94 protein-coding genes, 1 tRNA gene, 1 other RNA gene and 1 pseudogene (1 of these 97 only partly in view) are annotated in these 115343 nt (G+C 38.5%); 61 read left to right on the top strand and 36 right to left on the bottom strand.

From position 1 onward, the window contains the following. Positions 1 to 18: 18 nt before the first annotated feature. Entirely contained in the window at positions 19 to 1089 is a 1071-nt protein-coding gene (lptG, locus tag KO505_RS02020; protein WP_216053772.1) for an LPS export ABC transporter permease LptG, read from the bottom strand. Positions 1090 to 1091: 2 nt separating this feature from the next. After that, positions 1092 to 2195 (bottom strand): LPS export ABC transporter permease LptF, encoded by a 1104-nt coding sequence (lptF, locus tag KO505_RS02025; protein WP_216053773.1) that lies wholly within the window; start codon positions 2193 to 2195, stop codon positions 1092 to 1094. Between the two features lie 234 nt (positions 2196 to 2429). On the opposite strand from lptF, the gene pepA reads away from it, so the two are divergent. The 6 genes from pepA (at position 2430) to KO505_RS02055 (ending at position 9098) form a co-directional block, all read left to right on the top strand. Next, a complete protein-coding gene (gene pepA, locus KO505_RS02030; protein WP_216053774.1) occupies positions 2430 to 3935 on the top strand; it encodes a leucyl aminopeptidase in 1506 nt (501 codons plus the stop codon). A 34-nt stretch (positions 3936 to 3969) separates the two neighbouring features. Next, entirely contained in the window at positions 3970 to 4443 is a 474-nt protein-coding gene (locus tag KO505_RS02035; RefSeq protein ID WP_216053775.1) for a DNA polymerase III subunit chi, read from the top strand. Between the two features lie 53 nt (positions 4444 to 4496). Then, complete coding sequence (locus KO505_RS02040) at positions 4497 to 7358, top strand: valine--tRNA ligase (protein ID WP_216053776.1); 2862 nt, start codon at positions 4497 to 4499, stop codon at positions 7356 to 7358. A 155-nt stretch (positions 7359 to 7513) separates the two neighbouring features. After that, positions 7514 to 8380, top strand: coding sequence for an SPFH domain-containing protein (locus tag KO505_RS02045; protein WP_252731590.1), 867 nt, complete (start codon positions 7514 to 7516; stop codon positions 8378 to 8380). A 63-nt stretch (positions 8381 to 8443) separates the two neighbouring features. Then, a complete protein-coding gene (locus KO505_RS02050; protein ID WP_216053777.1) occupies positions 8444 to 8653 on the top strand; it encodes a hypothetical protein in 210 nt (69 codons plus the stop codon). Next, the gene (locus KO505_RS02055) at positions 8634 to 9098 is read left to right on the top strand and encodes a PH domain-containing protein (RefSeq protein ID WP_216053778.1); all 465 of its coding nucleotides are present in this window, start codon (positions 8634 to 8636) and stop codon (positions 9096 to 9098) included. The genes KO505_RS02050 and KO505_RS02055 overlap by 20 nt, the downstream gene beginning before the upstream one ends. A gap of 68 nt (positions 9099 to 9166) precedes the next feature. Here the strand turns inward: KO505_RS02055 and KO505_RS02060 are convergent, their stop codons facing one another. The 4 genes from KO505_RS02060 to rlmD form a co-directional block, all read right to left on the bottom strand. Further along, on the bottom strand, positions 9167 to 9574 hold the full coding sequence (locus KO505_RS02060) for a phosphate ABC transporter substrate-binding protein (protein WP_216053779.1): 408 nt from the start codon (positions 9572 to 9574) through the stop codon (positions 9167 to 9169). A 233-nt stretch (positions 9575 to 9807) separates the two neighbouring features. Continuing rightward, entirely contained in the window at positions 9808 to 10632 is an 825-nt protein-coding gene (gene mazG, locus KO505_RS02065; RefSeq protein WP_216053780.1) for a nucleoside triphosphate pyrophosphohydrolase, read from the bottom strand. A 24-nt stretch (positions 10633 to 10656) separates the two neighbouring features. After that, positions 10657 to 12882 carry a GTP diphosphokinase gene (gene relA, locus KO505_RS02070; RefSeq protein ID WP_216053781.1) on the bottom strand — a complete coding sequence of 742 codons (2226 nt, stop codon included), beginning with the start codon at positions 12880 to 12882 and terminating at the stop codon, positions 10657 to 10659. Between the two features lie 11 nt (positions 12883 to 12893). Further along, positions 12894 to 14258: a 23S rRNA (uracil(1939)-C(5))-methyltransferase RlmD gene (gene rlmD / locus KO505_RS02075; RefSeq protein WP_216053782.1), complete on the bottom strand. Its 1365-nt coding sequence runs from the start codon at positions 14256 to 14258 to the stop codon at positions 12894 to 12896. Between the two features lie 133 nt (positions 14259 to 14391). Between rlmD and barA the strand changes: the two genes are divergently transcribed. Next, the gene (gene barA, locus KO505_RS02080; protein ID WP_216053783.1) at positions 14392 to 17187 is read left to right on the top strand and encodes a two-component sensor histidine kinase BarA; all 2796 of its coding nucleotides are present in this window, start codon (positions 14392 to 14394) and stop codon (positions 17185 to 17187) included. On the opposite strand, the gene KO505_RS02085 is transcribed toward barA, so the two are convergent. Beyond that, positions 17184 to 17672 carry a DciA family protein gene (locus KO505_RS02085; RefSeq protein ID WP_216053784.1) on the bottom strand — a complete coding sequence of 163 codons (489 nt, stop codon included), beginning with the start codon at positions 17670 to 17672 and terminating at the stop codon, positions 17184 to 17186. The two genes, barA and KO505_RS02085, sit on opposite strands and share 4 nt — an antisense overlap. 75 nt (positions 17673 to 17747) lie before the next feature. Here KO505_RS02085 and KO505_RS02090 point away from each other — a divergent pair, with 75 nt between their 5' ends. Beyond that, positions 17748 to 18626 (top strand): M23 family metallopeptidase, encoded by an 879-nt coding sequence (locus KO505_RS02090; protein WP_252731591.1) that lies wholly within the window; start codon positions 17748 to 17750, stop codon positions 18624 to 18626. 93 nt (positions 18627 to 18719) lie between these two features. Further along, a complete protein-coding gene (gene secA / locus KO505_RS02095) occupies positions 18720 to 21422 on the top strand; it encodes a preprotein translocase subunit SecA (protein ID WP_216053786.1) in 2703 nt (900 codons plus the stop codon). A 115-nt stretch (positions 21423 to 21537) separates the two neighbouring features. On the opposite strand, the gene KO505_RS02100 is transcribed toward secA, so the two are convergent. Next, a complete protein-coding gene (locus KO505_RS02100; RefSeq protein ID WP_216053787.1) occupies positions 21538 to 22350 on the bottom strand; it encodes a putative porin in 813 nt (270 codons plus the stop codon). Between the two features lie 130 nt (positions 22351 to 22480). On the opposite strand from KO505_RS02100, the gene mutT reads away from it, so the two are divergent. The 3 genes from mutT to lysS all read left to right on the top strand — a co-directional run bounded on the left by mutT (position 22481) and on the right by lysS (position 25742). Further along, the gene (mutT, locus tag KO505_RS02105; protein WP_216053788.1) at positions 22481 to 22873 is read left to right on the top strand and encodes an 8-oxo-dGTP diphosphatase MutT; all 393 of its coding nucleotides are present in this window, start codon (positions 22481 to 22483) and stop codon (positions 22871 to 22873) included. Positions 22874 to 22976: 103 nt separating this feature from the next. Beyond that, positions 22977 to 24075, top strand: a protein-coding gene (gene prfB, locus KO505_RS02110) for a peptide chain release factor 2 (protein ID WP_216053789.1) whose coding sequence is annotated in 2 segments (ribosomal slippage) — positions 22977 to 23051 and positions 23053 to 24075 — 1098 coding nt in all. Because the reading frame shifts where the segments join, the coding sequence is not laid out codon by codon here. Positions 24076 to 24167: 92 nt separating this feature from the next. After that, positions 24168 to 25742, top strand: coding sequence for a lysine--tRNA ligase (gene lysS, locus KO505_RS02115; protein WP_216053790.1), 1575 nt, complete (start codon positions 24168 to 24170; stop codon positions 25740 to 25742). An 88-nt stretch (positions 25743 to 25830) separates the two neighbouring features. Here the strand turns inward: lysS and KO505_RS02120 are convergent, their stop codons facing one another. After that, positions 25831 to 26316: a thioredoxin family protein gene (locus tag KO505_RS02120; RefSeq protein WP_216053791.1), complete on the bottom strand. Its 486-nt coding sequence runs from the start codon at positions 26314 to 26316 to the stop codon at positions 25831 to 25833. Between the two features lie 210 nt (positions 26317 to 26526). Here KO505_RS02120 and KO505_RS17535 point away from each other — a divergent pair, with 210 nt between their 5' ends. After that, positions 26527 to 27753 carry a L,D-transpeptidase gene (locus tag KO505_RS17535; protein WP_216053792.1) on the top strand — a complete coding sequence of 409 codons (1227 nt, stop codon included), beginning with the start codon at positions 26527 to 26529 and terminating at the stop codon, positions 27751 to 27753. Here KO505_RS17535 and KO505_RS02130 read toward each other — a convergent pair. Both KO505_RS02130 and KO505_RS02135 read right to left on the bottom strand, forming a co-directional pair. After that, positions 27748 to 28104: an Hpt domain-containing protein gene (locus tag KO505_RS02130; protein ID WP_216053793.1), complete on the bottom strand. Its 357-nt coding sequence runs from the start codon at positions 28102 to 28104 to the stop codon at positions 27748 to 27750. The genes KO505_RS17535 and KO505_RS02130 overlap by 6 nt on opposite strands. A 105-nt stretch (positions 28105 to 28209) precedes the next feature. Continuing rightward, entirely contained in the window at positions 28210 to 29406 is a 1197-nt protein-coding gene (locus KO505_RS02135; RefSeq protein WP_216053794.1) for a flagellar assembly protein T N-terminal domain-containing protein, read from the bottom strand. A gap of 255 nt (positions 29407 to 29661) precedes the next feature. Between KO505_RS02135 and KO505_RS02140 the strand changes: the two genes are divergently transcribed. Next, positions 29662 to 30135, top strand: coding sequence for an LPP20 family lipoprotein (locus KO505_RS02140; RefSeq protein WP_252731592.1), 474 nt, complete (start codon positions 29662 to 29664; stop codon positions 30133 to 30135). 68 nt (positions 30136 to 30203) lie between these two features. Here the strand turns inward: KO505_RS02140 and KO505_RS02145 are convergent, their stop codons facing one another. After that, complete coding sequence (locus tag KO505_RS02145) at positions 30204 to 30557, bottom strand: DUF2750 domain-containing protein (protein ID WP_216053796.1); 354 nt, start codon at positions 30555 to 30557, stop codon at positions 30204 to 30206. Between the two features lie 7 nt (positions 30558 to 30564). Next, entirely contained in the window at positions 30565 to 32916 is a 2352-nt protein-coding gene (locus KO505_RS02150) for a YgiQ family radical SAM protein (RefSeq protein WP_216053797.1), read from the bottom strand. A 201-nt stretch (positions 32917 to 33117) separates the two neighbouring features. Here KO505_RS02150 and KO505_RS02155 point away from each other — a divergent pair, with 201 nt between their 5' ends. The 4 genes from KO505_RS02155 to KO505_RS02170 all read left to right on the top strand — a co-directional run bounded on the left by KO505_RS02155 (position 33118) and on the right by KO505_RS02170 (position 35979). Then, entirely contained in the window at positions 33118 to 33888 is a 771-nt protein-coding gene (locus tag KO505_RS02155) for a phosphatase PAP2 family protein (RefSeq protein WP_216053798.1), read from the top strand. Positions 33889 to 34009: 121 nt separating this feature from the next. After that, the gene (locus KO505_RS02160; RefSeq protein ID WP_216053799.1) at positions 34010 to 34492 is read left to right on the top strand and encodes a MarR family winged helix-turn-helix transcriptional regulator; all 483 of its coding nucleotides are present in this window, start codon (positions 34010 to 34012) and stop codon (positions 34490 to 34492) included. Positions 34493 to 34737: 245 nt separating this feature from the next. Continuing rightward, positions 34738 to 35829, top strand: a complete 1092-nt coding sequence (proB, locus tag KO505_RS02165; RefSeq protein ID WP_216053800.1) for a glutamate 5-kinase — start codon at positions 34738 to 34740, stop codon at positions 35827 to 35829. Positions 35830 to 35903: 74 nt separating this feature from the next. After that, positions 35904 to 35979 (top strand) — tRNA-Arg (locus KO505_RS02170). A 60-nt stretch (positions 35980 to 36039) separates the two neighbouring features. Here KO505_RS02170 and KO505_RS02175 read toward each other — a convergent pair. The 4 genes from KO505_RS02175 to KO505_RS02190 all read right to left on the bottom strand — a co-directional run bounded on the left by KO505_RS02175 (position 36040) and on the right by KO505_RS02190 (position 42380). Next, positions 36040 to 37014, bottom strand: a complete 975-nt coding sequence (locus tag KO505_RS02175) for a sterol desaturase family protein (protein WP_371819937.1) — start codon at positions 37012 to 37014, stop codon at positions 36040 to 36042. Positions 37015 to 37095: 81 nt separating this feature from the next. After that, a complete protein-coding gene (locus KO505_RS02180) occupies positions 37096 to 39339 on the bottom strand; it encodes a TonB-dependent receptor domain-containing protein (RefSeq protein ID WP_216053801.1) in 2244 nt (747 codons plus the stop codon). Beyond that, the gene (locus KO505_RS02185; protein ID WP_216053802.1) at positions 39339 to 40577 is read right to left on the bottom strand and encodes an imelysin family protein; all 1239 of its coding nucleotides are present in this window, start codon (positions 40575 to 40577) and stop codon (positions 39339 to 39341) included. Before KO505_RS02185 ends, KO505_RS02180 begins: the two co-directional genes overlap by 1 nt. A gap of 87 nt (positions 40578 to 40664) precedes the next feature. Next, a complete protein-coding gene (locus KO505_RS02190) occupies positions 40665 to 42380 on the bottom strand; it encodes a DUF4856 domain-containing protein (RefSeq protein WP_216053803.1) in 1716 nt (571 codons plus the stop codon). A gap of 288 nt (positions 42381 to 42668) precedes the next feature. Here KO505_RS02190 and KO505_RS02195 point away from each other — a divergent pair, with 288 nt between their 5' ends. The 6 genes from KO505_RS02195 (at position 42669) to KO505_RS02220 (ending at position 48731) form a co-directional block, all read left to right on the top strand. Further along, positions 42669 to 43424, top strand: a complete 756-nt coding sequence (locus KO505_RS02195) for a transporter substrate-binding domain-containing protein (protein ID WP_216053804.1) — start codon at positions 42669 to 42671, stop codon at positions 43422 to 43424. A gap of 211 nt (positions 43425 to 43635) precedes the next feature. Continuing rightward, positions 43636 to 44307: an ABC transporter ATP-binding protein gene (locus tag KO505_RS02200; RefSeq protein WP_216053805.1), complete on the top strand. Its 672-nt coding sequence runs from the start codon at positions 43636 to 43638 to the stop codon at positions 44305 to 44307. Positions 44308 to 44375: 68 nt separating this feature from the next. Further along, a complete protein-coding gene (locus KO505_RS02205; RefSeq protein ID WP_216053806.1) occupies positions 44376 to 45314 on the top strand; it encodes an HlyD family secretion protein in 939 nt (312 codons plus the stop codon). Continuing rightward, positions 45304 to 46302 (top strand): HlyD family secretion protein, encoded by a 999-nt coding sequence (locus KO505_RS02210; protein ID WP_216053807.1) that lies wholly within the window; start codon positions 45304 to 45306, stop codon positions 46300 to 46302. The genes KO505_RS02205 and KO505_RS02210 overlap by 11 nt, the downstream gene beginning before the upstream one ends. 1 nt (position 46303) lies before the next feature. After that, on the top strand, positions 46304 to 47500 hold the full coding sequence (locus KO505_RS02215; RefSeq protein WP_216053808.1) for an efflux RND transporter periplasmic adaptor subunit: 1197 nt from the start codon (positions 46304 to 46306) through the stop codon (positions 47498 to 47500). After that, complete coding sequence (locus tag KO505_RS02220; protein WP_252731593.1) at positions 47493 to 48731, top strand: ABC transporter permease; 1239 nt, start codon at positions 47493 to 47495, stop codon at positions 48729 to 48731. The genes KO505_RS02215 and KO505_RS02220 overlap by 8 nt, the downstream gene beginning before the upstream one ends. Before the next feature lie 78 nt (positions 48732 to 48809). Here the strand turns inward: KO505_RS02220 and KO505_RS02225 are convergent, their stop codons facing one another. The 4 genes from KO505_RS02225 to KO505_RS02240 are packed head-to-tail and all read right to left on the bottom strand — an operon-like array spanning position 48810 to position 52548. Continuing rightward, entirely contained in the window at positions 48810 to 49739 is a 930-nt protein-coding gene (locus KO505_RS02225) for a hypothetical protein (RefSeq protein WP_216053809.1), read from the bottom strand. Positions 49740 to 49754: 15 nt separating this feature from the next. Further along, the gene (locus tag KO505_RS02230; RefSeq protein ID WP_216053810.1) at positions 49755 to 50897 is read right to left on the bottom strand and encodes a hypothetical protein; all 1143 of its coding nucleotides are present in this window, start codon (positions 50895 to 50897) and stop codon (positions 49755 to 49757) included. A 14-nt stretch (positions 50898 to 50911) separates the two neighbouring features. Continuing rightward, positions 50912 to 51616: a hypothetical protein gene (locus KO505_RS02235; RefSeq protein ID WP_216053811.1), complete on the bottom strand. Its 705-nt coding sequence runs from the start codon at positions 51614 to 51616 to the stop codon at positions 50912 to 50914. Beyond that, positions 51613 to 52548 (bottom strand): LPP20 family lipoprotein, encoded by a 936-nt coding sequence (locus KO505_RS02240; protein ID WP_216053812.1) that lies wholly within the window; start codon positions 52546 to 52548, stop codon positions 51613 to 51615. Before KO505_RS02240 ends, KO505_RS02235 begins: the two co-directional genes overlap by 4 nt. Positions 52549 to 52826: 278 nt before the next feature. Here KO505_RS02240 and KO505_RS02245 point away from each other — a divergent pair, with 278 nt between their 5' ends. Continuing rightward, positions 52827 to 53459: an RpiB/LacA/LacB family sugar-phosphate isomerase gene (locus KO505_RS02245; protein WP_216053813.1), complete on the top strand. Its 633-nt coding sequence runs from the start codon at positions 52827 to 52829 to the stop codon at positions 53457 to 53459. A gap of 70 nt (positions 53460 to 53529) precedes the next feature. On the opposite strand, the gene gss is transcribed toward KO505_RS02245, so the two are convergent. Then, on the bottom strand, positions 53530 to 55404 hold the full coding sequence (gss, locus tag KO505_RS02250) for a bifunctional glutathionylspermidine amidase/synthase (RefSeq protein ID WP_216053814.1): 1875 nt from the start codon (positions 55402 to 55404) through the stop codon (positions 53530 to 53532). A gap of 317 nt (positions 55405 to 55721) precedes the next feature. Next, a complete protein-coding gene (locus tag KO505_RS17540; RefSeq protein WP_216053815.1) occupies positions 55722 to 56615 on the bottom strand; it encodes a GGDEF domain-containing protein in 894 nt (297 codons plus the stop codon). Between the two features lie 168 nt (positions 56616 to 56783). Here KO505_RS17540 and KO505_RS02260 point away from each other — a divergent pair, with 168 nt between their 5' ends. Then, a complete protein-coding gene (locus KO505_RS02260; protein WP_216053816.1) occupies positions 56784 to 58763 on the top strand; it encodes a monovalent cation:proton antiporter family protein in 1980 nt (659 codons plus the stop codon). A gap of 108 nt (positions 58764 to 58871) precedes the next feature. On the opposite strand, the gene KO505_RS02265 is transcribed toward KO505_RS02260, so the two are convergent. Next, positions 58872 to 59372, bottom strand: coding sequence for a lactoylglutathione lyase family protein (locus KO505_RS02265; protein ID WP_216053817.1), 501 nt, complete (start codon positions 59370 to 59372; stop codon positions 58872 to 58874). A 94-nt stretch (positions 59373 to 59466) separates the two neighbouring features. On the opposite strand from KO505_RS02265, the gene KO505_RS02270 reads away from it, so the two are divergent. Continuing rightward, a complete protein-coding gene (locus KO505_RS02270) occupies positions 59467 to 60357 on the top strand; it encodes a LysR family transcriptional regulator (protein ID WP_216053818.1) in 891 nt (296 codons plus the stop codon). Here the strand turns inward: KO505_RS02270 and KO505_RS02275 are convergent. Next, positions 60354 to 61505: a patatin-like phospholipase family protein gene (locus KO505_RS02275; RefSeq protein WP_216053819.1), complete on the bottom strand. Its 1152-nt coding sequence runs from the start codon at positions 61503 to 61505 to the stop codon at positions 60354 to 60356. The two genes, KO505_RS02270 and KO505_RS02275, sit on opposite strands and share 4 nt — an antisense overlap. A 182-nt stretch (positions 61506 to 61687) precedes the next feature. Between KO505_RS02275 and ffs the strand changes: the two genes are divergently transcribed. The 3 genes from ffs (at position 61688) to KO505_RS02290 (ending at position 66227) form a co-directional block, all read left to right on the top strand. Next, an RNA gene (gene ffs, locus KO505_RS02280) (signal recognition particle sRNA small type) lies at positions 61688 to 61784 on the top strand. 522 nt (positions 61785 to 62306) lie between these two features. Then, positions 62307 to 63155, top strand: coding sequence for a MurR/RpiR family transcriptional regulator (locus KO505_RS02285; RefSeq protein WP_216053820.1), 849 nt, complete (start codon positions 62307 to 62309; stop codon positions 63153 to 63155). Positions 63156 to 63317: 162 nt separating this feature from the next. Next, entirely contained in the window at positions 63318 to 66227 is a 2910-nt protein-coding gene (locus KO505_RS02290) for an FAD-binding and (Fe-S)-binding domain-containing protein (RefSeq protein ID WP_216053821.1), read from the top strand. Positions 66228 to 66438: 211 nt separating this feature from the next. Here the strand turns inward: KO505_RS02290 and KO505_RS02295 are convergent, their stop codons facing one another. The 7 genes and pseudogenes from KO505_RS02295 to KO505_RS02320 form a co-directional block, all read right to left on the bottom strand. Then, positions 66439 to 67281, bottom strand: a complete 843-nt coding sequence (locus KO505_RS02295) for a helix-turn-helix transcriptional regulator (protein WP_216053822.1) — start codon at positions 67279 to 67281, stop codon at positions 66439 to 66441. Between the two features lie 7 nt (positions 67282 to 67288). Next, a complete protein-coding gene (locus tag KO505_RS02300) occupies positions 67289 to 68704 on the bottom strand; it encodes an aldehyde dehydrogenase family protein (RefSeq protein WP_216053823.1) in 1416 nt (471 codons plus the stop codon). Continuing rightward, positions 68697 to 68900 (bottom strand): hypothetical protein, encoded by a 204-nt coding sequence (locus tag KO505_RS02305; protein WP_216053824.1) that lies wholly within the window; start codon positions 68898 to 68900, stop codon positions 68697 to 68699. The genes KO505_RS02300 and KO505_RS02305 overlap by 8 nt, the downstream gene beginning before the upstream one ends. Positions 68901 to 69027: 127 nt before the next feature. Beyond that, positions 69028 to 70251: an exo-beta-N-acetylmuramidase NamZ domain-containing protein gene (locus tag KO505_RS02310; RefSeq protein ID WP_216053825.1), complete on the bottom strand. Its 1224-nt coding sequence runs from the start codon at positions 70249 to 70251 to the stop codon at positions 69028 to 69030. 43 nt (positions 70252 to 70294) lie between these two features. Further along, positions 70295 to 71284 (bottom strand): N-acetylmuramic acid 6-phosphate etherase, encoded by a 990-nt coding sequence (gene murQ / locus KO505_RS17305; protein WP_256447632.1) that lies wholly within the window; start codon positions 71282 to 71284, stop codon positions 70295 to 70297. A gap of 105 nt (positions 71285 to 71389) precedes the next feature. After that, positions 71390 to 72142, bottom strand: a pseudogene (locus tag KO505_RS17310) (BadF/BadG/BcrA/BcrD ATPase family protein); the annotation flags it as partial. Then, the gene (locus tag KO505_RS02320; RefSeq protein WP_216053827.1) at positions 72142 to 73734 is read right to left on the bottom strand and encodes a sodium:solute symporter; all 1593 of its coding nucleotides are present in this window, start codon (positions 73732 to 73734) and stop codon (positions 72142 to 72144) included. The gene KO505_RS02320 and the pseudogene KO505_RS17310, both read right to left, overlap by 1 nt. A 114-nt stretch (positions 73735 to 73848) precedes the next feature. Between KO505_RS02320 and KO505_RS02325 the strand changes: the two genes are divergently transcribed. Next, entirely contained in the window at positions 73849 to 75714 is a 1866-nt protein-coding gene (locus KO505_RS02325; protein ID WP_216053828.1) for a glycoside hydrolase family 3 protein, read from the top strand. 248 nt (positions 75715 to 75962) lie between these two features. On the opposite strand, the gene lysA is transcribed toward KO505_RS02325, so the two are convergent. Continuing rightward, a complete protein-coding gene (gene lysA / locus KO505_RS02330) occupies positions 75963 to 77234 on the bottom strand; it encodes a diaminopimelate decarboxylase (RefSeq protein ID WP_216053829.1) in 1272 nt (423 codons plus the stop codon). A 161-nt stretch (positions 77235 to 77395) separates the two neighbouring features. Here lysA and KO505_RS02335 point away from each other — a divergent pair, with 161 nt between their 5' ends. Continuing rightward, positions 77396 to 78793: a Na+/H+ antiporter NhaC family protein gene (locus KO505_RS02335; RefSeq protein WP_216053830.1), complete on the top strand. Its 1398-nt coding sequence runs from the start codon at positions 77396 to 77398 to the stop codon at positions 78791 to 78793. Between the two features lie 23 nt (positions 78794 to 78816). On the opposite strand, the gene KO505_RS02340 is transcribed toward KO505_RS02335, so the two are convergent. After that, positions 78817 to 79467, bottom strand: a complete 651-nt coding sequence (locus KO505_RS02340; RefSeq protein WP_216053831.1) for a M15 family metallopeptidase — start codon at positions 79465 to 79467, stop codon at positions 78817 to 78819. 699 nt (positions 79468 to 80166) lie between these two features. Here KO505_RS02340 and KO505_RS02345 point away from each other — a divergent pair. The 6 genes from KO505_RS02345 to KO505_RS02370 all read left to right on the top strand — a co-directional run bounded on the left by KO505_RS02345 (position 80167) and on the right by KO505_RS02370 (position 85258). Then, entirely contained in the window at positions 80167 to 80970 is an 804-nt protein-coding gene (locus KO505_RS02345; RefSeq protein WP_216053832.1) for a putative hydro-lyase, read from the top strand. A 65-nt stretch (positions 80971 to 81035) separates the two neighbouring features. After that, positions 81036 to 81788 (top strand): 5-oxoprolinase subunit PxpA, encoded by a 753-nt coding sequence (locus KO505_RS02350; RefSeq protein WP_216053833.1) that lies wholly within the window; start codon positions 81036 to 81038, stop codon positions 81786 to 81788. A 9-nt stretch (positions 81789 to 81797) separates the two neighbouring features. After that, positions 81798 to 82559, top strand: coding sequence for a 5-oxoprolinase subunit PxpB (gene pxpB / locus KO505_RS02355; protein WP_252731594.1), 762 nt, complete (start codon positions 81798 to 81800; stop codon positions 82557 to 82559). Beyond that, on the top strand, positions 82556 to 83527 hold the full coding sequence (locus KO505_RS02360; protein ID WP_216053834.1) for a biotin-dependent carboxyltransferase family protein: 972 nt from the start codon (positions 82556 to 82558) through the stop codon (positions 83525 to 83527). Before pxpB ends, KO505_RS02360 begins: the two co-directional genes overlap by 4 nt. After that, positions 83527 to 84369, top strand: a complete 843-nt coding sequence (locus KO505_RS02365) for a glutamate cyclase domain-containing protein (protein WP_216053835.1) — start codon at positions 83527 to 83529, stop codon at positions 84367 to 84369. The genes KO505_RS02360 and KO505_RS02365 overlap by 1 nt, the downstream gene beginning before the upstream one ends. Positions 84370 to 84397: 28 nt before the next feature. Beyond that, complete coding sequence (locus tag KO505_RS02370; protein WP_216053836.1) at positions 84398 to 85258, top strand: aminotransferase class IV; 861 nt, start codon at positions 84398 to 84400, stop codon at positions 85256 to 85258. A 70-nt stretch (positions 85259 to 85328) separates the two neighbouring features. Here the strand turns inward: KO505_RS02370 and KO505_RS02375 are convergent, their stop codons facing one another. Both KO505_RS02375 and KO505_RS02380 read right to left on the bottom strand, forming a co-directional pair. Next, positions 85329 to 86573: a serine hydrolase gene (locus KO505_RS02375; protein WP_216053837.1), complete on the bottom strand. Its 1245-nt coding sequence runs from the start codon at positions 86571 to 86573 to the stop codon at positions 85329 to 85331. Between the two features lie 252 nt (positions 86574 to 86825). Beyond that, positions 86826 to 88043, bottom strand: coding sequence for an anhydro-N-acetylmuramic acid kinase (locus KO505_RS02380; RefSeq protein WP_216053838.1), 1218 nt, complete (start codon positions 88041 to 88043; stop codon positions 86826 to 86828). 194 nt (positions 88044 to 88237) lie between these two features. Between KO505_RS02380 and KO505_RS02385 the strand changes: the two genes are divergently transcribed. From KO505_RS02385 to KO505_RS02495, 23 genes are all read left to right on the top strand, one after another. Beyond that, positions 88238 to 88882, top strand: coding sequence for a cupin domain-containing protein (locus KO505_RS02385; RefSeq protein WP_216053839.1), 645 nt, complete (start codon positions 88238 to 88240; stop codon positions 88880 to 88882). 79 nt (positions 88883 to 88961) lie between these two features. Continuing rightward, a complete protein-coding gene (locus KO505_RS02390) occupies positions 88962 to 89831 on the top strand; it encodes a hypothetical protein (protein WP_252731595.1) in 870 nt (289 codons plus the stop codon). Positions 89832 to 90860: 1029 nt separating this feature from the next. Next, entirely contained in the window at positions 90861 to 92633 is a 1773-nt protein-coding gene (locus KO505_RS02395) for a GGDEF domain-containing protein (RefSeq protein ID WP_216053841.1), read from the top strand. A gap of 989 nt (positions 92634 to 93622) precedes the next feature. After that, positions 93623 to 94081: a division/cell wall cluster transcriptional repressor MraZ gene (gene mraZ / locus KO505_RS02400; RefSeq protein WP_216053842.1), complete on the top strand. Its 459-nt coding sequence runs from the start codon at positions 93623 to 93625 to the stop codon at positions 94079 to 94081. Between the two features lie 27 nt (positions 94082 to 94108). Next, positions 94109 to 95044, top strand: a complete 936-nt coding sequence (rsmH, locus tag KO505_RS02405) for a 16S rRNA (cytosine(1402)-N(4))-methyltransferase RsmH (RefSeq protein WP_216053843.1) — start codon at positions 94109 to 94111, stop codon at positions 95042 to 95044. Then, the gene (gene ftsL, locus KO505_RS02410; RefSeq protein WP_216053844.1) at positions 95044 to 95361 is read left to right on the top strand and encodes a cell division protein FtsL; all 318 of its coding nucleotides are present in this window, start codon (positions 95044 to 95046) and stop codon (positions 95359 to 95361) included. Before rsmH ends, ftsL begins: the two co-directional genes overlap by 1 nt. Continuing rightward, a complete protein-coding gene (locus KO505_RS02415) occupies positions 95358 to 97205 on the top strand; it encodes a penicillin-binding transpeptidase domain-containing protein (RefSeq protein ID WP_216053845.1) in 1848 nt (615 codons plus the stop codon). Before ftsL ends, KO505_RS02415 begins: the two co-directional genes overlap by 4 nt. Continuing rightward, positions 97198 to 98700, top strand: coding sequence for a UDP-N-acetylmuramoyl-L-alanyl-D-glutamate--2,6-diaminopimelate ligase (locus KO505_RS02420; RefSeq protein ID WP_216053846.1), 1503 nt, complete (start codon positions 97198 to 97200; stop codon positions 98698 to 98700). The genes KO505_RS02415 and KO505_RS02420 overlap by 8 nt, the downstream gene beginning before the upstream one ends. Continuing rightward, positions 98697 to 100139: a UDP-N-acetylmuramoyl-tripeptide--D-alanyl-D-alanine ligase gene (gene murF / locus KO505_RS02425; protein WP_216053847.1), complete on the top strand. Its 1443-nt coding sequence runs from the start codon at positions 98697 to 98699 to the stop codon at positions 100137 to 100139. The genes KO505_RS02420 and murF overlap by 4 nt, the downstream gene beginning before the upstream one ends. Positions 100140 to 100161: 22 nt before the next feature. Then, positions 100162 to 101244 carry a phospho-N-acetylmuramoyl-pentapeptide-transferase gene (mraY, locus tag KO505_RS02430; RefSeq protein ID WP_216053848.1) on the top strand — a complete coding sequence of 361 codons (1083 nt, stop codon included), beginning with the start codon at positions 100162 to 100164 and terminating at the stop codon, positions 101242 to 101244. 21 nt (positions 101245 to 101265) lie between these two features. After that, the gene (gene murD, locus KO505_RS02435) at positions 101266 to 102660 is read left to right on the top strand and encodes a UDP-N-acetylmuramoyl-L-alanine--D-glutamate ligase (protein ID WP_216053849.1); all 1395 of its coding nucleotides are present in this window, start codon (positions 101266 to 101268) and stop codon (positions 102658 to 102660) included. Then, the gene (gene ftsW / locus KO505_RS02440) at positions 102657 to 103847 is read left to right on the top strand and encodes a cell division protein FtsW (RefSeq protein ID WP_216053850.1); all 1191 of its coding nucleotides are present in this window, start codon (positions 102657 to 102659) and stop codon (positions 103845 to 103847) included. The genes murD and ftsW overlap by 4 nt, the downstream gene beginning before the upstream one ends. Next, complete coding sequence (murG, locus tag KO505_RS02445; protein ID WP_252731597.1) at positions 103840 to 104982, top strand: undecaprenyldiphospho-muramoylpentapeptide beta-N-acetylglucosaminyltransferase; 1143 nt, start codon at positions 103840 to 103842, stop codon at positions 104980 to 104982. Before ftsW ends, murG begins: the two co-directional genes overlap by 8 nt. A gap of 37 nt (positions 104983 to 105019) precedes the next feature. Beyond that, complete coding sequence (gene murC, locus KO505_RS02450) at positions 105020 to 106432, top strand: UDP-N-acetylmuramate--L-alanine ligase (RefSeq protein WP_216053898.1); 1413 nt, start codon at positions 105020 to 105022, stop codon at positions 106430 to 106432. Further along, the gene (locus KO505_RS02455) at positions 106429 to 107352 is read left to right on the top strand and encodes a D-alanine--D-alanine ligase (RefSeq protein ID WP_216053851.1); all 924 of its coding nucleotides are present in this window, start codon (positions 106429 to 106431) and stop codon (positions 107350 to 107352) included. The genes murC and KO505_RS02455 overlap by 4 nt, the downstream gene beginning before the upstream one ends. After that, on the top strand, positions 107352 to 108077 hold the full coding sequence (locus KO505_RS02460; protein ID WP_216053852.1) for a cell division protein FtsQ/DivIB: 726 nt from the start codon (positions 107352 to 107354) through the stop codon (positions 108075 to 108077). The genes KO505_RS02455 and KO505_RS02460 overlap by 1 nt, the downstream gene beginning before the upstream one ends. Positions 108078 to 108120: 43 nt before the next feature. After that, entirely contained in the window at positions 108121 to 109350 is a 1230-nt protein-coding gene (ftsA, locus tag KO505_RS02465; RefSeq protein WP_216053853.1) for a cell division protein FtsA, read from the top strand. A gap of 25 nt (positions 109351 to 109375) precedes the next feature. Beyond that, positions 109376 to 110530, top strand: coding sequence for a cell division protein FtsZ (gene ftsZ, locus KO505_RS02470; RefSeq protein ID WP_216053854.1), 1155 nt, complete (start codon positions 109376 to 109378; stop codon positions 110528 to 110530). 90 nt (positions 110531 to 110620) lie between these two features. Beyond that, positions 110621 to 111532, top strand: coding sequence for a UDP-3-O-acyl-N-acetylglucosamine deacetylase (gene lpxC / locus KO505_RS02475; RefSeq protein ID WP_216053855.1), 912 nt, complete (start codon positions 110621 to 110623; stop codon positions 111530 to 111532). A gap of 396 nt (positions 111533 to 111928) precedes the next feature. Beyond that, positions 111929 to 113011: a 4-hydroxyphenylpyruvate dioxygenase gene (hppD, locus tag KO505_RS02480; RefSeq protein ID WP_216053856.1), complete on the top strand. Its 1083-nt coding sequence runs from the start codon at positions 111929 to 111931 to the stop codon at positions 113009 to 113011. A 25-nt stretch (positions 113012 to 113036) separates the two neighbouring features. Beyond that, a complete protein-coding gene (locus tag KO505_RS02485) occupies positions 113037 to 113582 on the top strand; it encodes a VOC family protein (protein ID WP_216053857.1) in 546 nt (181 codons plus the stop codon). Continuing rightward, positions 113582 to 114589, top strand: a complete 1008-nt coding sequence (locus KO505_RS02490) for a fumarylacetoacetate hydrolase family protein (protein ID WP_216053858.1) — start codon at positions 113582 to 113584, stop codon at positions 114587 to 114589. The genes KO505_RS02485 and KO505_RS02490 overlap by 1 nt, the downstream gene beginning before the upstream one ends. Positions 114590 to 114715: 126 nt before the next feature. Beyond that, positions 114716 to 115343 carry the start of an NADH:flavin oxidoreductase/NADH oxidase family protein gene (locus KO505_RS02495; protein ID WP_216053859.1) on the top strand. 638 nt of this gene lie beyond the right edge of the window, so 628 of the gene's 1266 nt are visible here — the first part of the coding sequence; the start codon lies at positions 114716 to 114718; the stop codon falls past the right edge of the window.

Genomic DNA, 115343 nt, shown 5'->3' on the forward strand with positions numbered 1-115343 from the left:
CTTACAGCTTACAGCTTACTATTTCTGTTTCTTAGTCAGCAAATGCATAGCCAACAAACTAAATACCAAGGTTGGGGTGAATGCTCCAATTACGGTTGGCACTTCATAAATTAACGACACCGAACCAAATATCTTGTCGAATAAAAAGAATGAGAAGCCGGTAATAATTCCTAAAATTACCCTAGCGCCCATCGTGACACTTCGTAACGGACCAAAGATAAAAGACAAAGCGAGTAACAACATTACAGCCACATTGATTGGCTGAAATATTTTGCGCCATAAGGCGAGTTCATAACGACTGGCACTTTGTTCATTTTTGCTTAAGTATTGTAAATACTCCACTAGGTCAGATACGGCCATACGTTCTGGTTTTATTGACACAACGCCCAGCTTTTCAGGCGATAACTCAGTTGGCCAAGGTAGCCTATCTAGTAATACAGTATCGATTTTATTTTGTTGCCAACGTTTTATAATTACGTCATCTAATAACCAATTACCGTTACTAAAACTTCCTGATTTAGCCGTTATTTGTTGGACTAATTTTAAGTCATCATCAAAGTCAAAAACCGTTACGTTGATTAAATCACCATTTTCAGTCACTTCTTTGATGTTAATAAACGCGTCGGTATCTTTTGCCCAAAGTCCCTGTTCTGCTGAATATAATTTACCACCAGAAACTGCTTGGGTTTTTAATTCTTTGGCTGATTGAATTGCGTAGGGCACACCCCATTCCGAAAAAATCATCATAATGAGGATGAGGATAGTACTGGATTTTAATACTGCAGAGACCACATTGGCTTTGGACATGCCGATAGCTTGCATAACCACTAATTCAGAATTACTCGCCATAGCACCCAAACCAACGAGCCCACCGATCATGGCTGCCATCGGAAAAAACGCCTCTAAGTCTTGAGGGATAAGATAGATAGTAAATAGCCCAGCAGTCATAAAGGTAAAGTCGCCACGGCCAATATAACCAAGTTGATCTATGAATCTAAATAATGAGCTGATGCCTACCAGTACGGCTAATGTCACGCCGATTGAGCTTAAAACAGTGCGACCAATATAACGGTCGATCAAAGTCATCATAATTAGTCACCTTTCCTTGTTAATTTTAACCATTTTTGCCTGATCAAACCGCCGGAACTTCGGTCTTTAATTAATAATAAGCAGGCGGTGACTAACCCTAATAAATGTATCCACCATAAACCGATATAAGTAGGTAAGTGACCATCTTCTATCGCAGATTTAGCTAACACTAATAGAATGTAATAGGTAAAGAATATGCCAAGACCCGGTAGAATTTTACCAAACCGTCCTTGTCTTGGGTTTACTGAACTTAATGGAACGGCAATCATAGCGAGTATTGGGATGGAAAGAGGGATGGCGATACGCCATTGGAACTCAGCAATTGCATCTAACTCTTTGGACTTAGCTAACTCTAAAGTTGGCAGTGCGGCATAATTACGGCGACGCTTTTCAACCGCTTGGTCTTGTAATTGGATTTGATACTCAGAGAAAGTCAGACGTTGTGAAGCATCATCTTTACCAATGTAATATCTGTGACCTTGAGATAACACCAAGTCTTGTTTGCCACTGTCGTACTCAACAATTCGACCGGTTTCCGAATAAACAACATTATCAACGCCATCTTCGTTGGCATTGGCAACAAATACTTTTTTCATTATGTAGGTTTTGCGTTCAATATCATGAACAAACACAACTGAATCGCCACTGCCTGCCTTTTGAAATCGGCCAGCGGTTAAGGTAGATAATACACCATCTGCAGCGGCGGTTTCTCTGGCTTGGTATTCATATTCAGCGGCTAATGGGGCTAAGTATAAGGTTACACTGCCGCCAACAATGGCTAAGATAAATGCATAAATTAACGTAATACGAGTGACAAACCATTCGGATACACCACAGGCTTTTAAAACACTCATTTCGTGATCGCTATAAAGTCGACCATAAGCCAACATGACGCCTAAAAATATACTTAAAGGCAGTATAACGGCAGCCAGTTGAGGAAAACGAAGTCCAATAATGGACGCAACGAGATAACCTGGTATTTTGCCCTCTGAAGCATCGGCCAATACTTTGACAAATGTTTGGCTGAGGAAAATGCTCATGAAGACTAGAAAAACCGCAAACTGCGACTTAAATACTTCAGCGGTTAAATAACGCAGAATTATCACAAATAAACCTTAGAAAACTTATACTTTTACTGGAATAATGCCAATTTATAAGTAAACTTCTTATTTTCATAAGAAAACTATTTTGTAATACTTGAAGTTGATAAGTTACTTACAATTTTGGCGGCCTAATAATAACAGGCATGGAAATTATTATAATGATAAATCCATCAATCGCCGATTAATATTTCAATAAATAACAAAAAATAATCAAAATGTAGTGCAATTGGAGAAATCATGGAATTCAGTGTTAAAAGTGGCAGCCCGGAAAAACAACGCAGCGCTTGTATAGTTGTTGGTGTTTATGAACCACGTAGACTCTCTCCCATTGCTGAACAATTAGATCAAATTAGTGATGGTTACATAAGTAACTTATTACGACGTGGTGACCTTGAAGGTAAACCAGGCCAAGTTTTATTATTACATCATGTACCTAATGTATTGAGCGAACGTGTTTTATTGGTTGGTTGTGGTAAAGAGCGTGAATTAAACGAACGTCAATACCGCCAGATTATCAAAAAAACTATCGATACTTTAAACGATACAGGTTCAATGGAGTCCGTCTGTTTCTTAACGGAAATGCACGTTAAGGGTCGTGATACATATTGGAAAGTTAGACAAGCGGTTGAAGCAACGTTAGATAGCTTGTATAGCTTTGATGCACTAAAAAGTAAAAAAGACGAAGCTCGTCGTCCTCTACGAAAATTAGTATTTAATGTACCTACAAGACGCGAATTACCTATTGGTGAACATGCGATTGAACATAGTTTAGCTATTTCAAATGGTGCAAAACTGTGTCGTGACGTAGCAAATATGCCGCCAAACATTTGTAATCCAGCGTATTTGGCCGAACAAGGTAAGTCGTTAGAGTCTTATGACAAAGTATCGGTTGAAACCGTTGGTGAAGAACAAATGGCTGCACTAGGAATGAATTCCTATTTAGCAGTTGGCCGTGGCAGTGACAACGAATCAATTATGACCATCATTAAATACAATGGTGGGGCGTCAGACGAAGCACCAATCGTATTAGTCGGCAAAGGTTTAACCTTTGACTCAGGTGGTATTTCCATTAAACCGGCCGCAGGCATGGATGAAATGAAATACGATATGGGTGGTGCCGCTGGTGTATTAGGTACCATGCGTTCTTTAGCTGAATTAGATTTACCTATCAATGTTATTGGCGTATTAGCTGGTTGTGAAAACATGACTGGCAGTAAAGCGTATCGCCCAGGTGATGTATTAACCACTATGTCGGGTAAAACCGTTGAAGTGTTAAATACCGATGCGGAAGGACGTTTGGTTTTATGTGATGCGTTAACTTACGTAGAACGCTTTGACCCTGAACTTGTAATTGATATTGCTACGTTAACCGGAGCTTGTGTGGTTGCGTTAGGTAAACATGCATCTGGCTTATTAAGTACACATAATCCTTTGGCGCATGAGCTGTTAAATGCCTCAGAGCAAAGTGGTGACAGAGCATGGCGTTTACCTTTATGGGATGAATATCAAGACCAATTAGAAAGTCCATTTGCTGATTTTAGTAATTTAGGTGGGCGAGACGCAGGGACTATTACCGCTGCATGTTTCTTATCTAGATTTACAAAAAAATATAATTGGGCGCATTTAGACATTGCTGGAACCTCATGGGTAAGCGGTGGTGCTAAAAAAGGTGCGACAGGGCGTCCGGTTCCAATGTTGACTCAGTTCTTAATGAACCGTGCCGGTATTTCGGTTGAAAGTTAGAACGTTAGAATTAATCACAAAACGAATATAACCAATGAATGCAATTTTCTGGATATTATCAGAACAACAACAAGCGCCATTACACGCCAAAGACAGTGATGTAACGGCGCACATTCATTATGCCTGCGTGTTAGCAGCGGATTTGTATCGTCAAAATAAAAAAATACATATAGGTGTTGAAAACCAAGATCAAGCACATATTGTTGATGATTGGTTATGGCAGTTTGAGGCTGATAGATTTATCCCTCATAATTTGCCGGGAGAAGGCCCACATTATGGATCACCAGTAGAAATTAACTGGGAGCCAAGTCAACAACGCCGGGGCTGTTTTGTTAATACCTGCCAAACATTACCTGATTACGTTTCTAAACTAAAAGGTGTGAATGAATGGCATGATTTTGTGCCCAATGACGAAGCTGGCAAAGCGGCTGCGCGAGAGCGATACAAGTTATTGAAACAAGCTGGTTTTAATTTAACCACCAATCAAATTCCAGATTCAATCGTGTAAAACGAAGTAGACATCAAATTTAATCTTTACAGAAATTCAAGGCAAAAACCATCATGGAAACAACTTATAACCCAACCGATATCGAACAATCTTTGTATGAAGAGTGGGAATCTAAAGGTCATTTTAAACCTTCAGGTAAAGGGGACAGTTATAGCATCGTCATTCCACCACCAAACGTCACTGGTAGTTTGCACATGGGGCATGCGTTCCAACATACTATTATGGATACGTTAACGCGTTATAAACGTATGGATGGTTTTAATACTTTATGGCAAGTGGGAACGGACCATGCCGGTATTGCTACGCAAATGGTGGTAGAACGTCAACTTGCTGCCGAAGGTGAGGTTACTCGTAAAGATTTAGGTCGTGAAAAATTCATCGACAAAATTTGGGATTGGAAAGCAGAGTCTGGTGGCACAATTACCAAGCAAATGCGCCGTCTAGGTAACTCGGTAGATTGGGAACGTGAACGTTTCACTATGGACCCTGGGTTATCAAAAGCCGTTGAAAAAGTATTTGTCGATTTATACAACGACGATTTAATTTATCGTGGTAAACGTTTGGTTAACTGGGATCCAAAGTTACAAACGGCTATTTCTGATTTAGAAGTTGAGAATAAAGACAAAAAAGGCCACATGTGGCACTTCCGTTATCCTCTAGCTGATGGTCAAAAAACGGCAGACGGTAAAGATTATTTAGTGGTAGCGACAACACGTCCAGAAACCTTATTAGGTGATACTGCCGTTGCGGTAAATCCAGAAGATCCTCGTTATAAAGACTTAATTGGTAAATCAATTGTTTTACCTTTAGTGGGTCGTCTTATTCCTATTATTGGCGATGAACATGCTGATATGGACAAAGGCACAGGTTGTGTAAAAATCACGCCTGCACATGACTTTAACGACTATGAAGTAGGTAAACGCAACAACTTACCTATGATCAATGTATTAAACTTTACTGGTCACATTCGTAATGAGTCAGAAGTTTTTAATACCAATGGTGAAGTAAGCGATGTGTATTCCACTGATCTGCCAGAGCAATTTCAAGGTTTAGAACGTTTTGCTGCACGTAAAGCGGTTGTGGCAGCCATGGAAGAGTGCGGTTATTTAGACGAAATAAAAGAACATGACTTAACTGTGCCATATGGTGATCGTGGTGGTGTTGTTATCGAACCTATGTTGACAGACCAATGGTATGTACGTGTTGAATCTATGGCGAAAGTAGCCACAGAAGCGGTTCAAAATGGTGATATCCAGTTTGTACCAAAACAATATGAAAATATGTATTTTGCGTGGATGCGCGACATTCAAGACTGGTGTATATCACGTCAACTTTGGTGGGGACACAGAATTCCAGCTTGGTATGATGAAAACGGCAAAGTATACGTTGGTAACAGTGAAGCGGAAGTTCGTACGGCTAATGGTTTAGCGGATGACGTTAAACTACGTCAAGACGAAGATGTATTAGATACTTGGTTCTCCTCTGCGCTTTGGACTTTCTCAACGTTAGGTTGGCCTGACAATGTAGAAGATTTAAAAACCTTCCATCCTACCGATGTACTGGTAACGGGCTTTGACATCATTTTCTTCTGGGTTGCGCGTATGATCATGATGACCATGCACTTCATTAAAGATGAAGATGGCAAACCACAAGTCCCATTTAAAACGGTTTATGTTACTGGACTTATCCGTGACGAAAATGGCGATAAAATGTCTAAATCTAAAGGTAATGTTATTGATCCTTTAGATATTATCGACGGTATCGAATTAGAAAAATTAGTACAAAAACGTACGGGCAACATGATGCAACCAAAACTGGCTGCAAAAATTGAAAAAAGTACTCGTAAAGAATTCCCAGAAGGCATGGAAACCAGCGGTACAGACGCACTACGTTTTACCTTGTCAGCACTGGCTTCAACAGGCCGTGACATTAGCTGGGACATGAAACGTTTGGAAGGGTACCGTAATTTCTGTAATAAATTATGGAATGCTAGCCGTTACGTATTAATGAATACAGAAGAGTTTGATTGCGGTAAAAACGCAACAGATTCAGAACTTGAATATTCATTAGCGGATCGTTGGATCCAAGGACAAATGCAAAACACCATTAAAACAGTACGTGGCCATTTGGACGCTTATCGTTTTGATTTAGCTGCTAATGCATTGTATGACTTTACTTGGAATGAATTCTGCGGTTGGTACTTGGAGTTAACTAAGCCGGTAATGAACAGTGGTTCTGAGACTCAACAACGGGCTACACGTAAAACATTGGTTGTGGTATTAGAATCGTTATTACGTTTGATGCACCCAATTATGCCGTTTATCACAGAAACCATTTGGCAACGTGTACAACCGTTAACCGGTTTTGATGCAGACGCTGAAAGCATCATGTTAAATGCGTATCCAACTTATAATGTTGATTTGGTTGATGAACAAGCGGTCGCCGATGTTGAATGGTTAAAACAGTTTATTCTGGTTATCCGTAACATACGTGGTGAAATGGACTTGTCGCCTAACAAACCAATTAATGTATTGTTACGTAACTTATCAGCACAAGACCTTGAACGTTTAACGGCTAATAAATCATTCTTGATGGCGTTAGCTAAATTAGAATCTATTAACGTGTTAGCCGAAGGCGAAAAAGCGCCAGCGTCAGCATCAGGCATTGTTGGTACTATGGACGTACTTATCCCTATGGCGGGTTTGATAGATAAAGACGCTGAGTTATCTCGCTTAACTAAGGCGATGGAAAAAGCCAATCAAGAATTACAACGTGTATCGGGTAAGTTATCTAACGAGAAGTTTGTAAGTAACGCGCCTGCGGCCGTTATTGAAAAAGAACAAGCTAAAATGGCTGAGTTCCAACAAACGGTTAATAAATTAAAAGAGCAATACGCAGAGATTGAAGCGATTTAATTACTATGTAATAGAATGACAACAAGCTGTATTGCCTGAATAAAACGCTAAACAAGTAATTGTTTGGCGTTTTTTTTATGCGGAAATTATTGATCTTTTTAAAATTGTAGTTATAGTGATATCAAAATGATATCACTAATAAAAGGATTAATATCATGAAAATAGAAAAAGAGATGAAAGAGAAAGTTGGTTTTTCAATAAATGGTTTTATTGCTGCACCTGTCGTTGGAGCTCTACTTTATCTATTTATAAGGCAAATTCCAGATGCTGAAGGAGGCAAAATTTTAATGCTTTTGTTGACAGCTTTATCAGGCTCTATGTCAGCGGGATTTTTTATGGTGCAACCTAAACAAGCAAGAGTGTTAACCTTGTTTGGCTCTTATGTTGGCACAGTAAAAGCAACAGGTTTACGTTGGACTATTCCTTTTTTTGGTCGTCGCAATATCTCATTAAGAATTCGTAACTTTGAAAGTGGTCAATTAAAGGTAAATGACAATCATGGTAATCCAATTGAAATAGCAACCGTTGTGGTATGGGCAGTAGATGATACGGCACAAGCCGTGTTTGAAGTGGATGATTATGAAAGTTACGTTAGCATTCAATCAGAAGCCGCACTTCGTAATATGGCAACAACGTATCCATATGATATTTATGAGGACGGGGATATTGCACTACGTAGTCACACTCAAGTTATCTCTGATGCCTTGACAAAAGAAGTTCAAAATCGATTGGAAAATGCTGGCATGAAAGTCATTGAAGCACGTATTAGCCACTTGGCTTATGCACCAGAAATAGCCAATGCTATGTTACAACGTCAGCAAGCAACCGCTATCATCGCCGCGCGTGAAAAGATAGTACAAGGTGCCGTTGGTATGGTTGATTTAGCATTAGAGCAGTTAGCTGAAAAAGGCATTGTAGAGCTTGATGAAGAACGCAAAGCTGCCATGGTCAGTAATCTATTAGTAGTTCTGTGCAGTGACCAAAATACTCAACCCATTGTTAATGCTGGCTCGTTATATTAAGTAGTAAAATATCAGCATTACACACAAGAGCATAAACCTAAGCTCACTTAATAAGGAGCCCATGTGACCAAAAAGAAAAGTTATCCATTACGTATTAGCCCCGATGTCTTAGCCGCAATGCAGCGCTGGGCAGACGACGAAATACGTAGTGTTAATGCTCAAATTGAATATGTGTTAAGACAGGCATTGGTGTCTAATGGACGAGTGAAACTTGTACAAAAGGTGTTAACAGAAGTTGTTGAAGAGAAAGACGATGATGAAAAAAACGTTTAAATCTAAAGTCGACAAATCCATTGTTATTATTTTGATCGCTAGTTTTTTATTTTCGTTTTATGCTTTGTTTACTGAAATTAATCAACCTGATCTTTATTCAAGTTTGTTATCTCTACTTAATGAACCAAGTGAATCAAGGTCGGCTTTGTTAGTATTAACGTTAACGACGGTTTTTGTTGTCTATATCTTTGTAAAAGTTAAATACCAAGTTACCGACACACAGATCATAATTCACAATGGTTTGTTCAGTAAAACTATTGCTATTAAAGACGTGCGCAAGGTAACACATACAATTAACGTAATATCCGCAGCGGCGTTATCTAGAAAACGGTTAGTATTACATTACTTTGATAAAATCAAAGGTGAAAGACAAATTCAGATATCACCAAAAGACAGAAAAGGATTTTTGGCGGCTATTGGGATGACCTTGTCGGATTCTTTGTAATCGTAATTTGAGTTATATAAAAAACAGTTACCTAAGTAACTGTTTTTTTTATGTGTAACCGTTTTTATTTAAAACTGGGTTATCACTTTAACGTCATCCGATACTGATGAATCATCGACATAACCTATAAAATTGGGGTTCGCTTTAACCAAAGCAATCACATTGGCATCATTGCCAACGTCTTTTGGTGGAGTGCCTTTACCGGTGAATACCAATTTTGACCAATAAGCTTTGATTTGTGTACCTGACTTTTTTAAAACCGCCGTTTCAAATTCGGTTCTTGCTGTACTTCCTTCCGTTTGGTTTACAGGAATAGCGTGGCCAGCACCTGGGAATGACTTCATCTTACCCAGAAATATCTTTGCAATTTCTGATTCACCTAAAGACACCGGATTAGATGGGTGCACTATGACAGATATGCCAGAGAATGATGATGCACTAAACAATAGATTGGTAACCAAAAAAAGTGTTTTCATTTACATCCTTAAATACTCAAGAGGGGGCAACCGATAAATGTTGGTTGACGTTATCGCTGTAGTTGATCCTTGAAAACCGGATATCAACAATGTGTATGGATAGAGTATAGTCAAAATTAACATAGGTACTTAAATGACAGACCTAAAATGGACAATTTGAGATATGTTACTCAATGCCATCTAAGGATATATTCGATTTTATATAAGATGTGTGGTGGTGATAATCTGTCTAATTAGGTATTAGATTTTGCTTGTTCCCACCATGTGTCTAACTGGTCAAGGCTGGTATTGCTAATTTCTGCGTTGTTCTCTGATGCAATCTGTTCAACCTGACGAAAGCGTTTTTCAAACTTTTTATTGGCGGATTTGATCACTTGTTCTGGGTTCAAGCCTAAGTGTCGGGTCACATTGGTAAGGGCAAAATAGAGATCCCCTAGTTCATCTGCAATGGCGTCAATATTGTCACTGTCCTTTAACGATGCGTTATCAATATTAAGGGCGAGTTCAGCTTTTACTTCTTCAATCTCTTCACTGACTTTATCAAATGCACCATGCACATCAGGCCAATCAAAACCAACACTTGAGGCTCGTTTTTGGATTTTATAGGCACGGGAAATAGCAGGTATTGCCATTGGGATATCATCTAATACGCTGGTGTTTTGTGCGTCTTTAGATTGACGTTCTGCGGCTTTTTGTTTTTCCCAGTTTTGTTTTATTTGTTGTTCAGAATCAAATTGAGCATCAGAAAAAACATGCGGGTGACGGCTGATCAACTTGTCGCAAACGGTGTCGATCACATCGTTAAAATCAAACAAGGATTGCTCTTGGCCAAGTTGAGCGTAAAACACAACCTGAAATAATAAATCGCCTAATTCACTTTTTAAGTCGACATAGTCCTTGTCTTCTATGGCTTGTGCAACTTCATACGCTTCTTCAATAGTGTAAGGTATTAGCGAATCAAAGGTTTGCTTTAAGTCCCACGGGCAGCCTGTTTCAGGGTGACGTAATTGGGACATGATCCAGTTGAGTTTATCCATAGATGATTTGTTATTTAACATTCTTAAAAGGTCACTTTTCCGGTATTAGATTCGTTTAACTTCTATCATTTCATCTAACTGACTGAGTTTGCTTACCACGCGGTTAAATGCCCCTACGTTATAGACTTCTAATTTAAGTCCCATAGTCGCAATCTGTTTCTGTACGTCAGACTCTGTGGTCATACCCAGTACATTGATTTTTTCATTTGCAAGTATGCTAGTGACGTCTCGTATTAAGCCACTGCGGTCATTTGCAATAATACGCAACTGTGAAATGTAACCACCGGAATACTCTTCTTCCCAACTGGCTTCTATGAAGCGCTCTGGGTGTTCATTCATGACAATTTTAAATTGTTCACAATCTTCTCTGTGGATAACGACGCCGCGCCCTTGAGTAATATAGCCAGCGATTTCATCACCAGGAATTGGATTACAACAGCCAGCTAGTTGGTTCATTAGATTACCAACACCTTGGAGTACAATGCCGTTTTGAAACTTCTTCTGTTTTCTCGGTTTTTGAATTAAACGAGGGTCAATTTCAGGTGGTTGTTCATTTCTTAACTTGGACTGGATGTAATTAACGACTTGATTTAAACGAACATCACCGCCACCAATTGAAGCTAATAAGTCGTCTAACGTCACCATGTTAAAGCGGTCTTTAGCTTGTTCCGCTTCTGACCAAGGTATATTTAAACGAGACAATTCTTGTTCTAAAAGTTGCTTACCTTCGGTTTGGTTTTTATCTTTATCTTGCTGTTTAAACCAAGTGTGAACTTTAGCTCGCGCTCTGGAAGAGTGGATGTAATCAAGGTTAGGATTCAGCCAGTCGCGTTTTGGATTGGATTCTTTACCTGTAATGATCTCAATCTGATCACCCGTTTTAAGTTGGTAAGTAAAAGGCACAATGCGGTTAAACACTTTTGCACCAATACATCTATGTCCCACATTAGTATGGATATGATAAGCAAAATCCAACGGGGTAGACCCATTCGGTAAATCAATAACATCACCTTGTGGCGTAAACACATAGACGCGGTCTTCGACAACTTGGTTTCTTAGCTCTTCAGCGAAATCACCGGAGTCTGCCATTTCTTCTTGCCATTGAAGTAGTTTTCTTAACCAAGCAATCTTGTCTTCATAGCTAGAGCCTTTACCAGACTTAGTTGGTAAGGCGCCTTCTTTATATTGCCAGTGAGCCGCAACACCTAACTCAGCGTCGTCATGCATTTCTTCTGTTCTGATTTGAATCTCAATCGGTTTACCTTCCGGACCTATTACGACAGTGTGAATCGATTGGTAACCGTTTGGTTTAGGCGTGGCAACATAATCGTCAAACTCAGACGGTATATGGCGCCAGCTAGTATGAATGATGCCTAAACATGAGTAACAATCCTGGATTTTATCAGCAACAACACGTACTGCTCTAATGTCGAATAACTGGCTGAACTCATACCCTTTTTTCTGCATTTTTTTCCAAATGCTGTAGATATGTTTTGGTCTACCGTAAACTTGAGACTTTATGTTAGCGCCAGCTAAGCGTTCACCAAGTAACTCGACAAAGTCTTCTAGATACTGTTGTCGTTCAGTACGTTTTTCTTCAAGGTTAGATGCGATATTTTTATAAATATCAGGCTGTAAATAGCGAAAAGCATAGTCTTCTAGCTCCCACTTTAATTGACCTATACCTAATCGATTAGCTAACGGAGCATAAATGGTTTGGGTTTCTTTGGCGGCAAGGACTCGAGTCTCTTCGTCGCTTTTTTTGATTTCACGTAAAAAGACCACTTGCTGCGCAAGTTTAATAACAACCGCGCGTACATCTTCAATCATTGCGGTTAACATACGGCGTATATTTTCACCTTGCTCAGGCGAATATTTTACTCGAGCTGACAACAAGCCCATGCTGGCCATTTTGGTGACACCGTTTAACAAATTAATGATATTACGGCCAAATTTCTTTTTGAGTTTTTCTCTAACTTTGGTGTCGGATGCCTGATGTTCAAAATAGGGATATAACAATGCAGTTATTAAACTGTCATCGTCCATATGAAGTTCAAGTAATATCTCAACAATTAGTAGACCTTGGCGGGTGTAATCGGCATCAACCGGTGAAAGTAACTCAGCTTGTTTGGGTTGCTTTTGTAACCACTGAACGGCGTCGTCAATTACTTGAACAGTATGTTCTGCTAGACCAGCAGACATTAGCCACTGTTTGGTATCTTTACTTTCTAGAACGTCTTCTAAGTGATGCGTGCGAGTTACCGAAACCACAGGTTATCCTTTTATTTTTCTAACAAAGCCATCGCTTCAATATGAGCAGTATGAGGAAACATATTCAATAATCCAAGTTTCGACAATTTATACCCGCTTTGTTGTAATTCTTTAATATCTCTGACCATAGTGGATGGATTACAAGATACATATAATATTGTATTTGGTGCCAACAGTGGGATTTTTTTGACAACATCATAGGCGCCATCACGAGCCGGATCTAATAATAACTTGTCTATAGGTTTTAACCACTGTGGTTTATATTTTAATTGTAATTTAGATAAATCGGCTTGATGAGCAGAGATGTTATCTATCTGATTTAATTCTGCATTTTGTTTTATGCGTAACACCATATTGTTTACGCCTTCAACGGCAAATACTTGTTTAGATTTAAGCGCTAAGGGCAATGTGAAATTGCCTATGCCACTAAATAAATCTAACACAACTTCCTCTTTTGTTGGTGCTAACCAATCAATTGCCTGCGAGACCATCTGCTGATTTACATCGGCATTTACTTGAATGAAATTTTCTGGTGAAAATTGGAATCGACAATTTTCAATTACATATTCAAGCTCTGTACCAGTTGTATTATTTAATAATGATATTTGCTCAAACTTATGGTCTTCATGTTCCAAAATCAAGTTTATATTTTGAGCTTGTGCATATAGGTTTAGTATTTCTTTGTCTTTACTATTCAGTGGGTTAACAACTCGAAAAATAACAGTATCGCAATTGTCTAATGCATAAAGTTGTATGTGCGTTATTGATTTACGGCTGGTTAAACTTTGTATTGTCGTTTTTAACGATGGCAGTAAATTGGTTAAACTTTGAACCAAAATAGGGCACTGCTCAACATCAACAATTTGTTTAGACTTTGCTTGTCTAAAGCCTAAACGTAATGATGTGTCCGAATCAAACCAGATAGATAAACGAGCTGTACGACGATAGTGCCAGTCGGGACCCGTTATTGCTGGTTGCCATGGAATATCGGTTAACCCTAATTGTTTTTGGAATAGGGAGTTTAACGCGGATTGTTTTGCTGCGGTTTGATGAGCTGGTTCCATATATTGAATTTGGCAACCACCACAAACATCGAAATGTACACATTTAGGTTCTACACGTTTATCACTGGCTTCAAGTACTTCTAACGTCTCACCTTTAATGATTTTTTCGTTATAGGTAATAGGACGAACTTTTACAACTTCATCAACTAATGCGCCGATAACAAAAGCGATACGACCAGTTTCAGTTCGAATGATCCCTTTCCCTTCGGGGTCGTAACTCTGCACTTTTGCAACGAAGTCGGGCAATTGTTTGGCAAGAGATTTATGTTTTCTGTTTTTGCCTGATTTACTTGGGTTGAATATTTTTGCCATGCGAGCGGTTGCCTGTCCTTTAAATCGTGATGAAATCGTTAAATATGAAATTCAGAAGCTGGAATCTTGTTAGTTTAACAAGTTTAGGATAAGTTAATCTCCCTAATTTATATAAATTATTCTCGTATTATTAATGAAAGAACTGCTTTCTTTACGTCAACGCGCGTTGATGATCACCATATTACCTACAATATTGATCGGTCTTTTATTAGGGGGTTACTTAACTTATAAAAGATACACAGAGCTGGATGACAACTTAATCCAACGTGGTATCTACCTTTCAGAGCCATTAAGTATTTTGAGTGCGGATGCAATATTAAACAGTAATCAAAAAAGGTTAGAAGAAACCCTGAACATGGCACATAGAAAAGCCAGTCCAATCGTACAGTCTATTTCGGTATTTTTACCTAACCATCAATTGTTTGTTTCTTCGAATATGCATGAAGATTTTTCTAAAGTCCGTCTAAAACCGGGGCGTTTACTATCTGAAAATACCCAAGTCGAAATGACCGACGATAAAATTTACATTCGCAGCCCAATATACAGTGCAGAATTAGAAGTAAACGACTCGTTTATTTTCATCACCAAAAATGGCAAGACATTATTTGGTTATTTAGTTGTTGAATTAAGCCGAGATCAAGCACGCCTAGAGCAACAATCTTCAGTCTTCACTTTAATCCTTATTTTATTGCTCGTGATTATTTCTACCACAGTGTTTTCGTTCTTTTTTATTAAAGATATCACCTCATCTATTAACGAACTTAACAAAGCGGTTAAATCCATTGCCGATGGTGATTATAAATATCGTGTGAATAATAATATGGTTGGGGAATTAGAATCCTTAAGGCTGAGCGTTAACTCTGTTGCCAAAGCCATGTATGTAGTGACCGAACAAGCAGAACATAATATCAGTGAACATACTCAAGAATTACAGCAAACCGTGGAGCAGTTGGAAGTACAGAATATTGAACTTAATATTGCCAAACGGGACGCGTTAAATGCTAACGATGTGAAGTCTCAATTCTTAGCAAATATGAGTCACGAGTTAAGAACCCCGTTAAATGGAGTATTAGGTTTTACTCGCCAATTAAAGAAAACCCAGCTTAATAATAACCAGCGAGATTTCCTCGACACAATCGACTCGTCGGCGAATAACTTATTACAGATCATTAACGACATTTTAGACTTCTCTAAACTGGACGCTGGAAAAATGGAACTCGAGTCAATTCCATTCGCGCTTCGCGATACGGTTAATGAAGTTATGACCTTATTAGCGCCAAGTATATTTGATAAGAGTCTGGATATTCATATTAATATCGACACCCGTGTTCCGGATGAATTACAGGGTGATCCTGTTCGGTTAAAACAAATAATCATTAACTTGGTCGGTAACTCTATCAAGTTTACCCGTGACGGTTATATCCGATTGGATGTTAAATATTTAGGAAGTCACGAATACGGACATCACATTAAGTTTATTGTGTCAGATACGGGCATTGGTATTGAAGAAAAGGTCAAAGATAAATTATTTGCGGCTTTCGGACAGGCGGACAATTCCACCACTCGAAAATATGGCGGTACAGGATTAGGCCTGATCATTTGTAAAAAAATAGTCGAAAGCATGAAAGGCAGTATTCACTTTAATAGTGAGTTAAATAAAGGCTCTGAGTTCTTTTTTGATATGTATATCAAAGAAAATAACACTGCCATTGGACAACAATTACCTTTAAAAGAAATTGAAAATAAAAAAATACTGTATTTCGACTCGTGCCCTCAAGCGTTCAACGATATCAACCAACTACTTAATGATGACACTGAACTAGTTGTCACAAGTTGTGATCAAGACTCAGCCTATTTAGAAGCCTTACAAAAAGACAAATTTGATATTGTGTTGATAGGCAGAAAAATATCGCCCAGCACAGTAAGTGAACTAAAAAAATACATCACAGTGGCAACACAATATTGTTCACATGTTTACACCATCATCAATAGTATTTCACCGAACTTAAAAGAAGCGATTATTGGATCTGGAGCGAGAGCTTGTTTTAGTATGCCTGTGAATCATAGGAAGTTGATAACTACGTTTGCTGAACCTTATATAAAAGATATTAATCAGCAACAAGCGTTAACCACAATGTTTGGTGGAATGAAGGTTCTCGCGGTTGATGATACGCCCGCTAATCTTAAACTACTAACAACTTTGTTGGATGAAATGGGTATGGTAGTTGATGTAGCACATGATGGCGTTGCTGCGTTACATCAGGCACAAAAGCATATTTACGATGTTATTTTTATGGATATACAAATGCCGATTATGGATGGTATTACGGCATGTCAAAAAATTAAAGAGTCGTCGTTAAATGAGAGCACGGCTATTATTTCCGTAACAGCTCACGCAGGACAAGATGAACAAAAAAGAATGTTAGAAGTTGGTTTTACTGGCTATTTAGCCAAACCGATAGATGAAGAAATGTTAACTCAAGTTATATTAGATGCATGTCCAGGTTGTCAGCTACAAATAAGGCAGCCAACTGCTGTGCCCGTTATTGCAACTCAACCGGACGAATCACTACCTGCTTTTGCACATTACCATCATGTTGATTGGTCATTAGCCTTAACCCGTGCTGCGGGCAAAAAAGAACTCGCAATAGAAATGTTTGTTATGTTAGTTAAAGGGTTACCGGAATTAGCCCAATCGTTAAAACAAAGTTATGGGGATGAGGATCTGGAAACATTGTTAGGGGTTATACACAAGTTTCATGGCGCGTGTTGTTACACTGGGGTACCTAAACTAAAGCAATTAGCCGAACTTATTGAAACTGGATTAAAGAATGAAAAAAATATAGCCGCGGTTGACCCTGAATTGTTAGAACTGATTGATGAGATTGATCATATTATTAATGAAGCAAATAATTGGGATTTGAATTAATCACTCTCTTTGTTCGATTTATTAAGTCGGCTCAATTTCATAAACTGTTCTTTTAATGGTCCTTTGCTAGACTGAGCTATAGATTCAAACATTTTTGCAACATCATCTGGAATTGTTCGAGTACTTTTTTTTATAATAGTAGGGGCTTCTGCTTTTGCTCGTTTTGATTGTAAGGCGGCTGAATGAGGACTTACTTTCATTTCAACAGTGACTAACGCAGGATCGAGCTGTTTCCGAAAGGAAGACAAAACCTGTGATTGGTACATTTTAAAGCCAGTGGCAATGCCTGCAGAAGTGGTTTCTAAATAGACAATTGAGTTTTTATAGTTGCTTACTACGATGTTTTGAGCGATATTAGCACCTAATATTTCTGATAATAGTTGGTGAATTAATCTAAATTTACTGGTTTTTTGACGATATAAAGATAGATTGTTTGTTTCTTTATCAGAACTGATTAGTTCATTTAACGATTTTGGTGTCTTCACTTATATGTCCGTGAAATTAGGTAGTAGTGAATGAGTTTAACACTTATTTATAGAGGAAAGAATGTAAGCTTTAAAATGAGAATGTTAAAGGCTCAATGGCTTTCTATTGCTGCTATTTTAATATTACTCACTGTCTGGCTTATACGTGGTGCAATCGGTCAAACCGACGATACCAATCACGTGCGCGAACAACTAAGTGTTGCCCAAAAAGAATACAGTGATGAAAAAGAACTGCTCATTCGACTAAAAAATCAAACACAACATCAATTAAGTGCTTTAACATTAAAACTTGGCGAAATTAAAGGCCAAGTTAATAGGTTAGATGCATTTGCTTCTCGTTTAGCTCAACAATCTGAAATACCTGATGATGAATTCAATTTTGATACATTAGCTGCCACTGGAGGTCCTACGACATCAAGTGCTGAAGATGTAAGTGCAAATGCCGAAAACTTATTCAGTGAGATGGATGAAATGTTAGTTAAGTTAGATGGCCAAGAAAGAAAAATGGCAGTACTTGAATCTATCCTTATGAATACCCATATAGAAGAAGAGATATTTATATCTGGTCGACCAATTCAAAGTGGTTGGTTATCGTCTTATTTTGGCGTAAGAAAAGACCCGTTCACTGGGATGCCTGCCACTCATAAAGGTTTGGATTTTGCTGGTGAAGATGGTGCGGGTGTAATTGCGACAGGATCTGGTGTTGTTACTTGGGCAGACAGTCGATTTGGGTATGGAAATTTAGTGGAAGTTGATCATGGTGATGGCATTATCACTCGATACGGACACAATAAAGAGTTATTGGTAAACGTTGGTGATATAGTTACCAAAGGACAAAAAATTGGATTAATGGGCAGCACAGGTAGGTCTACAGGACCGCATGTCCATTATGAAGTATTAAAAGGTGGCAAGCAGATAGACCCATTACCGTATGTCTATCGGAAAGCTAACTGACGATTAATTAGACCATATTTTAATCAACATGTAGCAATCGGCCCTTGGCCGATTGTTTATTTTTAGAATAATTAAAAGTAAAAAGCTAAACACATGATCTCATCATTACTTACAAAGATGTTTGGTAGCAGAAACCAACGCACTCTTAAAAAATTAAACAAAATTGTATCTACAATTAACGCCCTAGAACCTCAGTTTGAAAGTCTTACCGATGAAGAATTGAAAGCAAAAACTGCCGAATTTAAAGCGCGGTTAGAGCAAAATGAAACACTGGATGATTTATTACCAGAAGCATTTGCAACTGTGCGTGAAGCCAGTAAACGTGTTTTTGGAATGCGTCATTTTGATATGCAGCTAGTTGGCGGCATGGTGTTAAACAATGGTTCTATTGCAGAAATGAGAACCGGTGAAGGTAAAACCTTAACCGCGACTTTGCCAGCATATTTAAATGCATTAACCGGAAACGGCGTTCATGTTATTACCGTGAATGATTACTTAGCGAGTCGAGATTCTGAAGCTAACCGTCCATTATTTGAGTTTTTGGACATGAGTGTGGGTTGTAACATTCCTGGTATGGCTCATGATGCCAAACAAGCCGCTTATAATGCCGATATTACTTACGGAACGAATAACGAATTTGGTTTCGATTATTTACGTGACAATATGGCGTTTGAAAGTGCAGAACGTGTTCAACGTAGCTTGCCTTTTGCTATTGTCGATGAAGTTGACTCCATCTTAATCGATGAAGCTCGTACACCATTGATCATTTCAGGCCCAGCTGAAGATAGCTCTGAGATGTACCTTAAGATCAACGAAATCGTTCCTTTACTTGAAAAACAAGAAAAAGAAGATGAAGAAGGCGTTGAAGGCGACGGTGATTTTACTGCCGATGAAAAATCTAAGCAGATTTATTTAACGGAACGTGGCCAAGTTCGAGTAGAAGAGATCTTGCTTGAACGTGGTGTAGTTGCCGAAGGTGAATCATTATACTCTGCGACAAATATTCCTTTATTACATAATGTTTATGCTGCATTACGTGCGCATATCATGTACCAAAAAGATGTTGATTATATAGTTCAAGACAATCAAATCGTGATCATTGATGAACATACTGGTCGTACAATGGAAGGACGTCGCTGGTCTGAAGGTTTACACCAAGCTGTTGAAGCTAAAGAAGGTGTGAAGATTCAGAATGAAAACCAAACATTGGCATCTATTACTTTCCAGAACTTTTTCCGTATGTACGACAAGTTATCGGGAATGACAGGTACTGCCGATACAGAAGCATTTGAATTCCAACAAATTTACGGACTAGATACGGTAGTTATTCCAACTAACCGTCCTATGGTACGTAATGACATGACAGATTTGGTTTATTTAACTCAGTTAGAAAAATACAAAGCCATCATAGAAGACATCAAAGATTGTCAAAAACGTGGTCAGCCAGTGTTAGTAGGTACCGCTTCGATTGAATCTTCTGAATTGTTATCTACTTTATTGAAAAAAGAAAAGATAAAGCACAACGTACTTAATGCCAAACAACATGAAAAAGAAGCACAGATAATTGAAGATGCCGGTACTTCTGGAACCGTTACTATCGCAACTAATATGGCAGGTCGTGGTACCGATATCGTATTAGGTGGTAATTGGCAAGCAGAAGCGGCACGTTTGAAAAACCCAACAGAACAACAAATCGAACACATTAAATCTGAATGGCAAAAACGTCACGATGCCGTATTAGCCGCTGGTGGTTTACATATTATTGGTACCGAACGTCATGAGTCTCGTCGTATAGATAACCAGTTACGTGGTCGTTCTGGTCGTCAAGGTGATGCAGGTAGTTCACGTTTTTATCTTTCTATGGAAGATACATTAATGCGTTTATTCGCATCAGAGCGTGTTACTAACATGATGCGTCGTTTAGGGATGGAAGAGGGCGAAGCTATTGAACATCCTTGGGTAAACAAAGCTATTGAAAACGCACAACGTAAAGTTGAAGCTCGTAACTTTGATATCCGTAAACAATTATTAGAATACGATGATGTTGCTAACGATCAACGTAAAGTTATTTACTCTCAACGCGACATGTTATTAGACGAAGGTGATATTGGTGAAGTTATCGCTGGTATTCGTCAAGATGTTGTAGCGTCAGTGTTAGACCAATATATTCCACGACAATCTCTAGATGAAATGTGGGATCTTGAAGGCCTTGAAGAACGTCTGAAGAGTGATTTATCAGTAGATTTACCAATCCGTGTTTGGTTGGAAGAAGATCAAAAACTGCATGAAGAAACGTTAAAACAACGCATCAGTGAAAGCATTGATGACATGTATAACGCAAAAGAAGCGTTAGTGGGCAAAGAGGTGTTACGTCACTTCGAAAAAGCCATCATGTTACAAAGCTTAGATCAGTATTGGAAAGAGCATCTTGCGGCAATGGATCACTTACGTCAGGGCATTCATTTACGTGGTTATGCTCAGAAAAATCCTAAACAAGAGTATAAACGTGAATCGTTTGAATTATTCTCAAGCATGTTGGAACAATTAAAAGCAGAAGTGACCAATGTCTTATGTCGCGTACAAGTACGTGCTGAAGAAGATGTGACTGCTGTTGAAGAGCAACGTCGTAAAGCCGACGCAGCTCCTAAAGAGTATCAACATGAAAGTGCAAATCAATTAGATGAGCCAGAAGACTCGAAATCAGTGATCAGAACGGAAGCGAAAGTAGGCCGTAATGATCCTTGTCCTTGTGGTTCTGGTAAAAAATATAAACAATGTCACGGTAAATTAAGCTAAATAATTCCTACATTGGTTGCAACGGCAACATGAAACTAACAAAAAACGGCAGCCTGAGGCTGCCCTTTTTTTTATATTTATACATTTTCGAGACGAATGTAATGGGAGTTAGCTATTAAAACTGACTTGTTAACCCAACTTGAAAAGTACCTTCTCCGTTACTGTCATCTATGTACATGTACGAAATGGTTATCGCGGTAGATTGGCTAATAAAGTGTTTACCAGTAACATTCATATATAAATCCAGGTCAGAACTTAGCGAAACACTGGTGCCCTCAGAAAAGTAATAACTGCCACTATAGGTATTTATATCGTCTCCCCCTTGCTGGCTATGATCAAAACCAAGACGAATATAGTTGTCTCCATTGAGCCTACCAAAATAACTAGAGGATAGACTAACAGAGTCAAAATCATCATTGGTACTTAGACTAAATCCAATGTAATCACCTTGGGGATTTAACTGGTGAGAATATTGAGCATTAAAACTACCTCGACCAGAATCATCATTATACAAAGCTGATACTAACAAGTTATCGTTAACCAAATATCCTAATTTAACGGAAGTGTGTGATTGAGTGTCGGATTCAGCATTGTCAAATTCATACGATAGTCTCGAAAAGGAACCGCCAATTAACCATTTGTCGTGAAAATAATTGCCACTAATACTTTGCAAACTTGATAAACCATTTGTTTGGTCAGAACTATAGTAACCTGCACTTATACTGCTATCTGTATCGAAGTAACCAAACTCGTCGTAAACACCGTTAGCAATTTGAGATTTGAAATAATGTTGTCCAGCTACACTAATATTTGTGGTTTCATTAGGTTTAATAACACGTGCGCTAATAAAAGTATTCACGGGTTGATTGGCAATCGCAGCAGAGGACAGGAATAACAGGGGCAAAGTGGTGAGAAACGTTTTTTTCATAATAAATAATCCTTTTTATTTTATTTTATTTATGCCTTTAACGTCAAAATTGACGGTAATATGGCAAAATATTCCAAATAAAGTTCCCAGATAACTAAATTAAAGAATTTAAACAAGGTGCGACCTAATAATGAAAAAAACAATTAATGTTGCTGCTGCTGTGATTTATGTCGATGGTTTGTTTTTATTAAGCAAACGATTAGATCACCAACACCAAGGGGGGAAGTGGGAGTTCCCCGGCGGTAAGATTGAATCTGAAGAAACAACTGAACAGGCTCTGGTACGTGAATTAAAAGAAGAGTTGAATATTGGGGTTTTACAACAATCACCTTTTATGTCATTAAGTTTTGAATACCCAGAAAAACATGTGAATTTACACTTCCAGCTAGTAACAGAATTTAATGGTAAAGAGCAAGGTGTTGAAGGGCAAAAAGTACAGTGGTTCAACAAGGAAGCCCTTATGGAGTTAACCTTTCCAGATGCGAATGTACCGGTTGTTAATAAAATAAATGCATTGCTTTAATATTTGAGGTGGAATAGCACTTTATAGCTGACTTTCCTGTATAAGGTTTGTTACAATCCCGCCTCATTTTTGTTCGAAACCCAAAAGTAAGAATTTCCTATTTATGTTAGAAGTGAATCCTGTACTAAATCAGCTTGACGATATACGCACTCGTACTGACGTGCTTCGGGGGTATCTTTGACTACGATAATAAAAAAGAGTTATTAGAAGAAGTTACAGGTGAGCTTGAAGATCCAAATGTGTGGAATGATCCTGCAAGAGCACAAAAGCTAGGTAAAGATAAATCAACACTTGAAGTTATCGTTGAAACTATCGATTTGTTAGACCAAGGCTGTGAAGATATAGAAGGTTTGGTTGAGCTAGCTCAAGAAGCAGACGATGAAGAAACCTTTGAAGAAGCTGAATCTGAATTAGCCGAATTGGTTTCAAAATTGGAATTATTAGAGTTTCGCCGCATGTTTTCTGGCGAACAAGACGCCAGTGATGCCTACATTGATTTACAGTCTGGTTCTGGCGGCACAGAAGCGCAAGACTGGTGTAATATGTTATTACGCATGTATTTACGCTGGGGCGAAGCAAAAGGCTTTAAAACTGAGCTGATTGAAGTTACTGCCGGAGATGTTGCTGGAATTAAAGGGGCAACAATACGAGTATCTGGTGAATATGCATTTGGTTGGTGCCGCACTGAAACAGGTGTGCATCGCTTAGTAAGAAAATCACCTTTTGATTCAAGTGGCAAACGCCATACGTCATTTGCCTCTGCGTTTGTTTATCCAGAAGTAGATGACAATATTGATATTGAAATTAATACTTCAGACTTAAAAATTGATACTTACCGTGCATCTGGTGCCGGTGGTCAGCACGTTAATACTACTGACTCTGCGGTACGTATAACGCATGTGCCAACCAATACCGTTGTGCAATGTCAGAACGAACGTTCACAACATAAGAATAAAGACCAAGCAATGAAGCAATTAAAAGCTAAATTGTATGAGTTAGAAATGTTAAAACAAAATGCGGAAAAACAAGTGGCAGAAGATAATAAATCTGACATAGGTTGGGGCAGTCAAATACGTTCTTATGTATTGGATGACTCGCGCATAAAAGACTTAAGAACGGGAATTGAAAACCGTAATACACAAGCGGTATTAGACGGTGATTTAGATAAGTTTATTGAAGCCAGTTTAAAATCTGGTCTATAGATTGACGTTGTAAATGGTTAAAAGACAAAATTGTAAGTTGAGCTAAATTAATAAAGCTTAATAAAATAGATTAACAGTAATTAGAGAAAAATATGACTGACCAAATTCAAGACGAAAATAAATTGATAGCTGAGCGTCGTGCAAAATTAGACGCAATTCGTGCTAATTGTAGTGCCAATGGTCACCCGAATACATTTCGTCGTGAACATTATGCTGAAGACTTACAACAAGAGTTTGGCGAAAAGTCGAAAGAAGAGCTAGTTGAAATGAATCAAGTCGTTTCTGTTGCTGGTCGTATTATGGCTAAACGTGGTCCATTCTTGTTATTACAAGATATGTCTGGTCGCATTCAAGCTTATGCATCTAAAGACGCACAAAAAGTTCTTAAAGAGAAATACGGTGTATTGGATATTGGTGACATTATTGGTGTAACTGGCCCACTTAATAAGTCCGGCAAAGGTGACTTGTATGTTGATATGGTTGAATACGAACTATTAACTAAATCATTACGTCCACTACCAGAAAAATTCCATGGTTTAACTGACCAAGAAGCTAAGTATCGCCAACGTTATGTAGATTTGATCACTAACCAAGATACGCGTAATACGTTTTTTATCCGTTCTAAAATTGTCGATGGTATTCGTCGTTTCTTAACTGACCGTAATTATATGGAAGTTGAAACGCCAATGTTACAAGTTATCCCTGGTGGTGCATCTGCAAAACCATTTGTAACACATCACAATGCCATGAGCCGTGATATGTATTTACGTATAGCGCCTGAGCTTTATTTAAAACGTTTAGTGGTTGGTGGTTTTGAGCGAGTATTCGAAATCAACCGTAACTTCCGTAACGAAGGTTTATCAACTCGTCATAATCCAGAATTTACTATGATTGAGTTTTACCAAGCCTACGCTGATTACAAAGATTTAATGGACATCACTGAAGAGATGTTACGTACCTTAGCCAATGATATTCTAGGTTCTGCAATTGTTAAAAATACAGTTAAAGATACAGATGGCAATGTTGTAGAAACCAAAGAATATGACTTTGGTCAGCCATTTGCTCGTTTAACTATGTCTGATGCGGTATTAAAATATTACCCAGAAGCTTCGGCTAATGAAGAATGGAAAACAGCGATTCAAGATCCTGAAAATAACTTAGCTACGTTAAAAGTAATTGCTAAAGCATTACATATTAAAGAACCAGAAGTGGATGGGATTTGGGGTGCAGGTAAGTACCTATGTGAAATCTTTGAAGCAACAGCAGAAGAGTTATTAGACCAACCTACCTTCATTACAGCTTATCCGTGGGAAGTTTCTCCATTGGCACGTCGTAACGATGAAAATTCGTTTGTGACAGACCGATTTGAGTTCTTTGTTGGTGGACGTGAGCTTGCTAATGGTTTCTCTGAGTTAAATGATGCTGCCGATCAAGCTGAGCGTTTTTCTAAACAAGTTGAAGAGAAAGATGCCGGTGACGACGAGGCAATGCACTTTGATGAAGATTACATTCAAGCCTTAGAATTTGGTTTACCGCCAACGGCTGGTGAAGGGATCGGTATCGACCGTTTAGTAATGTTATTTACTGACTCGCCAACCATCAAAGATGTTATTTTATTCCCACATATGAAACCGGTGGCAAACTCTGAGCAACCAGAAGAAGAATAACGTTTAACAATACCTTTGTTTTAAACAAAAACGCCTTCAATTAAGAAGGCGTTTTTTTATGGGAGTAACATAATACAGATTAATATATTTAGCCCTCAAATAAACGGGAAATATCAGTGGGCCAATCTAATTCAGGAAATTCTAATATACGTCCTAGCTCCACTCCATTTTGGTAAACGATAATAGTAGGTGTTTTTTTGATGTCGTGTTTTTGCGCTAACATCAGTGGATCGGATTTAGACGTGTCTAATCCATAAAACCAAGCATTAATATTGGCGTTATTAACTTGATTTAACATAGTGATGATACGAGGTACTTCTCGGGCACTGTCATGACACCATTGACCAAAAAACACCTTGATCTGTATATCTCCTGTTAAGTTAGCTAATTTATTGAGTTGCGCGTCGTTGTAACTCACATCGTCAATGTGTGACGCAAACGTTGGAAATGACGACAATATGTCCGGTGCTGAAATCTCTCCTACATAATATTTTGAATCTTCAGCGTGGCTGTTATTTGAAATTAAAAAGCAACAAAAGATAAGCGCGATTTTAAAAAAGTGAGTTATTTTCATATTATTATTCTCGAGTTAGGATGACTTATCCTGACCTAGAATGAATCGGTTAGCAATTTGTAATTTGTTGATATGTGTTTATTTTTTGACAAAAGTTTGTTTTAAAAATAGTCCTAGGATAAATTTATAATATAATGCAGTTAGTCTGCGATTAGATTAAACACCTTAAATTAAATAAATAACGTTTTGCATATGATAAAGGAATAAGAAGTGAAGGTTGTCGTTTCGTTAATGTATTTAGCTATGCTCCTGCTGAGCTCAATGAGTTGGGCTGCAAAAACATATTTAACTTTAGGTCAGGTTGACGTCTTAGATGCACCAAACGGGTCTTTAATTGATACTTGGCCTGATAAAACCTTATTTACTTCATCATCAGAATCAGAGTTATGGGTTACTATCTCTGGTCATTTTCCTGAAGGCGTTTGGCAGCCTTTAGAAACGGAACTGTATGTTCAAAAATCTGAGCAATTAAAGTTAAGAACCCCATATCAACATAAATCAGCGAAAACCGTTGTCTATAAGGCGCTGAAAAAAGTAGGCAGTAATGCCAAAGCTTATAAATTATTAGAAGATGCCCACGTTTATATTAATAAACCACAGGTAATAACCGCTGCGCCGTTAAATACGTCATTAGAGGTAAACGCAAACTATGTAGAGTTGACACAACCAGCCAACGTACCTGTGTCTTTAGACAACAAAGCGGCTGATACCATGTTATGGTCAAAAGACACTGTGTTTACTACCTCATATGAAGATGCGTACCTTATCAAAGTAACAGGTCATTTCCCTGTAGAAGGATGGGAGGCTTTAGAGCATCCATTGTGGATCAAGAAGCCGGTAAAACTGCAAGATAGGACACAGCCTCGTCGATATGAACGCAATAAAAGCAGCAAACGTTTCGCAATTATCGACAAAAGACGTTTTGAGTTATCGGTTTATGAAGTTGTTGATGGTAAAAAAGAAAAGTTAATGCGCACTCCCGTTGCACTTGGTTACGATCGTTGTTTACCAAAGTCGAAGGGAGGTAAGTGTTATTACACACCTGAGGGCGAATTTGAAATAGAGTTTAAACTGTTTGATCCTGACGGTATTAACTGGTGCATTCCGCCGAAAATGGCGGGAGAATTCAAAAGTAAATTAGCCAAAGGCGAGCGCTGTTGGCGCGGAGTAATGGGTAACTATGCGATGCATTTTGGAGATTCATTGTTTTTACATGGAACCTCAAACCCCAACTCCATTGGGAGTCGAACGACACACGGGTGTGTTAGATTACGTAATCCGGATATCGAAATGGTGTATCAGATGTTGAAAAATGGCGATAAGGTTTTGATTAGCGAAACACCTGAGCAGTTTGACTTAGTTGCCTTAGCTGAGGAGCAAACAGAACCATTAATTGATGACTCGGAAGCATTGTTAGAAACAAAACCCGTATTATAAGTTTTGTTTCAATGCTACCGAGGTAGTACTAATTAATGTAATAAACGATGCAAAATTATCCGTGATAACATCGATGTCGTTTTGTTTACTAGCGTGTTCAATGGTCGCTGAGCTTTGTTGGATCTCGAAAGCGCCAACACTGGCAGCTGCACCTTTAATCGAATGCGCTATCTTTCCTATGTTATCCCAATCTTGAGCTTCATAAGCTAGGTTTAGCTGAGTAACATTATCAAACAATTGATCTACAAACATTCCGACGACCGATGTATAAAGATCTTCATCGTCCATACAATTTGTCAGTCCTTGTGTGGTGTCAATTCCACTTATTCCTGCTAGTGCTGCAATAGACATATCAGCCTCATAAATTTAATGGTTCAATTTAATGGCTAACAATATACAGATCACCTCAGTGATCATACAAGTAGGAAATCCCTATAATTGAAAGATATGTTGTAATTACCAAGCATTGTTCCAATCTTTTAACTCAATAACATCATTAACTTGCACATTATTCATAAAGTCAGAGTCTAATGATTCTGCAATTGCTGTATTTTCATACACTTGGGTGATTCTTACTCGGTAAGGGCTGATAACAAAATTAGTTAACAGATTGCCTCTATCATCAATGACATCCGCTCGATAAGAAACTCGATATTCTTGACCAATATTAACGCCTTGACCACGACCAATATTAAGTTGAATTTGCTCCCCATCTTTAACGGCCATAATTTTACTTTGTAATTGTTGGCAACTCAGTGTTGAAAATAAGTCATTGCGTACATCGGCTAATAAACTTTCAATTGCGATACCGTAATCATCATCCCAAAACTTTCTACTTGTTATATTTACTTGTTGGTTTTGTGGTGTGGACCAGTCAGCGAAAGTGTGGAATTTGTTTTGGTATAACACTTCATGGGTTAGGGCATTAGCCACTAATATTTCTAACGCGAAAAAACGCTCAAACTGGTCATCTTGCCAAAATTTAAAATCGTTTGTTTTAGACCCAAATGATAAATCTGTGATGCGGCCGAACATAACAAACTGGGTATTGGCATTGTTAGCTACGGCATCAATTAATTCGTGACGAACACGGCCTTGTTGTTCAAAGTCGATATTCACATTTAACTTTTTATCTAACCAAGCGACAGGATAGACGCCGTTTGCACCGGTTTTGAGTAACTGTAGTATTTTTCTAGGGATCTCTTTCTCTAACTTATACAAGCCGCCAATTTTAGCGTCTTCCCAATGTTGAATTGGAAATTGTGTGATAGCTATCTTTTTACTAAATTCTGATGAATAACATTGTGCATCTTCGGCAAAAATATCAGCACGCACAGTAATAGAAAAGGAATTACCGCTTTGCCTTTCTTCAACAATTTCAATTTGATTAACAATACCTAGTGCTTGAATTTGCGTGTGATCATCAACTAATAGACCTTGTGATATTTTCTGTACACTTGAAACACTGGCACCAGAAAATAACATGGCTTGTTTTATTGCATCCTGTAAGGCTCTATTTTTAGCACTTTTATAATCACCGTGGCGTATTTTGGATTGTCCTGTTGCCTCGTACCACTCAGCATGAACTGCGGTGACACTCAACATTAATAACAATGTGACACATACTTTGGTAATTTTGGCGTTAATAAACATATTCTCATTCACTAATTATCGGTAATTAAAGTTGCTTGCCATTAACGAACACGACAAAAAATTGTCACAGGCAAACGATAAACGCTTTGGGTACTACAACAGCAAAATCTACGCCAAAGATTGAGTAGGAAAAATCCTATATAATATATAAGGTTAGCTTGAAGCTAGCGTGACTTAAATGATTGGCTCAATTATTGAATAGAGTATTGATAATGACTCATCAGCGATAACTAGAGAATTGTGTTAATGGATTATATGAAAAATATATCATCAAGATTAGTACCAAGTATTGCCATATTATTTACATTGGTTATTTCAGGCTGCGGTACCTTATTGGATAAACACGTTGTATGGGAATATGAAGAACCTAAAAACTACCCTATTATCCGTGCAATAGGTTATGCCCCAATCAATGCTCAGCCGGGAGACAGTGCTGAAATAAAGAGTATTATGGCGATGCGTGCATCAAAGCTTGATGCTTATCGAGAATTAACTGAGCAAGTTTACGGCCAGCAGATCCAAGGTCAAACAGAAATGAAAAACTTAGTATCGTCAGATGATAAGCTGCGTTCAAAAGTATCAGGTGTAATTCGTGGAGCCAGAATTGTTAAGGTATACCCGGTCGGTGATACTTACGCTACTGAACTAGAATTGGATATGAAATTGGTTTATGAACTGTATCGAATAAATACCCGTTCAAGAACCATCAAAAAAGTGGACTATTATTAATAGGCCACCAATATAAAAAAAGCGCTGAGATTAACATCTAGCGCTTTTTTTTTGTTCGACACATTGAGTTATTTTAATTTCTCAATATCAGCAATTTGTTTTGTGAAATCACCAAGTTCTAACTCAGCACATTCTTGTTCGTCTTGCCAATCTAAACCAATGATCACATTGTCTTCAGATAAGTCTTCAAACCAAAACTCTAACCAATCGGCTACAGAAATTTGAGTTGGTTTATAATCTGCCCAGTCGTCTGTGCAGCTTTTTAAAGCTAAGCTTTCTGTAGACCATAACGGCATAGTTTCAGCATCTTCAAAGTTGGCTGAGTCAACGACAACCCAACCTTCGTTTTCTTTATCTTGTAATGCCCAAAGCATTTGTGTTGCTTGAACTTCTGCAAAGAATTCTGTTTTTACGTCTGACATTTATTTATTACCTTATGCGGCTTCTGTTACCTGGTTTGTTGCCCGTTTTTTTAACGCCGGCACCCGTTGAATTTTTGTTTGATGAGTTATTACTCGTTGTATTGCTCTTAGGTTTTTTGTCGGATTTAACACCCGGTTTAAATTGACCTAAACCCGTATGACGAGATAATGCTCTTTGTCCTTTACCTTGAGGGCCATTACGTCGGTTACCCAAACGTTCTTCGTTCTCCGATGCAGGTGGAACTAAATGACTAACGCCATGACCAATTAGTTTGGCGAGTCCCATCTCTTTTAACGCATGGCGGATCATTTTCCAGTTTTTAGAGTCGTGATAACGCAAGATAGCCTTATGTAAACGGCGCTCTTTTTCACCACGAGGGATCGCAACGGTTGAGTTGGTCTTCTTCACTTTATGTAATGTATCAATTTCTGTGTGATACATAGTGGTTGCTGTTGCCATTGGTGACGGATAAAAGTTTTGCACTTGATCAAGACGGAATTTATTCTCTTTTAACCACAAGGCTAAGTTGATCATGTCTTTGGTTGTTGTCCCAGGATGAGCCGCGATAAAGTAAGGAATAAGATACTGTTCTTTACCGGCTTCTTTAGAGTACTTCTCAAACAACTCTTTAAATTTGTGATAGCTACCCATACCTGGTTTCATCATCTTAGATAATGGACCTTCTTCGGTATGTTCTGGCGCTATTTTTAAATAACCGCCAACATGGTGTGTTACTAACTCTTTAACGTAACGTGGATCTTGAATTGCCAAGTCATAGCGCACACCAGAGGCGATTAATATTTTCTTTATGCCCTTAAGTTCACGAGCACGCTGATACAATTTAATCGTTGGTTCATGGTCAGTATCCATATGCTTACATATATCAGGGTAAACACATGATGCTCTACGACAAGTGGCCTCTGCTTTAGCCGACTGACAACGTAACATATACATGTTTGCCGTTGGGCCACCTAAGTCTGAAATAACCCCTGTAAACCCAGGTACTACATCACGAATTTGTTCAATTTCATTTATGATTGAATCTTCAGAACGACTCTGAATGATTCGACCTTCATGTTCAGTAATAGAACAGAAAGTACAACCACCGTAACAACCACGCATGATATTAACTGATGTTTTTATCATGTCGTATGCTGGGATCTTTTTACCATCATATTTAGGATGAGGAACGCGAGCGTAAGGCATGCCAAACACAAAATCCATCTCTTCAGTTTCTAATGGAAACGCAGGAGGGTTTATCCAAATACTTCTATCACCGTGACGTTGCATTAATGCTTTAGCACAGCCAGGATTGGTCTCTTGGTGCAATATGCGGTTGGTATGTGCATATAACGTTTGATTTTTTGATACCACTTCATAAGCGGGTAATTTTACATATACGCGGTCCCAAGGACGACGTAATTGAGTTTTGTCTTTAACGCGGTTATATGGCTGAACTACGATGGCTTGGCCACCCGTTTGATTCGCGCTAGCATCAACAGCACTGTCTTCAATAGCTTGGTCTTTATTACTACAGGTATTGGCATCATATTCTTGATAAGGGTTCATTATTGGATCAATAATTCCTGGCTTATCAATGTGAGTAGAGTCTATTCCTTGCCAGTCCTCTAGTGCATTTTTAACCATGATAGCCGTACCACGAACATCTTTAATGTTCTTGATGTCTTCGCCTCTAGCAATACGGTGAGTAACTTCGACTAACGGTCGTTCGGCGTTACCAAACACTAACATGTCAGCTTTTGAGTCAACTAATACAGAACGACGAACTTTGTCAGACCAATAATCATAATGGCTGATACGGCGTAAACTGGCTTCGATACCACCAATAATAATTGGCACGCCTTTATAGGCTTCACGACAACGTTGTGAATATACAGTTACGGCACGATCTGGACGTTTTCCGCCTATATTATCAGGAGTATAAGCGTCATCGTGTCTTAACTTTCTATCGGCCGTATAACGGTTGATCATTGAATCCATGTTGCCAGCAGCAACACCGAAATATAAATTAGGCTTACCTAGTTTTTGAAAATCATTTTTTGAATGCCAATCTGGTTGGTCAATAATTCCAACTCTAAATCCTTGAGATTCCAACATACGACCAATAACGGCCATACCAAAACTTGGATGATCGACATAAGCGTCACCAGTGACAATAATGACATCACAACTGTCCCAACCTAGTTGATCCATTTCTTCTCTGGTGGTTGGTAAAAATGGCGCAGGGCCAAAACACTCAGCCCAATACTTAGGGTAATCCCATAATTTCTTATCAGAGACGACCGTAGCTTGTGGTGGCTTATTTGATTTTGACAAAGCTGACAATTGCGATTGCATATATAGATGTACCCGTGGCTCAAATTCAGTAATAACGATTGATTAAAATTTAATCAGCATTAATGGACGGGCGATTATACAGAATATTTACATCAAGTGGTAAAGGGTTTTCCCTTATATTTTAATAACTTTAAAATCTTTAGTTGCAGCTTACGTAAAGAAACATACAATATGGCAACATTTAGAAAGGATTGCTTACTTATGAATTCCAGTATGACGACTGAAAATAACACAAATTCAAATAATGAATCTCAAGGTAATACAAAGACTTGGGTTGCATTTTTTATATTCGTAGCCGTTTCATTGTTTTTTTATTTAGTGCCAGAAATTGATTTGTGGATGGCTAGACAATTTTACGATGAAACCGAAGGGTTTTACCTAAAAGAAACTGCGTTAGTACAAATTACTTACGACATATTTAAACATATGCCTAAATTGTTACTTCCAGTGATGTTAATTTTCTTACTACTAGGTTTTAAATCAAACTATTGCAAAATTCGTAGACACTTATGTTTATTCGCTTTGGTTTCATTATTAATTGGCCCTGGCATTATTGTTCATAATGTATTTAAAGATAGTTGGGATAGAGCACGGCCTCGTCATTTAACTGAGTTTGGTGGTGATAAAACCTTTACTCCTGCTTGGGTAATTTCGGACCAATGTGAACGCAACTGTTCTTTTGTTAGTGGTCATGCCGCAATGGGGTTCTATTTTATGATCTTGGGCTGGTTGTTAGGTTCAAGAAAATGGTTCTATATTGGCATCGGCATCGGCGCTGCTGTTGGTATGATCAGAGTCATCCAAGGTGGGCACTTCCTCAGTGACTCTATTCTCGCAGGTTTCATGGTTTACTGGAGTATTTGGTTAATCGCTAAATGGATGCATGTGCCAAATCCAGGTGATGAATGGCAATGTCCTGAAGTTGAAAAACAAAGACAACTTTGTGAAGAACAAGCTAAAAACGCCAATTAATTTACCGGTCTAGTTTTAAACATAGTTATTCATAAGCTATGGTTAGTTTTCATCCCCTGTTTGATTTGCAGAGTTAACAGGGGTAGAGTTCACGTTTTTACACTTATCTGGTGGTTTAATATTGGAAAAATATGAAGAATTGTTTGTATCTATTCGACAAATAATCCGAGCAATCGACTTACGCTCTAAAAAATTAAGTAAAGCGGTAGGGATCACAGGACCTCAATTATTAGTTTTACAAGAAGTGTTAGCCGCACCGGGTTTAACTTCAAAACAAGTCGCGGACGGAATAAACTTATCTCAAGCTACAGTGACCAGCATCTTAGATCGATTAGAAGCCAAGCAATTGTTAGTCAGAAAACGTGACAGTGTTGACCGTCGAAAAGTCTCTTTGTATTTAACTGATCAAGGCCATTTAACGTTAAACGATGCGCCTAAGGCAATGGAAGACTCCTTTATTGAGAAGTTTGAAAATATAGAAAACTGGGAACAAACCCTTTTATTATCAAGTGTTCAACGTATCGCTAGTATGATGAATGCTGAAGAATTAGATGCAGCGCCAATGTTAAAAATTGGTGAGATTGACTCCATCACTAAACCTTAACCACCATAACCTCTCCTATCCATTCTTTTGAATAAAAGTAGCCTTAAATTAGGCTACTTTATAAAATAAAACTAATTAGTGTAATAATTATATTTCTGCAAACTATTTCGCCTGAACCCCTTAATTAGTCTGATTAATAAACAGAAAATATGGTTGTTAGGATTATCATATACCTTTTGAGCTGTTGAATATATTTTAATACTTAGTATACTAAGCATTATCTTTAATTATTATTTTCTGGATCTATGGTTTTATTTTCAAATTTCGAACGAATCGTTTTAAAAGTTGGCAGCGCTCTAATTGCACCAGACGGAAAAGGTTGCAGCCCTCATAAATTATTTCCAATAGCTCAGTTTATTATCGAATGCCGAAGTCGCGGTATTGAAGTTGTATTAGTTTCGTCAGGTTCAGTTGCAGCAGGAAGACAATATTTTCCAAAAAGTAACTGCAATTCAATTCCGATGAAAAAGGCAATGGCCGCAGCAGGTCAATCCGATATGATAAGTACTTGGGATAGATTATTTGATTTCCCAACATGCCAAATATTATTAACCCACGGTGATTTACAAGACCCTGAGCGTTACCAAAGTGTTTCCTCTACAATTGATAAAGCCCTGAGTCATGGGATATTACCAATCGTAAATGAAAACGACACCATCACAACGGATGAGTTAAAAGTGGGTGACAATGATAACTTAGCTGCCATTGTTTCTGCTGCCGTAAACGCAGACGGTTTAGTGTTATGTACGGACGTTGATGGTTTATACACAGGCAACCCAAGAATAGATAAAAACGCTAAGTTAATACCTATCGTTGAATCTATTACTGCAAGTCTTAAAGGTATTGATATGTCCGCTACTAACGATGTTGGTACCGGTGGAATGGCGACTAAAGTTGAGTCTGCGGAAAAAGCCACAGCTCACGGGATCACGACTTATATCATCAATGGTGAAAAACCAGATGTATTTCACTCGTTATTAAGAGATGAAAACCCAGGTACAATATTTGCGCCATCACAAACTCCAATGAGTGATAGAACACACTGGTTAAGACATACAACTCGTTCGCAAGGTGAGTTTGTTGTAGATAAATCAGGTGAGCAAACGGTGTTAGATGGTATAGAAGACATCACCAGCGATCAGTTACTTAGTGTCAATGGTGACTTTAATACCGGTGATACGGTATTGATTAAATCCGAAGACGGTAAATCGTTGGCCAAAGCAATTACAAAGCGAAGTAGTTGTTTAATGACTTATCTAACCGAGCAGGATGATCCAAATCAACACGCTCCAATTGAGTCTGTTTTTGAACAAGAACAAGTCTCTTTACTAAAATAGACTTATAAAAACAGTAAGTTAAAAGGGACACATTAAACTTCACTCGAAGTATTAATTAGGTATAATTACCGTGTGTCCCTATAGTTTAACAGGATAAAACTGCGACCTCCTAAGTCGCTGCTCCAGGTTCGAGTCCTGGTGGGGACGCCAAAGTCCATTTAACTCGTTCTCTCAAGCAAACATACTTTTGTACAAATACCAATTAAACACTCATTCGTGTTCTTTTTGCTGTCTTATATTCGCTATTCTGGCTCCAATATTTCTAAATGGCTGGTAATACATTTTTAATACTGATGAGTGGTCTATTGTTTTATCTGGTAAACCAAAGGTGATGTTTTCCACTTCTGACGCTTTCGTGTGGGTGTTAAACCATCTATCCCAAATAGCCAATGCTGAGCCAAAGTTACTATGGTGATGCCTAGGTAGGTTGCTGTGATGAACTTGATGTTGGGCCGGACTGATGAACCATTTCTCAACGCGATCTCCCCAACTTAGCCATATGTGACTATGGCGTAGATTTGAGCCGAGTAGGTTAAAAACAAAAACAAACAAATTAGCGCCTAAAATATCTATCATTTTTAACGTAGGGCCAAATAAATAATAAGCTATGCCAACCGCAGCTCCTTGAGTAATGGCCATCCTGCAAGCATAAAGGTAATTTTCAACAGGATGTGAGCGATAGATAGTAAATGGCGTTAATACGGTAGCCGAATGATGTACCTTATGGAACTCCCATAAAAAAGACACTCTATGCAGTAAGTAATGTAATAAAAATCGGGTGAAATCGTCAAACAGAAACAGTACAACCGTAAAGAACAGCATTATAGTGAAAGGTGATACGTCAATGAATTCACGTTGGCCAAAAATGGTTTCTAATAAAGAGGATAACGAAATGGCTATAGGAGCCATGGTAAAGATCACTAAAGGAAATAAAGCCGCTTTGATTAGTTTATTTAAGATTAATAACAGGTAGTCATGCTGAGCGGATTTAGCGAGATAAATGTTTTTAGGAAAAACAAATTTAAAAAAATTACTTGGTTTCTGTGTAGGTTTTTTTTGATAGTAAACGACCGAAGCTAATATAAACGCAGATACTAAATATATCCAAAAGACTCTTTTATTGGCATCATCAAAGAAGCTAAAAAGCTCCTGAATGTTGGCAGATAAAAAATCCAATATAAACACGTTTTACACCACCTAAAATAAAGCAATGCAAACCGAAATTTGCATTGCATTTCTAACTAAAACTGCATCTCTAATACGGAATTAAAAGCGATACTGATAACCCAATTGGAACTGTTGAGGTTTAGTTGGTCTAGCGCCATATGGTCGACGACTGACGATAACTTGATTGTCTAATAAGTTATCAACTTTGAAATAAACTAACCCGTATGTATCCAAGTCATAAGTTGCAGAGAAATCGAACACAGTATAAGATTCAATAACCACATCAGACAATAAAACATTATCCCCCGACGCTTCTTGCATTTCATCAATATAACGTGCAATTACACCCATTTCCCAGTTGTTACTTAATAACCCGACATTAACCGTCACTTGATTCTGCGGTAAATAGGGTAAGTGATCGCCTTGTTCTATTGTTCCCCACATTGGAAAATCAGAATGAAAGTCGTTTTTAAATTCTGATGTTGTGTAGGTGTACACAAATGAAATCGGGGCATTCCAGCCGTTGGCGAGTCTGTAGTTTCGACTTGCAGAAAACTCTACGCCGTAAACATCAACTTCACCGCCATTAAACTCTTCATCTAAACTATCTCCGCAACTCGCTGCTGCTGAAAACGAACAGCCTTCTTTTAGATTTTTAATATCATTATAGAAAACGATAAGTTCAGCTTTAGTATTGCCATTGTTGAAACGACCACCAAATTCGTAATTTATACTGTTTTCAATTTCAATCAGTGGGCTTTCTTGTGGGCTGGTGGGCACAAAACCTTCATGGATGCCAAATAATAAACCGGCATTATCATTGAACGTATAAAAGCCACTAATGCTTGGCAGCCACAAACTGGTCTCTTTTTTAAGCCAGTCATTTTCTTTATCCACGGCTTGATTTTGATATAAAGAATCAAAAAATTCGCCACGTACACCTAAGGTGATCTCTAAGTCATTTAGGCTAATCGTATCTTTTAAGAATAACGCTGTAGCATCGGTTTTTTCAAGGTTAGTGGTGGTTGAAACTGTGCTTGAACCGTCGGAAACTAATTGAGCGTCACGCATTAAAAAGGTGTCTTCAGTGTGTTTTCGATTAATCTGATCTTGATGGATTCTTACGCCGACATTAAATTTGTGCTCCAAACCTAATACAGAATAAGACGCTTGTAATTCACTCTGGATCCCTTGTGAATAATATTCACGGTAGTTATCACCCAATACGATTTTTTCGTATTCTTGAATGGTATCGCGTTCACCGGTAAGCACCTCATAGAATAGTGCGTTCACTTCATCTTCTGGATTTTTTAATATTTCCTGTAAATCTCGGTTAAATAAGCCACCTTTAAAACCATTAATTTTATTCCAAGAGCGGGTGAATTCATTGCGGTAAACACGAGTGGTGATATCAAAACGCTCTGCAGCGATAAAATGAGTGAGTTGAACCTGTTTATGATCCCAATCCATTAAGTCATTTTGACTGGCTAGGTAACGCCTATTTGGGTTTTCTGAGAAGTCCAAATCACTTAATCCTAAATAGGTTTCATCGGACTTTTCTGTCGCCAATGACAGTTTTAATTCGACCAGTTGTGTCAGGCCATTACGACTGAGATTATATTGAAACTTAGTCATCAGGTCGTTTTTGTTGAAACCTGTATTTGCCCCGTTATCAAGTTCTTTAAAACCATCGGCTTGTAAATGAATGCCTTCCATCAAATAGCCAAAGTTGTTGATAGTATCGCCAAAAAACATTTTACTTTTAAACAAACCATCACTGCCAGAAGCTAAGTCAATCATACCTTCAGCACTATCAGGGACTTGTCGAGTCGTCATATTAAGTGCACCGGCAACTGTATTAGGTCCATATTTAATGGCCGCAGGTCCTTTAAATACTTCTAATGCTGTCATCTTAGACATCATAGGGAAGTAATACGCCGCGGGTGCTGAATAAGGTGCTGGGCCAATTAAAATACCATCTTCCATTACGGTGATTTTTTTACTTCGTTCAGGTGTTGCTCCCCTAAAACCAATGTTAGGTCTTAAGCCATAACCATCTTCTTCACGAATATTAACACCAGGTACGTTATATAAAATTCGATTTATATCATCAAATTTAAACTTTTCTAGTTCAACTTCACTGATTAAGGTAGCAGAGCCAGCCTCTTTTCTAAGTTTGTCGCTGTGCCCAATTATTTGCAGTCTTTCAACTAATTCTGTTGTGGTCTTTTTAACGTTTTCTTTGGGCTCACTTTCTTTATTGTCTTGAGCAAAAGTGCTAACGACAAACAGTGCAGTAACGAGTGCAAGCGTTATTTGTAATTTATTGTTGTTTGTATTCATTAATCATTATCTCCAGCAGAGGTGGCTGGTAACTCGAGAGCTAAGCTAGTTATAAAGTCGGTCTTCAATTGGTCCGTAATGTTTTTAACATTGTTATGGATCTGCTCTATTTGCTCCGGGTTATTGGTTAACTCATTTGCCAGACTGGAATCAACTTGATTGATGGCGTTAATAGTATTAGTCACGTTATTAGCCATTTCTGTGGCAGTGGAGTCATCACCAACATCTAATAAATAGTCTGTAAATCCTAAACCACCGTTACCGGTTAGTAATTTTTCAAAGCCAATTAAGTTATTGAGTATGTTAGCTAACGAGTTCTGGCTGTATTTAGATTCAACGGTTTGCGGGCAGGCGGTTGAACCACATTCGTTGGCAAATATGCCTAAAGGCGTGGCTAATTTACCGTCTTTGGTTGAAGAGTCTAGGTAGAACAAGGCGTCGCTAATACGATTTACCGCATCGTGTTCTGTATTAAATTCATTGCCGGTTGTTCCTGCTTGTTTCAGTTTATTGGCATAACCATCTAATGCTAACCACTGTTGAACTAACATTTCTGCATTGTTTTGAATATCAGATGCGACTTCAGTTGCAAAATTACAACGTGCGACTCGTTTGTTTTGATCGGTCAGATTACTCCACCCTGTAGGAGCAAAAGAAGCGTCGCAGCTATGATTTAAATCTTGGTTAAATAACAAATAATCCAATGCACCTAAGCCTTTTCTAGAAGGTGTACGTTGGGTTATGTCATAAGGTTTACCGTTAACCTCGCCGGTTTGAAAATATAATACGTCATAATCCACAGCGCATGAATTTTGAATTGGCCATGAATAAATGTTGTTACGTAATAACCCGTCTTGTTCCAACAATGGGCCTAATAACATTAATTCAGCTTGTTGCCATGCCGCCATGGTATTGCGCCATTGAACTTGAGCAGCGTCGATAGCCGTTAAAACAGCTTGTTGTTCACCCGTTTGGTCTAATATATTTTTCTCGGCTTGGCAGTAATCCTGCACTAATTGTGTTTGACGTTCTGCTTGAGTAAGAAAGGTTTGGTAAGCGGGAGAGATAACGTTATCTGTTAAGTTCGTTATCAATGCAAGCTGATTAAACTGAGTATTCGTATCTTTATCCGGGTTATAACCTTCACCAGCAGAACTGCTCGTTTCTTGGTTACAAGCGCTTAATAAAAACAAAAACAGCAAAGCAAACACAAACAACTTATTTTTAATATACAACACGAAATTTAAGCCTTTATATACGAAGAAAGCTTGGGCTATTTCTAGTCCAAGCTTAAGTTTTATAAAATGTGATAATAAACGGGTGGTCTACCAGTTTTGAACGTTTTCATTATCCAGTGAAAGTGCCGTTTCAATAATGTCACGGGCAGCTAATAAGTTAACTTGGTAAGCCGTTACATTGTCTTCAGAATCAAGTACAGGTTTATCAGCCACTAACGTATGGAACTGCTGGAATTGTTCATCGGTAACTTTAGAGTAAGGGTTAAATTGTAAACCTAAAGCAAAACCTTTTAATTCAGAATAATGTTTTGCAGTATCTTCAAAGTTAAAGTCATCAGTTCCAAACTTGCTTAAATCACTGTGAACTTCATTAATGTAATGAACAACTGTTGTAGCTAACGCGCGCTCCCAACCGTCGGCAATGATATCTCTTTGTGCTTTTAAGTCTTCTAATTGTTGAGTACTTAACGCAGAACCAACATTGTCATTGATGATTTTTCTACCTGAGATAAAGGCGTTCATGATCTGAGCTGTGTAATCAGTTGGTGAGGTATTTGATGCTGTACCTAAGTCACGTTTTGCTGCATTGGCGGCTATGCCAAAAATCACTTCAGAGGTTAAATCGATTTCACCATCGTTATTACTATCATGTTTGCCGTTCCAATCACTACGACCGTTATCATCAGATGTTACCTTGCCTGCAATTTCAGTATCTGAATAAGCTAAGTAATCCGGGGTCGCACCAAAATATCCAAAGCCTTCGTCAAATTGATGTTCCAATGTTGAATAGGGTTTGCTGCCGCCATCTTGGCCAATGTTGTCAGTAGTTAATCCCTTGCCTTCAGTTTCATGACCTAAATAATCATCGGTTGCTTGTGAGTAAGTGATACCCACTAATAATAACTTTTGAATTAGTTGTTTAAGATCTGTGCCGTCACTATTTAAATAGACCTTAGTAATGTCATCACCTGTGACTGATTGACGTACTACACCATTTAAGTGTTGTTCTGCATTGTCGGCTAACTGGCCAAATAAGATATCAATTAGGCCTTCAGGCGTTGTTGAACCTTTTGTTCCCCAACCTGCAAATTCTCCATCATTCCAATCTTTATGTTGTCCGCCGGTATCGTTACCTGCCATTTTACCGCTAAGGTTTTTAGGCGAACTTGAAATGTCAGTAATATATGTTTGCTTAGCTGACATAAAGGTTATTGGGAAGTTATCGTATTGTAAGTCAGAAGTACGATAGTATTTATTTAACTTTGCAATGACCGCATCACGAGACATTAACGTGCCATCATCTAACTCACTTTTTAAGTCGTTGCCAATATAGTGTGCTAATTCTGCAATTAAAGCATGACGCGCAATTTGGCCGGTATAAGAAACACTAGAATCGTCAGTGATAAATTTACTGTCAAAAGCATAAGTATCTAACGCATCTGTAATTTCAATGGTTAGTGTTTTAGTAAATGACAAGGCACCACTGTCTGTAACTACGACTTCAATATCAATGGACTGTTCAGTTTCATAATCAAATACTGTATTTTCGGCTAACGTCAATTCATTACCAACAACCGTAAATCGTTCATCGCTTACAGTGAAAGTGAAGGTGTCTGTTGAATTTTCATCTGTGGCGCTTAATGTGCCTATAACGGTATTAGATGTGTTTTCTAGAACACTATTGCTACTTAAAGTAATGTCAGTAGGTGCAACGTTTTTGTCATCATCTGAGCTGTCACAAGCAGTTAACGTCATTGTTGCCAGAATAATTGCTGCACTTATTATATTTTTTTGAAATTTCATCAGCTTACCGAGTTAATTGTATTTGGTCATTATTAGGCCTAATATTCTAAGCACTCCTTTAATACAATGCAAATAGTAATCGTTCTCATTTATAGTTAAGTTGCTTTTATATATAATAAGATAATCTTAAGTCGTTATTTAGCGCACAAATATAGATATGAAATAGATGTAAATTTCGCGATTGTTCTATTATTTACCCACCAGTTTGTTTTTCTTGTCTCCATGCATATACTCAAATGAACAAATTTTTAGTAAAAATTACTCTCTGACAAACTTTAGGCGGCTAATGTGGTGAAACGGTTCTATCTAGTTGCGGTAATTCTGTTTCTCACGTCAAGTAAAGTCATAGCTCAAGATGAATGTCTAAATTTTCATGTGATCCACAGCGAACCCTTAGGTTATTTAAATGAAGAAGGAAAAGTGGTGGGGGAGCATGTTGATATCATCCACCAAATTGCTAAGTATTCTAACCTTTGCATTACCCCAATTTTGATGCCTTACCCAAGAATTTGGCAGGGATTAGAAATGGGTAAACATGATGGTGGAATAGTTTTTAAGTCACAAGTTCGTTCTCATTTAGTTGAATACGTAGCAAAACTCAGGACAGTGTCGGTTGCCGTCGTCGCTAAAAAAAATATTGAATTAAACTCCTACGAAGACTTGGCTGATATATCCATTGCGATTAGACGAGGCGTTCATTTGAGTGAACGTTTTGACAACGACTCTAACCTCACCGTAATGCAAGTTAACCAATATGAACAAGTTATAAAAATGCTGATGCATGATCGAGTGGATGCGATGGCCGCCTCCACATTTGTTCTTCATTACCTATTAAACAAAGTCAATGGTTTAGATAAGGTCGACTTTAATAAGAAATTCAATTTAGGTTATAAAGAACAATGGTTACAAATGTCAAAAAAATCAAATCACAAAGACAAGATACCGGCACTAAATCAAGCAGTACAAATCATAATAAACAATGGCGTTTTAGATCAAATAACTGAACGTTATTACGGGCCTCAGTGGCAGATTATTAATCAATGAGCCGGTTAAGACCTTCAAGTTCTAACTTAGGTTATTGCCCGTTTAACTGACGCTACCTTAATCTCATCTTGCAACTATTTCGCCTTAATTATATCTGGCTATAATTCCAATCCGGTTTATTATTAACCCTATTTTGAATACATATTTTAATTCAATTAGTTAGCTAATTCGTTATAGTAATTTGTTGCTTGGGCTTTATAAAAGGGATCAAATGTTAGAGTTAAAAAACATTGAGAAGGTATTCTCAAACGGTGATGAGCAAGTAAAAGCAGTGAATGGAGTTTCACTTTCCGTGCAACGTAATGAGTTTGTTGCGTTTATGGGGACTTCTGGTTCAGGTAAGTCTACTTTAATGAACATACTTGGTTGCCTCGATGCTCCCAGCAGTGGTGAATACCTATTAGATGGGCAAGATGTGGCTAAAATGTCAGATGAGCACCTCTCTAAAATCCGCAATCAACATATTGGTTTTATCTTCCAAACTTTCCACTTATTACCCAAGCTAGATGCTATTGGCAACGTAAAGCTGCCATTGCGTTTTGCTGATGTTGACGAAGATGAAGCAAACCAAAGAGCCATTGAATTACTTAAGTTGGTTGGTTTAGAACATCGTATGTACCATAAGCCAAATGAAATGTCTGGCGGGCAAAGACAACGAGTAGCGATTGCTAGAGCTCTGGTTAACAAACCAACCGTTATATTAGCAGATGAACCAACGGGTAATTTAGACAGTAAAACCTCCTATGAGATCATGCAATTGTTAACTGATTTACATCAGCAAGGGCAAACCATAGTTATGGTGACGCATGAAGATGATATCGCTCAGTATGCACAGCGAGTCGTTAGGATGCGCGACGGTAAAGTAATAAGTGAGCAAGACTAATGCAGGGAGCTATGATGGTAAACCGCTTAATAAACAAAGTTGTGAATCGAACAAGTATTTTCCTCACAATGAGTCTTTTTCCTTTTTCAGCTTTTGCTAATTCACCCATATTGATCACAGGGCAAATTACGTCGGCTAAACAACAAGTGATCACCGCTCCAAAAACGAGCCGATGGCAAATCCAAGTTCAATGGATGTTAGAAGAAGGCAAGGTCGCACAAGAAGGTGATTTAGTGACTGTGTTTGATTCAGGTTCAATCCAAACCCAAATACAACAAGATGAAGAAAGACTTGAATCTGAATTACTGGTTTTAGAAAAACAAACCTTAGACTTAGAGCAAGCCGTTATTGAAGCAAAAGGTAACTTAGACGTTGCCATATTAGAAGTAGAAAAGGCGAGAATAGAAGCTGAAATAACCAGTGCCGAAGTCAGTCAATACGATAAAGGTCAATACCAAGTCACCTTAGAACGAGCGTTATTTAATAAAATTAAAGCAGAACAAACTTACGAAGTTAAAAAACAAGAACAGATCACCGGTTTAGAAAAACAGAATATAGAAATATTAAAACTAAAAGAGAATATATCGTATCAGCAGGCCATGTTAGAAAAGGTGGCGGTAAAAGCCAAGTTCTCAGGACCTGTGACTCATATGATGCATCCATGGAACGGCCAAAAAATAGCACCTGGTTCAATGGTACAAGCGTCAATGAACGTTATGTTAGTTCAGGGACAGGACTCTTTTGAAGTTGAAGCTTGGTTACATGAAATTGACGCCAATAAAGTCGCGTTAGGTGATAAAGCCACGTTAACCCTAGATGCATTTTCGGATAGCAGTTATCCAGGCAAAGTGTCGTATGTTGCCAGCCAATCTGAGAAAAAAGAAGAGTGGAGTGATAGCGCTTATTATTTGATAAAAATTACATTTGATAAACAGCCTGAGCAAACATTGTTACCGGGAATGAGTGTCAGAGTCTTGGTTAACAAGGAGACCGCCAATGATAAATAAAATTGGTATTTTAATTAGTGTTTTAACGTTAGCGGCTTGTTCAGAAAAGGTTCAGCAACAAGATAATAACATTGCAGATGAAAAGCCGCTTACTGCAACAGGCGAGTTAATTTCGTTAGACAGTGCAACGATCTCCCCGCCAAGTGTAAACGGGATGTGGCAATACAAATTACAATATCTGATCAAAGAAAATAGCCAAGTTAACAAAGGCGATGTAGTGGTTCGATTAGATGGACAAGACTTGCGCAATAAATTGCTTGATAAACAAAGTTCATTAGATGCCGCAATCAAAGAACAAGAGCAAGAAGAGTTAGCGCAAGACCAAAAAGGGGAAGACTTAAAACTATCCCTAGCAGAAGCCAATATGTTTTATGACAAAGAAAAACGTAAATCAGAAATAGTCGACGCCGCCACATCTGAGATTGACCGAAAAAAACAACAAAAACAATTTGAAATTGCCACCAGTAAATTGGCACAAGCGCAGCAAAAGTTAGCGCAGTTTAAAACCAGTCGTAAAGTTAATAATGTTGTTTCGCAAAGCAAAATTCGAAGCTTAACGGCAAAAGTGGAAGAGATTCAGACAGACATTAAACGTTTATCTATTAAAGCACCAAAGTCTGGCGTTGTTATGTATGTCACAAATCACGACGGAGAAAAGCCAGCTGTGGGTGAAACCTTATGGCAAGGTCAAAGTATATTAACCATACCATCGTTAGATAAAATGGCAGTTAGAGCTGAGTTTGATGAACCTGACAGCGCTAAATTAGGTGTGGGCAGTAAGGTGAAAGTGATGTTGGATTCTTATCCTGAATTGCCTTTTATGGGTGAAATTAGCGCATTAGGGCAATCTTATCGTTCTAAGTCTAATCAAAACCCTAAGGTTGTTTTTGATGCATTTATTAAGTTAGAAACCATTGACCCTAAATTGATGAGGCCAGGTATGCAAACTAAGGTAGAAGTCATTAATAACATGAGTGAGGCACAATAACATGAAGTTGTTAAAACTAAGCTTTATCACCTTGATGTTGTTATTTTTAAACGCCTGTGCCGAACCTGAATTACAAGAAACCGTTTATATCGTCGAGCAAAAAACGTTTTCCATTTTAGTACCAGCTCAAGGTGAACTGGAAGCGGCTCAAGCTGAACTCATAACATCCCCTGGCCGTATGCCAATGACCATAGCATGGTTAGCTCAAGAGTTTATTGAAGTTAAAAAAGGTGACCTTGTGGCTATGTTTGATGGCGAGCAACTGACTTTGGATAGCAGAAAAGAAGAATTAGCCATGATGTTGTTGGAGCGCGATTTAATACAAACCAAATCGCAGCAGATCCAGCAGCAATCCGAAGTATTAAGTGAAAAAAACTTAGTATCAGAAGAGTTTGAATTCGCTCAAAATTTTAACATTGACGACATACGTTTGTACTCTAAATTACAGATCATAGATCAAATGCAAAACACTGACTTTTTGGGGGCTAAAGACGAATTTTTAGACTGGAAAAAACTCAGTGTTGATAACCAAAGCAAAGGCGCTATTGAAGTTATAGATATCAAAAAGCAAGGACACTTGGCTAAATACAAACAGCACCAAGATGCTTTAGTGAAGCTTGAGATCAGAGCGCCATACGATGGCTTATTGGTTTACGAAAAAAATTGGCGTGGAGAAAAGCCAAGCATAGGACAAACTGTATTCCCTGGTAATGCTATCGCTAAAATTCCAGATTTAAGCAAGATGCAAGCTAAGGTCTTTGTATTAGATAAAGAAGCCATTGGCCTAGCACAGGGCCAAGTGGTTACATTAAGGCTTGATGCCTTTCCTACCGAGGAATTTGATGGTGTTGTTAAAGAAGTTTCTGGCTTTTCCCGCACGATAGAACGAGGCAACCCAACTAAATATTTTGAAGTTATCGTTAATGTAGATGCTAGTAGCAACAGTAAATTCATACCTGGTAGAAAACTGAGTGCCAGTATATTAGTGGATAAATTAGAGTCCAAACTGACTGTACCGTTGCAAGCCATTCATAGTGATGATGGTGTCAATTATGTCTATGTTAAAAAGGACGGGAGTTTTCAAAAACAAGTGGTTAAAACCGGTGTCAAAAATTTATACTTTGTTGAAGTAACTCAAGGGATTTCTGTTGGTGATGCAATAGCATTATCAACGGTAGAGGAGAATATAAATGGATAAGTTAATGCCATTGTTTTGGGACGCCATAAACGAATTAGCCGCGCAAAAACTAAGAACATTATTAACCTTGTTAGGGATGATATTTGGTGTTGGCGCTGTCATAGCCATGTTAAATATTGGTGAAGGGGCTGAAAAAGAAGCTTTAAAATTAATAGATTCGATGGGATTACATAATCTTATTATCGAAGGTAAAAAATACTCCAATCAAGAATTGAAAGAGTTACGCCAAGAATCATTAGGATTAACATTTTCTGATGTAGAAGCGGCAAGAGCTACATTACCTTTTGTGACGGGTTATAGCGCACAAAAGAATATTAAAGTGTATTCGTTATACAGCGACTCAGGTAAGTCCGGTGCGAAAGCGATGGGGGTCAGTCCTACGTATTTCGACTTGGCCAATTTATCTTTTAAACAAGGTCGCGCACTAAACCAAGACGACAACATCAATGTTAAACAAGTCGCGGTGCTTGGTGAAGACGCCGCGTTAGCCTTGTTTCCAACTCAAGATCCAATAGGTCAATTTGTTAAGCTTAATCATTTATGGTTGGAAGTGGTTGGCGTGTTACAAAATGCCCAGATTAATAAAGACGATTTCCAAGGTGTAAAACTTGGCGGGGATAGGAATACCGTATTTATCCCTTTAAGCACCAGCCTTAAAAAGCTAGATAAAGGCCGTTTAGCGAGTGAACTAGACGTTATCAAGCTTGCCGTAAATGAACAATACGATCCGGTGTCAGCGGCGAAAGCAGTCGTGCAACTATTAAAGTTGCGTCATGGTGAAACTGAAGATTATCAATTGATCATTCCATCAGAGTTATTGGCGCAACAAAAACAAACCCAGCAGATATTCAATATTGTTATGGCATGTGTCGCCGGTATTTCTTTATTGGTTGGTGGAATTGGCATCATGAATATTATGTTAGCCAATGTATTGGAACGTACTAAAGAAATAGGGTTGTTACGTGCCGTTGGCGCAACCAGACAAGATATTAAAATGCAGTTTATCACCGAGAGTTTTGTTATCTCATTAATGGGGGGCGTTTTGGGTGTGGTATTTGGTTTGTTATTGTCAGAAGTGATAGGGTTTTACTCTGACTGGGCTGTGACTTGGTCGTTGTGGGCTATCTTTTTATCAGTGACTATTTGTATGGTAGTAGGGGTTGCATTTGGTGCATTTCCCGCAATCAAAGCTTCTCAGTTAAATCCTATTGAAGCATTACATTCAGATTAAAATGACATGTAATAAATTAGAGTGAAAAACGGGTTATAAGAACCCGTTTTTTTTGCTTAGTGCTTTAGGCTGGTTTAATTATTTTTGTAATACGTTGACAAATTCCATCATTTCTAAATGCAATAAAATAAGGTTTTTTAACTCTTGTTGGTTATTAGTGACTATCTGCGGTAACGCATCTGGGTCATTATTAACTTGTTTATTTTGATTGTCTTTGGATTGGTAACTTACGGTAAATAGTAAATTTTGAGCAGACTTAACCGGGTTCACTGTGATTTGCCAGTTCGCTTGGTTTTTATCAACTAAAGTGCTGTATTGGTAACTGGTTAAATAATCGGTCATCGCCGCTTTATAAGGCGCAGGTGCTTCAACATAAAAGGTATTTAATTGCACTGATTGTGATGACGTATAACCTTGTGCATCAAATTTATATAACGCATAGGTGTCACTGACTTGGGATAATTCAATTAAATAAGATTGTGTTGCAGCTGATAAATCTTGTTCAGACAAACTAAGCTTTGGATAAATTAACTTAATGGCTTGATTGATATCAGCTAAGTCATTGCGTTTAGCCATAAACGTCCATGAGGCAGGCTGAGCAAAGTTAAAATACATATTTGCATCTGCATTAAAGTCTAACTCTAATCTTGCTTGAAAGTTAACACAGGCACTATTACCTTCAAAATAATAGTCTAGCTCTAAGTGCTTATCGGTTAACTGATACATCACCGCTAATTCTGCCGTGTTCAAACGTCGACCAAACATTCCGGTTTTGATGTCTCTTATTTGGTCAATAAAGTTTTTGTTTTGATCTTTAACATGGTTATGGATATGACTAATTACAGACTCGGGAAGTTTTTGTTTCGACTTGCGTCCATAAGTGCATAACGCTCCAGAGAGGGTTAATTCTTTATTCAACTTAGCATAACTAAATTTAACCTCTTCCGTATGGGCATGTCCTGGTAAGGCAAAAGAAAATAAAACCAATAAAAGTGTTCGTTTCATCATAGTCATGGTCTCAAATTACATTTTATTTTTTATATATGAGCTTGGTAAACCAACGGATACGGCAAATATTTGCTCGTTGTTACTCGGGCGATAAATCCCATTTGCAGACTTTTGTTTTAAGTCAGTCGCGATGTCAGACTTTTTCCATTTTATTATTTTAGCTATGGCACTTTCTGAAGATGGTTTTGCTAAGGCTACAGCGATAGGATCAACAAACCCTCCGTCGTATTTAAATAATATAAGGGTATCATCGGTTAATACGCCTGCATTTCGGCCACGGTCTAACGTTATTTGGTCGCCTCTTAATCCTGTAACTTGAGCTGACACCGGCATTTCCGTTAACATTCTGGATAACATGACATCAAATGCTTTTGAAGCCATTTTACTAAATACGGCATTAATATTGTCAGGGTTTGTGTAATCAAATCCGGTGTAATATTTGCCATTAACTTCTGTGTAAACAAGATCTTGTTTTTGTTTTACGTCGGTACCCTTGATACGTATTTTTCCAATGTTCGGGTAAGACAATTTTTCTTTTGTGAATGGGTCAATCACACTCACAGTTAACTCTACTTCATATTTTGCCAAGCCGTTATATTCCGCATAAAAACGATCTGCGGTTTTGACGGTATCGATTTTTAACAGATAATCAGGGCGTAAGGTTTTGTTATTTCGCATGACGTTAGCTAGGGTTTTTGCTGATTGTTCTTTCATTTGGCTGGCCACTTCTTGAGCGGTCACCTCGTCTTGCGTCACAATTCTAAACCGATTAATGCCAGCTAATTGGCTTTCAAACATTAGGCCAAGGGTCTTATTGTTTAACGCTTCTAAAACGCGTTTTTCTTCTGGTTTTTGGCTAGCGCTGTTATTGCCTGCAAAATAAACTCTAACGATAGGTTTTTTTAACGGGCAATCATCAGACTCGTTATCTATATCAAAGGTACAACTGTTAATCCCTTGCACATTAAAATTACTTGGGACTTCAATATCTTTGTCTTCGAATTGATAAGCAGATTTGGCGGTAATGAGTTTTGAATTACCTGTGTTAGTTTGAGAAACATTTGTTTGTTGTTCCGGATATTTTATTTTCGCAGTACTTGAACAACCCGCAACAGACATAATAAAAATTAATGCGGATGTTGTGAATAATAGTTTCATGTTTTTACTTCCTGTTAATCTGCGTTTTGAAACGTTTGTAATTGTTTTGCGATATCAATGATGGCTTTTTCGTCTTCGATAAACTCGTTAGCCACTTTAGCTAAATGCAGCCGAATTTCGGCAAGTTTATAGGCTTCACCTATTTTATTGGCGTTCATTAACATGCTCAAACCTTGCATGCCGATTAAGTCATCACCTTGTAACCTGATGATATAAGCGAGTCGTAACGTTTGTTCTGTGATCAAAAGCGATAGCTTTACATTCTCTTCCCAAATTTTATCCGAGGCTTTTTCATAAGCCTTAATTTTAGGACCAATTTTTTCTTTTTCAGTTTCAGCGGTTTTATCAAAGTCGGTAATGGCTTGTTGTAATTGAGCTTTATCTTTGTCTTTATTGGCCATTAAAAATGACAACACATCTCGGTGATTATCTAATAACACTTTATGTTCAGTGATGATGTTGTGTTGATGTTTAAATATACTGAGTACGCTATTACTGAAAGCATTAAACACTTGTGAAACACTGACTTTGTTAAAACCAACTTTTTTCATATCGCTGCTAATACGAGCCAAACGTTGTTCTCTAGGCATTAATTTGGCATTAAATTTACTGACAATATTATGTTTATTATATTTAATGTCGTCGCCATCTTGAACATTGATAGCACAACCAAATAGCAGCAGTGCAGCCAATAAGGTTATGCACTTAATAACATTCATTCATTACTTCCTAATTGTAGTTGAACGGACTCTATCGCTTGTTGTTCAGCTAACTCCGGAGTTTGACTAAACGACGTGGCATGAATTGGGTTTTGATAAATAATCTGATCGTCTAACACATAGATAAGGTCAGCGGACATCTTAATGGCACTATGAAAATCGGTCGTGGTCGTTTCTACATTTAATCCGGCAAATACGACTTTAAGTGTGTGAGCTTGTTGAGCTGACGATAGCCCAATGGATTGCATTTGATTTATTAATCCAAGTTTAACCGTGCTTGAATGCTTTTGATCGTTATTAGCGATTAACACTTGATAACCCACTTTTGCGGAAATGGACTGTGCCGCTTGAGTTAATTGAATCATTAACTGATCTAATTGAACGGTTTCAAAAGAATAAGAACGTAATAACACTAAGGTTTTATTTATAGTGGGTTTAGCTTGGTTATATTGGATTAATTTAACCAGTGCAGGAGATAGCTGTTTAATCCCAAACGCTCGGTTGTTTATTAAATAAGCGGTGAGTTGGTCTTTAAGTTGGTCATGTAACTGCTGGAAAAAGGCTTGTCTATCCACTTTAACTAATACAATCACATCGTCATTATGTTGCGCTGTATTAACGATATCTATGTTGGTAAAGGTTAAATTGGTGCCGGTAAATAATGAGTCTGTTTCTAAGTAGAGTTCGGTGGTTCCATTTTTTGCTTCGACAAATTGTTGTGTATTACTCTGAGCAGTAACTTGTAATCGAGCACTAAGTTCTTCGAGGGCTTGTTGTTGAGCTTGTTTTTTATTTTCACCCATACCAACAGAATAAAACCACTGGTTACTGTCTCCTGGTGGAGTAGTTACCCAATCAGGTAGTGACGCTGCTATCGTATTTGGTAACAAAAATAAAGAGAGAACTAGAATTAAAAACTTGTCTATTCGCACAAATAATCTCCGTATTTGTTAGTGTGAAAATGTATAAAAAAGGGTATTTCTTACCAATAAGAAAATTAATTGTAGGTAAGATTTCCCCTGACTATAACTGATTTTCTGTTAAAGGAAAATCCAATAGGAGGTATAGCTATTGCCTAATTTAACTTTTTCAGCAATTAACTTATATATGTAATAATTTAATATTAAATGCCACCGGTGGCGGTTTGATTTTCTTTACGTTAAAATAAACACAATTCCACCATAAAGTAATGGAGCTTCACTAAAGAATTATGAAAATCGCATTAATGAATGAATTTAGCCAAGCGGCTAAAAACCCTATTGTTTGGCAGCAGTTGCAAGATGTCGCAAAAGATAAAAACCATCAAGCGTTTAATGTTGGTATGGATGGCGATAACGATCATCGATTAACCTATATACATTTAGGTATTATCGCTAGTTTATTATTAAACAGTAAAGCGGTTGATTTTGTGGTTACCGGTTGTGGCACTGGCCAAGGCGCATTGATGGCTGCCAACGCGTTTCCTGGAGTTGTTTGTGGTTATTGTATTGACCCATCTGATGCGTATTTATTTGCCCAGATTAATAACGGAAATGCTTTAGCACTGCCTTTTGCCAAAGGGTTTGGATGGGGCGCTGAATTGAATGTTAAATACATTTTAGAAAAAGCCTTTGATGGTGAAAAAGGCCAAGGTTATCCAGCAGATCGTAAAGAGTCACAGGTAACTAACGCTGGGATATTAAACCAGTTAAAGTCTGCGGTAGCGAAAGATTATATTGACGCGTTAAAAGCGATAGACCCAGAGTTAATCAAACAAGCCATTGGCGGCGCACGTTTCCAAGAGTGTTTCTTTGCTCATAGCCAAGATGAAGATATTGCGGCATTTGTAAATTCAATGTTGTAATTGAAAAGTCCTGAAAGATAAGGGCGCTACTACAAACTAGTAGCGCCTTTTTAGCAAAATACCGTTAGGATTAAATCACCCGTAGGGTCATTAGATCACTGTCTTTGGTGATAACTAAGGTCGGGTCAACTCGCAAACAACTGCCGGCATAATGTCCCGCCACCGAAAACGTACAAACTTGCGAACGATAGCCTCCAATATCGGGTAACTTCCACAGCGCTTGAAATATTTGATCCTGTTCAGCGAAACGCCCAGAGGTTTCTTCCATTAATGCTTCTTTGCCATCGTACACACTAATGTTAAAACCACACCTACCAGCAATGGGTTTGCTGACATAACCATTATTTTTTAATGTCTCAGTTAATTCAAATGACGACTCTAACAAATAAGGATGGTCAGGGAATAACATCCATAACACCGGCAATATGGCTTTGTTGCTAGGGATTAATGTCCATAATGGTTCATAGACCATGACGTCTTTGCGCAATAATACATCCACCAAACGCGGCGCCTCACTACGAGACGTATCAGTTTGGTAATTGCGTAAACGCTGTTCATCGTCATCGCACTCTGCGCGAATTTGATCCAATGCAGTTTCCCAAGCCCAGGTTTTCCAAACCCAACGAATTTTTATGCCCTCGGCATCAATGACATCACCATCGTCGTCCCAACGTAAACTAGTGACACCTTTAATTACCTTGCACTCTAAACCGGCCTTTTCCATTGTTCTTTTCATGAACAGGGCATGGTAATTCTCCTCAAGCTCCGTATCTTGCATAATATGGATCACACCTTTAACGGCACTGTCTTTCCATGCTTCTACTAATTCTTCCACCAGTTCTGTTGCAGAACTTTCGCCTTCTTTACAACCATAATGTTTGGCCCATTTATCTTGGACAATACCGGCTTCCATGTAACAAGACGCAGAGTCACAGTTATATTCATAAACTTTAATGCCACTGGCTGAAAGACTAAAGTCAAACCTGCCTGTGATCATCTGGTTACGACGGTTATCCCAAGACTGTTGGATTTTAGGCCACAAGGCTGGTGGCAGATTAAACTTGGACTGTAACTCTGCGTTTTGCAGTACATAGTCAGTTGCATGCATAAATAAAGCATGCAGTTCATTGGTGGCTCGTTTTAATTCACGCTCAGCGGTCTCTGTCATTACCATATAGTTATGATCATCTTCTACTTTACTGGCGAGTTTATGCCCGCCCATCATAGCGACAAACGCTTCTTCTGCAGGATTAGCGACATTTAACCAAGCACGAGACGACTTAAGGTTGTTTGCCACTTTACGTATTTGTAAGTCGAATAGTTTAGGATCATCAGGTTGAATATCTTCAGCGTGTAGGTCGTCATCGGTTTGAATAACCCAACCCATGACAGAGGCATCACCATAAGAACAACGTAACCAATAACCTCCATCATCACTAATGCGAGCTTCTAATACACGGGAATAATCTTGGCCTTGTGGCCAAACATGATGACCCACATTTTGTTCCACCAAATACAAACGATCGGGCAGGACTTTGGTGACAATAGCGACATGGCCAGTAACTTCAAATTCACCGCCTTCATTCCAGATCAATAAAGCGCCAACTTCTGGATGACGTAAAGAACCATTACAAAATGATTTAAGCGGTAATCGGCTTTCATCGGCGATAAGCCGTACTGAAGTCAAACGAAAAATATCGTAAGCCATAGCCACATCATCAAATATGTAACCTTTATTTAAATACAGCCAGCGTCGGACAAACTCCACACATTGCCATTTATAACCCATAAAAATACCGTCCACATAACTGCGGTAAGCATGTCTATTGGGGAGTTTTATATCATCAGCGCTGTCGTAATCAGAAGAATAAACGGGCACATTACCCGGCGCTATACCTAACAAGGTGCCAAAAGGGGCAACTGACCTGCTGGATGTTGATGTCATTAATGTTGTTACTCTCACACAGAATGTGCTTTAAAGGTGGATAGGAGGCGCAAAAATCTGGCGCCAGATGATCGCAATATAGTCCTAGTTTGGCGTGGCTGCAAGCAGTTAAATAACAAACTAATTAGCCAGTAAAACGAGATGTATATTCTAGTGAGATCAAGGGTGAAAGTGGCGGTAATAAATTGGGATAAACTTTGGTTCTGGCGTAATATTATTTAATTGAGTTTTCACTATAAAGTTGAAAAAGTGTTTATGCATCTATGACAAGGTTTAGGTGGAGCGGCCCGAAGGCCAACTCCTGGGGGTAGTGGTAGTTACGCAATTTTCATGCAGTTTTTACCTGCATCTTTCGCTGCGTAAAGCGCTTTGTCTGCACGAGCAAACAAATCTTTAGGTGTGTCGTTTTTGGTAAAACAAGCACATCCAATACTGGTACTAACATTAAATTTATTGAATATAGGGCTTTGGCTAATAGCATGGTTTATTCTGGCTGCAACAATGTGCGCGCCGTTTAACCCTTCCTTTTCCAATAAAATTGCAAACTCATCGCCACCAAATCTAAAAACTTGGTCTGTGCCACGTAAGCACTCTTCAACAAGTTGTACAAAGCTAGTTAAAATATCATCGCCTTGTAAATGGCCATGGGTATCATTTACATTTTTGAAGTTATCTAAATCTAATAACATCAAAACAAATTCTTCATTAAAACGTTCTGCATGTTGAAACTTTCGTTCAATTGCATCTTCGTACATTGAGCGATTGCCAATGCCGGTTAATGGATCTTTTAATGCCATTTGCTGTAACTGCCAAAATGCTAATGCATTTCTTAATGGATAAATTAATTTCTTTTGATAACCGGTAAGTGAAGACATTAATATGTCGGTGATCGGTTTTTCTGAAAAATAACTAATACGACCCATAAGGCGATCATTAATTCGAATTGGTAATGTCATCGTTTGCGAGGAGGATTGGCCATTACTGGATTTAAATTTGCCATGAAATGTATCAAGTTCGACAGAATTAATTTTATAGTGAGAAGTAATTGCACTAAGATAAATAGATAACAATTGCTCTACATCTAAGGTAGTTTGAAGTTGTTCAACTAAAGAGTCGGCTTCTCGATTTAAATTTGAATAATTGGACCAAGACGCCAAAATGTTAGCATTGGCTTCTGAGTTTAATGCGTCTAAGTGACTGATATAATCCACATTGTCCCCCGTGTTTGGTCGATTAATTTCACTTGTAATAGACTAAGCGAGAAATGTGCCAGAAATGTAATACTTTGAATCTTATAGAATTAATGTTTAAAATTGTTTTAATCTGCTCGACTGACAATTAACAGTCGGCAAATAATTGCCCGAAAGGATTTTGTATATATGTCACATGGTTACTTTATCGAGCTGATTTTATTATTGGCGACTTCTGTTTTTATTGTTTGGTTTTTTAAACATATAAAGTTACCACCAATTTTAGCTTATCTAGTCACCGGTATCATCGCTGGGCCGCATGCGTTAGCCTTGATCACCAGCCCTGAAGAAGTCGCGTTAGTGGCTGAACTTGGCATTGTATTTCTTCTTTTTTCCCTTGGTTTAGAATTCTCCATACCTAAGTTAATTGCCATGCGGCATTTAGTGTTCGGTGTTGGCAGTGCACAGGTCATTATTACCTTATTGCTGGTAATGGGGGTGTGTTATTTCATGGGGAATAATGGCACAACGGCCTTTGTTATTGGCTGTACCTTTGCGTTATCTTCCACGGCAGTGGTGGTGAAATCATTGAACGAAAATGGCATTACCCAAACCAAGCGCGGGCAAATAGCCATCAGTATTTTATTATTCCAAGACATTGCTGTTGTTCCGTTCTTAATTGCCATGCCGTTATTGGCATCTAACGGTGGCGAAAACGTTGTGGTTGCCTTGTTATTAGCCTTAGGAAAAGGCGCAATCGTTGTTGCCATTTTATTGTCGGTGGGTAAATGGATACTGCCAAAAGTATTTAACCAAGTTGCACAGGTGAGAACCGATGAATTATTCGTGCTTACGGCAATTTTGGTCACCGTCATGGCTGGAACCTTAACCAGCTTTTTTGGTTTATCTATGGCATTAGGCGCATTTTTAGCCGGAATGATGTTAAGTGAAAGCCAATATAAACATCAATTAGAAGCCGATATACGTCCTTTTAGAGATATATTGATGGGTCTGTTTTTTATCAGTGTTGGCATGCAGCTAGATATCAACGTCATGAGCAGAGAGTGGCATTGGATTCTAATTGGTTTAATAACCTTGCTTGTGGTGAAAACCATCGTAATCAAACAATTAGCTGTAATGTCCGGTGAAACTCGTAATGATGGCTTAAGTGCCGGTTTAATGATGTTTCAACTGGGTGAATTTGGTTTTGTATTAGTGGCTCTGGCTCAACAATTAAATATCTTCAGTGCTGAATTATCGTCAACCTTAATAGGCATTGGTGTATTAAGTATGGCAATCACTCCGTCTATCATCGCTAATAATACTCAAATTGTAGATAAGCTAGACAAAATAAGAGGTAAACAAGATGGCGGTTATGATGAAACACCAAATGCTAACTTTGAAACAAAATTAAAAGACCATGTTGTAATTTGCGGCTTTGGTCGTGTAGGTCAAACGGTGAGTCGTTTTCTTAAGTCGGAAGCTGTACCTTATGTTGCCTTGGATGTTGATCCAGTAAGGGTAAGTGAAGCGCAAGCCGCTGGTGAAAATGTTCAGTATGGTCATGCAAGAGACAAAGCCATTTTGCAATCAGCTGGGGCGGTAGATGCCAGATTAATTGTGATCACCTTTGGCGACTTGGATAAAGCCCATGTGGTGATCAAGAATGTTAAAGAGTTAAACAGTTCAGCTCGAATCATGGTTCGTACTAAAACAGATGAAAACTTAAAAGAGATATTGGAAGACGGGGCAGATCAAGTGGTGCCTGAAGCATTGGAAGGGAGCTTGATGTTAGTGTCACAAGTTCTGTTTGAGTCGGGTGTGCCTATGTCGCGAGTATTAAAACGGATTAGAAAAGAAAGAGAAAACCGTTATGGTCAATTACATGGTTTTTACCCTGGAGATGTTACTGAAGTAACGGCGGATAGACGTGATTTATTGGAGTACATTCACGCAATTGCCATTCCGTTAGATGCATTTGCAGTTAAACGTACGCTGGCTGAACTCAATTTAACCCATCGTAGAGTAGAAGTGGTGGGATTAAGACGAGGTGGTGAAGAGCTTGCCTTACCTGACGAACATACGGTTATTGAAGCGTTAGATACTATTATTATTAAAGGCAAACCAAGAAGAGTAGAACGAGTAGAACGTTACTTGATGACGGGTTAATAATCGATTACTGATGTGAAATAAGCGGGACATTACTTGTTCTAATTTAAGCTTTTAAAAAAGAGTTAGTATTTACTAACTCTTTTTTTTTAGGGTCTCAATTAACTTTTAATAAGCTCCCGCTGCATAAGTTAATTCATAACTATGGCTATATATTTCAAGAATATTGCCAAATGGGTCTTCCATATAAATCATGCGATACGGTTTTTCATTTGGGTAATAATAACGCGGTTCTGCCATGCGTTTTTTACCGCCTGCTGCCACAATCTTTTCAACTAACTCTTCTAAATTAGGATCTTGAACGCAAAAATGGAAAATGCCGGTTTTCCAATATTCAAAGTTATTCTCGGGTTGTTGTTGATTAACAAATTCGAATAACTCAACCCCAATACGATCACCAGTAGATAGGTGAGCGATTTTAAATTTTTGCCAATTAGCACCAAATACGTCTGTGCACATTTCGCCGATTGGGCTGTTATCTTCGGTGATCACGGTAGGTTTCATAATCAAATACCAACCTAATACCTCTGTATAAAACTTAACTGCGCTGTCTAAATCTGGCACGGAAATGCCAATGTGTGAAAATGTTCTAGGATATGGATTACTCATTTTGACTTCCTCTATTGATGTAATAGGCAAAGTATATTCCTCATGATAAAGTATGAAAAATTATCAATTGTTATATTTATAAGTACATTTTGTAATGATAAATCAAGTGTGGTTAAAAACCTTTTGCACCTTAGTTGAGGTGGGGCACTTTACTCAAACGGCAGATAAACTGTTCATGACGCAGTCTGGTGTTAGTCAACATATTAAGAAGCTGGAACAGCAACTTGATGTGGCTTTATTAGTGCGGGACGGTAAATCATTTCTATTGACTGACTCAGGTGAACAGCTATTTCAAAAAGGCAAAGAACTGCTTAAATCCTCTGAAGAATTAGAAAGTTTAGTCAGACATGACGAAACACATGAAGGGCGCATCAAGCTTGCGTCGCCAGGGAGTGTTGGATTAAGGCTCTATCCGCACTTGTTAGAGATTCAACAATCTTTCCCTAAGTTAATTATTGATTACACGTTTGCGCCAAATAAACAGATTGAGCAAGCGGTTGCAGCCCGTCAGTTAGATTTAGGTTTAATCACGCAACTAAGTAATTTAAGTAATGTTGTCAGTCATAAAGTTGGCGTTGAGCCGCTGGTATTGGTAACGGCAAAAAATGTGGATACCATCAATTGGGATACTTTGATAAAACTTGGTTTTATTTCCCATCCTGACGCTGAGCACCACGCTCGGTTATTGTTGAGTAAAAATTTCCAACAATTTGAACATGTCGATCAATTTATTCATAAAGGGTTTTCTAATCAAATTAGCTTGATATTACAGCCGGTGAGTAAAGGGTTTGGGTTTACCGTTTTGCCTTTACATGCTGCAAAGGCATTCCCACATCAAACATTGATTAATATCCATGAACTTGAATGTTCTGTGAAGGAAAACCTATATTTATGTTTCAATCGGCAGTCAATTCAAGCTAATCGGGTTAAATTTATCAAAACAACCCTGTCTAAATATTTGAATAAGTTAGCTGTAACTCGTTAATTCACTTCTTGTTTGCCAGTTAAACCAAGAAAAGACATGATCTCATCTTTTTGTTTTAAGCCATCTTCGTAACCCAATTTGATTAGTTCTTCGGTAAATGGTTTTTCAAACATTAAGTAACTCATCATTGCAGACTCAGATTTCTTGGAAATACCGATAAAGCGCAATAAAAAGCGGATCGCTGAAGGCATTTTATTGTAATGCTGTGCCGCCAATTTATTAAAGCAGCGACTTGGGTTTATTAACAAACTCTCAACTTTGGTTAATCCTGCTTTATCTTCTGAGGTGTGGTTAAGGGTTGAATTTATTCTTTCCATGCGTTCTAAATCGGCATTTAAAGAATCGGTGAAAATAGTCTCTAATAAATGACCAGTAATGGCGGCCGTATTAGGGTGAAACTCTGACTCACCGTAATACTTATCTTGTTTTGGCTGTTCCACCCCTATGATCAATATTTTATTGGCGCCTAAATGCACAGCAGGACTTAATGGTGATAATTGGTGAATTGCACCATCCCCATAATAAGAATTACCTATTTTGACACTTGGAAATAATAAAGGAATTGCAGCTGAGGCCATTAAATGACGAGTGGTTAAAACGGTTTTGACGCCTTTTCGTTTCGCTCTTTGCCATTCTTTATTGCCGCTTGATTGAAAAAAAGCAATGGAGTCACCGTCACTATAACTAGAGGCTGCAATGGAAACGGCATCCAAGTGGCCGGTTAAAATATTTCTATCAATTCGTTTGTAATCTATTAATCCAGATAGCAAGTTTTCAAGCGGTTTATTGTTTAACAAACTGGTGGCTCTGAGTTTTCCAGTTCTGGTATATTTCGAAAAATAGTTTTTAAAAATATAGCCAAATACCCCAGTCCAACTCCCAACATACACTTGTTCGGTTTTGAAATTTTTCCAAACCCATTCTGTCTTTTTCACACCTAAGTGAAAACACGATGCGTGACAAGCCATGGATACGGCATTAATTGCACCCGCTGACGTCCCACAAATGACTTTAAACGGCGATTTTTGATTACGAGGTAATTGTGATGCTATCGCTTTTAATACGCCAATTTGATACGCAGCACGCGCGCCGCCACCGGTTAACAATAGTGCGTTAGTTGATTCTTTTGCAGGAGAGGAGAATATCATTATAGGTTTTTTTATTTAATCCGATTACATAATGGGAGTTTACCGTTGGATTCTAGCTTAAAAAGTCAGATCTATAAATTGTTCTTTTGTTATAGGGTCTTGCAACCAATTTCAGTTTAAGTAATAATGCGCGCCGCTTAGAGAGCAGTCTTCTGTTTATTTATGCAGCACTATGGTAACTCCATTGGTTCTCTCGCAACGATAGCTCGTGAACTTGGTCAGGCCCGGAAGGGAGCAGCCACAGCAAGTGACTCGTGTGCCGGGATGTAGCTGGTGGGGTTGCCACCAATCCTTTTTAATTCAATAGCTTAAAGTATAAGTAAGTTTCATTAATTCCCTTGTTACTACTATAAAGTTATCGATATTTAATATTAACAAAGCTCCTCGCCACTCGACCTTATAAATATCACCTTTAATATATATCTTAAAATTAACTCACCTAAGTGTATTTTCGATTGATATTGTGTCTCATAAACAAGTATCCTTTGTTAAGGGTTTGTTTATCTTTCATTTTATGCAACGTTAAGCTGAACATCATTCCCAGTTGAAACATAAATAGTGCAAATTGAGTAGGCTAAATAAGTTTATCTACTACGAAGAGTGCGGGAAGATTAAGTAGATCCTAAGGACAAGGCGTTATTTGTCATCCCAACATCGTTAACAGACACTTAAACAGAGCCATTATTCAGATATATTCTGCTTTGATGGTTATAACAAATAGCCGTTAACATGGTAGAAAATTAAAGTTGAGCAGACCTTAGTATTACTGTTATCAAGTAGTTAAAAACAATAGGAATTTAGATGAGTGCGATAGCGATAATTAAATCGATAAAAAATACGCTAACAAAAAATGAACTAGAGATTGCCGATTTTTTATTACAAGCGCCTCAAGTAATTAAAACATTATCATCGAAAGAACTGGCCGCCGCTATTGGTGTAAGCCAATCAAGCATAATTAAGTTTTCTCAGAAGCTAGGTTATAAAGGTTACCTTGAGTTTAAATTAGCCATGGTTGAAGCTGTTAACGCTAAAGTGGTAGATACGGATTGGCTTGGTAACATATCTTTAAAAGATAACTTTGAACAACTATCGCAGAAATTACTCGCCAGCAAAAACAACGTATTAAGTGAAACCTCTAGCCTAAATAATGTCAGAAATATTGACGAGGCTGTTAAAGCTATCATGGCGGCAAACCGCATATTGGTTAGCGGTATTGGCGCTTCAGGGTTAGTCGCAACCGATTTGAGCTATAAATTACAAAAAGTTGGAAAAGCGGCTAATGCAGAGCCAAATGGACATATTCAAATTCCTTACTGCTCAACCTTTGGCAAAAAAGACCTACTCTTTTGCATCAGTGAATCAGGTAATACATCAGAAGTTGTTGAAGCCGCTACCGTGGCTAAAAAAAATGGCGCTGTGGTTATCAGTTTGAGTAGCTTTGGCAGTAATAAACTAAACAATGTGGCTGACATTAAGTTATATACCGTGGCTGAAAAGTCATCGGTACGTTTATCTTCTATTTTATCCAGAACGTCACAAGAATTTGTTATTGATTTGTTGTTTATCGTATTAACTCAATCGTCAGCAAGTAGCCGAAAAATGGTTGAGAAATCAAACAAAGCAATTAAGAGTTTTATTGAAAAGCGTTAACCGCTTTTGACTCAATCATTGATGGTTCTATAGCCTGATGCCAGTCTCGAAACTGTTGTCCATAACCACCCCCCTAATAGGGTGGTGGAATTGAATAAATTTATAGGCAATACTGTCAGATTATATTGTGTAACCTTAATTTTCTGACTGTTAGAGTAACCTGTGTCTTTACCTATTTCTTTTTTAACTCGTGTAAATCAACTTCTGCCAAAACATCGTGTGATCACTCAGATCATTCAACGGCGGGCTTATGGTACCGACGCGAGTTTTTATCAAATGACACCTGAGTTAGTTGTTAAAATTGTCGATCTTCAAGAGATGCAGGCGTTTGTTGCACTAGCTCGCGAATACAAAGTTGCCATAACTTTTAGAGCCGCTGGTACCAGTTTATCTGGTCAAGCAGTGTCCGACTCTGTTTTGGTGTTATTAACTGCGGATTGGACTCAATCAACTATCTTAAATGATGGTTTACAGATAAAAGTACAACCTGGGTTAATTGGCGCCAAAGTTAATCAAATATTAGCCCCACATCAACGTAAGATAGGGCCAGATCCAGCCTCAATTAATACATGTAAAGTCGGTGGTATAGCGGCTAATAACGCGTCAGGCATGTGTTGTGGAGTTAAAAATAATAGCTACCATAGCTTACGTGATATCACGCTTGTTTTAGCTAATGGCGCTATTTTAGATACCAGCAGTAAACAAAGTCGTGAGCAATTTAGCCAACAAAACTCAGGCTTAATTGAGCAGATAAAAACTTTATCTGAACATGCGAAAAATACACCTGCATTAGTTGAAAAAATCCAACGAAAATACCGGTTAAAAAACACCACAGGTTATGGCATTAATGCGCTAATTGATTTTACTGATCCCATCGACATTATCGCTCATTTAATGATTGGTTCAGAAGGCACATTAGGCTTTATTGCCGACATTACTTACGACACAGTCGCGGTTAGAACTCATGTTTCTACTGGCTTGTTTTTATTTGCCTCGGCTAACGAGGCTGCTGCTGCAGTGGTTGAATTACATCAGCTTGATGTAAGCGCTGCTGAGTTATTAGATTATCGGGCGTTATGTTCTGTTCGTGGTAAACCCGGATTACCAGATACTTTTACTGAATATGGTGAGAGCAGTGTTGCCTTGTTAGTTGAGATTGAAGGAATAGACGCCCAATCGTTAGAGCAAAAAGTCATTGCTGTGGAAGGCGCTTTTTCTCAATTTACTATGTTGCAGTCAATTGCGTTCAGTTCCAACAAAACCATCGCTGAGCAATTATGGGCAATAAGAAAAGGCACGTTTCCGGCGGTTGGCGCGGTAAGAGAAACCGGTACTACCGTTATTATTGAAGATGTGGCGTTTCCAATTGAACATTTAGCTCAAGGTATTGAGCAGTTACAGTCGTTGTTTACTCAATTTGGATATGACGAAGCGATAATATTTGGCCATGCGCTGGACGGTAATTTACATTTTGTATTTACTCAAGCCTTTAATAACCAACAAGAAATTGAAAAGTACGATCAGTTTATGGGCGCGGTTGCTGTATTAGTGGCCGATGAGTTATCTGGTTCATTAAAAGCGGAACACGGCACGGGTCGTAATATGGCACCATTTGTTGAACAAGAGTGGGGCAGTGACGCTTATCAATTGATGAAAGATATAAAATCTATTTTTGATCCCGACAACATCTTTAATCCTGGTGTCATCATTAATTCCGACCCCAAAGCGCACTTACAAAATTTAAAAGCACTACCAAAAGCACACGACACAATAGATAAATGCATTGAATGTGGTTTTTGTGAACCTGCTTGCCCATCAGCCGATTTCACCTTAACACCAAGACAACGTATTGCTATTTGGCGTCGTATTCAACAGTTGTCAGAACGTAAAACCTCGACATTATCTAGTGATGAAAAACATGAGCTGGTGGTACTTAAAAAAGATTATCAACATTATGGTATCGATACCTGCGCCGCTACAGGTATGTGCGCGCAAAAATGCCCAGTATCGATAGATACAGGCATGTTTATAAAACAGCTTAGAGCAGAGCGACTGAGTAAGTCTGAGCGTAAAGTAGCAAGTTGGTTAGCTTCTCACTTTTCCGCTACAACGTCATTTGTATCTTTTGGACTTAAAATTCAAACCTATTTGCAAAAAGTGTTAGGACAGCAACGTGTTAATCGTATTGGCCGCAAGCTCAGAAAGTTAAATAAACTTATTCCACTTTGGCATAACAAATGGCCAACCGCAGCACATAACAATATACATCCAAAACTCAGCCAAACGATCAACATACGTAATATCGAGCCAGCTCAAACTAAGTCAGAAATGGTAACTGAACAAGTTATTGTTTTTAGTACTTGTGCTAACCGAGTATTTGGCACAGAAATACATTCAAAGGATCAACGTAGTTTGTTAGCGGTGATCAACTCGGTATTTAGCAAAGCGGGTTATGAACTGATAGTGATTGATAAACAACAAGGGCTTTGTTGCGGTCAGCCATTTGAAAGTAAAGGTTTGTTTGATTTAGCCAAACAGAAAAACGACGAAGTGATTAATGCCGTCAGAAAACACAATAATGGCGGAATCATTCCAGTGATTGTTGATGCAAGCCCCTGCGCTATGCAGTTAAAAAAAGGCGCTGAGCAATTAAACCAAAAGCCTGCCTTATTAAATGAGAATCCAGAAGACGTTGTTGTTTTTGATTTAGCTGAGTTTGTCGCCGTGAATGTGTTACCTAAATTGAACATAAAAACAAATGCCGATGCAGTTGCACTGCACGCCACTTGCAGCACCAAAAAAATGGCAACCGATGGATATTTACGACAGATAGCTAATGCACTTAGTCAAAACATAGTCGAGCCGGATGGCATTGAATGTTGTGGTTTTGCGGGTGATAAAGGTTTTACTCTGCCAGAGTTAAATCAACATTCACTTAAGGACTTACCAAAACAAGTTAACAAGTGTAGTTCAGGAATTTCTTGTAGCCGTACCTGTGAAATTGGTTTGTCATTAAACAGTGGCATTGAATACAAATCGTTTATGTATTTATTAGATCAACAAAGCTCTTAAATTTATTAACTCATTTTAAACTAGCTGGCCTTTGCTAATGATTGATATCTCGTTAATAAGTGCTTACTTACTTTTCTGGTTGACGCCATCAACCCTTTGTCGAAAATATATAACTTATTCTACCAACTCCAATCGACATAGGTGGTTGGTGTCAAAAATTGGTGTCATAAATTGGTGTCAACATTTCACTTAATTGATAATTAAACTGGGGTTACGCAACCCACCGTTTGTTTAAATATTCTACTAATGGGTCTCGTAGTACGGGAGGTTCTATCATCACTAACAGCTCAATAAATAATGCGAGTAACTCAGGTTGGGAGTTCAGCCCTAACTTGGCATATATATTTTTTCTGTGCATTTTTATGGTTTCATCGCCAATGGATAGTTGTGAGGCGATTGCTTTTACTGAGTAGCCTTGCAGCATTAATAAAGAAACGTCATGCTCTCTTGGTGTTAATGTTTCCGTGCCAAACAGGCGATGGAAGTCTTCCACATAAGACGTTTCAAAATCGTCCAGGCTCATCTGTTTATGTAGTTCCTTATGATGTGCAATTACAAGTCTTTCTACTTGTGGAAATAAATCGTTAAACACGTCTAATTCGTTTTTTGTAAAAGGCTCAGAGGTTTGAAACCTAGCCATTTCTATATGAACAAACGCATTATTTGTTGGGAGTTGAATTAAGAAACCAATTTCATCTTTTATCTTTAGCAACCTAAGGTATTGGTTAAAATAATTAGGGTAGCTTTTGTTATGTTCGGCGCTAATGTCATTTAAATGGAAGAAACCGTTGCCTTTTCGTTCCCGACCTAATGTATAAAAAGGATCTAATACAAACGCTTTGGTTAAATATATATCTAGTTGCTCGCCGTCAGTCTTTGTATTTTGCCAAATCAATTGTGCGTTGGTACTCGGTATAAACTCCAACACTAAAATCTCATCTAAGAACGCCACTTCGCTCAAAAATTTATTCATTAGTGGATAAAATGTCGTCTTGCCAATTGCATCTTGCAATGACATTAAAAGCTGTGTCCAGTTAACTAAGTTAGTTGTCATATCAATCTCACACAATAATAGATTTTATTTCAAAGAATTCATCAATTGCAAAGGATCCTATTGAGCGACCATCTCCAGATTTATGGTAACGACCGTACGATGTCGCATTACGCAAAAATGGCCCGTATATGTAGGTTTGGGTTGCATTAATTTTCCTAGCCAATTTTTTACTTTGTTCAATATCGTCACCCCATATTCGGGTAATTAATCCATCTGGTGTGTCGTTACAAAGACGAATCACATCATCAAGTGATTTGTATTCGGATAGGATTATTACCGGAGCTAATATTTGTTGTTGAGCAAGGTGTGATGCGTGAGGCAAATTGGCGATGACGGTAGGCTCAAAGAAATAACCTGCTCGTTTAATACGTGCGCCTCCACATATAATTTCTGCCCCTTCATTTTCGGCACCTTGTACTGCGCTAGAAATAATATCGAGTTGAGTTTGGTTAAGCACCGGCCCCATAAATGTGTCAGGTGCATCAGGTTCACCAATATTGATGCTCGCAGTAGCTTGTTTGGCAAAATTTTTGGCTTGCTCAATTTGAGATTCATGGACGTACATTCTTGTTAACGCCTGATAAGTCTGTCCTGAATTAGCCATAACATCTTCAATACCTAGATTGACTGCTTGTGCTAGGTTTTTGGTTGGGCAAATTAAATAAGGTGACTTGCCACCGAGGTCTAACAACACTTTTTTATTCGACTGAGCTGAAACTTTTTGGATATGCTGTCCTATCGCCGGGCTACCCGAAAATGAAACGCATTTAACTAATGGATGTGTGGTTAATACCGGACCAACATCTCGACCAGAACCTATAATTAAGTTAAATACCCCTTTGGGTAATTTTGCAGCCTCTATGGCTTGAGCCAAAAGTATGGCGGATGTCGGTGTGAATTTAGACGGTTTAACGACCATAGTGCAGCCTGCAGCTAATGCAGGTGCAACCATAGCGAGCAATTGATGCAAAGGGTAATTCCAAGGTGTAATAATGCTACAAACACCAATAGCTTCTTTATAAACCGTTAAGCTTTCATCTATAACGGTTTCTAGCTGTAAATCTATTGTCCTTTGAACATGTTTTTCGAATGCTTCAATAGCAGCGTCAACTTGAACTTCAGCGGTAAACGCTCTGGGGCATCCTAATTCACTCATGATTGATTCAATAAGTGGCGCTCTGCGTTTTTTCAATTCAACAACTATGTCCGCAATATACGTTGCTCTTTCAATTGGAGTACATTGCTGCCAAGCCGGCAGTGCTAAGTCTGCTGATTCAATGGCGGTTGTTGTTAACGCATTACTGGCTAACATCAGGGTAATGTTATCAAGGCCTGTAGACGGATTTTTTAAATAGAATGCAGAAGGTTTAGATTCTTGAACCCATGCTCCGTTGACATAATGAGAGTTAATGGTTTTACACATGAGCAGGCGTCGACTTTACAAACTTTCTGCAACAAGCGGTTAAACGTTTGCTCATTATATTTGAGGTACCACTTAACCATGTAGCAACAGAGGGATTTGTTACTGAAATACCCCTAATGGCAACAATCAATAAACCAAAGGTTTCAGATGTTTTCATCATTGAATAATTGTTAATGTTCGTAAGAGTTTTTTGCAAAATGTTCTCTATTTTTATTGTTATCGGACATTAAATAATCTGAAATTGAGTCTGCGTTTTGGGTACCAGTAAAACTCAGTTACAACCTATCGGTTTATGGATAGGTTGTTGTGTTGCACACTCGACATCATTGATAAATTAAATATGGCTTTCTTTTCGCAAGATAATTCTGTAACCCAGGCTGCCACTGTTCTTTGATTTGTTCAGCGGTTTGTCCCGCTAAAATACTTTTTCTAACCTTGTCTGTTCCGGCTAATTTATCCATGAAACCAGGGCGCTCAAAAAACTCAACGTCAGCAGCTTTAAACATCTGATACCAATTCAAAAAAATGGATAACTCTAAACCATGGATATTTGAATCGTTGAAGGCTTCTCCAATGGCGACTTTATTTTCTAGTTTAGGGTAAGGCGCCGCATTTGGAATGACTCGAGGACTGAATTGGAAATCACCTTTGCCAACAACATCATGGCCTACTACTTGAAAAGGGAAGTCAGTGCCACGGCCAATGCTCACTGGTGTTGCCTCAAAAAAACATAAAGACGGATACAAACTAATCGCTAGGTCGTTTGGCAAGTTAGGACTTGGTGGTACAGGTAATGAATAGGACGTGGTTCGGGTGTAATTAACGACTGGTATGACAGTTAAATCTAAATTATCCATCAAACTTGTTGTGTCTTTCTGCTCAGACGTTTCTAAGCCTATCGTTAACCACTTTTCTCCAATGATCATTTGGGCTAGTTCCCCAACCGTTAAACCATGTAACACTGGGATAGGGTGCATACCAACAAATGAGCGGAATTCATCTTCAAGAATAGGCCCATCTATATACATGATGTTTGGGTTTGGTCTATCTAAAACAATAAACTTAACATCGGACTCAGCGGCGGCTTGCATTACATAATGCATTGAACTGATATAAGTATAAAAACGCGTACCTACATCTTGAATATCAAAGATTAATACATCTAAAGCATTCATTATGTCGGGTGATGGTTTTTTGTTTTTACCGTAAATAGAAATGATGTCTATCCCCGTCTTAGGGTCTGTTGTTGAAGACACTTTTTCGCCAGCGCCATAATCGCCTCTAAAACCATGTTCTGGGGCAAAAATGTATTTAATATTCACACCGTGGCTAAGTAACAAGTCAACAATATGCTGGTCATTAACCTGGGATGTTTGGTTTACCACTAAACCAACTGCTTTATTCTTGAGTAGTGGTAAATATTTTTCTACTTGAGCTGCACCAACCAAGAGTTCTTGGTTGGGCGTGTTTTGAATATTTTTTGCCAATACAGAAAAAGACAAAACCACAGGTAAAATAACTGATATTAACGATGTTCTAATCCACATGACTTGCCTCTTTACATGTTTTGTTAGTGTTAAGCTAAGGTATTTACGCCGAAACTTGTTGTACGCTTTCTAAGGTCTGTCTTAAAAAGCCGCCGTTAGTAATTAACTGCTGCTGTATATCTTGAATATCTTCGTTGGTTAAAATATGCAAAATGGCAAGCTTGGCGTTGTAATGGGTTTGTTCTAAGGCAACCTGCGCCGTATGTGCATCGCAATGTGTTGCTTGCATAACAATACGAATAGCACGGACATAGAGTTTTTTATTACTGGCGTTAACATCAACCATTAAGTTTTCATAAATCTTACCCGTACGGATCATACTGGCGGTGCTTAACATGTTTAATATTAACTTTTGTGCAGTACCAGATTTCATTCTTGTTGAGCCTGTTAGTACTTCAGGACCAACGACAGCACAAATATTGATGTCACAATATGTGGCTAATTGACTGCTTGGGTTACAACTAATAGATATGGTTTTTGTGCCTATGCTCTTTGCATAATCAATAGCGCCAATAACATATGGAGTTCGACCACTTGCTGCTATGCCTACTAAGATGTCATTCTCACAATAGTTGATGTTAATTAGGTCATTTTTACCAAGTTCTGCTGAATCTTCAGCCCCTTCCACGGCTTTATAGATAGCTTGGCTACCGCCGGCAATAATACCGATAACTTGTTCACTAGAAACACTGAATGTTGGAGGGCACTCAACCGCATCAAGTACACCTAATCGCCCACTCGTTCCCGCACCAATGTAAATAAGTCTTCCACCTTTATTAAATGACTTAACTATTTCGTCAACGGCTTGACCAATATTAGGGATACAAGCTTTAATCGCATCTGGAACAATGGCATCTGCTTGATTTATTTTGGTTAACAACTGCTCGGTATTAATTAAATCCAAGTCATAAGTGTCAGGGTTACGGGTTTCTGAAACCATATTTTCTAACTGTGCAAGAAGAGTGTCTCTTTCTTTACTGTTGTACTTTTGGCTCTTAGTTTTATTTTGTGAATCTTGGCTGTCACCACCCAATTGTTTTTGAGCTAATAAACAAGCCCCATCCAACGAGCTACCGCCTGTCAGTTTACAATAGGACTTAATATCATCGCTTAATAACGGCAAAGTTACTTCCGCCAAGCCGCCCATCAACACGACATCCACACCACTGTCTAAACGAGTTTGTTGGATCAGTTGTTCAGTATCAGACACATGTTGTTCTATTAAGCCTTTTGCTACAGAACAATCATCCTTTGCAGCAAATACATCTCTGCTCAGAGACGCGTAATCTTTAGCTTGTGCTTTGGCTAACCAGTTGGCGATTTGTTGTTTACCTTCACCTAATTTTGCGGCAACAGCTTTAGCCATTTTTGAACGAGCTTCTTGATGCCAGTTTATTTCGGATAAAAGACTTTGTACTGCATTAAAACCAAGTTTAGCGCCACTGGCTTCATCACCAATTGGGAATCCCCAACCGCCAACATAGAATTCTTTGCCATTCTCATCTAAACGAGCACCTACCGAACCTGTTCCTAGCGCTATTACAGCAACTGGAGAACCATTGTTCGCACCGTAAAGTGATGTTTTTGCATCGTTTACTACTTTTAAAGAAGAAAATGCAAATGGCAATTCATCGATAAGTTTTTCGGCTTGACTTGCAACTCCACCACCGGCAACACCGATAAGCACATGAACGTCCAAAGCCGATGCTTTAAACTTAAGTAATAGTTTTTCAATTAATTCTTTTAATACAATTTGTGCATTAGCAAAGTCGTTACTTAAAGATGAAGCCCCAGATTGTATTGTGTGGCTCTCATTAGTGGATAGTTTTTCGATTCGACCAATGGTTTTTGTGCCACCACCATCAATACCTATTATGTATTTTTGCTCCATTAGATTTCCTTAGAATCTGAGTTTTTGTCGATGTGTATAACCGTATTCGGTTTACCCAATATGCAAGTTAAAAATGATAAAGCCGTACCTATACAAAGTTGCCAAGTGAATCCCAGATTAATTTGCCAATCTACAGGAAATAGGGCTTGTGCCACGTACGGTTGAAATACTAAAGGAGTTAAAAAACCAACAACTAAGGCTAATAACACCGAATGTTGATTTCCGCGTTTAGTAAATAATGTGGCGCCATAAACTCCCAGCAAACCACTATATGAGAACACCATGACACTTAATGCAAAGGCCAATAGCGGCATTTCAGAATATTGTTGCCAGTAATAACAAAGGATAGCCATGGCCGATAAGACAATCGCAACTAGCACCATGCTGATCTGACCGGCAAATACAAAATGACGGTCATTTTTTGCTTTTGTTTTCTGTATCCAAGGACGGTATAAGTCCTGAACAACTACAGAGGACATTGAATTTAAACCTGAATTTAATGTAGAGATTGCGGCGGCAATAACACCAATTGTTACAAGACCTTTGATACCAGCAGGTAATTCGTTTAATACGTAATACATAAATACGGTCACTTTTTCGCCAGAAAAAGTAGGGGTTTCCGCAATAGTGTTATTTAAGTTCATTAAGTCTGGGCGTTGATAGAAGACAAATAACAACAAGCCAATAACGATAAATAGCAACATAACGGGTATCACTAAAAACACGGACATTATAATAGAGCGACTGCCTTCTTTGGCGTCTTTACAAGTTAACACTCTTTGTGTCATATCTTGGTCTAAACCAAATGCAGCAATATTAAGTAGAACAAAACCAACAAGGGTTGATGCGACGGTAAATACGCCAGTAGAACTAAAGTCTAAACGCCAGTCGACGATTTGAAGTTTTGACGTCTGTCCATTACCTGGGTTTTGCAGCGCATCAATAATCTGCCCATAATCAGCAGGAATACTTTGTAATAGGAAATAAATAACAAATAACCCAGCACTAACATATACGGCACATTGGATAACGTCACTATATATAACCGTCTTGATACCACCGACGACAGAATATCCTAGCCCAACGGCTGCTAATACTAGTACGGATATCACTACAGAGTTAGGCTCTATATTGCCAAATAAAATCATAGCCACGGCGATTGCAGCCATATACAGTCTTGCACCGCTGGCAAAGATACGACCAAAAAGATATAAAGTACCAGCTTGTTTTTTAGCGTTGGAACCAAATCGTTTCTCTAATAATTCATATACAGTAGATACGTTGTTTTTGTAAAACTGTGGGATTAACCAAACTGACACTAAGTACGCAGCAATAAGTGCCCCTACATTAGTAAATAAGTAGGTTAGGTCACTCCTATATCCTTGGTCTGGACCACCTAAAAAGGTAGCGGCTGATTGTGAAGTTGCTAATACCGATATAGCAACAAGCCATACAGGCATTTTATTTCCACCAAGAAAATAATCGTTAGTATTGTCGACTGACTTACGATTAAAGTACAAGCCGGTAAATACTAATATTAATATATAGCCAGAAAATACTAGCCAGTCGTATAGATGAAATTGTCCAGTCATAGTGTTTGTAATTCATAATTCCATGGTTTGGTATTTGTAGAATATATAATTCCTGTTAAGATGTAAAAACTTTAAGCAATTTATTTGAAAATATTCCCCAGTAAGGTGTTAGTTATGGCAAAAAAAAGGTCGTTATTCGTTGTATTCTTTGGGATTTTTCTGTTTTTAATAGCAGGGTGCCAAACTTCAAAAAAAATAACTGAATCGGATATTCGAGTAGCATTAGCACAGAAATTAATGCTTGATGTTAGGTATTATTGCCCAACCAACAACAAAAACCAGACATGCACTCAGCCATTAACAAAGTTAACGGGTGATCTTGCTAATATGATCTCCAACACTAATTTAGGTGGGATAATTTTATTTTCAGACAACTTAATATCTCCTGAACAAATCACACACCTGACTTATGATCTTCAAAACGCGGCACAAAACAGTAGTAGCCAAATACCATTATTTATTTCTGTTGATCAAGAAGGGGGGCGAGTGGTTCGTTTGCCTCGTGAACATGCAACGTCATTCAGTGGCAATATGGCAATTGGAGCCACCTTTGCTAAACACCAAGATAAGTTTGCAAAAGAAGTTGGCCAAGTATTAGGGGCTGAGCTATCGGTTTTAGGCTTTAACGTGAATCATGCACCAACCGTTGATGTGAATGTAAACGCTCAAAACCCTGTTATTAACGTCCGCTCTTTTGGTGAAAATGTAGATTTGGTATCTAAACTTGGTACCAGTATGGCAGAGGCAATGCAGCAACAAAATGTGATATCCACGTTAAAACACTTTCCAGGACATGGTGATACCAATGTTGACAGTCATACCGGCTTGCCTTTAGTGAGCCATGGTATTGAACGTATTACTAAGGTTGAGTTAGCTCCGTTTCAATATGCTATCGATAAAGGCATCGCAAAGATGATAATGACGGCACACATTCAATACCCAAGTTTAGATAACAGCAAGTTTGTTAGTAAAAGTGGGGAAAGCATGACATTACCTGCAACTATGTCGCGCAAAATATTAACTGACTTGTTACGTAATAAAATGAAGTTTGACGGGGTTGTGATCACGGATGCGTTAGATATGAAAGGCATTAGTGATTATTTCTCTGAGGAAGAAGCGGTTATAAACACATTTGCAGCAGGTGCTGACATCGCACTTATGCCATTTAAAATCCGTACCCCACACGACTTGAGCAAATTAGATGTTTTATTAGATAAGTTAGTAGCTGCAACAATGAATGGCAGACTAGATAAACAAGAAGTAATAACATCCGCAAAACGAATCGCCAAACTGAAACAAGAGTTTAATTTATCGAATAGTAATAAATACGCTATTGATAAAAAATTAATCAAGGTAAATAAGGTGCTTGCAAATAAAGCACATAAAAAGATTGAAACAGAGTTAGCGTTGGAGTCAGTTACGCTTATTAAAGGAAGCGGGACGTTAAATCCTACGGCTAAACGTATTCATATTCTGATGCCAGATGAAAATAAATGTAAGGCAACGCTGCATGGATTTGGTCAAAATCATCAATATCAAATTAGCTGTAGTGACTTTATCACTGGTACGTTTCAGCAAGTTTGGCAAGACTCAAAAAATGCAGATGTACTCATTGTAGGTAGCATATTTCCAAGCCAAAGCCCGGTAGAAATGGGCGGTATGGATGATTGGCCGGAAATAAGAAAAAAACTTAAGTCTCTAACATGGCCTAAAAGTAACCGAGTGGGCGATATTAAAAAGTTACTTGCTAGAGCTAAAGCAGCCGGAAAACAAAGTGTGCTTATCAGTTTAAGAGCGCCTTATGAAGCAAGTCAATTTTACGATGTCACCACAGATATACTGGCGACATACTCTTACAATCAAAGTACAAATAAAGAAAATGACGTATCTGGTGTGGCATTTGAAGCGGTTACTCAGATATTAATGGGTAAACGTGAGGCCAGTGGCAAGTTACCAGTCACCGTCATAAAGCCTCAGTAAAAGTCTGTTTAATATAAGTACCTGTATTTAATTTAGAAAACTTAAGTTATATCGGGTACTCATATCTTGCGACTCTGGCAGTCAGTCCTCCTGATACTAGTAACAACATAAGGGGGGGCGCTTTTTAAGCTTTGTCTAAAGCAGTAAATAATGCAGAAAATAAAGCCGCTGGTCGTCATTGTTCCCTATATTTTGGAAACGTTAACCTGCGGCATTATTATAAAATGATGTTTAATTGAATTGGGCTGTTATGTTGATGATATTAACCAATTAGGGATTTGATCTAAGTTAATTAAGTCATCCAAACTTTGACGTTCACGTATTACCGCAAACTGGTCACCTTTAACCATAACTTCTGCAATCAATGGCCTAGTATTATAAGTGCCAGACATAACCGCACCGTAAGCGCCACAATCACGAATTACAACAAGATCGCCTGATTCTAATTCTGGTAAGGTTCGTGCAACTGCAAAGGTATCTCCGCTTTCACAAACAGGGCCGACAATATCGTATTTTTTACGAGGCTTGTTTGATTCTATTACTGGGCTAATACGGTGATAAGCGTCATACAAACTTGGGCGTGCAAAGTCGTTCATTGCTGCATTTATGATTAAAAAATTCCTGTCGCTACCTAACTTGTCATAAATCACTGTACTGACTAAACACCCTGTATCGGCAGTTAAACTTCGACCCGGTTCAACTATGTATTTACAGTTAAATTGGCTTAACTCATCTTCAATGATCTGTCGGTATTCATTCATGTTAGGCAGTTTGTCGTTTTCAGGATCGTAACAAATACCTAACCCACCGCCTAAATCCAATACGTTTATATTGATACCAAGCGTTTCTAATTGTTTATACAAATCAGCAACGCGTTTAAAGGCTGCTCTAAATGGAGTGACATCGGTAATTTGTGAGCCAATATGAACATGGATGCCTTGTACTGTTATACCAGGCAAGCTATCAGCTAATACAAAGGTATCTAATGCATGTTGGTAACTGATGCCAAACTTGTTTTCGGCTGAGCCTGTGGTTATTTTTGCATGGGTATCAACCGCTACATCTGGATTAATCCTAATCGCAATATGCGCCTTTTTATTACATTTAAGCGCCACCGCATTAATATTATGTAACTCGGCTACAGACTCAACGTTAAACTGAAAAATACCCTGTTCAATCGCATATTCAATTTCTTTTGCCGTTTTACCAACACCAGAGAATACAATCTTTTGTGCGTGAATACCGGCATGTAATGCGCGTTTTAACTCACCCAAACTTACTACGTCAGCCCCTGAACCTAACGCCGCTAATGTACGTAAAACGGCTTGGTTTGAATTTGCTTTTACTGCAAAACAAATTAAGTGATTTAAATCAGACAAGCGGGACTGTAAAGATAAAAAGTTATTCTCAATCATGGTTGCCGAATATACATAAAATGGCGTTGGAATTGATTGTTGTATAGCGTTGATCGCAACATTCTCAACGTGAAGGCGGTTAGATTTATAGTTAAATTCGGACATGAAGGCACTTATTGATTGGTTTTTATAATTGTGAATGTATACGTACCTTTGCATATTTTATGGGTTTTTAGCGCCCCCCGAATGGGGGCATCTTAATACAGCGGTATCAGTCAGAATGGCCTAACAATAAAAACACCCTAAGCTACTGTAAAGGAATATTTATGAATGAATGGTTATCTGTCATACCAACAATTGTGGCAATCGGCGTAGTATTTTGGCGAAAAGAAGTGATATTGGCATTGTTGTTGGCCGTTTTTTCATCCGAACTTATCTTGGTTTTACATCATCAGTCAATATTGTCGAGTATGCCGATTAGTACAATTAATACGGTAGAACAAATCGTCAACGTATTTTCATCCCAAGACAATACACGATTGTTAATGTTTTCTTTGTTAGTTGGCTCGTTATTAGCCTTTATGCGTTATTCCGGTGGTGTATCAGCTGTGGTGGAATTGTGTATTAAAAAAGGCATTGCCAAAACCCCTCGTCAGGCTGGATTAATCAGCTACTTTACAGGCTGTATGATATTTATTGAGTCAAACTTAAGCTCATTAACCGCAGGGATATTATCTAGAGGTTTGTTTGATAAGTTTAAAATGAGCCGGGCAAAACTGGCCTATATTATTGATAGTACTAGTGCCCCCATTTGTATTTTGGTGTTATTAAATGGTTGGGGGGCCTATATTTTGGGGCTTTTAAATCAATACGATTTACCTGAGTCTTCTATTAATATATTGGTCGGCACTGTTAGTTTGAACTTCTACGCGTTAATAACACTTGCCGTCGTACTCTATACAATAATCAGTGGCAAAACCTATGGGCCGTTAAAAAAATCTGAACTGCAATGTCAGCAAACCCCTTTATCTGAACAAACGGAACTGGACACTTTACCTACCAAAGCAAGATTTATGTTGCTGCCATTGATCACTATGGTTGTCGGTATGATCGGCTTTATGTATTGGACAGGTAATGGTGATATTGCCCAAGGTTCAGGCTCAAAATCGGTTTTATATGCAACATCTAGTGCCTGTCTTGTTGCTTATATCACTATGATTTTTAGTGGTAGCTTTACGCATCACAAATTAGTGAACATCGCATTTAAAGGCATGGCTGAATTGTTGCCTCTAGTTAGCATCATGTTGTTGTCTTTTGCTCTAGGCGCGAGTTTAAACAACTTAGGTACAGGTCATTTTATCGCGAGTTTGGTTGCAGGTAATTTACCGATATTTATTATTCCAGCGATCTTATTTTTATGTGGTGGGGTGATCTCGTTTACAACCGGTACGTCATGGGGAACCTTTGCGTTATTGATCCCTATTGGAGTGCCTTTGATACAGACCTTAGATTTACATTCAGCTTTAGTAATATCGGCCATTTTAGGTGGGGGTGTATTTGGTGATCATTGTTCACCTATTTCAGACACGACGGCGGTTAGTTCCGTTGCATCTGGGTGTGACATGTTAGAACACGTTCAAACCCAGCTGCCGTATGCATTAGTGTGTGGAGCAATTGCTTTTGTTGGTTATCTCATTGCTGGCTTTTTAATGTTGTCAGTTTAATACCACTTTAAAGAACCCTAGAACTACTTGATTGGGAAGTCCCAATAAGTAGTTCTAGGGTCGGTAGTATGAGTAAAATGCCACCACTCCATTGAGTAATCCGAAAAACCATGTTTCAGCATGAGGTTTTTTAATAGCAGCCTGTTTTGGGTTTGTTTAGGCGTAACTAAAGTTGACATTGTATTAGACTTTTCATCAAACAGATCAAAAGGCGACCCCATGTCTAACTCAGTGAATTGTCCGTCTTTGGTTTGATATTCAATGGTTAAATCAACGGTGTAGCCCCGGCTATGCCCTGATTTTTCAGCTATATATTCACCCTTCAACAAAGGTTTAGACAAGTTAGGGTAATACTCTGCCTTAGTTGAAATATCTTTAGTATCGTCTACCCAACGCATAAAGTGAGCAACAGCGGTTTGTGGCCTGTAACAATCAAATACTTTTAATCGTTTCAATTCCTTTTTTAGTTCATCATTTACTTTTTTTAATGCTTGTACCGCGTCTTTATGCAAAATACATTTTGGTGCTTTGTATGCGTCTATTGGTCTGCCAACGAAGTTGTTGGCAGTGTAATACCTAATATCAAAAGAGGCAGATGGAATAATATCTTGAGCATTAACAAATGCAGTTTTTGAAACTAAATTATTAATGGCTAGCGCGTACGAGGTAGCCAAAATGCTTGTACTGCATATTAAAATTAATGTTATGTTGCTTGTGAACTTTGTTAAGTATCGCGTCATCTGATATTCCTTTATTGATTGCTTAAGTGGATAATTAATAGATTAAAATCAAGCGCTTTAAGATGTATTTAATCAAATACATCTTGATGAACTTCAAATGATCACTAATTAAAAAAATATATGAGACTGTTACCTCCATTATAAGTTATCCTTTATTGAATATTTTATTCCAGAAGTTTATTTATAATAAATTTAAAAATTCATGTAGTCTAGGTTGAATCTGGATATAACTAGAACAAAGTTAAATAGTGCTGAAGTAATATATAACAAACAGACTGATATTTTCTCGAGGACACATAGAAGTTTGTTCGATAAATTATGCGGAATTAATAAGCCTTGTTCATTTGACGAACTATTATGCAAAGGGGGATTTTGTGATCACCTTAGGATTTATCAACCTTTTGCAGGTTGTTGAAATGGCGAGGAGCCAGACGGCCTTTCGGTTTTGTTGGTAAAGGTTTTGTTCGTAAAGGTTAGTTGATAAGTTATAACGAGTAGAAAAATTAATTACAAATTGCTGGTTAGTTTTATATTTAAATCTCGTTAAGTAATGTTACCCCCCTTTTGTAGGGGATATAGAAAATTAAGATTTTCTGTATATTTGAATAATAATTCAGAGTTGATATAAATAAGATGAAAGAAACAGATCCAAGCACAGCGTCGCCATCACAAGTCCGTCGTTTTATTCGAGACGGCAAGTGGAAAAGTCATACCTCTGGATTAGCTAATGGTTACGTTCAATGTAATTTAGTTATTCTGCCAGAACCTGAAGCCAATGATTTTTTAAAGTTCTGCCAATTAAATCCTAAGTCTTGCCCAATCATAGCTATGTCCTCAGAAGTTGGCTCGCCGTATATCGATGTTGGCGCTGACGAACCAGCAGATATTCGTAGTGATATACCAGAGTATAATATTTTTGTTGGTGGTGAGTTGCAGTCTCAGGTGTCGGACATTAATGACTATTGGCGTGATGATTTAGTTATATTTTTACTGGGTTGTTCATTCTCATTTGAAGAAGCGCTGTTAGCCGATGGCATTGAAATCAGAAATATTACTCAGAATGTCAATGTTCCTATGTACAACACGAATATAGCCAATGTTAAAGCGGGTGAGCTTGCTGGTAATTTAGTGGTGAGTATGCGCCCAATGTTAGCGAAAGATGCGATTAGGGCGGTGCAAATATGCAGTCGTTTTCCAAGCGTTCACGGTGCGCCTGTGCATTTGGGTGACCCAAGTTTGATTGGTATTTCTGACATTAATAAACCAGATTATGGCGACGCAGTAGAAATTAAACAAGATGAATTGCCTGTATTCTGGGCGTGTGGCGTGACACCACAAAATGTTATCCGCCAAGCTAAAGTGGACTTTTGTATTACCCATAGTCCAGGTTGCATGTTAGTGACGGATATAAAAAATAGTACACTTTCTGTTTTTTAAGTTACGTTTTATTAACACAATCACATCTTATGCAGACAATAGAATAAAGGTAGATTTAAAACACCATGGCTAAAAAATTAAAGTTAAATTGCGATCTTGGTGAAAGTTTTGGTTCATGGAAAATGGGCTTAGATGAAGCAGTGATGCCACATATCGACATGGCAAATATCGCTTGTGGTTTTCATGCCGGTGATGCGGATGTGATGTCACATACTTTAGATCTTGCCAAGCAACATTCAACTGAAATAGGTGCACATCCTGGTTACCCAGATATACAAGGATTTGGTCGTCGTTCTATGACGTGCAGTGAAGCAGAAATCATCAATATGATGGTGTATCAAGTGAGTGCATTAGGTGGCATGGCAAGCACAAAGGGATTAACCGTTAATTATGTTAAACCTCATGGTGCGCTGTATAACGATATGATGAAATTATCGAATGTACGACACGCTATTTATAAAGCCATGGCGGCACTGAACGCCAACCAAATTAATAATTTATCTTTGTTGATGTTAGCCACGCAAGAGAATGAAAAGTATATTGAAGAAGCCAAAGAATATGATCTTGCTTTGCAGTTTGAAGTTTTTGCCGACAGACGTTATACCGACGATGGAAGATTGCAGGCAAGAACGGAACAAGGCTCAGTGCTTAAACATGATGAAATATTAACTCAAGTTGAACAACTTAACCGTGGGCAAGTGGTAACGGCATCAGGCTCTGTGATCCAAGTGCAAGCCGATACAATCTGTGTGCATGGTGATAACGCTGATGGCATATCGTTAATTTCAGACATTCGTCAACTTTGTATAGCGGATTGAGTAGCGTAAATGACGAAGTATAGTCAACAAGAACAACAGAATATGAATTTGGTTGCTGATTTTATGCAGTCTATTCGGGTTGTACCTGCATCGGAAAGCGCAATCATTTTATATATAGACCAACCGCTGACGGATACGTTGGCAGAACAACTTCAAAGTATTGCTGATGGTGTGTTATCCCTAGCCAATACCAGTGAAATTGAAATTGTTAGTTCTTATGCGTCTTTGTTGATCAATTATAATCCATTGAAAACGGATCATTTTGCGATTAAACAGATGCTTTTCCAAGCTATCAAGTCAATGTTTTCGGACAATTCACACACTGACTACAGCCAACAAACTGACCAAAAATTAGTGGAATTACCTGTGTATTATTCTGACACAACAGGTCCAGATTTAGCCCGAATAGCCACACATCATAAGCTTTCTGTCGAAGAGGTTATTCAAATTCATCAGCAACAAACCTATCGAGTCTTTGCAATTGGATTTGCCCCTGGTTTTGGTTATATGGGACAGGTGGACCCACAGATAGCGATGCCACGATTAGCCACGCCAAGAGCGTTAGTGCCTAAAGGTGCAGTGGCAATAGCGGATAGGCAAACCGCAGTTTATCCTGCAGCGTCACCTGGTGGTTGGAATATTATCGGCCAATGTCCGATATTAATGTTTAACCCAAATGTAGAACCTTCGATGCCATTTAAAGTTGGCGATTCAGTACGATTTAAAGCAATCGATCAAGACACATTTTTTGCAATGGGCGGTGAACAATGAATGCCCTAATGCCACACTTTATCGTAGAGCGTCCTGGAGTATTAAGCTTAATTCAAGATGCCGGGCGATTTGGTCAGACCCATTTAGGATTAACCCAAGGTGGCCCTGCTGATAGGTTTTCATTTAATTGGTGCCATAACTTATTAGGCAATGCACATACATGCAGTGCAATTGAAGTTGTCATAGGCGGTCTTAAATTAATTAGCCAAAGTCACACTATAGGGTGTGTCACTGGCGCAGAAACACCTGTGACCGTCAATGGCAAAGCAACGCCGATGTGGCATACCTTTGAGATTAATATTGGTGATGTAATTGAATTTGGATTTGCAACACAGGGATTACGTAGTTATTTCTCGGTTTGTGGTGGTTTTGATATTGCCCCTGAATTTGGTAGTTGTTCTACCGTCGTGAGAGAGAAAATTGGTGGGCTTAGTGGCGACGCCTTAAAACAAGGCGACCAACTGCCAGTAATTGTTGATACTGATAATCCTATGCCACAGTCTGAGATAAATGCTATTGCTCCGGAATTCATCCCTCGTTTTGAATCATCAGTTACGTTACGGGTTGTATTAGGTTATCAGCATGATTGGTTTTCTGATTTAGATATTCGACGTTTCTTTAGTAGCCGTTACGAGATAAGTAGTCAATTTGATCGAATGGGATATCGGCTACAAGGAACAAAAATCACCGCAAATAAGACTCAAATGTTATCCGAAGGCATTACATTAGGTGCGATACAAATCCCTGCCGACGGACAGCCAATAATACTACTAAATGATCGTCAAACCATTGGGGGCTATCCCAAAATTGGCAGTGTATTATCACTGGATTTAGACAAGTTGAGCCAATGTAAACAAGGCGATTATGTGCATTTTGAAGCGATTAGTATTGAACAGGCTCATAATATTTTACATATAGATCAACACCAACAGTCGCTTATCCAAATTGTCAAAAAGGCCTATAAATAATGGTTGTTAACCCAGTGGCGCTTGCTGAAAAAATTGAAGATTTATTAGTTGAGAAAGATTTGCGTGGGATGAAATTTGCCCAAAGTTGTCTTACCCCCGGGTATTATTATCGCGCTGCTGAGTTGATACATAATGCAACAGGCACGGTTTTGATTGGGACTGGGTTTCCGGTGTTAAATACCTTTGAGACCGACGGGCCGGTAGGGGCAATTGTGTTATATAATGCACTGATACAAATTGGCTTAAAACCAGTTCTAGTTTGTGGTGACCCTTTATATTCCGCTTTAAACAATGATTACGATTGTCTGCGTTTAAACATAGCCGAACATCACAACGCAGAAGCATTTGCTAAGCGAACATTATCTGAAATTCAACCTTCATTATTGATCTCAATTGAACGACCCGGGTTAACCCAAGATGGTACATACCGGAATATGTTTGGGGATGATATTTCAGATCGCTGTGCGAGGTTTGATGATTTTTTAAATCATGCAACTTGCCCCACTATTGGCATTGGAGATGGTGGCAATGAAATTGGAATGGGCAATATAAGCCAACATCTCAGTTCTCATAATATTATGGCCTCGCAAACTTGTTGCGATGAATTATTGATTGCCGATGTCTCTAATTGGGCTGCGTATGGCATTTTAGCTCTCCTAGGCAAGTTAAGAAATGAAGACTTATTGGACAGTGTAAACCCGTTAGCTATTTTGCAGTACCTTTCCGACAAAGGTTGTATTGATGGTGTCACCAAAAAAAATACGCTGACGGAAGATAGTTTAAGTTATACCGAAGGTGTAAACCTAATAGATAAAATTCGCACTCTGTGTGGGTTTAAATAACGTTGATACATGTAGTACAGGAAACTCGATGAGCACAGTATTTTTAAATGGCGAATATATGGCGCCAGAAGACGCAAAGATCTCACCAATGGATCGCGGATTTTTGTTTGGTGATGGCATTTACGAAGTCATTCCAAGTTATGATGGCAAGTTTGTTGGTTTTGCCCTTCATTTTGAACGTTTGTTAAATGGCTTGGCTGCGATTCGCTTAACCAATACATTTACCGAGGCTGAGTTTAGAGAGATTTGTACTCAACTAGTTAGCAAAAATGGCAAAGGCAACTTAGGTGTTTATATTCAAATATCTCGCGGCCCCGCTCCAGTAAGACAACATGGCTTTAGCGATGATATTACACCAACGGTATTTATTTATACCTTTGAAATACCACCTATGCCTAACGTTGATGCTGGTAACACTAAGTTCTATAAAGTGAACACTCAAGTAGATACTAGATGGCAAAACAAACATATTAAATCTACCTCATTGTTGGGTAATGTAATGCATTATCAAACAAGTAAAGATGCTGGGTTTGATGAAACCTTATTATTCAATACTCATGGCGAATTGACCGAAGCCGCCGCTTGTAACGTATTTATTGTCAGTGGTAATAAAATTTTAACACCACAGCTAGATCATGAAAAATTACCGGGCATAACCCGAGCTATGGTTATTGATGTGGTAAATAAACACAGTACGTTTGAGCTTGAAGAAAGAGTGATTAGTTTTGACGAAGTAATAAATGCCGATGAAGTTTGGATTACAAGCTCCTCTAAACAAGTTGCCCCAGTGGGATTATTAAATGATCAAGTTGTGGGTGATGGCAAGACTTACTCGGTGTGGTATCAAGTTCAGTCGTTATTTACGAAACACCTGTTTGATTATAATTAATAAAAAGGCGGTTAACTGTATTCAACTAGTTAACCGCCTGTTTTGCATTAAAATTTATAAATCTAGTCTTTTAATTTAACGTTTTTGTACGACGTAATAATACGACAACACTACTCATTAATAATAACCACAGAGACGTAGAACCACCTGAGTCTTTTTCATCTAATATGTCATCTTCAGGTTCTGGATCAGCAGGCTCTTCTGTCGTTTCTGGTTCAGTCGTGCCTTTGTAATGAGCAACAACCTCTAAGAATATTTCATCTATAAAGTACCACCAATTATCACTAACACTTGGGTAACCGTTAACTATGATAGCGATAGATGCTTTGTATTCAGGTAAGTACAAAAAATTAGATTTATATCCACCAAGCGTTCCGGTATGACCAAAGTGTGATGTATTTTGTAATGCCCCAAGCCTTGTACCTAATCCGTATGCACTATTTAGTACGCTGCCAGCTGTCATTGCTATTTCAGATTCGTCTGAGATGAAATCGCCTGCAAATACTTGTTGACCTAATCTTGCTAATGCCAACGGTTTCGCCACAAAATTACCGGCAGCGCCCACTGCACTTTTATGGTATTCGTAAGCACGGTTATTAGCCGCCAGCATTTCAATAGGGGTATCGACATCGCTGTAGTCATCAGCAAAAATACCGGTCAAGGATAATGGATTGACTAATAAATCGTTAAACGCTTCTGCAAAAGTTTGTCCTGTTACAGATTCAATTAATAATCCTAAGATGTAATAGCCGGTATTTGAATAGCTGTAAGCAGCACCCGGTTCGAATTCAGCACCACCTTCTACGGCATAATTTAATACTTCTTCTGCAGTCCACACATGATTAGGGTCATTTAAAGCAATGGAAAAGAAATCATTTGGGCTGTTTACATGGTCATAGACACCAGCGGTGTGGTTTAGTAATTGTCTAATAGTGATGATGTCTCTATTGGGGAAGTTAGGTAAATCAACATGATCGATAATTTTATCATCCAGTAATAAATCACCTTGCTCCTGTAATAACATGATCATTATTGCCGTTAAGTGTTTTGAAACGCTGGCTAGCCTAAATAGATGGTCTTCATTTAGTTCTTCATTTGTTACGGTATTTGCAATCCCTTTAAAGGCAGTAATTTCATCTCCAGACTCTAATACAACAGCAACGGAAACCCCTGGCACATTTAATCTAGAAAACTCACGTTCAACCGTGTTGAGAATATTGGTTTTTAGTAAGTCAAGATCACCTGCGGTTGTGTCGCTGTAAGCTAAGGGGCTTAGGCTGAGTAAAAGTAATGAGGTATGGATTAGGTATTTCATGAATATAACTTCCTTTTTTATCTCAACATAACAGATACAAACGCCCAGTGGTGTCACCCAAATAGGGGGGGGAGAATAGGTTTTGGCGATAAAAACGAATACGCAGGTACTCAGCGTATCCCTATTGTGTGACCACAATAGATAACATGTATATGAGCTGTCTATTTAGTGATGGATTTCCATATCCAGTACACAAATACCAAGAGGAAGATTGTTTTATACAAAGCTTAACGTGAACACTTCATTGTGAGTTTAACTTGGCGGTAAAGTAAGCGTGCCACTTATCGCCGCGTTATTCGCACCGGTTACCGACGGTAGTGTACTGGGCAATAAATTAATACGGCAATAAGCCAACCAGGCAAATGCGATCGCTTCCATATAGTCACTCTCTATGCCTAATTCAGACGTATCTTTTATTTGCCAATCTGGTAACAAATGTTTAATTGCATCCATCAAGGAGTGATTCCTACATCCGCCTCCAAACGCCCATAAAATGTTTAGGCATTCATCTTTGTTATTCGGGGTGTGATTTGCATATTGATTTAGGTCATTACAAATGGTTTGGGCTGTAAGCTGCACTAATGTTGCCATTATGTCTTCATTGGTTAGTGTCATTTGTGCATGTTTATTATTAACGAGCGCCAACTGATGCTCTAACCAGCGTTCATTAAAATATTCACGACCAGTGCTTTTGGGAGGCGATTTTTTAAAATAAGGGTCGGACAACATAATAGTTAACAATTCTTCATTAACCGTGCCCGATGCAGCTATATCGCCATTTGAATCAAACGCTAGGTCAAACTGGTTTAACGCCCAAAGATCTATCAAAGCATTGCCTGGACCAGTATCAAATCCAATCGTAGATTTATGTATTCCGATTTGTTTATTTTGCATGGTTGGGGGAGTGACCAGTGTAATATTTGCCATACCACCAATATTCAAAAACGCTGCCGATTGAGCGCCAGTGAACTTTGAATTATTAAAACTATTTAATGAAAGTAAAAACTGGTGAAACGCTGGGATTAACGGTGCACCTTGGCCATTTAACGCAATATCCATAGATCTAAAATCACAGATGGTTGTGATATTGGTCATTGCTGCAATTAAGGATGAATTCACTAATTGCATAGAAAATGGATGCTCGCCAACGGGATGATGACATACCGTTTGGCCATGACAACCGATAGCTTGAATATCACTGGATGAGAGTTTATTGCGTACTAAAAGCGCATTTATAGCCTCAGCATAAGACTTACTCAAGTGCTGAGTAATTTGCCCAAGTTCAACCAAATTAGCGGATTGGCGTTCACAAAGTGTTAAGACCTGCTGCCGTAATAGTGGGCAAAATTTCGTTTCGCTAGTGGCTAAAACTGAAATCTTATTGTTGTCGAAACTAACTATGGCTAAATCGATAGCATCCACACTTGTACCGGACATAACCCCAATATACAGAGATTTATTATTCTTCATTAAGATCCCATCTATACACACATTTGAACGACAGTATAACGATGGAATAACATATTTAATGCTCCCCGTTAGTGGGGGATGTTAAATTTGGATTAATTTAATACCAAGCTGAGTTACTATGCAGTTGTATTGAGCTAATAGATAATAAACAACGTACTTACTATAAATACCAAGCTAGATAAAAGGCCATAACCATGCTGAACATGAACTTTGAACAACAGGTCATTATTGATACCAATAAAATGCAATGGCAAGAAAGTCCAGCCAAGGGAGTATGGCGTAAGCCATTAGCCAGAGCAGATCAAGAACGTGGGCATGCCACTAGCGTTGTTAAATATGACGCAGGGTCGCAATTTTCAGAACACCCTCACCCAAAAGGTGAAGAGATCTTTGTTTTAGAAGGTGTGTTTTCAGATCAAACCGGTGATTATCCAGCGGGAACTTATATTAGAAATCCAGAAGGGTTTAGTCATAGTCCTTTTAGTAATGACGGCTGTGTTTTGTTTGTAAAGTTATATCAATTCCAAGCGAATGATAGTGAGCAAGTCAGAATTGATACTAAACAAACCCCATGGTTACAAGGTCAAGGCAACTTGCAGGTTATGCCATTACATAACTTTGGTACTGAATCGACGGCATTAGTATTTTGGCCTGCAGGTGAAAAATTTGTACCTCATACCCATATGGGAGGCGAAGAAATTTTTGTACTGCAAGGTGAGTTTATCGACGAACATGGACGTTATCCAGCAGGGACTTGGATTCGCTCACCACACTTAAGCCGTCATCACCCATACGTAGAACAAGATACAATTATATTGGTCAAAGTAGGGCATATTTAGCCTTAATATTGATAACGCTAATAGCACTAGGCTAAACGTTTGAAAACTCTATGTGTATGAAATTGAAACAGGAATGAATATGAGAATATTATCTATAGCCGCATTATCTAAAACCGCATTATCTGTTGTTTTCTTGTTTGTCACTGTGCTTATTAGCTCATGTGCCGTTAATACTAATCATTCAAATTGGATGTTAATTGATGACTTTGAAAGTACCGAGCTGATTGGTTGGCAAATCGCCGATACGCAAAACGATACCAAACCTTTTGTGCCTTCACCGCAAGTCACTGAAATAAGAACCGAGCAAGATAATCGATACTTAATCAAAAAACCGGCGGCTGATGGCATAGTAGGGAATCGTAAAGCACTTACTTTTAAGGCATTACCTGAAACGGTTGCTGTTGGTGAAACTTATACCTTTTTTACTCGGATACGAGTTGAACGCTTTCCCAACAATCATGCGTTTGGCATTAGTAACTTAACCTTTGAAGAGATTAAGCAACAAGCCTATAACTCATTCGAACCTACCTTAAGAGTGACCGACAAGTTTGAATCAAATGGCTTCAAAAATGACGGTGCGCTCATGGTGAAAATTGATAGCAACGACAAGTATCGACAATACAGCAATATTCAAAATTTTAATGAAAACCGCTCTGCCAAACCGCTACAACCTAATGTGTGGTATCAAATTTGGTATGTAGTGAATAACGCGTTAATAAAAGATGGCGGCCAAACCTACGATGTTTATGTACAAGGTGGCGAGTTTATTGGACAAACATTAGTATATAAAAATGCTGCCTTTAGAATGAAACGAGAACAACCCTTAATTAACTTTTTTGCAAACTCAAATACCGGTTCCGTTAAAAAGCCCTATGGCAATGGTGGTTTAGCTTATGATGATATTTACATGAGCAAAGGTGTTGATTTGAGTAATCCTAGAGCACAGTAGATTGAGGTTGCTCATGTTATATATTGTTGGCTAGAGTTGGTACTGGCGCAGTAGCTAGTCTGTAACTTTATTCAGCATTTTTAACGTTTAATCGAATTTTAATGAACTCTAAGGTTTCGCCTCTCGGCGAGTTACCTTTTTGCAACAGCCCAAAAATGTAACCGGCACTTATAATGAAACAGAACGCCGCTTCTAAACAATATTCTGTTCCTCTATAAATTAAGTTTTATCTTCCAAGCTACTTGTTCCAGACAAAGCTTAAGTTACTACATCCATGTAGCTAAAAAGCGGGATGTAAATTTGTCCTTTGGTCATCTAATAAAACATCCCTGTTTTGATGACATCCCTTCGTCCATTAAGTGAACAATACCTTTGTCATATTCCAAAAGGTGCAGGCTTATTTTTATTCTGAGTTTTTAACGTTTAATAGAATTTAAATGAACTCTAAGGTTTCGCCTCTCGGCGAGTTACCTTTTTGCAACAGCCCAAAAATGTAACCGAAAAAGGCCGCTCCTAATCAATATTCTGTTCCTCTATAAATTAAGTTTTATCTTCAAAAACGGGATGTAAATTCGTCCATGAACACCATCCCTCACTCGACGTCCTGTCTCATATTTTGAAAAACTTATTTTATTTCAGGAATATTTAGATGGAGAGATAAAGCAGAGCAAAAGAAAAAAGAAAAGCTAACCTAACGGTTAGCAAACAATGAATTGACATAAATGTTTGTGAAAAATAGAGTAGATGTCCACTGTATTTTCTGGTTAATCACCTAACTCTTTTCTGCCCCAAAACGAGTTAAAGTAATTGTTCTAAAGAAAACTTGAGGAGTAAGTCACGGAAACCGTATTGAACATGAAATACTGTCTTTTGTTCGGAGCTGGAGAGGAGTTTTCTATAGTAGTCTATGACCTTGATAGTTTTAGCGGCTGTTAATTGCACTACAGATTAACTATATGTAGTCTGGTAGACATAAGCAGTAATTTATCACTGATAAGCATCTGTTAATTATAAGGAAGTTGTACCCTCATGTTACGTAGTGTTTGCCTCGTTCTATCAATAGTTGTCCCGTTTGTTTGGGGAAATGAATCACAGTGTTTCAAGACGCAAAAACAAATTGAAAGTTTATATGAACTTTCTGAAAGCTTGAATATTGCAGGGCTTAAATTAAGACTGGCTGAGGTTAAGAGAAGTTGCGATTTCAATTCGCTAGGGGTAACAGAACATATCGTATTTAATTCGCTTACTGTTGCTGATGGAGAAGGTGATAGAGAACAAATAAACGCTTTACGTAAACAAATAAAAGAAGAAAATTTGTTAAATGTATCTAGTGAGTATTTTCCTTGGCAGTTGTTTATTCTTTCTTTTAGTTATTATTGGGATGGCGAGTACGAAGCTGCAATCGATTTGTTTAACGATAATAAAGTAATATTGAGTGAATCAACAGCTAATCCTATTCGTGCAAGATTATATGCGCTTGTTGGAAACTTGTTTTTTAATGCTTCTACGGATTTGAGTACTGAATCAGAAACATACTTTTATAAGGCTAGACAACTAGCGAAGAAGTTTGAGGACGATGAATTAACTGCCTTTATAGAGTTCCAATCGGGCGACACGCTGCCGTCAATCGAAGAGGATATCCCTACTGTTTTTGAGCAAAAAAAGAGTTCATGGTTAAAGTTAATAAGTAGCCTAGAGGATAGTCCGACCAAAGCAGACATATTATTCATTTGGGTTCTGGTAGAGATAGAAAAAGAAGCTCAGGAAAACCTAAGTCTTCTGGATGAAGCTATTAGGATTTATCAGGAATTTGGTATTACAAGAACACTGATAACAGCAAAAATTTCTTATGCTAGGTACCTAGGCCTTAGTGGTTCAAAGGAAGAGGGGCTTGAATACGGGCAACAAGTTTTAAGCGAATTTGAAACAACGATGCCATTAAATGATAAATCTGAGTTGTATGATGTTTTATTTGAACTGGAGAAAAGTGAAAGCAATTTTGAAAACGCCCTGAAATTTCAGTCTGAATATTATGAAAGCCTTATTGAAGCTAATGATGAGGCAGACAGAGCTAAGTTGGATTTATTACTTGGTGACTACAAGGTTGCTGAGCAAACAGCAAAAGCTGAGTTACTCGAACAATCCATAAAGCTTAAGGATGTAGAGAAAAAGTCAGATACCCAAAAAATTTATTTATTAGTATTAATAGTGTCTATTTTAGTCGTTTCTTTGTCATTTATGTTGTTTGTTTTAAGGAAAAACCATGAATCTAAAATCGAGCTTCAAGAGTTAGCCTATACAGATTCACTAACTGGCGCTGCCAATAGGCTATCGATATTGCGTCAAGCAAAAAGGGAACTGGAAGTTTCAAGGAGGTTTGTACAGAGCCTGACAATAGCAATAGCAGACTTGGATCATTTTAAATCGATTAATGATAAATTCGGGCACGATATCGGCGACTTAGTATTGCAGACATTTGCTGATGTATCTAATTCTGCGCTTCGGAGTATCGATTACTTTGGACGTTACGGTGGAGAAGAGTGGTTGTTTATATTACCCAATACTTCAAAGCAGGAGTCTGAAAACTTATTTAATCGTATAGCTGAAAAGTTAAAATCAATATCGGTTGTTGACGGCCCTGCAAAGGTAACTTTTAGTGTCGGCGGTTTGGATGCCAAAGGTAGTTCCATGTCACTGGAGCAGTTAATTAAAGAAGCTGATAAGCAACTTTATGTGGCTAAGAACGATGGAAGAGATCAAGTAAGATTAATTGAGTCGGCCGAAGTAGCGATTGCTAGTTAAGAAGCATGTGAAGGTTTAAAGATACTGTTATTTTTGTAAAGTGATACTAAACCGTTTTTGTCCAATAATAATTTAGAAGAAAATGATGAACGCACCCACAAATGAAATCCTTCAACAGTAATGAAGTCAATTTGACCTCATAGACCCCAAATAAATAACAAGGCCACCCACCTTAATTTGAAAGTTAGTTAAACTCAGGTTGTTTGATTTAAAGTGGATGGAACAGTTACTTATCAAATATGAAAGCCCATTAGCGTTAGCTAATGGGCTTTTCAGCTTTTAGCTATTTCTCTGCTTTACTTTACCTCTCCATCATAAAATCACTTCGTTAAATATTATTTTTATAAAACTCGAAGCAAGGATGCTGAGAAAGGGCTGGTTATCAGGGACGATTTTTTAGCCCTTTTTTTGTAAACAAAAATAACTATTTAATGAAGTATTAGATTTTGTTTGGAAGCGGGCTTTTTCGCCTACCTTTTTTGGCTGTTGAAAAAAGGTATGGTCGCCGTCAGGTGAAACCTTAGAGTTCAGCTAAGTGATGACTTGACCGTTACAGAGAGAAACTGGAAAACAACTATTACTTTTTGATGTCGCAAAAAAGCTACCTACTTTAAAAGAATAACGAACTTATACCGTGTATGGAATTGACAACCCGCCACTTCAAGCTGAAACCATATCAACATTCTTCAACCTTCCTTTGTGATTAAAAAACAAACAGAAAATAAAAAGGGATCAGATCAGCTACGTATTAAAAATAATATATAAATTATTTCCCCACAAAATCCCACAACTATCATAACTTTAGCTATAGCCCTTTATTTATTTGGACAAGAATCAAATTATCTTATGCTTTAGAAGCTTGACAATATTTACATATGAGGCTTAAACTGTTCATTGGTGGGAAATAGTGGGAACAAATGGTACTCATTCCCTCAAAAAGCAATAAATAACGAAGTGGAAATAATAATAACCACATAATGGAGTGAACAATGTTTCGCGGTGCAAACCCTCTTTCTTTAGATAGTAAAGGACGGTTGTCGATACCTACTCGACACCGAGACTTGTTGCTGTCTGAATCTGAAGGGAAAATGATTTGTACGGTGGATCTTCACCAGCCTTGCCTCTTACTCTACCCATTAGTTGAATGGGAAGACATCGAATATAAATTACGCCAACTGTCATCAATGAATCCTCATGAAAGAAGAGTTCAGCGTGTTTTATTAGGTAACGCACACGAAGTGGATATGGATAAAAGCGGGCGTATTTTACTGCCAACGGCATTAAGGCAACACGCCAGTTTAGATAAACCCATTATGTTAGTGGGGCAACTGAATAAGTTTGAAATTTGGTCTGAGACCAGATGGCAACAACAAATGTCTGACGACATTGAAACTGAACTTGAAGGTGACTTTGAGTTAACAGACAGATTAAAAGATTTTTCTCTTTAACTTTATTTATTGATAAATGGCAGAACAATGACAGAAGCGCACGTTTCGGTTTTATTAAAAGAATCAATTGATGCTTTGGCAATTAAGCCAAATGGTATTTATATCGATTGTACATTTGGTCGCGGTGGTCATTCTGGCGAGATTTTAAAACAACTTAATAGTGATGGTCGTTTATACGCTATCGACCGAGATCCAACCGCGATAGAAGCGGCAAAGAAATTCGCGGATAACGTGAGTTTTCACATCGATCATTCTCCATTTTCACAACTACAAGCCATTGTTGAAAAACATGAATTGGTTGGCAAAGTTGACGGTATTTTGATGGATTTAGGGGTATCTTCACCACAGCTTGATGAAGCGGATCGTGGTTTTAGTTTTATGAAACCGGGCCCTTTAGATATGCGCATGGACAATACTAATGGTATTAGTGCTGCGGCATGGTTAGCTAAAGCGGCAGAAGAAGATATTGCATTTGCTTTAAAGACGTACGGTGAAGAAAAATTTGCTAAACGTGTGGCAAGAAAAATTGTAGAAGTGCGTGATGAATCCCCCATTTTAACCACTACGGATTTAGCCACATTAGTTGCTGCGACTGTACCTAAAAGTAAAGCTGAGAAAAAACATCCAGCAACGCGTACTTTCCAAGGTATTCGTATTTATATCAACAGTGAATTGGTAGAAATTGAAGCGGCGTTAGAGGCTTCATTAAACGTATTAGCACCGGGTGGACGACTGTCAGTGATCAGTTTCCATTCGTTAGAAGACCGTATTGTAAAACAGTTTATTCGTAAGGAAAGTCAAGGCAAACAAGTACCACGTGGTATGCCTATTACAGAAGCCGAGTTAAATCAGGGGATTAAGTTAAAGCCAATTGGCAAAGCTTATAAACCTTCTGATGAAGAAATTGCTAGAAATAGCCGTGCGCGAAGCTCCGTTCTTAGAGTCGCTGAAAGATTGCCATAATGAAAAAAACAATAGACAGTCAGTTAGCAAAATTGATTTTTAAGGACATCGGTAAGTACAAACTTACAATGGGGCTCCTGTTGCTCAATGTGATCTTTGCCATCGCAGTGGTTCATTGGGCGCAGCTTAACCGACAAATGGTGATCCAACAGGACGTATTGTTGCAACAACGCGATGATATCGACCTACGCTGGCGCCATTTGTTATTAGAACAGCGGTCTTTGGCCGAACACAGCCGAGTTGAAAATATCGCTCGCAATCGTCTTGGTATGAATCGTCCTACTACGGATGAAGAAGTGGTGGTGACCTTGCCATGAAAGATTGGTTAAATAAATCATCCAAGTCAAAAAATAAACAAACGAGTAATCGAAAGTCTTCGAGTGCCAAGTCGGGTAATAATAAACCGCACAGCAGTAAATCCAACAAACAAGCCAAACAAATCGCTAAGCCGGGATTCAACCGTTGGCGTTTTCAGTTTGTCGTTGTGTCATTAGTTTTAGTGTTTGGTACTGTTGTTTCAAGAGCTGCCTATTTACAAATTATCCAACCAGATCGTTTACGTATGGAAGGTGATAATCGTACGGTTCGTATTAAAGAAGGCACCATCCAGCGTGGCATGATCACCGACAGAAACGGTGTTGAGTTAGCCGTAAGTGTACCGGTACAAACTATTTGGGCTGACCCTAAACAAGTACTTGAATATCCAGAGTTTGAAACGGATGTACGCTGGGAAGCATTAGCCAAAGTGTTAGACATGGAAGAACATGAGTTACTTGCCCGTATTACCAATAATGCTAAAAAGCGTTTTATCTACTTAAAACGTAAAACCAATCCAGTGGTTGCCGATTATGTTGAGCAATTACGTATACCGGGTGTGCGTTTAAGAGAAGAATCAAAACGTTATTACCCTGCTGGAGAGATCACGGCGCATATTGTTGGCTTTACCAATATTGATGGCAAAGGCATTGAAGGGGTTGAATTACGCCATAACGATTGGATGGTGGGTACACCAAGCAAACGTAAGATAATTAAAGATGCCAAAGGTCGCGAAATTGAAGTGTTGGAAGAGCAAAAAGGCTCTAAACCGCAAAACGTTGTATTGACCATAGATCAACGTATTCAATCGGCCGTTTATCAAGAACTAAAAAAAGCAGTGCAAACATACGAAGCCACTTCAGGCTCAGCCATTGTGGTTGATGTTAAAACGGCTGAAGTTTTAGCTATGGTTAATAGTCCATCATTTAACCCTAATAACCGTAACAATGTGCCACTACGTAGAATACGTAACCGTGCTATTACCGACACCTTTGAACCGGGTTCAACCGTAAAACCATTATCGGTTATTAATGCGTTGGATTATGGCTCTTACGGCACGTTAGATTTAGTGGATACCTCACCGGGTTATATGCGTATAGGCGGGAGTCGAGTTTCTGATCCAAGAAACCGAGGCCAAATTAGTTTGGCAGATGTACTTAAATATTCATCAAATATGGGCTCTAGTAAATTAGCTTTATCTACCCCTAAAGAGTCGTTTTTAGATATTTTTTACCGCATGGGATTAGTGGATTACAGCGGATTAGATTTAGTCGGTGAAAGTACAGGTATATTTAATGAACGCAGACGTTGGTCTGACATTGAAGTGGCCACCTTATCCTATGGTTACGGAATTTCAGTGACTGCCGCACAGTTAGTGAAAATGTATACCACTATAGGCGCTGGTGGCATTAGTAAACCTTTATCTATTGTGAAAACACAACTGACTAAACCAGAACAACAAGTGATCAGTAAAGATATTGCCAATGACGTATTAAATATGATGGAAAGTGTGGTCAGTGCAACAGGTTCTGGTAAACGCGCCATTGTGAAAGGTTACCGCGTCGCAGGTAAAACGGGTACCAGTATTAAAGCCGTTGGTGGTGGTTATGGTAACGATTATGTCAATGTATTTGCCGGCGTTGGCCCGGTCTCGAATCCAGAAGTTGCGGTCGTTGTGGTGATCAATGAACCTAAAGGTGATTATTATTATGGTGGCGAAACCGCTGCCCCTACCTTTGCAAAAATTATGAGGCAAACGTTAAGAACATTAAATGTTGCGCCGGATGCTCTGGGTGATTCCAAAATTCAATTGGCCAATGTAAGGCGGGAGAGTGCCGATGAGTAATTGGCAAGATATAGAACAGCAATTAAAAAAGGCTCAAGTTGTACTTGAGCCTTCTGCACGTTTAATCCCTGACAGTAGACAAGTAACGCCGGGTGATATTTTCATTGCCACTAAAGGCTTTGACCAAGATGGTTCATTGTACATAAATAGTGCATTGGAGTTAGGGGCTGTTGCTATTTTAGTGTCGGATGCTTGTGATAAAACGTCGTACCATAAATTAGATAATGTGATTTTAGTTGAAGGCTTAGAGAAAAAACTCGCCACCATAGCTAAAGAGTTTTATGTAAAAGATCAGTCCGTTCCTATGCCGGTTATTGGTGTTACGGGGACCAATGGTAAAACGTCGATTAGTCATTTATTAGCCCAGTTAAGCCAAATTTGTTTGCAGCAAGAGTCTGCTGTGATTGGCACCATTGGCACAGGTTCAATCAATGATTTACAACCTAGCAGTAATACAACGCCGGGTGTGACAGAGATTTATCGTTTAATAAAACAATTTTCTGCCAAAAATTATGGCTCTTTGACCATGGAAGTGTCTTCTCATGCGTTAGACCAGGGGCGAATCGAAGGATTAGATCTCGACGTTGCCATTTTCACTAATTTGACTTTGGACCACCTTGATTACCATGGAAACATGGAGTCATATTTTAACGCTAAAGCGAAATTATTTACTGAATATTTACCAAAGTGTGCCGTACTGAATGTAGATGACCAATATGGTCGTCGTATAGCCGACATGGTGGCAAATCAAACTCGTGTGGTTGCTTTTGGCCAATCAGAAAGTGTTAAAGCCTATTCCGATTATGTGTTTATTCGTGGTTTTGAATGCCATGTTCATGGTTTGTCTATCGACATTGAATGGCAAGTTATCGGGGCTAAAGAAACGTGTTATTTACAGTTACCTATTTATGGTGAGTTTAACTGCTTAAATCTAGCGGCTGTGTTTGCAACGGCTCTGACGTTGAATTGGCCGATAGTAGCAGCACATTTTAGTCAATTAAGACCGGTGCCGGGGCGATTAGAGTTATTTGTTAAACCTAATTTACCTGTGGCTGTAGTGGATTATGCTCATACTCCCGATGCGTTAGAGCAGTCCCTGTTAGCAGTGCGTAAACACTTAACAGGTGAGCTTTATGTCATATTTGGTTGTGGTGGTGAGCGTGATGTTAGCAAACGTCCAATTATGGGTAAATTAGCTGAGCAACATGCTGATCATGTGATCATCACAAATGACAACCCAAGAACGGAATCAGAAGACACAATCATCGCTGACATTGAAGCGGGTATGTCTGGAAATAATTATCAAATAATTAAAAGTCGTAAAGAGGCCATTGATTTAGCGTTAAGAACGGCAACCGCCAGTGACGCTATTTTAATTGCCGGAAAAGGGCACGAGATTTATCAAGTTATCGGTAAAGAATCCATTGATTACAATGAACGTGATTATGTAGAAAAAGCCATGCTGGCGTTAACCACTCATGGGGGCATGATATGATTAATGTCTCGCTAAAATGGATTATTGATACCTTATCATTAACCGACGAACAAATTGTTAATGTACCAGTAGAACTTGAACAACAAGGAATATCGGCATTTTCTACTGACAGCAGAACCATTGAAGCTGGGCATGTTTTTGTTGCTTTGCGCGGTCCTAACTTTGATAGCAATGCGTTTATCGGACAAGTAAAAGACAAAGGTGCCGTTGCCGTTATCGTTGATACGCCAAGTCCTGTTGATATTCCTCAGTTTATAGTCAAAGACACCTTAATTGCTTACGGCAAACTGGCAGCGAAAGTTGCGGCTACGGTTAAGCCAAAAACTATTGCTATCACAGGCAGCGTTGGTAAAACCTCAGTGAAAGAAATGTGTGCGGCTATTTTGGCTCAAAAAGGCAACGTATTAGCCACGAATGGCAATTTCAACAATGAAATTGGGGTTCCGCATACGTTAATGCGTTTAGAGCCAAGTCATGAGTATGCAGTTATCGAATTAGGCGCCAACCATATAGGTGAAATTGCTTACACCACAGAATTGACTCAACCGGATGTGGCCATTCTTAATAATGTAGCAGAAGCGCATTTAGAAGGATTTGGCGATATATACGGTGTCGTACGCGCTAAAGGTGAAATATTTAATAGCTTAAGCCAAACCGGCATTGCCATTGTTAATGGTGATTCTGAATATAAAGAATATTGGTTAACTCGCCTTAATGACAAGTTTGAAAATAGTGAAAACAACATTATTCAATTTGGCTTCAATCCGGATCTTACTTCAAAAGGTCAAGCCATAACGGCCTCTAATATTACCTTGAACAAGTTAGGCTGTGCGAGCTTTACATTAAAGTTAGATCTGAAAAAAGGCGAGCAACAGCAAATTGATGTTGAGTTGGTTATCCCGGGTAAACATAACGTTAATAATGCATTAGCCGCCGCAGCAGCCTGTTACTCAGTAGGTGCAGATTTACAAGATATAAAAAACGGTTTGTTAGCTATGCAATCAGTGAAAGGCCGCGTTAACTTGCATCAAGTTACCGATTCACTGTTAGTGATTGATGATACCTACAATGCCAATGTTCAATCGGCTAAAGCGGCGATTGATCTATTGTCGGGGTATCAAGGCAAAAAAATATTTGTCTTAGGTGATATGGCGGAACTTGGCTCAGGTGCCAGACGTTACCATCAAGACGTTGGCGAATATGCCAACGAGCAGAATATCGATGTTTTGTTGTCAATTGGTGTATTAAGCCAAAGTGCGTCATCGGTAATGGAACAAAAAGGCGAACATTTTTCTAGTCAACAAAATGTAATTTCAAGATTAAATCAGCTGATTAAAGACGCTGATTGTTCTATATCCATTCTAATAAAAGGCTCTCGAAGTGCCAAGATGGAACAGATAGTTGAACAAATAATCGCTGATAATAATTTAAGCAATTAATAAAAATAATAAAGGTAAGGTTATGTTAGTTTGGTTAGCGGAATATTTAACTCAGTTTTACTCTGGGTTTAACGTGTTTTCATACTTAACATTTAGAGCCATTCTAAGTGTTCTTACTGCTATGGTGTTGTCATTATATTTTGGCCCCAAACTGATACGACGTTTGCAGCTTATGCAAATTGGGCAAACCATTAGAGATGATGGACCTGAAAGTCATTTATCCAAATCTGGAACGCCCACAATGGGCGGCATTCTAATACTTGGTGCAATTGTATTTAGTACCTTAATGTGGGCAGATTTATCCAATAAATATGTCTGGGTTGTGATGACGGTTGTTGTCGGTTATGGCTTAGTGGGGTTTGTTGATGATTACCGCAAAGTTATACGCAAAGACAGTAAAGGTTTGATTGCACGTTGGAAATATTTTTGGCAATCGGTGATTGCTATTGGTGTTGCCGTATTTTTATACATGACAGCAGAGAATCCTGCTGAAACCTCATTAATCGTTCCTTTCTTTAAAGATGTGATGCCACAACTTGGTTTAATGTACTTATTGGTTGTGTACTTTACGGTTGTTGGTACCAGTAATGCGGTGAATTTAACTGACGGCTTAGATGGGCTTGCCATAGTTCCTACGATTATGGTGGCTGGCGCATTGTCGTTAATGGCGTATTTAACCAGTAATGTAAACTTTGCAGAATACTTACACATACCTTATATCCCACAAGCGGATGAATTAACCGTTGTATGTACCGCTATTGTTGGTGCAGGGCTTGGGTTCTTATGGTTTAACACATATCCAGCACAAGTATTTATGGGCGATGTTGGCTCTTTGGCATTAGGTGGTGCGCTTGGGATCATCGCTGTATTAGTGCGTCAAGAGCTAGTGTTATTTATCATGGGCGGCGTATTTGTCATGGAAACCATGTCGGTTATTTTACAAGTTGGTTCATTTAAATTACGCGGCGAACGGGTATTTAAAATGGCACCAATTCATCATCATTATGAGTTAAGTGGTTGGCCTGAACCTCGTGTTATCGTGCGTTTTTGGATCATCTCTTTGATCTTAGTGTTGATCGGCTTAGCTACACTTAAACTTCGTTAATCTTATAGAGAAGTGAATAATATGACTGATGCGTTAAACAATGAATTTATCGAAGAATTACAAAGTAGTAATGTGGCGATCGTTGGTATTGGTATGTCAGGGATGTCGGCACTTAGGTTTTTGTTAAATAAAGGTGTTTTCCCAAAGGTATTTGACTCTAGATTAACCCCACCGGTTGCCGAAAAAGATCAGCAGTTTTTAAATCAAGTTGAACGTAAGTTTGGTGAATTTAAGCTTGATGAGTTTAAAGAATTTGATTATGTCATTGTCAGTCCAGGGATCAGTTTAAAGGAACCTGCATTAGCCAATGCGCAGCGTTATAACGAAAATGTTTTTTGTGATGTGGAATTGTTTGCAAGAATAAATACCAAACCCGTTATCGCAGTGACAGGCTCAAATGGTAAATCTACGGTAGTTGCTTGGTTAGAAGACTTTCTTGGTCGCATGGGAAAAAATGCAGTGGCCTGTGGCAATTTTGGTGTGCCAGTATTAGATGTGATTGAATACGGCTATAACGGTGAACCAGTCGATGTTTACATTATGGAATTATCCAGTTTCCAATTGGAGTCTACTCACAGCCTTATTTGTGAAGCGGCGACGGTATTAAATGTCACACCTGATCATATGGACAGATATGAATCATTTTCTGAATATGGTCGTTCAAAATTACGTATTTATCATCACTCAAAGCTGTGCCTCTACAACAATGACGACTTTGAAACTAAGCCGTTATTAAACTGCAATAAGGTTCATGCATTTGGTACGGAAGCTCAATCACGTGCTGAAAATTACTGGTACTTTAATAATGAAACCGAAGATTTATGTCTGAATAATGAAGTCATAGGTAATTTGGGACAGCTGTCTTTATCCGGTTCTCATAATGGATTAAATGCCATCGTTGTATTGGCATTAGCTAATGCGATAGGTGTTGATCCTGTGGCTGAATTTCATAACTTGAGCCATTTTTCTGGTTTGCCACACCGTTGTAAATTTATTGCGGATGCCAATGGTGTGTTGTTTGTGGACGATTCTAAAGCGACCAATATCGCGTCGACACAAGCGGCGTTAAATGGTCTATCAAAAAATGACAATAAAAATATAGTACTCATTGCCGGCGGTGATGCAAAAGGTGCTGACCTGTCTGAACTGCAAGCTGACATTAACAAACATGTTAAAAAAGTGATTGCGTTTGGCAAAGACAAAACCAAATTTGTGGATTTTTTAAAACCAGAACAATTGGTTTTAGTAAGCAATATGTCAGAAGCCGTAAATCAATCGATGAAACTGGTAGAGCAAGGCGACATTGTTTTGTTATCACCTGCATGTGCCAGTATTGATATGTATAAAAATTACCAACACCGTGGCGCAGACTTTAAACAGAATGTGTTAGCTGCCATTAGCGGATTAAATAAATGAGTAGAATTGGTTTTGGTTTAGTTAGTTTAACTAAACGAAACAAATTAAAAGAAACCACTCCGGCGTTATATGACCGTGGTTTGTTGTTTTTGGTTTTAGCGTTAATGGCGTTTGGCTGGGTGATGGTGACATCGGCATCACTGCCTGTGTCGGAAAAGATTTATAACAATGAATACTACATTTCAATCAAACATGCGGCGTTTATTTTTATTGCGTTAACCGCCATGTTGACTGTGTTGTTCTTCAAAATGCAGTGGTGGCAACGTTTTAATATGGAACTACTGTTTGTTGCGATTGTGCTCTTGGTCGCGGTGTTATTAATTGGCTCGACAGTGAACGGGAGTCGACGTTGGTTGTCTTTAGGCATATTTAATTTACAAGCTGCTGAAGTTGCAAAGTTATTCTTCTTTAGCTTTTTGGCCGGTTACTTAGTAAGACAGCATGAACAGTTAAGAGAAAATGTAATTGGTTTTGCCAAGCCGTTAGTCGTGTTTATGATATTGGCGATTTTATTACTAATGCAACCAGATTTAGGTACCGTTATCGTCATGTTTGTGACCACGGTTGCTTTGTTGTTTTTAGCTGGTGCAAAGATTTGGCAATTTATAGCATTAATAGCCAGTGGTTTATTAGCGGTTTGGACTTTGATTATGTTAGAGCCGTACCGAATGAGACGTGTGGTGTCTTTTGTTGATCCTTGGGCTGACCCGTTTGGCAGTGGTTATCAGTTAACCCAGTCGTTAATGGCTTACGGACGAGGAAGTTGGTCTGGATTAGGATTGGGCAATAGTATCCAAAAACTGGATTATTTACCTGAGTCACATACTGACTTTATCGCGGCCGTCATTGCAGAAGAAATTGGTTTTGTTGGGTTAAGTATTTTGGTCATGATGTTGGGTTGGCTAGTTTATAAAATTTTAAATGTAGGCCGTTTAGCGATGGAAAAATCGCAACATTATAATGGTTTTTTTGCCTATGCAATTGGCATTTGGATTGCCTTTCAGGTGTTTGTAAATATTGGTGCGAGTACAGGCATGTTACCGACTAAAGGATTAACACTACCTTTTATTTCGTACGGTGGAAGTAGTTTGATTGTGTTTAGTATTGCGATTGCCATTGTATTAAGAATTGACTTTGAAACCCGAGCGCTTGAACGGACAGAAATAGATGAGTTATCCAATGAGTAAACCAATGAATAACTCAAGTAATAATAGTCCTATCCAAACTAAACGCGCAGTGATCATGGCGGGTGGTACCGGTGGACATATCTTTCCTGGTTTAGCGTTAGCAAAGTCTTTAATGGCGGAAGGATGGGATGTTCAGTGGATGGGTACCGCTGACAAAATGGAAGCGGATATAGTGCCTAAACATGACATATCGATTCACTATATTGATGTTAAAGGCGTACGTGGTAATGGCATAAAACGTTTAGTTAAAGCACCATTTATGCTGTTAAAAGCATGGTTGCAAGCCAGGGACATATTCAAAAAGTTAAAACCTAATTTAGTCATTGGTTTTGGTGGTTATGCATCTGGACCGGGGGGCATTGCAGCTTGGTCTTTAGGTTTACCGCTAATTATACATGAACAAAATGCGATTGCCGGAATGACAAATCGTTGGTTATCTAAGGTAGCAAAACATACTTTGTTAGCATTCCCAAATGCAAAACAATCATTGCCTAAGATACAAACCGAGGTAGTTGGTAATCCGGTAAGAATGGATATTGCTCAATTAAACAATATGCCAAAACGAGTATTGACCGGGCAGGACGCAATTAGGATTTTGGTAATAGGTGGTAGTTTAGGTGCTCGGGCATTAAACCAGCAGTTACCTCATGTATTTTACCAATTACAAGCGTTAGGTTTGGCGGTGAAGGTTCACCATCAAGTAGGTAAAGGCAACAAATTAAGTGTTACTGACGAATATGATAAATGCAAAAATTCAGCAGAGGTTGCAGAGTTATCGGTAGTAATCGATGAGTTCATTGATGATATGCCGTCTGTTTTATCATGGGCGGATTTGGTAATATGCCGCGCTGGCGCGTTGACGGTTTCTGAATTGGCCGCATCGGGAAATGTAGGGATATTCATCCCATTACCATATGCGGTAGACGATCACCAAACAGCCAATGCAAATTGGTTGGTAGAAAAAGAGGCGGCGGTACTAATGCCTCAAAATGAAATTAAACAAAAGCTTGTTTCGACGTTAGTAGAGTTGATTAATGATCCGAATAGAATCAACCAAATGCAAATAAATGCAAAACAACAAGCAATTTTAACCACAACCGACCGTATGGTTGAGTTGTGCCAGACATGGAAATAAGTAATTGAGTATTCAAGCTAACTTCGTAAATACATCGATGCGCCGATTAAACACTATTCACTTTGTGGGTATTGGTGGCGCAGGAATGGGCGGTATTGCGGAAGTTTTATTAAATGAAGGTTATCAAGTAGCCGGTTCAGATATAAATGAAAATGCAGTCACCCAAAGATTAAGAACACAAGGTGCGACAGTAAATATTGGCCACAAAGAAGAAAACCTGATCAATGTCAGTGTTGTGGTTGTATCCAGTGCAATTGATGAGTCAAACATTGAAATTCAAACGGCCCGTAAACGTCGAATTCCAATTGTACGTCGAGCTGAAATGTTGGCGGAACTAATGCGTTTTCGTTTTGGTATCGCAATTTCTGGTACACACGGGAAGACGACGACAACCAGTCTAATTGCCAGTATTTTTGCCGAAGCTAAAAAAGACCCTACCTTCATCATAGGTGGTCTATTAAATAGTGCAGGGACCAATGCACGGTTAGGTAAAGGTAATTATTTAATTGCGGAAGCGGATGAAAGTGATGCTTCATTTTTACACCTACAACCTATGATTTCAGTGGTAACGAATATCGAAGCGGACCATATGGAAACCTATGGTGGTGATTTTGAAAAAATGAAACAAACCTACATCGAATTTTTACATAACTTGCCGTTTTACGGACTGGCTGCAGTATGTGGTGACGACGACGTAGTTCAAGAGATATGTACAAATTTAGGTCGCAGAGTGGTGACTTATGGATTTAAAGAAACCAATGATTATGTGATCAGTGACTTTAAACAAACCGGCACTCAAACATCATTTGTTGTTAGTTATAACAGTAAAAGTATAAACATCACTCTTAATTTACCTGGAGTGCATAACGCGCTTAATGCAACAGCTGCAATTGCGGTGTCTCATGAGGAAGGTATTGATGATAGTTATATCATTGCGGCCTTGCAAAAGTTTGAAGGCATAGGTCGTCGTTTTCAGCAATACGGCGATTTTGAAACAGGGCGTGGTGTGGTTAAGTTGATGGACGATTATGGACATCATCCAACTGAGGTAGCCGCTACTATCGCAGCGGTTCGAGCTGCATGGCCTGATAAACGTATAGTGATGTGTTATCAACCACATAGATACAGTCGTACCAATGATTTATACGACGATTTTATTAGAGTGTTATCAAAGGTAGATTGTTTGTTATTACTCGATGTGTACGCCGCAGGTGAAAAGCCAATTGTTGGTGCAGACAGTCGCAGTTTAGCTCAGTCTATACGAGTACGTAATTTGATTGACCCTATTTTTGTTGCACAACCCGCTAACTTGCCAAGCGAATTAGCTAATGTGATAAAAGATGGTGATATCGTTATTACCCAAGGCGCTGGCAATATAAATTCAGTATTAAAAACCTTGGTTGCTTGTGAAATGAAAATTGAAAAATTAGCTGAGGTAACTGAGTTATGAGCTTAGATGTTAAAGCCTTTGGAAAAATAGCCGTCATGTTTGGTGGCGAGTCTGCTGAACGTCCCGTCTCGTTGAATTCTGGCGCGGCTGTATTAAAAGCTTTGCTTGCTCAAGGTTTTGATGCTCATAAATTTGATCCGAAAGACAGTCCGTTAACCGACTTAATAACACACAAGTTTGATCGCGTGTTTATTGTTTTACATGGTCGAGGCGGTGAAGATGGTACCTTACAAGGGGCATTAACCTATATGGGATTGCCTTTCACTGGTAGTAGTGCTCAAGGTTCTGCCTTTGCAATGGATAAGGTTCGTAGCAAGTATTTGTTCTTAGGGGCGCAATTACCAACGGCACCATTTTGTGTTGTGACTAAAGGCGATGAATTTGATTGCCAAGCGATTTTATCTCAGTTAGATGGCAAAGTGATGGTTAAGCCTGCAAATGAAGGTTCAAGCATTGGTATGTCAGAAGCGCATTCGGTTGAGCAGTTAAAAGCCGCAATTGAAAATGCCTTTAATTACGACGATGAATTATTAATTGAACAATGGGTTACTGGCCGTGAAGTTACGGTAAGTATCTTAAATGGTGTGGCGTTGCCAATAATTGAAATGCGTACCTCTCATGAGTTTTATGACTACGACGCTAAATACATAACAGGCGACACAGAATATTTATGTCCAGCACCTTTGGATGCCGAACTAACCAAAGAAATTCAAGATGTAGCGGTCAAAGTTTTTAACATTGTTGGTGCCTCAGGTTGGGGACGTGTCGATTTCATTATTGGTGAAAATAATCAGTTAAACGTGTTGGAAGTAAATACGGTTCCTGGCATGACAGAAACCTCATTAGTACCTAAGGCTGCAGCTGCAACTAATATGGATTTTACGACCTTAGTAACGAAAATTTTACAAGGCAGTCGTTAATGGTAGAAAAACCGCTTAAAAAATGGAGACACTCTAGCTTTTTAGTTGGAATTGTTTTCTTTTTAACGGTTATTTTATTCATTATATGGGGGTATAATGCTCTGTTCGATTGGGCACAAAGTAAAAATGATTCGCCGATAAATTCGGTTGTTGTTCATGGAAACTTTAAATATTTAAGTGCTGAGCAGCTAGAAGCTAAAATTGGCCAAAAATTAGATGGCAGTTTTTTTACTTTAGACGTGGATAGACTGCAAAATCAGATTGAAGAAAACCCTTGGGTTTACAGTGCTTCTATCCGTAAAGAGTGGCCAAGAAAGCTTCATGTTTACATTGTAGAGCAAGAAGCGTTTGCGATTTGGAATAATGATTTACTTTTAAACAAATTTGGTGACGTTTTTTACGCTAATGGTGTTAAAGTAGACAACACTCTGGCACGGCTTTATGGGCCAGAGGGAAATGAAAAAGATGTATTAAAAGGTTATGTGGATATGCAATATCTGTTGAAGCTACATAACTTTAAAATTAGCGAGTTAGTTTTGTCTGAGCGGTACGCTTGGCAGTTGTGGTTAAAATCAGGCATTCACCTAAATTTAGGTCGTTCGGATAAGATGTCTAGAGTACAACGTTTTTTAGATTTACAGCCTTTGTTGGCTGAATATGGTAACAAAAAGATAGCTCGTGTAGATTTACGTTATGACATAGGTTTAGCCGTGTCATGGCAATAAATATAATAATTAAAACATATAATAAGTGCGATAAGCGGATAGTATGAACTCAAGTGCAAAGGCCAACGACCGTAATTTAATAGTCGGTTTAGATGTAGGTACTTCTAAAGTAACTGCTGTGGTTGGTGAAATTACCCCAGATCAACAGATAAGTATTGTTGGTGTTGGACATCATGTTAGTCATGGTATGGATAAAGGCGGAGTTAATGACTTAAATTTAGTTATTGGCTCTGTACAACGCGCTATTAATGAAGCTGAGTTAATGGCCGATTGCCGTATATCTTCGGTTTATTTAGCGATAAGTGGCAAACACATATCGTGTCAAAACGAAAGTGGCATGGTGCCAATTAATGACTCAGAAGTAACATCGGAAGATGTTGAGAACGTTATACACGCAGCAAAAGCGGTACCTATGGCAGCAGAACGAAAAATGTTGCATGTATTACCGCAAGAGTTTTCTGTCGACATGCAAGAAGGGATCAAGAGCCCTGTTGGTATGTCGGGTGTAAGAATGGAAGCAAAAGTTCATATCATTACTTGTGCCAATGACATGGCAAAAAACATAGTAAAATGTGTTGAGCGATGTGAATTAAAAGAAGACCAGTTGATTTTTAGTGCATTAGCCTCAAGTTATTCTGTTCTAACTGATGATGAAAGAGAATTAGGTGTATGTGTTGTTGATATGGGTGGTGGTACGTTAGATATCGCTATTTATGCTAATGGTGCAATTAGACATTCTGCGGTTCTGCCTATTGCGGGTAATCAGGTAACCAATGATATAGCTAAAATTTTCCGCACCCCAATTAGTCATGCAGAAGATATTAAAGTTAAATACGGCGCGGCTTATCGAAATTTAGCCAGTGCTGAAGAAAGTATAGAAGTTCCTAGTGTTGGTGGTCGCCCTGCAAGAACGATGTCTCGACATACGTTAGCAGAAGTAATAGAGCCTAGATACCAGGAAATATTTGAATTGATTTTGGATGAAATTCGAAAGTCAGGCTTGGAAGATCAAATAGCTGCGGGCATAGTTTTAACAGGTGGAACGTCGAAAATGAAAGGCGCTGTTGAATATGCTGAGCAAGTTTTCCAAATGCCTGTACGAATTGGTACACCTGTGGGTGTCAAAGGACTAACAGAATATGTACAAGATCCTAGTTATGCTACAGCTGTAGGTTTGTTGCTATATGGAATGGAAAAACAACAATCTAACGACGAAGAAAAAGAACAAAGTTGGTGGCATAGAGTAGCTAGTTGGTTCAAAGGCGAATTTTAAAGAATTTTAGACGGAGAGTGTGACGATGATTGAGTTAATGGATAATCATAACGAAGAAGCGGTCATTAAAGTATTTGGTGTAGGCGGCGGCGGCGGTAATGCTATTGATCATATGGTTAAAGCATCTATCGAAGGCGTTGATTTTGTTGCAGCGAATACAGATGCACAGGCATTACGTAACTCTGCTGCAGGCCTAACATTACAATTAGGAACCGCAGTGACTAAAGGGTTAGGCGCTGGCGCAAATCCTGATATTGGGCGTCAATCTGCGCTTGAAGATAGAGACAATATTGCAGCATCTATGGAAGGTGCGGATATGATTTTTATCGCAGCAGGCATGGGTGGCGGTACCGGTACTGGCGCTGCACCAGTTGTTGCTGAAATAGCAAAAGAACTCGGTATATTAACGGTTGCCGTAGTAACTAAACCGTTTGGTTTTGAAGGTAAAAAACGTTTAGGTTTTGCTGAACATGGTATTGAAGAATTAGCTCGTAGTGTTGACTCTTTGATCACAATTCCAAACGACAAATTATTAAAAGTACTAGGTCCTAAAACAAGCCTGTTAGATGCGTTTAAAGAAGCAAATAATGTTCTTCTTGGCGCTGTTCAAGGTATTGCTGAACTAATTACTCGTCCAGGTTTAATTAACGTGGATTTCGCCGACGTACGAACGGTAATGTCTGAAATGGGCACTGCTATGATGGGAACTGGTTCCTCATCTGGTGCAGACAGAGCGCAAGAAGCTGCTGAAGCGGCAATATCTTCTCCTTTATTGGAAGATATTGACTTAGCGGGTGCCAAAGGTATTCTGGTTAATATTACAGCAGGCTTAGACATTAGCATTGAAGAGTTTGAAACAGTTGGTAACACTGTAAAAGCCTTTGCATCTGAAAATGCAACGGTTGTTGTTGGTGCCGTTATTGATATGGAAATGCAAGATGAGCTAAGAGTGACGGTTGTTGCTACTGGCATCGGCGGTGATAAACGTGCTGATATCTCTTTAGTTCCAGCAGCACCAATTGCAGCGACAGGGACATCTGGAATGTCATCTCAACCAAGTGCGATGCAACAGCCTAAGCCTATGCAAGAGCAACAAGCTTTGATTGAGCCTGAAGAGAAAAAAGCGGAAGAAGAAAACTATTTCGATATCCCAGCTTTCTTGCGTAAACAAGCTGATTAAATATTAAACTATTGTAAAGTGGTAGGATTACCTGTATAATCCTTCAACTTTTTTAACGCTCAAAATATTTAGTGGGAATAAGATAAATTAATGATTAGACAACGTACTATCAAATCTTCAGTTACTACAACTGGAATTGGTTTACATAAAGGTGAAAAGGTTACTTTGACCTTACGTCCTGCTGCGGATAATACAGGTATTGTATTTTTACGTACGGACTTGTCTCCTGTTGCAGAGTTTTTGACTACGCCAGAATTAGTTGGTGATACTCAAATGTGCACGTGTTTAATTAATGATCAAAATCAACGTTTGTCTACTACTGAACATTTAATGGCTGCGATTGCGAGCTTATCAATTGATAATCTAATTGTTGAAGTTGATTCTGCAGAGATCCCAATCATGGACGGTAGTTCACTGCCATTTATCTTCTTGTTACAAGAAGCAGAAGTGGTTGAGCAAAAGTCATTGCGTCGTTATATTAAAATCACTAAACCAGTTCGTGTAGAAATTGATGATAAATGGGCAGAGCTAAGACCATATGATGGTTTTAAAATTGATTTTCAAATTGAATTTGATCATCCAATTATCTCTAAATCAGCGCAGCGTATTATTGTAGATATTACTGCTGAATCATTTTTAAAAGAAGTGAGCAGAGCGAGAACGTTCGGTTTTATGCGTGATATTGAATATTTAAGAAATAACAATTTAGCGTTAGGTGGCAACATGGATAACGCGATTGTTTTGGACGAATATCGTGTATTAAATCCAGACGGTTTACGTTATGACGATGAGTTTGTTAAACATAAAATTTTAGATGCAGTTGGTGACTTGTACATGACAGGTAAACCTTTATTAGCTGAGTTTGTTGCATTTAAATCTGGCCATGACCTAAACAATAAAGTGTTGGTTGAACTGATGAAAAATCAGGATTGTTGGGAATATGTAACCTTTGAAAATGAAACTCCTGAGTTAGTAAGTCAAAGCTTACCGCAACTTGCATAATCACTTTACTGATTTAAAAAAAGCGCGTTTAGCGCTTTTTTTGTGCCTGTCTATTTAATCCACCTTCATTAAGATGCTCATTCTGACTGACGTTGTACAGTAATTTAGTCACAAATACAGAGGCTGGACGTCTCTCGCACAAAGTGTAAAGACTATGATGCAGTCATGGTTTTATTGTAAACATTAGTTGCCTTTATTTACTGTTAAACATTAAGCGTTGTAATTAGCGAATATTAGAAACTGTTTGCTATATTGCAGCCACAAAATAGAAGTTAGTTTAGGCCGTTTATAACCTTGATTATTAATAATCATAGCGTTTATTAAACATGAAACACTATGAGCAGATTCATAGTAATGTCCTAAACTGGCTCATAGAAGTTTAATGAGGAATATAAAGTGGCTGATTTATTTGAAAACCCAATGGGTTTAGACGGATTCGAGTTTGTAGAATTTTGCGCTCCAGAGAAAGGGATCCTAGAACCTATCTTTACTGCAATGGGCTTTAGTAAAGTTGCTGATCATAAATCAAAAGATGTTCAACTTTGGCGACAAGGTGATATCAGCTTTATCTGTAACTATGAAAAAGGCAGCCACGCAGATTATTATGCACAAGAACACGGTCCATCCGCTTGTGGTTTAGCTTTCAGAGTTAAAGACGCACAATTTGCTTACTCAGAAGTATTAAAAAAAGGCGCTCAGCCAGTCCATATTGAAACAGGACCGATGGAGTTACGCTTACCAGCTATTAAAGGTATTGGTGGAGCTACGTTATATTTAATCGACCGTTATAAAGATACCAATACTATTTACGACATCGATTTTATTTGGGTTGAAGGCGCAGACCGTAATCCAGAAGGTTGTGGTTTCCATACACTGGATCACTTAACGCATAATGTTTACCGTGGCCGTATGGATTATTGGGCATCTTATTATGAAGACCTATTTAACTTCCGTGAAATTCGTTATTTTGATATTAAAGGTGAATACACTGGGTTGTTATCAAAAGCGATGAGCGCACCAGACGGAAAAATTCGCATTCCTCTTAATGAAGAAGCCGCAGGTGGTGGTGGTCAAATTGAAGAATTTTTAATGCAGTATAATGGTGAAGGAATTCAGCATATTGCATTTTCTTGTGACGACTTAATATCTTGTTGGGATCGTTTGAAGAAGTCGGGTGTTAAGTTTATGACAGCGCCTCCTGCGACCTATTACGAAATGCTAGATGAACGTTTACCAGGTCATGGTGAACCTGTTGATGAGTTACAGGCGCGTGGTATTTTATTAGACGGCACAACAGGCGGTGATCAACCACCTCGATTATTATTACAAATATTCTCTGAAGCTTCTTTAGGTCCAGTTTTCTTTGAATTTATTCAACGTAAAGAAGATGATGGTTTTGGTGAAGGTAACTTCAAGGCGTTATTTGAGTCCATTGAACGTGACCAAGTGAATCGTGGCGTTATCGGTGACGATAAATAATATTACTAACATGTAGGAAGTAATTATGAAAACTCAAGGCATTCATCACGTCGCTTATCGTTGTATTAATGCGAAAAAAACCATGGAGTTTTATCGCGACTTACTAAACATGGAATTTATGTTAGCGATTGCTGAGGATAATGTACCTTCAACAGGTGCCCCTGATCCTTACATGCATATCTTCATGGACTCTGGTCGTGGTAATGTATTGGCGTTTTTTGAAATTCCTAATTCACCAGAAATGGGACGTGATGTGAATACACCTGAATGGGTTCAACATATCGCGTTTCAAGTTGATTCTATGGATGATTTATTAGAAGCAAAAGGTAATTTGGAAGCCGCAGGTATTGATGTACTAGGGCCAACTAATCATACTATATTTAAGTCGATTTACTTCTTTGATCCAAACGGACATCGTATAGAATTAGCGGCTAATACTGGGAAACCGGGTATGTTAGATGAATTAAAACGTGTTGCCCCTGCTATGTTAGACGAGTGGGACAAAACTAAAAAAGCACCACAACATGCAGCATGGTTGCACAGTGGTGAAGATTTTCCGGGAAGTAAATAATGAAATTAGCAAGTTTAAAATCAGGCCGTGATGGCAAATTAGTTGTGGTTAATAATGCTCTGACTAAAATGGTTTCTGCCGGTGATATCGCACCGACAATGCAAAGTGCGTTAGACAATTGGGAAGCCGTAGAGCCTAAACTTAATGCTTTATTCGCAGACTTAGAAAGTGGTGCAATTGCAGGTGATGTTTTTGACCAAAACGAGTGTGAATCGCCATTACCACGCGCTTATCAATGGGCAGATGGCAGTGCTTATGTTAATCACGTTGAACTTGTGCGTAAGGCTCGTAATGCAGAAATGCCTGCTAGCTTCTGGACAGATCCATTAATGTACCAAGGTGGTTCAGATAGCTTTTTAGCACCTCGTTCGCCAATTGTTATGCCACAAACTGAAGGTTTTGGTGTGGACTTTGAAGCGGAAGTTGCTGTTATCACAGGTGACGTACCTATGGGCGTTAGTGCGGAAGATGCACTGAATTACGTTCGTTTAGTGATGATCGTAAACGATGTATCATTACGTGGCTTAATCCCAAATGAATTGGGTAAAGGGTTTGGTTTCTTTCAATCTAAACCATCAAGTGCCTTTAGCCCTGTTTGTGCAACGCCAGATCAACTTGGTGATGCATGGCAAGACGGTAAGTTATCTTTGCCATTAATATCTATTTTAAACGATGACATGTTTGGCAAGCCAGAAGCGGGTGTTGATATGACATTTAACTTTGGTCAACTTATCGCTCATGCAGCTAAAACTCGTCCATTATGTGCAGGCACCGTTATAGGTTCTGGCACTGTATCTAACAAGTTAGATGGTGGTGCAGGTAAACCAGTGAAAGATGGTGGGGTTGGTTACAGCTGTATTGCTGAAATTAGAATGATCGAAACCATCGAAAGTGGTAAACCAACTACTCCATTTATGCAATTTGGTGACAAGATACAAATCGAAATGTTTGATAAACAAGGTCAATCTTTGTTTGGTCAAATAAATCAAACATTAGAGCAACAGTAAACATAAAGCTGTAATAGAGAAAACCTCATTTAAATGAGGTTTTTTTATGCCTGAAAATCGGTCTTTTTTTACTTTAAATTAACAGTGTATACTGCCAGTTAATAATTAGCGTGTTTTGAGTTATCAATGAATATAAGTAATCAACTTGTTTTACCCTGTGGTGCTACCTTACCTAATAGAATATGCAAAGCGGCAATGACAGAAGGCCTTGCTGATAAATTTGATCAACCTACTGAAGCATTAAATCGTTTATATCAAACATGGTCAGAGGGCGGTGCAGGGTTATTAATCAGTGGTAATATCATGGTTGATAGACGTTATTTGGAAAGAGCAGGGAACGTCGTAATAGAACAAGGTAGTAATATCAACTTAATTAAACAATGGACTCAATCCGCTACCTTAAATGGAAACCACTTTTGGGCGCAGATATCTCATCCTGGCAGACAGTGCCCGCGTATGGTCAACTTACACCCTGTGTCACCATCAGATGTGCAATTAGATATGATTGGTAACTTTGGTAAACCAACGCCTTTATTAGAAACGGAAATTGAGCAGATCATAGAACGTTTTGCGACTACAGCTAGAATTGCGAAGGAAGGCGGTTTTACTGGCGTGCAAATTCATAGTGCACATGGTTATTTGTTAAGTCAGTTTTTATCTCCTATCACGAACAAACGTACAGATATATGGGGCGGTAGTATTGAAAACCGCGCTAGATTATTACTCGCTGTGGTTCGGGCTGTTAGAGATGCGG

The sequence above is a fragment of the Psychrosphaera sp. F3M07 genome (assembly GCF_018860345.1).
GTDB lineage: Bacteria > Pseudomonadota > Gammaproteobacteria > Enterobacterales > Alteromonadaceae > Psychrosphaera > Psychrosphaera aquimarina.

Coding starts and splice junctions, on each gene's coding strand:
- lptG (WP_216053772.1), bottom strand. CDS start 1,089: ATGATGACTTTGATCGACCGTTATATTGGTCGCACTGTTTTAAGCTCA.
- pepA (WP_216053774.1), top strand. CDS start 2,430: ATGGAATTCAGTGTTAAAAGTGGCAGCCCGGAAAAACAACGCAGCGCT.
- KO505_RS02035 (WP_216053775.1), top strand. CDS start 3,970: ATGAATGCAATTTTCTGGATATTATCAGAACAACAACAAGCGCCATTA.
- KO505_RS02040 (WP_216053776.1), top strand. CDS start 4,497: ATGGAAACAACTTATAACCCAACCGATATCGAACAATCTTTGTATGAA.
- KO505_RS02045 (WP_252731590.1), top strand. CDS start 7,514: ATGAAAATAGAAAAAGAGATGAAAGAGAAAGTTGGTTTTTCAATAAAT.
- KO505_RS02055 (WP_216053778.1), top strand. CDS start 8,634: ATGATGAAAAAAACGTTTAAATCTAAAGTCGACAAATCCATTGTTATT.
- KO505_RS02060 (WP_216053779.1), bottom strand. CDS start 9,574: ATGAAAACACTTTTTTTGGTTACCAATCTATTGTTTAGTGCATCATCA.
- mazG (WP_216053780.1), bottom strand. CDS start 10,632: ATGTTAAATAACAAATCATCTATGGATAAACTCAACTGGATCATGTCC.
- rlmD (WP_216053782.1), bottom strand. CDS start 14,258: ATGGCAAAAATATTCAACCCAAGTAAATCAGGCAAAAACAGAAAACAT.
- barA (WP_216053783.1), top strand. CDS start 14,392: ATGAAAGAACTGCTTTCTTTACGTCAACGCGCGTTGATGATCACCATA.
- KO505_RS02090 (WP_252731591.1), top strand. CDS start 17,748: ATGAGAATGTTAAAGGCTCAATGGCTTTCTATTGCTGCTATTTTAATA.
- secA (WP_216053786.1), top strand. CDS start 18,720: ATGATCTCATCATTACTTACAAAGATGTTTGGTAGCAGAAACCAACGC.
- KO505_RS02100 (WP_216053787.1), bottom strand. CDS start 22,350: ATGAAAAAAACGTTTCTCACCACTTTGCCCCTGTTATTCCTGTCCTCT.
- mutT (WP_216053788.1), top strand. CDS start 22,481: ATGAAAAAAACAATTAATGTTGCTGCTGCTGTGATTTATGTCGATGGT.
- lysS (WP_216053790.1), top strand. CDS start 24,168: ATGACTGACCAAATTCAAGACGAAAATAAATTGATAGCTGAGCGTCGT.
- KO505_RS02120 (WP_216053791.1), bottom strand. CDS start 26,316: ATGAAAATAACTCACTTTTTTAAAATCGCGCTTATCTTTTGTTGCTTT.
- KO505_RS02130 (WP_216053793.1), bottom strand. CDS start 28,104: ATGTCTATTGCAGCACTAGCAGGAATAAGTGGAATTGACACCACACAA.
- KO505_RS02135 (WP_216053794.1), bottom strand. CDS start 29,406: ATGTTTATTAACGCCAAAATTACCAAAGTATGTGTCACATTGTTATTA.
- KO505_RS02140 (WP_252731592.1), top strand. CDS start 29,662: ATGAAAAATATATCATCAAGATTAGTACCAAGTATTGCCATATTATTT.
- KO505_RS02145 (WP_216053796.1), bottom strand. CDS start 30,557: ATGTCAGACGTAAAAACAGAATTCTTTGCAGAAGTTCAAGCAACACAA.
- KO505_RS02150 (WP_216053797.1), bottom strand. CDS start 32,916: ATGCAATCGCAATTGTCAGCTTTGTCAAAATCAAATAAGCCACCACAA.
- KO505_RS02155 (WP_216053798.1), top strand. CDS start 33,118: ATGAATTCCAGTATGACGACTGAAAATAACACAAATTCAAATAATGAA.
- proB (WP_216053800.1), top strand. CDS start 34,738: ATGGTTTTATTTTCAAATTTCGAACGAATCGTTTTAAAAGTTGGCAGC.
- KO505_RS02180 (WP_216053801.1), bottom strand. CDS start 39,339: ATGAATACAAACAACAATAAATTACAAATAACGCTTGCACTCGTTACT.
- KO505_RS02190 (WP_216053803.1), bottom strand. CDS start 42,380: ATGAAATTTCAAAAAAATATAATAAGTGCAGCAATTATTCTGGCAACA.
- KO505_RS02200 (WP_216053805.1), top strand. CDS start 43,636: ATGTTAGAGTTAAAAAACATTGAGAAGGTATTCTCAAACGGTGATGAG.
- KO505_RS02205 (WP_216053806.1), top strand. CDS start 44,376: ATGAGTCTTTTTCCTTTTTCAGCTTTTGCTAATTCACCCATATTGATC.
- KO505_RS02210 (WP_216053807.1), top strand. CDS start 45,304: ATGATAAATAAAATTGGTATTTTAATTAGTGTTTTAACGTTAGCGGCT.
- KO505_RS02215 (WP_216053808.1), top strand. CDS start 46,304: ATGAAGTTGTTAAAACTAAGCTTTATCACCTTGATGTTGTTATTTTTA.
- KO505_RS02220 (WP_252731593.1), top strand. CDS start 47,493: ATGGATAAGTTAATGCCATTGTTTTGGGACGCCATAAACGAATTAGCC.
- KO505_RS02225 (WP_216053809.1), bottom strand. CDS start 49,739: ATGATGAAACGAACACTTTTATTGGTTTTATTTTCTTTTGCCTTACCA.
- KO505_RS02230 (WP_216053810.1), bottom strand. CDS start 50,897: ATGAAACTATTATTCACAACATCCGCATTAATTTTTATTATGTCTGTT.
- KO505_RS02235 (WP_216053811.1), bottom strand. CDS start 51,616: ATGAATGTTATTAAGTGCATAACCTTATTGGCTGCACTGCTGCTATTT.
- KO505_RS02245 (WP_216053813.1), top strand. CDS start 52,827: ATGAAAATCGCATTAATGAATGAATTTAGCCAAGCGGCTAAAAACCCT.
- gss (WP_216053814.1), bottom strand. CDS start 55,404: ATGACATCAACATCCAGCAGGTCAGTTGCCCCTTTTGGCACCTTGTTA.
- KO505_RS02260 (WP_216053816.1), top strand. CDS start 56,784: ATGTCACATGGTTACTTTATCGAGCTGATTTTATTATTGGCGACTTCT.
- KO505_RS02265 (WP_216053817.1), bottom strand. CDS start 59,372: ATGAGTAATCCATATCCTAGAACATTTTCACACATTGGCATTTCCGTG.
- KO505_RS02270 (WP_216053818.1), top strand. CDS start 59,467: ATGATAAATCAAGTGTGGTTAAAAACCTTTTGCACCTTAGTTGAGGTG.
- KO505_RS02275 (WP_216053819.1), bottom strand. CDS start 61,505: ATGATATTCTCCTCTCCTGCAAAAGAATCAACTAACGCACTATTGTTA.
- KO505_RS02285 (WP_216053820.1), top strand. CDS start 62,307: ATGAGTGCGATAGCGATAATTAAATCGATAAAAAATACGCTAACAAAA.
- KO505_RS02295 (WP_216053822.1), bottom strand. CDS start 67,281: ATGACAACTAACTTAGTTAACTGGACACAGCTTTTAATGTCATTGCAA.
- KO505_RS02300 (WP_216053823.1), bottom strand. CDS start 68,704: ATGTGTAAAACCATTAACTCTCATTATGTCAACGGAGCATGGGTTCAA.
- KO505_RS02310 (WP_216053825.1), bottom strand. CDS start 70,251: ATGTGGATTAGAACATCGTTAATATCAGTTATTTTACCTGTGGTTTTG.
- KO505_RS02320 (WP_216053827.1), bottom strand. CDS start 73,734: ATGACTGGACAATTTCATCTATACGACTGGCTAGTATTTTCTGGCTAT.
- KO505_RS02325 (WP_216053828.1), top strand. CDS start 73,849: ATGGCAAAAAAAAGGTCGTTATTCGTTGTATTCTTTGGGATTTTTCTG.
- lysA (WP_216053829.1), bottom strand. CDS start 77,234: ATGTCCGAATTTAACTATAAATCTAACCGCCTTCACGTTGAGAATGTT.
- KO505_RS02335 (WP_216053830.1), top strand. CDS start 77,396: ATGAATGAATGGTTATCTGTCATACCAACAATTGTGGCAATCGGCGTA.
- KO505_RS02345 (WP_216053832.1), top strand. CDS start 80,167: ATGAAAGAAACAGATCCAAGCACAGCGTCGCCATCACAAGTCCGTCGT.
- KO505_RS02350 (WP_216053833.1), top strand. CDS start 81,036: ATGGCTAAAAAATTAAAGTTAAATTGCGATCTTGGTGAAAGTTTTGGT.
- pxpB (WP_252731594.1), top strand. CDS start 81,798: ATGACGAAGTATAGTCAACAAGAACAACAGAATATGAATTTGGTTGCT.
- KO505_RS02360 (WP_216053834.1), top strand. CDS start 82,556: ATGAATGCCCTAATGCCACACTTTATCGTAGAGCGTCCTGGAGTATTA.
- KO505_RS02365 (WP_216053835.1), top strand. CDS start 83,527: ATGGTTGTTAACCCAGTGGCGCTTGCTGAAAAAATTGAAGATTTATTA.
- KO505_RS02370 (WP_216053836.1), top strand. CDS start 84,398: ATGAGCACAGTATTTTTAAATGGCGAATATATGGCGCCAGAAGACGCA.
- KO505_RS02375 (WP_216053837.1), bottom strand. CDS start 86,573: ATGAAATACCTAATCCATACCTCATTACTTTTACTCAGCCTAAGCCCC.
- KO505_RS02380 (WP_216053838.1), bottom strand. CDS start 88,043: ATGAAGAATAATAAATCTCTGTATATTGGGGTTATGTCCGGTACAAGT.
- KO505_RS02385 (WP_216053839.1), top strand. CDS start 88,238: ATGCTGAACATGAACTTTGAACAACAGGTCATTATTGATACCAATAAA.
- KO505_RS02390 (WP_252731595.1), top strand. CDS start 88,962: ATGAGAATATTATCTATAGCCGCATTATCTAAAACCGCATTATCTGTT.
- KO505_RS02395 (WP_216053841.1), top strand. CDS start 90,861: ATGTTACGTAGTGTTTGCCTCGTTCTATCAATAGTTGTCCCGTTTGTT.
- mraZ (WP_216053842.1), top strand. CDS start 93,623: ATGTTTCGCGGTGCAAACCCTCTTTCTTTAGATAGTAAAGGACGGTTG.
- rsmH (WP_216053843.1), top strand. CDS start 94,109: ATGACAGAAGCGCACGTTTCGGTTTTATTAAAAGAATCAATTGATGCT.
- ftsL (WP_216053844.1), top strand. CDS start 95,044: ATGAAAAAAACAATAGACAGTCAGTTAGCAAAATTGATTTTTAAGGAC.
- KO505_RS02415 (WP_216053845.1), top strand. CDS start 95,358: ATGAAAGATTGGTTAAATAAATCATCCAAGTCAAAAAATAAACAAACG.
- KO505_RS02420 (WP_216053846.1), top strand. CDS start 97,198: ATGAGTAATTGGCAAGATATAGAACAGCAATTAAAAAAGGCTCAAGTT.
- murF (WP_216053847.1), top strand. CDS start 98,697: ATGATTAATGTCTCGCTAAAATGGATTATTGATACCTTATCATTAACC.
- mraY (WP_216053848.1), top strand. CDS start 100,162: ATGTTAGTTTGGTTAGCGGAATATTTAACTCAGTTTTACTCTGGGTTT.
- murD (WP_216053849.1), top strand. CDS start 101,266: ATGACTGATGCGTTAAACAATGAATTTATCGAAGAATTACAAAGTAGT.
- ftsW (WP_216053850.1), top strand. CDS start 102,657: ATGAGTAGAATTGGTTTTGGTTTAGTTAGTTTAACTAAACGAAACAAA.
- murG (WP_252731597.1), top strand. CDS start 103,840: ATGAGTAAACCAATGAATAACTCAAGTAATAATAGTCCTATCCAAACT.
- murC (WP_216053898.1), top strand. CDS start 105,020: ATGCGCCGATTAAACACTATTCACTTTGTGGGTATTGGTGGCGCAGGA.
- KO505_RS02455 (WP_216053851.1), top strand. CDS start 106,429: ATGAGCTTAGATGTTAAAGCCTTTGGAAAAATAGCCGTCATGTTTGGT.
- KO505_RS02460 (WP_216053852.1), top strand. CDS start 107,352: ATGGTAGAAAAACCGCTTAAAAAATGGAGACACTCTAGCTTTTTAGTT.
- ftsA (WP_216053853.1), top strand. CDS start 108,121: ATGAACTCAAGTGCAAAGGCCAACGACCGTAATTTAATAGTCGGTTTA.
- ftsZ (WP_216053854.1), top strand. CDS start 109,376: ATGATTGAGTTAATGGATAATCATAACGAAGAAGCGGTCATTAAAGTA.
- lpxC (WP_216053855.1), top strand. CDS start 110,621: ATGATTAGACAACGTACTATCAAATCTTCAGTTACTACAACTGGAATT.
- KO505_RS02485 (WP_216053857.1), top strand. CDS start 113,037: ATGAAAACTCAAGGCATTCATCACGTCGCTTATCGTTGTATTAATGCG.
- KO505_RS02490 (WP_216053858.1), top strand. CDS start 113,582: ATGAAATTAGCAAGTTTAAAATCAGGCCGTGATGGCAAATTAGTTGTG.